At 40.6% G+C, this 109,162-nt stretch carries 108 protein-coding genes, 2 tRNA genes and 1 riboswitch; of the genes, 87 read left to right on the plus strand and 23 right to left on the minus strand.

Annotated features, from left to right (window positions below):
* Positions 1-22 precede the first annotated feature (22 nt).
* Entirely contained in the window at positions 23-325 is a 303-nt protein-coding gene (locus HMPREF2571_RS02645) for a hypothetical protein (RefSeq protein WP_070847137.1), read from the minus strand.
* Entirely contained in the window at positions 322-741 is a 420-nt protein-coding gene (locus HMPREF2571_RS02650; protein WP_070847139.1) for an HIT family protein, read from the minus strand. The genes HMPREF2571_RS02645 and HMPREF2571_RS02650 overlap by 4 nt, the downstream gene beginning before the upstream one ends.
* Before the next feature lie 64 nt (positions 742-805).
* Between HMPREF2571_RS02650 and HMPREF2571_RS02655 the strand changes: the two genes are divergently transcribed.
* The 5 genes from HMPREF2571_RS02655 (at position 806) to HMPREF2571_RS02675 (ending at position 4,216) form a co-directional block, all read left to right on the plus strand.
* Positions 806-1,537 (plus strand): ABC transporter ATP-binding protein, encoded by a 732-nt coding sequence (locus HMPREF2571_RS02655; protein ID WP_070847141.1) that lies wholly within the window; start codon positions 806-808, stop codon positions 1,535-1,537.
* Positions 1,537-2,571 (plus strand): ABC transporter permease, encoded by a 1,035-nt coding sequence (locus tag HMPREF2571_RS02660; protein WP_371106571.1) that lies wholly within the window; start codon positions 1,537-1,539, stop codon positions 2,569-2,571. Before HMPREF2571_RS02655 ends, HMPREF2571_RS02660 begins: the two co-directional genes overlap by 1 nt.
* A gap of 57 nt (positions 2,572-2,628) precedes the next feature.
* A complete protein-coding gene (ccrZ, locus tag HMPREF2571_RS02665) occupies positions 2,629-3,420 on the plus strand; it encodes a cell cycle regulator CcrZ (RefSeq protein WP_002884270.1) in 792 nt (263 codons plus the stop codon).
* 9 nt (positions 3,421-3,429) lie between these two features.
* A complete protein-coding gene (gene trmB / locus HMPREF2571_RS02670) occupies positions 3,430-4,071 on the plus strand; it encodes a tRNA (guanosine(46)-N7)-methyltransferase TrmB (protein ID WP_003096317.1) in 642 nt (213 codons plus the stop codon).
* 58 nt (positions 4,072-4,129) lie between these two features.
* Positions 4,130-4,216 (plus strand) — tRNA-Ser (locus HMPREF2571_RS02675).
* A gap of 71 nt (positions 4,217-4,287) precedes the next feature.
* Here HMPREF2571_RS02675 and HMPREF2571_RS02680 read toward each other — a convergent pair.
* A complete protein-coding gene (locus HMPREF2571_RS02680; protein WP_049528392.1) occupies positions 4,288-5,469 on the minus strand; it encodes an aminoacetone oxidase in 1,182 nt (393 codons plus the stop codon).
* Between the two features lie 112 nt (positions 5,470-5,581).
* On the opposite strand from HMPREF2571_RS02680, the gene ilvD reads away from it, so the two are divergent.
* A complete protein-coding gene (gene ilvD, locus HMPREF2571_RS02685) occupies positions 5,582-7,300 on the plus strand; it encodes a dihydroxy-acid dehydratase (protein WP_014632703.1) in 1,719 nt (572 codons plus the stop codon).
* 157 nt (positions 7,301-7,457) lie between these two features.
* Here ilvD and HMPREF2571_RS02690 read toward each other — a convergent pair whose 3' ends face one another.
* Together HMPREF2571_RS02690 and HMPREF2571_RS10650 are read right to left on the minus strand one after the other, a co-directional pair.
* A complete protein-coding gene (locus HMPREF2571_RS02690; protein ID WP_013991066.1) occupies positions 7,458-7,817 on the minus strand; it encodes a metal-sulfur cluster assembly factor in 360 nt (119 codons plus the stop codon).
* Between the two features lie 146 nt (positions 7,818-7,963).
* Entirely contained in the window at positions 7,964-8,131 is a 168-nt protein-coding gene (locus tag HMPREF2571_RS10650) for a hypothetical protein (RefSeq protein WP_153300619.1), read from the minus strand.
* 202 nt (positions 8,132-8,333) lie between these two features.
* On the opposite strand from HMPREF2571_RS10650, the gene HMPREF2571_RS02700 reads away from it, so the two are divergent.
* The 3 genes from HMPREF2571_RS02700 to HMPREF2571_RS02710 all read left to right on the plus strand — a co-directional run bounded on the left by HMPREF2571_RS02700 (position 8,334) and on the right by HMPREF2571_RS02710 (position 10,403).
* On the plus strand, positions 8,334-8,870 hold the full coding sequence (locus HMPREF2571_RS02700; protein ID WP_002884601.1) for a DUF536 domain-containing protein: 537 nt from the start codon (positions 8,334-8,336) through the stop codon (positions 8,868-8,870).
* A gap of 48 nt (positions 8,871-8,918) precedes the next feature.
* Complete coding sequence (locus HMPREF2571_RS02705) at positions 8,919-9,509, plus strand: 3'-5' exonuclease (RefSeq protein ID WP_070847145.1); 591 nt, start codon at positions 8,919-8,921, stop codon at positions 9,507-9,509.
* A 165-nt stretch (positions 9,510-9,674) separates the two neighbouring features.
* The gene (locus tag HMPREF2571_RS02710; RefSeq protein WP_045001502.1) at positions 9,675-10,403 is read left to right on the plus strand and encodes a MerR family transcriptional regulator; all 729 of its coding nucleotides are present in this window, start codon (positions 9,675-9,677) and stop codon (positions 10,401-10,403) included.
* A gap of 50 nt (positions 10,404-10,453) precedes the next feature.
* Here HMPREF2571_RS02710 and HMPREF2571_RS02715 read toward each other — a convergent pair whose 3' ends face one another.
* Both HMPREF2571_RS02715 and HMPREF2571_RS02720 read right to left on the minus strand, forming a co-directional pair.
* Positions 10,454-13,096 carry an FtsX-like permease family protein gene (locus tag HMPREF2571_RS02715; RefSeq protein WP_070847147.1) on the minus strand — a complete coding sequence of 881 codons (2,643 nt, stop codon included), beginning with the start codon at positions 13,094-13,096 and terminating at the stop codon, positions 10,454-10,456.
* 14 nt (positions 13,097-13,110) lie between these two features.
* Positions 13,111-13,812 (minus strand): ABC transporter ATP-binding protein, encoded by a 702-nt coding sequence (locus tag HMPREF2571_RS02720; RefSeq protein WP_045001504.1) that lies wholly within the window; start codon positions 13,810-13,812, stop codon positions 13,111-13,113.
* A gap of 1,090 nt (positions 13,813-14,902) precedes the next feature.
* On the opposite strand from HMPREF2571_RS02720, the gene HMPREF2571_RS02725 reads away from it, so the two are divergent.
* Complete coding sequence (locus HMPREF2571_RS02725) at positions 14,903-15,520, plus strand: hypothetical protein (RefSeq protein ID WP_045769077.1); 618 nt, start codon at positions 14,903-14,905, stop codon at positions 15,518-15,520.
* 110 nt (positions 15,521-15,630) lie between these two features.
* Here HMPREF2571_RS02725 and HMPREF2571_RS02730 read toward each other — a convergent pair whose 3' ends face one another.
* Complete coding sequence (locus HMPREF2571_RS02730; RefSeq protein WP_002884818.1) at positions 15,631-15,930, minus strand: YbaB/EbfC family nucleoid-associated protein; 300 nt, start codon at positions 15,928-15,930, stop codon at positions 15,631-15,633.
* A 302-nt stretch (positions 15,931-16,232) separates the two neighbouring features.
* Here HMPREF2571_RS02730 and HMPREF2571_RS02735 point away from each other — a divergent pair, with 302 nt between their 5' ends.
* The 23 genes from HMPREF2571_RS02735 to HMPREF2571_RS02845 all read left to right on the plus strand — a co-directional run bounded on the left by HMPREF2571_RS02735 (position 16,233) and on the right by HMPREF2571_RS02845 (position 39,936).
* Complete coding sequence (locus HMPREF2571_RS02735) at positions 16,233-16,742, plus strand: hypothetical protein (protein WP_070847181.1); 510 nt, start codon at positions 16,233-16,235, stop codon at positions 16,740-16,742.
* A 163-nt stretch (positions 16,743-16,905) separates the two neighbouring features.
* Positions 16,906-19,254, plus strand: a complete 2,349-nt coding sequence (locus HMPREF2571_RS02740; RefSeq protein WP_070847150.1) for a cation-translocating P-type ATPase — start codon at positions 16,906-16,908, stop codon at positions 19,252-19,254.
* A 93-nt stretch (positions 19,255-19,347) separates the two neighbouring features.
* Positions 19,348-19,698, plus strand: coding sequence for a PBECR3 domain-containing polyvalent protein (locus HMPREF2571_RS02745; protein ID WP_014634923.1), 351 nt, complete (start codon positions 19,348-19,350; stop codon positions 19,696-19,698).
* 317 nt (positions 19,699-20,015) lie between these two features.
* Positions 20,016-20,312: a lactococcin 972 family bacteriocin gene (locus tag HMPREF2571_RS02750; RefSeq protein ID WP_004183233.1), complete on the plus strand. Its 297-nt coding sequence runs from the start codon at positions 20,016-20,018 to the stop codon at positions 20,310-20,312.
* 129 nt (positions 20,313-20,441) lie between these two features.
* Positions 20,442-22,466, plus strand: a complete 2,025-nt coding sequence (locus HMPREF2571_RS02755; protein WP_070847152.1) for a DUF1430 domain-containing protein — start codon at positions 20,442-20,444, stop codon at positions 22,464-22,466.
* 1 nt (position 22,467) lies between these two features.
* Positions 22,468-23,130 carry an ABC transporter ATP-binding protein gene (locus tag HMPREF2571_RS02760; protein ID WP_004183229.1) on the plus strand — a complete coding sequence of 221 codons (663 nt, stop codon included), beginning with the start codon at positions 22,468-22,470 and terminating at the stop codon, positions 23,128-23,130.
* Between the two features lie 494 nt (positions 23,131-23,624).
* The gene (locus HMPREF2571_RS02765; RefSeq protein WP_004183228.1) at positions 23,625-23,903 is read left to right on the plus strand and encodes a chorismate mutase; all 279 of its coding nucleotides are present in this window, start codon (positions 23,625-23,627) and stop codon (positions 23,901-23,903) included.
* Positions 23,904-23,982: 79 nt separating this feature from the next.
* On the plus strand, positions 23,983-25,338 hold the full coding sequence (gene trpE, locus HMPREF2571_RS02770; RefSeq protein ID WP_002884468.1) for an anthranilate synthase component I: 1,356 nt from the start codon (positions 23,983-23,985) through the stop codon (positions 25,336-25,338).
* Entirely contained in the window at positions 25,335-25,901 is a 567-nt protein-coding gene (locus HMPREF2571_RS02775) for an aminodeoxychorismate/anthranilate synthase component II (protein ID WP_070847154.1), read from the plus strand. The genes trpE and HMPREF2571_RS02775 overlap by 4 nt, the downstream gene beginning before the upstream one ends.
* Before the next feature lie 89 nt (positions 25,902-25,990).
* Positions 25,991-26,995 (plus strand): anthranilate phosphoribosyltransferase, encoded by a 1,005-nt coding sequence (trpD, locus tag HMPREF2571_RS02780; RefSeq protein WP_070847156.1) that lies wholly within the window; start codon positions 25,991-25,993, stop codon positions 26,993-26,995.
* Positions 26,992-27,759, plus strand: coding sequence for an indole-3-glycerol phosphate synthase TrpC (gene trpC, locus HMPREF2571_RS02785; RefSeq protein WP_070847158.1), 768 nt, complete (start codon positions 26,992-26,994; stop codon positions 27,757-27,759). The genes trpD and trpC overlap by 4 nt, the downstream gene beginning before the upstream one ends.
* Positions 27,746-28,327, plus strand: a complete 582-nt coding sequence (locus HMPREF2571_RS02790; RefSeq protein WP_045001515.1) for a phosphoribosylanthranilate isomerase — start codon at positions 27,746-27,748, stop codon at positions 28,325-28,327. Before trpC ends, HMPREF2571_RS02790 begins: the two co-directional genes overlap by 14 nt.
* Positions 28,324-29,538 (plus strand): tryptophan synthase subunit beta, encoded by a 1,215-nt coding sequence (gene trpB, locus HMPREF2571_RS02795; RefSeq protein WP_004183219.1) that lies wholly within the window; start codon positions 28,324-28,326, stop codon positions 29,536-29,538. The genes HMPREF2571_RS02790 and trpB overlap by 4 nt, the downstream gene beginning before the upstream one ends.
* A gap of 3 nt (positions 29,539-29,541) precedes the next feature.
* Positions 29,542-30,324, plus strand: coding sequence for a tryptophan synthase subunit alpha (gene trpA / locus HMPREF2571_RS02800; protein WP_004183217.1), 783 nt, complete (start codon positions 29,542-29,544; stop codon positions 30,322-30,324).
* A 774-nt stretch (positions 30,325-31,098) separates the two neighbouring features.
* Positions 31,099-32,229 (plus strand): MFS transporter, encoded by a 1,131-nt coding sequence (locus HMPREF2571_RS02805; RefSeq protein ID WP_224119006.1) that lies wholly within the window; start codon positions 31,099-31,101, stop codon positions 32,227-32,229.
* A gap of 167 nt (positions 32,230-32,396) precedes the next feature.
* A complete protein-coding gene (locus HMPREF2571_RS02810; RefSeq protein WP_004183215.1) occupies positions 32,397-32,828 on the plus strand; it encodes a CopY/TcrY family copper transport repressor in 432 nt (143 codons plus the stop codon).
* 3 nt (positions 32,829-32,831) lie between these two features.
* Entirely contained in the window at positions 32,832-35,060 is a 2,229-nt protein-coding gene (locus HMPREF2571_RS02815; RefSeq protein WP_004183214.1) for a heavy metal translocating P-type ATPase, read from the plus strand.
* 75 nt (positions 35,061-35,135) lie between these two features.
* Positions 35,136-35,339: a copper chaperone CopZ gene (copZ, locus tag HMPREF2571_RS02820; RefSeq protein WP_004183213.1), complete on the plus strand. Its 204-nt coding sequence runs from the start codon at positions 35,136-35,138 to the stop codon at positions 35,337-35,339.
* A 138-nt stretch (positions 35,340-35,477) separates the two neighbouring features.
* Positions 35,478-36,524 carry a D-alanine--D-alanine ligase gene (locus HMPREF2571_RS02825; RefSeq protein ID WP_004183211.1) on the plus strand — a complete coding sequence of 349 codons (1,047 nt, stop codon included), beginning with the start codon at positions 35,478-35,480 and terminating at the stop codon, positions 36,522-36,524.
* A 437-nt stretch (positions 36,525-36,961) separates the two neighbouring features.
* Complete coding sequence (locus HMPREF2571_RS02830; protein WP_070847160.1) at positions 36,962-37,642, plus strand: amino acid ABC transporter permease; 681 nt, start codon at positions 36,962-36,964, stop codon at positions 37,640-37,642.
* Positions 37,602-38,279 carry an amino acid ABC transporter permease gene (locus HMPREF2571_RS02835; RefSeq protein ID WP_002891585.1) on the plus strand — a complete coding sequence of 226 codons (678 nt, stop codon included), beginning with the start codon at positions 37,602-37,604 and terminating at the stop codon, positions 38,277-38,279. The genes HMPREF2571_RS02830 and HMPREF2571_RS02835 overlap by 41 nt, the downstream gene beginning before the upstream one ends.
* Before the next feature lies 1 nt (position 38,280).
* Positions 38,281-39,039 carry an amino acid ABC transporter ATP-binding protein gene (locus HMPREF2571_RS02840; protein ID WP_014632733.1) on the plus strand — a complete coding sequence of 253 codons (759 nt, stop codon included), beginning with the start codon at positions 38,281-38,283 and terminating at the stop codon, positions 39,037-39,039.
* A gap of 42 nt (positions 39,040-39,081) precedes the next feature.
* Positions 39,082-39,936, plus strand: a complete 855-nt coding sequence (locus tag HMPREF2571_RS02845; protein ID WP_070579596.1) for a cysteine ABC transporter substrate-binding protein — start codon at positions 39,082-39,084, stop codon at positions 39,934-39,936.
* A 100-nt stretch (positions 39,937-40,036) separates the two neighbouring features.
* On the opposite strand, the gene HMPREF2571_RS02850 is transcribed toward HMPREF2571_RS02845, so the two are convergent.
* Genes HMPREF2571_RS02850 through HMPREF2571_RS02860 form a run of 3 tightly spaced genes read right to left on the minus strand, consistent with a single transcriptional unit; the run spans position 40,037 to position 42,099 of the window.
* The gene (locus tag HMPREF2571_RS02850; RefSeq protein WP_070847162.1) at positions 40,037-40,738 is read right to left on the minus strand and encodes a hypothetical protein; all 702 of its coding nucleotides are present in this window, start codon (positions 40,736-40,738) and stop codon (positions 40,037-40,039) included.
* Positions 40,707-41,435, minus strand: coding sequence for a hypothetical protein (locus tag HMPREF2571_RS02855; RefSeq protein ID WP_070847164.1), 729 nt, complete (start codon positions 41,433-41,435; stop codon positions 40,707-40,709). The genes HMPREF2571_RS02850 and HMPREF2571_RS02855 overlap by 32 nt, the downstream gene beginning before the upstream one ends.
* Positions 41,404-42,099 (minus strand): hypothetical protein, encoded by a 696-nt coding sequence (locus tag HMPREF2571_RS02860; protein WP_083320420.1) that lies wholly within the window; start codon positions 42,097-42,099, stop codon positions 41,404-41,406. Before HMPREF2571_RS02860 ends, HMPREF2571_RS02855 begins: the two co-directional genes overlap by 32 nt.
* Before the next feature lie 142 nt (positions 42,100-42,241).
* Here HMPREF2571_RS02860 and murF point away from each other — a divergent pair, with 142 nt between their 5' ends.
* Positions 42,242-43,615: a UDP-N-acetylmuramoyl-tripeptide--D-alanyl-D-alanine ligase gene (gene murF / locus HMPREF2571_RS02865; protein WP_070847167.1), complete on the plus strand. Its 1,374-nt coding sequence runs from the start codon at positions 42,242-42,244 to the stop codon at positions 43,613-43,615.
* An 89-nt stretch (positions 43,616-43,704) separates the two neighbouring features.
* A complete protein-coding gene (locus tag HMPREF2571_RS02870; protein WP_070847169.1) occupies positions 43,705-44,370 on the plus strand; it encodes a YwaF family protein in 666 nt (221 codons plus the stop codon).
* Between the two features lie 62 nt (positions 44,371-44,432).
* Here HMPREF2571_RS02870 and HMPREF2571_RS02875 read toward each other — a convergent pair whose 3' ends face one another.
* Entirely contained in the window at positions 44,433-45,431 is a 999-nt protein-coding gene (locus tag HMPREF2571_RS02875; protein ID WP_070847172.1) for a hypothetical protein, read from the minus strand.
* Positions 45,432-45,749: 318 nt separating this feature from the next.
* On the opposite strand from HMPREF2571_RS02875, the gene HMPREF2571_RS02880 reads away from it, so the two are divergent.
* Positions 45,750-47,294, plus strand: a complete 1,545-nt coding sequence (locus HMPREF2571_RS02880) for a peptide chain release factor 3 (RefSeq protein ID WP_002884210.1) — start codon at positions 45,750-45,752, stop codon at positions 47,292-47,294.
* Positions 47,295-47,788: 494 nt separating this feature from the next.
* Here HMPREF2571_RS02880 and thiT read toward each other — a convergent pair whose 3' ends face one another.
* Positions 47,789-48,364, minus strand: coding sequence for an energy-coupled thiamine transporter ThiT (gene thiT / locus HMPREF2571_RS02885; RefSeq protein ID WP_049545591.1), 576 nt, complete (start codon positions 48,362-48,364; stop codon positions 47,789-47,791).
* A gap of 80 nt (positions 48,365-48,444) precedes the next feature.
* Positions 48,445-48,565: riboswitch (TPP riboswitch) on the minus strand.
* A gap of 107 nt (positions 48,566-48,672) precedes the next feature.
* On the opposite strand from thiT, the gene HMPREF2571_RS02890 reads away from it, so the two are divergent.
* From HMPREF2571_RS02890 to HMPREF2571_RS02900, 3 genes are all read left to right on the plus strand, one after another.
* Entirely contained in the window at positions 48,673-49,053 is a 381-nt protein-coding gene (locus HMPREF2571_RS02890; RefSeq protein ID WP_021152428.1) for a PH domain-containing protein, read from the plus strand.
* Between the two features lie 12 nt (positions 49,054-49,065).
* Positions 49,066-49,971 carry a magnesium transporter CorA family protein gene (locus tag HMPREF2571_RS02895; RefSeq protein ID WP_070847175.1) on the plus strand — a complete coding sequence of 302 codons (906 nt, stop codon included), beginning with the start codon at positions 49,066-49,068 and terminating at the stop codon, positions 49,969-49,971.
* A gap of 194 nt (positions 49,972-50,165) precedes the next feature.
* The gene (locus tag HMPREF2571_RS02900; RefSeq protein ID WP_049545589.1) at positions 50,166-51,752 is read left to right on the plus strand and encodes a degradosome RNA helicase CshA; all 1,587 of its coding nucleotides are present in this window, start codon (positions 50,166-50,168) and stop codon (positions 51,750-51,752) included.
* A gap of 206 nt (positions 51,753-51,958) precedes the next feature.
* On the opposite strand, the gene HMPREF2571_RS02905 is transcribed toward HMPREF2571_RS02900, so the two are convergent.
* From HMPREF2571_RS02905 to HMPREF2571_RS02915, 3 genes are read right to left on the minus strand one after another with little or no spacing between them, the layout of a single operon-like run.
* The gene (locus tag HMPREF2571_RS02905) at positions 51,959-52,228 is read right to left on the minus strand and encodes a GIY-YIG nuclease family protein (protein WP_008535312.1); all 270 of its coding nucleotides are present in this window, start codon (positions 52,226-52,228) and stop codon (positions 51,959-51,961) included.
* A gap of 3 nt (positions 52,229-52,231) precedes the next feature.
* Positions 52,232-52,996 carry a tRNA1(Val) (adenine(37)-N6)-methyltransferase gene (locus HMPREF2571_RS02910; RefSeq protein WP_049545588.1) on the minus strand — a complete coding sequence of 255 codons (765 nt, stop codon included), beginning with the start codon at positions 52,994-52,996 and terminating at the stop codon, positions 52,232-52,234.
* Between the two features lie 49 nt (positions 52,997-53,045).
* The gene (locus HMPREF2571_RS02915) at positions 53,046-53,981 is read right to left on the minus strand and encodes a polysaccharide deacetylase family protein (RefSeq protein WP_049545587.1); all 936 of its coding nucleotides are present in this window, start codon (positions 53,979-53,981) and stop codon (positions 53,046-53,048) included.
* Between the two features lie 129 nt (positions 53,982-54,110).
* Between HMPREF2571_RS02915 and HMPREF2571_RS02920 the strand changes: the two genes are divergently transcribed.
* From HMPREF2571_RS02920 to HMPREF2571_RS02980, 13 genes are all read left to right on the plus strand, one after another.
* Complete coding sequence (locus HMPREF2571_RS02920; protein ID WP_002948862.1) at positions 54,111-54,866, plus strand: lysophospholipid acyltransferase family protein; 756 nt, start codon at positions 54,111-54,113, stop codon at positions 54,864-54,866.
* A gap of 107 nt (positions 54,867-54,973) precedes the next feature.
* Positions 54,974-55,669: a helix-hairpin-helix domain-containing protein gene (locus HMPREF2571_RS02925; RefSeq protein WP_070847177.1), complete on the plus strand. Its 696-nt coding sequence runs from the start codon at positions 54,974-54,976 to the stop codon at positions 55,667-55,669.
* Positions 55,659-57,899 (plus strand): DNA internalization-related competence protein ComEC/Rec2, encoded by a 2,241-nt coding sequence (locus tag HMPREF2571_RS02930; protein WP_070847179.1) that lies wholly within the window; start codon positions 55,659-55,661, stop codon positions 57,897-57,899. The genes HMPREF2571_RS02925 and HMPREF2571_RS02930 overlap by 11 nt, the downstream gene beginning before the upstream one ends.
* Positions 57,900-57,984: 85 nt before the next feature.
* Complete coding sequence (locus tag HMPREF2571_RS02935; RefSeq protein WP_013991032.1) at positions 57,985-59,247, plus strand: UDP-N-acetylglucosamine 1-carboxyvinyltransferase; 1,263 nt, start codon at positions 57,985-57,987, stop codon at positions 59,245-59,247.
* Between the two features lie 65 nt (positions 59,248-59,312).
* Positions 59,313-59,858 (plus strand): GNAT family N-acetyltransferase, encoded by a 546-nt coding sequence (locus HMPREF2571_RS02940; RefSeq protein ID WP_013991031.1) that lies wholly within the window; start codon positions 59,313-59,315, stop codon positions 59,856-59,858.
* Positions 59,851-61,131, plus strand: coding sequence for a CBS-HotDog domain-containing transcription factor SpxR (gene spxR / locus HMPREF2571_RS02945; RefSeq protein WP_002884454.1), 1,281 nt, complete (start codon positions 59,851-59,853; stop codon positions 61,129-61,131). Before HMPREF2571_RS02940 ends, spxR begins: the two co-directional genes overlap by 8 nt.
* Before the next feature lie 40 nt (positions 61,132-61,171).
* The gene (locus tag HMPREF2571_RS02950; protein WP_004183173.1) at positions 61,172-62,032 is read left to right on the plus strand and encodes a methionyl aminopeptidase; all 861 of its coding nucleotides are present in this window, start codon (positions 61,172-61,174) and stop codon (positions 62,030-62,032) included.
* 1 nt (position 62,033) lies between these two features.
* Entirely contained in the window at positions 62,034-62,993 is a 960-nt protein-coding gene (locus HMPREF2571_RS02955; RefSeq protein WP_013991030.1) for a YihY/virulence factor BrkB family protein, read from the plus strand.
* Positions 62,994-63,083: 90 nt separating this feature from the next.
* A complete protein-coding gene (locus HMPREF2571_RS02960) occupies positions 63,084-63,593 on the plus strand; it encodes a QueT transporter family protein (RefSeq protein WP_002891556.1) in 510 nt (169 codons plus the stop codon).
* 50 nt (positions 63,594-63,643) lie between these two features.
* A complete protein-coding gene (ligA, locus tag HMPREF2571_RS02965) occupies positions 63,644-65,602 on the plus strand; it encodes an NAD-dependent DNA ligase LigA (RefSeq protein WP_041817265.1) in 1,959 nt (652 codons plus the stop codon).
* 9 nt (positions 65,603-65,611) lie between these two features.
* Positions 65,612-66,625 (plus strand): diacylglycerol kinase, encoded by a 1,014-nt coding sequence (locus HMPREF2571_RS02970; RefSeq protein ID WP_013991028.1) that lies wholly within the window; start codon positions 65,612-65,614, stop codon positions 66,623-66,625.
* A gap of 467 nt (positions 66,626-67,092) precedes the next feature.
* A complete protein-coding gene (locus HMPREF2571_RS02975) occupies positions 67,093-68,082 on the plus strand; it encodes a helix-turn-helix transcriptional regulator (protein WP_013991027.1) in 990 nt (329 codons plus the stop codon).
* Between the two features lie 105 nt (positions 68,083-68,187).
* Entirely contained in the window at positions 68,188-69,816 is a 1,629-nt protein-coding gene (locus tag HMPREF2571_RS02980; protein WP_013991026.1) for a membrane protein, read from the plus strand.
* A gap of 37 nt (positions 69,817-69,853) precedes the next feature.
* Here the strand turns inward: HMPREF2571_RS02980 and HMPREF2571_RS02985 are convergent, their stop codons facing one another.
* Both HMPREF2571_RS02985 and HMPREF2571_RS02990 read right to left on the minus strand, forming a co-directional pair.
* Positions 69,854-70,333 carry a QueT transporter family protein gene (locus tag HMPREF2571_RS02985; RefSeq protein ID WP_013991025.1) on the minus strand — a complete coding sequence of 160 codons (480 nt, stop codon included), beginning with the start codon at positions 70,331-70,333 and terminating at the stop codon, positions 69,854-69,856.
* 72 nt (positions 70,334-70,405) lie between these two features.
* Complete coding sequence (locus HMPREF2571_RS02990; protein ID WP_013991024.1) at positions 70,406-71,233, minus strand: exodeoxyribonuclease III; 828 nt, start codon at positions 71,231-71,233, stop codon at positions 70,406-70,408.
* A gap of 127 nt (positions 71,234-71,360) precedes the next feature.
* Here HMPREF2571_RS02990 and HMPREF2571_RS02995 point away from each other — a divergent pair, with 127 nt between their 5' ends.
* The 3 genes from HMPREF2571_RS02995 to HMPREF2571_RS03005 all read left to right on the plus strand — a co-directional run bounded on the left by HMPREF2571_RS02995 (position 71,361) and on the right by HMPREF2571_RS03005 (position 73,678).
* Complete coding sequence (locus HMPREF2571_RS02995; RefSeq protein WP_013991023.1) at positions 71,361-71,693, plus strand: hypothetical protein; 333 nt, start codon at positions 71,361-71,363, stop codon at positions 71,691-71,693.
* Positions 71,694-71,780: 87 nt separating this feature from the next.
* Complete coding sequence (locus HMPREF2571_RS03000) at positions 71,781-72,830, plus strand: LLM class flavin-dependent oxidoreductase (protein ID WP_013991022.1); 1,050 nt, start codon at positions 71,781-71,783, stop codon at positions 72,828-72,830.
* Positions 72,831-72,925: 95 nt separating this feature from the next.
* A complete protein-coding gene (locus HMPREF2571_RS03005; protein ID WP_013991021.1) occupies positions 72,926-73,678 on the plus strand; it encodes a DUF4767 domain-containing protein in 753 nt (250 codons plus the stop codon).
* Between the two features lie 82 nt (positions 73,679-73,760).
* Here HMPREF2571_RS03005 and tehB read toward each other — a convergent pair whose 3' ends face one another.
* The gene (tehB, locus tag HMPREF2571_RS03010; protein WP_013991020.1) at positions 73,761-74,639 is read right to left on the minus strand and encodes an SAM-dependent methyltransferase TehB; all 879 of its coding nucleotides are present in this window, start codon (positions 74,637-74,639) and stop codon (positions 73,761-73,763) included.
* A gap of 776 nt (positions 74,640-75,415) precedes the next feature.
* Complete coding sequence (locus HMPREF2571_RS03015; RefSeq protein WP_013991019.1) at positions 75,416-76,687, minus strand: matrixin family metalloprotease; 1,272 nt, start codon at positions 76,685-76,687, stop codon at positions 75,416-75,418.
* Positions 76,688-76,900: 213 nt separating this feature from the next.
* On the opposite strand from HMPREF2571_RS03015, the gene HMPREF2571_RS03020 reads away from it, so the two are divergent.
* The 9 genes from HMPREF2571_RS03020 (at position 76,901) to folP (ending at position 86,165) form a co-directional block, all read left to right on the plus strand.
* Positions 76,901-77,638 carry a LytR/AlgR family response regulator transcription factor gene (locus HMPREF2571_RS03020; protein ID WP_013991018.1) on the plus strand — a complete coding sequence of 246 codons (738 nt, stop codon included), beginning with the start codon at positions 76,901-76,903 and terminating at the stop codon, positions 77,636-77,638.
* Between the two features lie 309 nt (positions 77,639-77,947).
* A complete protein-coding gene (locus HMPREF2571_RS03025) occupies positions 77,948-79,126 on the plus strand; it encodes a sensor histidine kinase (RefSeq protein ID WP_004183121.1) in 1,179 nt (392 codons plus the stop codon).
* A gap of 111 nt (positions 79,127-79,237) precedes the next feature.
* Positions 79,238-80,617 (plus strand): hypothetical protein, encoded by a 1,380-nt coding sequence (locus tag HMPREF2571_RS03030; RefSeq protein ID WP_013991016.1) that lies wholly within the window; start codon positions 79,238-79,240, stop codon positions 80,615-80,617.
* Positions 80,618-80,779: 162 nt separating this feature from the next.
* Positions 80,780-81,052 (plus strand): 30S ribosomal protein S16, encoded by a 273-nt coding sequence (rpsP, locus tag HMPREF2571_RS03035; RefSeq protein WP_002884675.1) that lies wholly within the window; start codon positions 80,780-80,782, stop codon positions 81,050-81,052.
* A gap of 11 nt (positions 81,053-81,063) precedes the next feature.
* A complete protein-coding gene (locus tag HMPREF2571_RS03040; RefSeq protein WP_002884680.1) occupies positions 81,064-81,312 on the plus strand; it encodes a KH domain-containing protein in 249 nt (82 codons plus the stop codon).
* A 161-nt stretch (positions 81,313-81,473) separates the two neighbouring features.
* Positions 81,474-82,757, plus strand: coding sequence for a bifunctional folylpolyglutamate synthase/dihydrofolate synthase (locus tag HMPREF2571_RS03045; protein ID WP_013991015.1), 1,284 nt, complete (start codon positions 81,474-81,476; stop codon positions 82,755-82,757).
* Between the two features lie 45 nt (positions 82,758-82,802).
* Positions 82,803-84,647, plus strand: a complete 1,845-nt coding sequence (locus HMPREF2571_RS03050; protein WP_004183113.1) for an APC family permease — start codon at positions 82,803-82,805, stop codon at positions 84,645-84,647.
* A gap of 145 nt (positions 84,648-84,792) precedes the next feature.
* Positions 84,793-85,356, plus strand: coding sequence for a GTP cyclohydrolase I FolE (gene folE, locus HMPREF2571_RS03055; protein ID WP_002884345.1), 564 nt, complete (start codon positions 84,793-84,795; stop codon positions 85,354-85,356).
* Positions 85,357-85,364: 8 nt separating this feature from the next.
* On the plus strand, positions 85,365-86,165 hold the full coding sequence (gene folP / locus HMPREF2571_RS03060; RefSeq protein ID WP_014632753.1) for a dihydropteroate synthase: 801 nt from the start codon (positions 85,365-85,367) through the stop codon (positions 86,163-86,165).
* A 31-nt stretch (positions 86,166-86,196) separates the two neighbouring features.
* On the opposite strand, the gene HMPREF2571_RS03065 is transcribed toward folP, so the two are convergent.
* Complete coding sequence (locus tag HMPREF2571_RS03065) at positions 86,197-87,648, minus strand: alpha-amylase (protein ID WP_045001529.1); 1,452 nt, start codon at positions 87,646-87,648, stop codon at positions 86,197-86,199.
* 220 nt (positions 87,649-87,868) lie between these two features.
* On the opposite strand from HMPREF2571_RS03065, the gene folB reads away from it, so the two are divergent.
* The 8 genes from folB to HMPREF2571_RS03105 all read left to right on the plus strand — a co-directional run bounded on the left by folB (position 87,869) and on the right by HMPREF2571_RS03105 (position 94,829).
* On the plus strand, positions 87,869-88,228 hold the full coding sequence (folB, locus tag HMPREF2571_RS03070; RefSeq protein ID WP_004183107.1) for a dihydroneopterin aldolase: 360 nt from the start codon (positions 87,869-87,871) through the stop codon (positions 88,226-88,228).
* Positions 88,225-88,716 carry a 2-amino-4-hydroxy-6-hydroxymethyldihydropteridine diphosphokinase gene (gene folK / locus HMPREF2571_RS03075; RefSeq protein WP_004183105.1) on the plus strand — a complete coding sequence of 164 codons (492 nt, stop codon included), beginning with the start codon at positions 88,225-88,227 and terminating at the stop codon, positions 88,714-88,716. The genes folB and folK overlap by 4 nt, the downstream gene beginning before the upstream one ends.
* Before the next feature lie 189 nt (positions 88,717-88,905).
* Positions 88,906-89,808, plus strand: a complete 903-nt coding sequence (gene murB, locus HMPREF2571_RS03080; protein ID WP_004183103.1) for a UDP-N-acetylmuramate dehydrogenase — start codon at positions 88,906-88,908, stop codon at positions 89,806-89,808.
* 46 nt (positions 89,809-89,854) lie between these two features.
* Entirely contained in the window at positions 89,855-91,009 is a 1,155-nt protein-coding gene (locus HMPREF2571_RS03085; protein ID WP_002884517.1) for an ABC transporter ATP-binding protein, read from the plus strand.
* The gene (locus HMPREF2571_RS03090; RefSeq protein WP_002884253.1) at positions 90,993-91,787 is read left to right on the plus strand and encodes an ABC transporter permease; all 795 of its coding nucleotides are present in this window, start codon (positions 90,993-90,995) and stop codon (positions 91,785-91,787) included. The genes HMPREF2571_RS03085 and HMPREF2571_RS03090 overlap by 17 nt, the downstream gene beginning before the upstream one ends.
* Complete coding sequence (locus HMPREF2571_RS03095) at positions 91,784-92,560, plus strand: ABC transporter permease (protein WP_002884421.1); 777 nt, start codon at positions 91,784-91,786, stop codon at positions 92,558-92,560. The genes HMPREF2571_RS03090 and HMPREF2571_RS03095 overlap by 4 nt, the downstream gene beginning before the upstream one ends.
* A complete protein-coding gene (locus HMPREF2571_RS03100; protein ID WP_002884479.1) occupies positions 92,553-93,620 on the plus strand; it encodes an ABC transporter substrate-binding protein in 1,068 nt (355 codons plus the stop codon). Before HMPREF2571_RS03095 ends, HMPREF2571_RS03100 begins: the two co-directional genes overlap by 8 nt.
* Before the next feature lie 309 nt (positions 93,621-93,929).
* Positions 93,930-94,829, plus strand: coding sequence for an SPFH domain-containing protein (locus HMPREF2571_RS03105; protein WP_004183097.1), 900 nt, complete (start codon positions 93,930-93,932; stop codon positions 94,827-94,829).
* A gap of 43 nt (positions 94,830-94,872) precedes the next feature.
* On the opposite strand, the gene HMPREF2571_RS03110 is transcribed toward HMPREF2571_RS03105, so the two are convergent.
* Positions 94,873-95,268, minus strand: coding sequence for a lactoylglutathione lyase (locus HMPREF2571_RS03110; protein WP_004183092.1), 396 nt, complete (start codon positions 95,266-95,268; stop codon positions 94,873-94,875).
* Positions 95,269-95,383: 115 nt separating this feature from the next.
* Between HMPREF2571_RS03110 and HMPREF2571_RS03115 the strand changes: the two genes are divergently transcribed.
* From HMPREF2571_RS03115 to HMPREF2571_RS03145, 7 genes are all read left to right on the plus strand, one after another.
* Positions 95,384-96,277: an ROK family protein gene (locus HMPREF2571_RS03115; RefSeq protein ID WP_004183090.1), complete on the plus strand. Its 894-nt coding sequence runs from the start codon at positions 95,384-95,386 to the stop codon at positions 96,275-96,277.
* Positions 96,278-96,431: 154 nt separating this feature from the next.
* Positions 96,432-97,526 (plus strand): 3-phosphoserine/phosphohydroxythreonine transaminase, encoded by a 1,095-nt coding sequence (gene serC / locus HMPREF2571_RS03120; protein ID WP_004183088.1) that lies wholly within the window; start codon positions 96,432-96,434, stop codon positions 97,524-97,526.
* 12 nt (positions 97,527-97,538) lie between these two features.
* Complete coding sequence (locus tag HMPREF2571_RS03125; RefSeq protein WP_002884484.1) at positions 97,539-98,096, plus strand: GNAT family N-acetyltransferase; 558 nt, start codon at positions 97,539-97,541, stop codon at positions 98,094-98,096.
* 18 nt (positions 98,097-98,114) lie between these two features.
* Positions 98,115-99,293 (plus strand): 3-phosphoglycerate dehydrogenase family protein, encoded by a 1,179-nt coding sequence (locus tag HMPREF2571_RS03130; protein ID WP_004183085.1) that lies wholly within the window; start codon positions 98,115-98,117, stop codon positions 99,291-99,293.
* A gap of 55 nt (positions 99,294-99,348) precedes the next feature.
* The gene (locus HMPREF2571_RS03135) at positions 99,349-99,843 is read left to right on the plus strand and encodes a methylated-DNA--[protein]-cysteine S-methyltransferase (RefSeq protein ID WP_013991010.1); all 495 of its coding nucleotides are present in this window, start codon (positions 99,349-99,351) and stop codon (positions 99,841-99,843) included.
* 34 nt (positions 99,844-99,877) lie between these two features.
* Positions 99,878-100,231: an arsenate reductase family protein gene (locus HMPREF2571_RS03140; RefSeq protein WP_004183081.1), complete on the plus strand. Its 354-nt coding sequence runs from the start codon at positions 99,878-99,880 to the stop codon at positions 100,229-100,231.
* A gap of 57 nt (positions 100,232-100,288) precedes the next feature.
* Positions 100,289-100,359 (plus strand) — tRNA-Thr (locus tag HMPREF2571_RS03145).
* A gap of 383 nt (positions 100,360-100,742) precedes the next feature.
* Here the strand turns inward: HMPREF2571_RS03145 and HMPREF2571_RS03150 are convergent.
* A complete protein-coding gene (locus HMPREF2571_RS03150; protein ID WP_013991009.1) occupies positions 100,743-101,918 on the minus strand; it encodes a peptidoglycan bridge formation glycyltransferase FemA/FemB family protein in 1,176 nt (391 codons plus the stop codon).
* 861 nt (positions 101,919-102,779) lie between these two features.
* Between HMPREF2571_RS03150 and HMPREF2571_RS03155 the strand changes: the two genes are divergently transcribed.
* The 8 genes from HMPREF2571_RS03155 (at position 102,780) to HMPREF2571_RS03190 (ending at position 109,102) form a co-directional block, all read left to right on the plus strand.
* Positions 102,780-102,977: a F0F1 ATP synthase subunit C gene (locus HMPREF2571_RS03155; RefSeq protein WP_004183077.1), complete on the plus strand. Its 198-nt coding sequence runs from the start codon at positions 102,780-102,782 to the stop codon at positions 102,975-102,977.
* A 33-nt stretch (positions 102,978-103,010) separates the two neighbouring features.
* Positions 103,011-103,718 (plus strand): F0F1 ATP synthase subunit A, encoded by a 708-nt coding sequence (gene atpB, locus HMPREF2571_RS03160; protein WP_004183075.1) that lies wholly within the window; start codon positions 103,011-103,013, stop codon positions 103,716-103,718.
* Between the two features lie 20 nt (positions 103,719-103,738).
* Positions 103,739-104,236, plus strand: a complete 498-nt coding sequence (atpF, locus tag HMPREF2571_RS03165) for a F0F1 ATP synthase subunit B (protein WP_002886161.1) — start codon at positions 103,739-103,741, stop codon at positions 104,234-104,236.
* Complete coding sequence (locus HMPREF2571_RS03170) at positions 104,236-104,772, plus strand: F0F1 ATP synthase subunit delta (RefSeq protein ID WP_002885901.1); 537 nt, start codon at positions 104,236-104,238, stop codon at positions 104,770-104,772. The genes atpF and HMPREF2571_RS03170 overlap by 1 nt, the downstream gene beginning before the upstream one ends.
* Before the next feature lie 15 nt (positions 104,773-104,787).
* Positions 104,788-106,293 carry a F0F1 ATP synthase subunit alpha gene (atpA, locus tag HMPREF2571_RS03175; protein ID WP_004183073.1) on the plus strand — a complete coding sequence of 502 codons (1,506 nt, stop codon included), beginning with the start codon at positions 104,788-104,790 and terminating at the stop codon, positions 106,291-106,293.
* Between the two features lie 18 nt (positions 106,294-106,311).
* Positions 106,312-107,190 carry a F0F1 ATP synthase subunit gamma gene (locus HMPREF2571_RS03180; protein ID WP_002886026.1) on the plus strand — a complete coding sequence of 293 codons (879 nt, stop codon included), beginning with the start codon at positions 106,312-106,314 and terminating at the stop codon, positions 107,188-107,190.
* Between the two features lie 76 nt (positions 107,191-107,266).
* Positions 107,267-108,673 (plus strand): F0F1 ATP synthase subunit beta, encoded by a 1,407-nt coding sequence (gene atpD, locus HMPREF2571_RS03185; protein WP_002885994.1) that lies wholly within the window; start codon positions 107,267-107,269, stop codon positions 108,671-108,673.
* A gap of 12 nt (positions 108,674-108,685) precedes the next feature.
* Positions 108,686-109,102: a F0F1 ATP synthase subunit epsilon gene (locus HMPREF2571_RS03190; RefSeq protein ID WP_002890211.1), complete on the plus strand. Its 417-nt coding sequence runs from the start codon at positions 108,686-108,688 to the stop codon at positions 109,100-109,102.
* Positions 109,103-109,162: the final 60 nt, after the last annotated feature.

Genomic DNA, 109,162 nt, shown 5'->3' on the forward strand with positions numbered 1-109,162 from the left:
AAACCACCCGTTAGACGGGTGGTTATGATTCTTTATCCTCACCCTGATATTTTTTCAAGCGTTCTTGGATGATGTTGAGTCGGGGTTCGAGGTCTTTTTTGAAGACGCGTGTTTTATAGTTGAGGTCTTGTTTGATGTCAGCGAGAACAAGGTTTTGTTCCTTGATGATGTCAAGGTTGCGTTTGATATTGTCCAGATCGTGAGAGATATTTTCTCGTGATTGGTTGAGGTCTAGGATTTCCTCTTTGATGCCTTCACGTCGTTTATAGGCGTAGTAGGCACCGTAGGCAAGAGTTCCAAGAGCTAGAAAGCGTCCGATTTTCATTCTGTTACCTCTTTAGCGATGATGTCAGCAAGGTCGGCCAGGGCAGCGAAGTCTGGTTCGTGTTCGTCAAATCCCATGTGGATACCATCGTCTGCACCGTAACGAGGAACGAGATGAATATGAGCGTGGAAGACGGTTTGTCCAGCAACTTCTTCGTTGTTATTAAGGATATTCATGCCGATAGCTTTTGTTGCTTTTTGCACGGCACGAGCAATTTTTGGAACACGGCTAAAGACAGTCTCAGCAGTCTCAGCAGACATTTCTAAGATGTTACGAACGTGCTCTTTAGGAATAACCAAGGTATGTCCTTTTGTAGCTTGTGAAATATCGAGGAAGGCTAGAACCTTGTCGTCCTCGTAGACTTTTGATGAAGGGATTTCTCCAGATATAATTTTACAGAAAATACAATTATCCATAATAACGACCTTTCCATGAGTTTTTGTTATAATAGATTATATCATACCAAAGAGAGAAAAGATAATGCTTAAATTAGAAAAGGTGACGGGTGGTTACGCTAATATTCCCGTCCTAAAAGATGTGACTTTTGAGGTGGCTGATGGTGAATTGGTTGGTCTCATTGGTCTTAATGGTGCTGGGAAATCAACAACAATTAACGAGATTATTGGTCTCTTAACACCTTATGGGGGACAGATTGCCATTGATGGGTTAACTATTCAACAAGATCCAGCTAGCTATCGTCAGAAGATTGGCTATATTCCTGAAACGCCAAGTCTCTATGAAGAGTTGACGCTTCGTGAACATTTGGAAACGGTGTTGATGGCCTATGGTCTTGATGTGACTGAGGGGATGGCACGTGCGGACAAGTACCTCAAACTCTTTCGCTTAGATGAAAAGTTAGATTGGTTCCCGACTCAGTTTTCAAAGGGAATGAAGCAGAAGGTCATGATTATCTGTGCCTTTATTGTTAACCCCAGTCTTTTCATTGTTGATGAACCCTTCTTGGGTTTGGATCCCTTGGCAATCTCCGACCTAATTGAGCTTTTAGCTGAGGAAAAAGCTAAGGGCAAGGCGATTCTCATGTCTACCCACGTTTTGGATTCAGCTGAGAAGATGTGTGATAGCTTTGTGATTTTGCACCATGGACAGGTCTTAGCACAGGGGACTCTCGAGGAGCTCCGTCAGACTTTTGGCGACGATAGTGCTAGTCTTAACGATATCTACATGCAGTTAACTAAGGGAGAATTGTCATGATAGCTAAGCTATTTAAGGAGCGTAGCAAGCGATTCAATGCCCGCTGTGCTAAGTATAGTCGCTACGTGTTTAATGATCATTTTATCTTGGTTCTTCTCTTTTTGTTGGGTTTTGTCTTGGTCCAGTATAGCCAGTTGCTGAAGCATTTTCCAAAAAATCCGTGGGCAATCATTCTTGGCTTGCTTGTGCTTTGTCTGTTATTACCTTTCTGGGGGAATATTGCGACTTATCTAGAACCTGCGGACAAGCACTACCTTTTGGTTAAGGAAGAAGAGGTGCTAGACCATGTTAAGAAGGCAACAGGGCGTGCTTTTAGATTTTGGGTAATAGTACAAACCCTGATTTTTATTTTAGTTATTCCTCTCTTTTTAGCCTTGGGACTTCCAGTTTGGGGAGTTATCCTTGTAGCTGTGGCTATGGCCATTCTTAAGTATTTTATTTTCCAGAAAAAGGCTCAACCTTTTTATAAGCAGTCTGGCCTGAATTGGACTGAGGCTATTGCAGGAGAAAATAAGCGTCAACAATCGATTCTGAAGTTCTTTTCACTCTTTACCAATGTTAAAGGGATTACGTCGAGTGTTAAACGCCGTGCTTATTTGGATGCTATTCTCAAACGTACAAAGAAAGACAAGGAACATACCTGGTACAATCTTTACCTAAGGGCCTTCTTGCGTTCTGGAGATTACTTTGCCCTTAGCCTACGCCTGTTTGCCCTAACGCTTCTAGTTATCTTTTTGGTTCCTGAAAAATGGCTGGCTATGGTGCTTGTGGTTGTTTTTGACTACCTCTTGCTCTTCCAGCTCACGGCACTTAAATCGCACTTTGCTTATCAGAGAATGGCTAACCTTATGCCAGTTGGAAAAGACATGCAGGTGAGCAATCTTAAGCGCTTGATTACCCAGATTGTACTTGGGATGACTCTGGTACAGGCTGTTTGTCTCTTCGACCTTAAATTTAGCCTGATTTTGGTTGGAATGATGCTAGTTTTGAGCCTTGTTTACCTACCAGCTAAGCTTAAGAAGATGATTGACTAACACCTATTAAATAAGTTAAAATAGAAACAAATGACTAAAGAAAAAGGAGATGCCTAGGTGACATCAACAGATAAAGATTTGAGCCTGACTCCTCTCAAAGGAAATAGTGGTAAGGCCTATATGGGAACTTACCCAAACGGAGATCGCGTCTTTGTGAAGATGAATACAACACCAATCTTGGCAGCTCTTGCCAAGGAACAGATTGCGCCCCAGCTCTTGTGGGCTAAGCGTCTGGGAAATGGTGACATGATGAGTGCACAGGAGTGGCTTGATGGTCGTATTTTGACCAAACATGACATGAACAGTAAACAGATTATCCAAATTCTTGGTAATTTGCACCGCTCTAAACACTTGGTTAATCAACTCTTGCAGTTGGATTATCATATTGAAAATCCTTTCGATCTTCTACACGAGTGGGAGGAAAATGCCGCTTACCAATTGCGTGAGAATGGCTTCCTTCAAGATGTTGTTAGAGATTTGAAACGTCATCTTCCAGAGTTTCGTGCGGAAATTGCAACAATTGTTCACGGAGATGCTCGTCATAGTAACTTTGTCATCACAACCTCAGGATTGATTTATTTGGTTGATTGGGATTCTGTACGTCTAACAGATCGTATGTATGATGTGGCGCAGATCCTCAGCCATTACATTCCATTGGCACATTGGCCCCAGTGGTTGTCATACTATGGCTATAAGAACAATGACCTTGTGATGGACAAGATTTACTGGTATGGGCAATTTTCATACTTGACACAGATTTCAAAATTCTTTGATAGTCGTGATATGGAACATGCCAACCGAGAAATTTATGAACTTCGTAAATTCAGAGAGACCTTGCACAGATATTAGAAAGTAGACATGCGAGTTAGAAAACGTAAAGGTGCAGAGGAACACCTAGCTAACCATCCTCAGTACGTTATCCTTGAGCCGGAGGCTGCTAAAGGTAAGTGGCATGAGCTTTTTGGTAATGACAATCCTATCCATATCGAGGTAGGATCTGGTAAAGGGGCCTTCATTACTGGTATGGCCCAACAAAACCCTGACATCAACTACATTGGTATTGATATTCAGCTGTCTGTATTGAGCTATGCCTTGGATAAGGTTTTGGCTTCGGGTGCTGAAAATGTCAAACTCTTGCGCGTGGATGGTTCAGCCTTGACCAATTATTTTGAAGATGGCGAAGTGGATATGATGTATCTGAATTTCTCAGATCCATGGCCTAAGAGTCGCCACGAGAAACGTCGTTTGACATACAAGACTTTCCTAGATACTTATAAGCAAATTTTGCCTGAAAATGGAGAGATTCACTTTAAGACAGACAATCGTGGACTTTTTGAATACAGTTTGGCGAGCTTTTCACAATATGGAATGGTTCTCAACAAAGTTTGGTTGGACCTTCATGCCAGTGATTATGAAGGCAACGTCATGACTGAATATGAGCGTAAGTTTTCGGAAAAAGGTCAGGTCATCTACCGAGTAGAGGCTCAGTTTAAAGATTAACTCTTGAAAACTTGATTAAAAATAACGATTAGTCTATTAATGGCTAATCGTTTGTTGTGGAGAGGTCGCATAGAGGCCGAGTGCGCACGCTTGGAAAGCGTGTAGTCCTTAACGGGGCTCGGGGGTTCGAATCCCCTCCTCTCCTTTGAGTAATAGACAAAAGGTCCCTTCTGTCATAGAAGGGACCTTTTTGTTGTCGTTAATTGAAAAATCTTCCTAGTCCCAAGGGCTCTGTATACCTGCTACCCAACCAGTACAGAGGGCGCTAGTGATATTAAAACCGCCGGTATGGGCATTGATGTCAAGGACCTCTCCTGCAAAGTGTAGGTGAGGGACTTTTTTACTTTCTAGGGTCTTGGGATTAATTTCCTTAAGGTCAACGCCACCTTTAGTCACAAAGGATTTGGCAAGTGACATTTTACCTGTGATTGGAATTTCCATGTCCTTAAGCTGACTGATAATATTTTCCAAGTCTTTGGGGTGCAGTTGTTTAACCTTGCTATCAGCCTTATCTTCTGCTAGGAATTCAGCAACACGCTCAGGCACAAGCGCTTTGAGGGTGTTTTTGACAGATTTCTCACGGTTTTCTTCAAAGTAAGTCTTGAGATTTTCTTGGCTTTGGTTGGGAAGAAAGTCCAGATGAGCGATCTCACCACCCTTAACAAAGCTAGAAAGACGTAGGGCGGCTGGTCCAGATAGGCCAAAATGGGTGAAGAGAAGGTCGTGAGTAATCTTGTGTTTGCCATAGGACAGAGTGACATCGTCAAGAGAAATTCCCTGCAAAGCCTTGTGGGGAAAGTCGGTTAGGAGTGGACTTTCCGCAGCTTCAAGATCAGTGACATGGAGTTTAAAATGGCGGGCAATATCATGTCCAAAACCAGTTGAACCAGTCGATGGGTAAGATTTTCCTCCAGTTGTGACGATGAGCTTATCACTGGTAAAAGTCTGGTCTGAAGACTTAACTTGGAATTGCTCATCAACCTTTTTGACAGAGACAACTTCTGTATTGGTAAGGATACTAGCACCCAGTTCCTGAATTTTATTTTCTAGAGCTTGGATGATGGTCCGTGATTTATCTGTCTTAGGGAAGACACGTCCGTGATCCTCAACCTTGAGTTTGACACCATTGTCCTCGAAAAAAGCAATGATATCGTGGTTATCAAATTGTGAAAAGACGCTATAGAGGAAACGTCCATTACCAGGAATGCCTGCTAGAAGATCGTCTAAAGTCCCGTTGTTAGTAACATTACAACGTCCACCGCCAGTACCAGCCAGCTTCTTTCCGAGACGTTTGTTTTTTTCAATTAGGAGGGTTTGTTGGCCATAGAAGGCTGAGGCGATGGTCGCCATCATGCCAGCAGGTCCCCCACCAATAACGATAGTATCAAAATGTTTCATGCCTTTATTTTAGCATAATTTAAAAAGGGAGAATAGTTGGTAAATGGTCAGTTTTTTTAGACAATTTATGTTAGAATAGGAGTAGAAGTCTAAATTAGAATAGTTATTAACTATGGAGGAAAATATCGTGTCTGAAAATAACATGAAACACCGTTCATCTGTCTACGATAGCATGGTTAAATCGCCTAACCGTGCCATGCTTCGTGCGACTGGGATGACGGATGATAGTTTTGAAAAGCCTATTGTTGGGGTTATCTCAACTTGGGCTGAGAACACACCATGTAATATCCACTTGCACGGTTTTGGTCAAATTGCCAAAGAAGGTGTTAAAGACGCGGGTGCTTGGCCAGTTCAATTTGGTACGATTACCGTTGCTGATGGTATTGCCATGGGGACACCAGGGATGCGTTTCTCATTGACATCTCGTGATATCATTGCTGACTCAATCGAAGCAGCTATGGGTGGTCACAACGTCGATGCCTTTGTGGCTATCGGTGGATGTGATAAGAACATGCCTGGTTCTATGATTGCCATTGCTAACATGGATATTCCAGCGATTTTTGCCTATGGTGGTACCATTGCACCAGGTAATCTTAACGGTAAGGATATCGACTTGGTTTCTGTTTTCGAAGGTATCGGTAAATGGAACCACGGTGATATGACCGCTGAAGAGGTTAAAGAGCTTGAATGTAATGCCTGCCCTGGCCCTGGTGGTTGTGGTGGTATGTATACTGCCAACACAATGGCGACAGCAATCGAAGTAATGGGGATGAGTCTTCCAGGATCATCATCTCACCCTGCAGAATCAGCTGAGAAGAAAGCAGATATCGAAGAAGCAGGTCGTGCGGTTGTTAAGATGCTTGAACTAGGTCTTAAACCATCAGATATCTTGACACGTGAAGCCTTTGAAGATGCCATCACCGTCACAATGGCACTTGGTGGTTCAACCAATGCGACACTTCACTTGCTCGCTATTGCTCACGCCGCTAATGTTGATTTGACACTTGAAGATTTCAACGATTTCCAAGAGCGTGTGCCTCACTTGGCTGACTTGAAACCATCAGGTCAATATGTCTTCCAAGACCTTTACAATGTCGGTGGTGTGCCAGCCGTTATGAAATACCTTCTTAAGAATGGTTTCCTTCACGGTGATCGTATCACATGTACTGGTAAGACTGTTGCAGAAAACTTGGAGGCCTTCGATGATTTGACACCAGGTCAAAAAGTCATCATGCCACTTGAAAATCCTAAACGTGCTGATGGTCCATTGATTATCTTGAAAGGTAACTTGGCTCCAGAAGGTGCGGTTGCCAAAGTATCAGGGGTTAAAGTTCGTAACATTACTGGTCCTGCTAAAGTATTTGACTCAGAAGAAGATGCCATCGAAGCCGTTCTTTCTGATGAAATCGTTGATGGCGACGTAGTTGTTGTACGTTTTGTAGGTCCTAAGGGTGGTCCTGGTATGCCAGAAATGTTGTCATTGTCATCAATGATCGTTGGTAAAGGTCAAGGGGACAAGGTTGCCCTCTTGACAGATGGACGTTTCTCAGGTGGTACTTACGGACTCGTTGTTGGTCACATTGCTCCTGAAGCTCAGGTTGGTGGACCTATTGCCTACCTCCGTACAGGTGATATGGTTACAGTTGACCAAGATACTAAAGAAATTACTATGCACGTTTCAGACGAAGAGTTGGCGAAACGTAAAGCTGAAACTGAGTTGCCACCACTTTATAGCCGTGGTGTCCTCGGTAAGTATGCTCACATCGTTTCATCAGCATCTCGTGGTGCCGTTACCGACTTCTGGAACATGGATAAATCAGGTAAAGCCTAATTACATGATATAAAATAAAATCACACCGGACATTTGTTCGATGTGATTTTTTGGTGTTAAATCCTGAGACAGTTGATGGCAGCATCATGAAAAAGTGATCGTCTATCTGCTGTTAGCCTCAAAAAAACCGGTTGGAAATGTCCAATCGGTTTTCCTTTTATTTTCCGCCTCGAGGTGAGATACCAAGAGCAATACGTCCATAACGACTGATACGTGTCATCTTCCAGACAGGTGAATAAGTGGTTTCTACCTTGACAGAGTTAATGCCGTCGATGGCTTTTAGCTTTTCAGCGATTTCATAAGGCATTGTCTCTTCACAGCCACAACCAGTATCAGTAAAGGTCATAAGGAAGTAGCAGTGGCCATTTTCATCGACGGTGATTTCATAAATCAAACCAAGGTTGTAAATATCTAGCTCAATTTCAGGGTCGAATACAGTGGTCATTTGTTCAACGATTGGCTCTAAGAAGGGCTGGGCCAAATCATTGACCTTAATATCATCACGGAAGTTTTTCATAGGACTCATTCTTTCTATTTTGCTTTTGCTTATTATGGCATAATTTAGGGCTTTTTTCAATCTCGGATGGCAATATGAGGCTTTAGTGAGCGAGTGGATTGACAATAAAAAAACTCCAACAGTCAAACCGTTGAAGATAATGTGATTTATGCTTCAATATCAAGTAGTTTTGCAACCAAGGTTGCTCGAATGCCACCCATAATTGGAGCAAGAATGAAAATCCCAAACCTTGTGGAATTGTTCTCACCATTCCTAGATACAACAGATCTGATACCGACCAAACCCAATTTGGAAGTACCGATTGTTTTAGTCAAAGACTTTCCTTCTATATACATTTATACCCACACATAGTTTACCAAAAGCTTAGCTTCCTATCAAGTAAATTGTTTGAAGAGTGAAAGGAAAAAGGGACTTAAAAAGAGCCCTTCAGATATCCAGAATAACTAGTCAAATTGACAGAAAGGAGTGATTGTGATATTCTCATAGTGAGACATTTCAAGAGAAAATGAGGCTATTATGAGTATTGAAAAGACAGTCAGCGAGATTGCTGAAATCCTTGGCGTTAGTCGTCAAGCAGTCAATAATCGTGTCAAACAACTTCCAGAAGAAGATTTAGAAAAAAACGCTAAAGGGGTTACTGTCGTTAAACGCAGTGGCTTGATTAAGTTGGAGGAAATCTACAAGAAAACCATCTTTGACGATGAGCCAATCGATGAAGAAACAAAGCAACGTGAGTTGTTAGAGATTCTTGTAGACGAGAAAAACTCTGAGATTGCCCGTCTTTATGCTCAGTTGAAGGCTAAGGATGAGCAGTTGTCTAACATGGATGATCAATTGCGTGTCAAAGACGTTCAAATCGCTGAAAAGGACAAGCAAATTGATCAACAGCAACAATTGACTTTGACTGCTATGAAAGACAAGGAAGAGCTTAAACTGGAACTCGATGAGGCTAAGGTTGAGGTTGACGAAGCCAAGGCCCAAGTGGAAGAAATCCAGACCAAACAAGAAGAAGCTTCTAAAAAAGGTTTCTTTGGACGTCTATTTGGAAAATAAAAAAGAAGCTGGGACTCAGTCTCAGCTTTAACTATTATAGGAGATAAAATGGAAAATTTAGAAACTTATATTGCCTTTGATTTGGAGTTCAACACAGTGGATGGGGTTAGCCATATTATCCAAGTATCGGCCGTTAAGATGGACCAGCACAAGGAAGTGGGCCAGTTTGATTCTTTCGTCTATTCGGATGTTCCTTTGCAGTCCTTTATCAATGGTTTGACGGGAATTACAGCGGACAAGATTGCCAAGGCACCAATGCTAGAGTCCGTTCTGACGGACTTTAAATCATTTGTTGGTGACACTCCACTTATCGGCTACAATGCCCTTAAGTCAGACTTGCCTATTTTGTCGGAAAATGGTTTGGACTTGGAAGAGCAATATGCTTTAGATGTTTTTGATGAGGCTTTTGACCGTCGTGCTTCGGATTTAAATGGTATTGTCAACCTCAAGCTAACCAGTGTGGCGGATTTCTTTGGAATTAAGGGACATGGTCATAACAGTTTGGAGGATGCTCGGATGACTGCTCAGATTTACGAGAAGTTTCTCGAATTAGATGAGAATGCCAAGCTTCTGGAGCAACAGGAAGAAGTCAGTAACAATCCTTTTGCGGCTTTAGGTTTGGGCGGCCTTTTCGACTAAAGCTTTACAAGAGTTGTAAAGAGTGATAGCCAACTTTTTCTGTAAGAAAAGAAAATCCTCTAGGGTTAGGGCTTGCATATTACCTTGCGTTATAAGGTAGAATCTAGGTATCAAAGGTGGTGAAAGACCTCCTTTGATAGAAAATCTTAAAAGGAGGTGACTGAGATGTCGCAGTTTTCAACAGGAGAGTTGGCTAAAGCAGCAGAAGTGTCTGTTAGGACTGTCCAGTACTATGATCAACGAGGGATCTTGACGCCATCTGAAGTCACAGAGGGTGGTCGGAGAATCTATCACGAATCAGACTTGGAACGCCTACAAGTCATTTGTTTCTTAAGAGATTTGGATTTCTCAATTAATCAAATCAAGAAACTCTTGCAAGAGGAGAATAGGGAACAGGTTTTAGAGCTTTTATTGACAGACCAAATTGAAAGCTTGGAAAAGTCTTCAGAGGAAATAGAGGTCAAACTAAAACGTGCCCGTCACTTGCAAAAAGCAACTGCTAAACGACATCAACTTTCGCTGGAAGATTTGTCAGACATTTCACGTCTTATGGAAAATCAAAAATCATGGCGTCATTTGCAGTTGAGAATGTATGGGAGTGTCATTCTAACCTCCCTTCTTTATCTGATGGGCCTACTGGTTGTCATTTATTATTTTAAGGATCCCAGAGGTTTGTTTGTTGTCTGTCCGACATTTTTAATAGCCATAAATCTATTGGTATATCATTATAGAAAGCAGGTTGAATACCTCTGTCCTAATTGTCATAGGATCTTTGATCCAAGTTTTAAAGAATTTGCCATTGCTGGACATACACCAAGGACTCGTAAGCTGACTTGTCCTCATTGTCATGTGAAAACCTACTGTCTGGAGTTGGCTAAGACTAAAACAAAATAGGTTATCGAACATAAAAAACGCTTGAGAATTACTTCTCAGGCGTTTTTAGCTTATTCAACTGAGCTTAGGGCTTCAAGCATATTAAGGTTGGCAAGACGTTTGTTGACGACGAAGCCAAGGATAATAAGGATTATGCCGATAAGGACAGCTGGTAAAAGGTAGGTAGCCAATCCGAGAGATGGATCAAACATGATACGATCTGGAGGAATGATGCTTACCATATAATGGTGAAGTGCCTGTCCAAGACCGAACCCTACGAAGATACCGATGATTGAAAGGTAAATGGTTTCACGATAGATGTAGAGGGATACTTCGTTATTGTAGAAACCAAGAACCTTAACGGTTGAAAGCTCGTGGATACGTTCTGAAACGTTGATGTTAGTGAGGTTATGGAGAACAACCACAGCAAGGAGAATGGAAACCGTAATCAAGATACCAATAACCTGTGTCAATGAATTGACCATAGTGCTAATCTGCAGTTTAAGGTTGTTGTTTTGAACAACACCGTAAACATTAGGTAAGTTGATGAATTTGGCTGCCATATTTTCAACATTTTGCTTAGTTGGTTCAGCGAGAGTAACAAGGTTGGCATTATTCACTGAAGGTGTTCCAAAAGCTTTTTGGTAGTAGCTAGCATTCATAAAGAGGAAATGCCCCATGTACATTTCAGTGATACCAGCTATCTTAATCTTGACAGATTCATCCTGACTGTTTTGCACAGTAATGGTATCTCCAACCTTTAGGTTTAGGAGTTTTGCCATTTTTTCAGAGATAATAGCTCCGTCATTAGATAGCTTGAGAGTCTTATTACGGTCTCGGTCATGCAAGCTAACGTAACTATCAACGAGTTTATCGTCACGGTCGTTAAAGACAAGGGTTGAGATTTCTTGGGTGTCCTTGTTGCTACCGGCAATTTTTTGCAAGGTTTCAAAATGGACATTCAAGTATTCTTTAACGTCCTTGCTATCGAGGAGTTTAGTGAGTTCCTCATCCAAAGCACTTGACGTATTTGGTTGCTTGGCAACAATCATATCATAGTGAATGATGTCTTCAAACTGTTGCTGGTTAAGGTTAGATACAGAAGATCGAATGCCTAAACCTGCGAAGAGCAGTGCGATAGAACCAGCGACACCAAAGAGTGTCATAAACATCCGTTGCTTATAGCGGAAAATATTACGCATGGTAACTTTTTCCGTAAAGCTGAGACGTTTCCAAAGAGGTGTGATGCGCTCTAGGACAATCTTAGCTCCTGCACGAGGTGGTTTTGGAAGGAGGAGTTGGGAAGGTTTTTCCCAGAGCTCTTTCTTGGCAACCGCAAAGGCAGGTAGCACAGCAGATAAGAGACCTAAAAGGAAGGCCACAAGAGTAAGTCCTAGGTAGAAGTGCAATTCGAAAGCGGGAAGTTTCAAATCGCTCTTATAAGTGTTGTGGATTAGAATCGGAAGTAGTGTATGACCGGTAATAACACCTGCAGTTGTACCAGTAATACTCGTTATCAAACCATAAATGACGAATTTATGGATAATTCGCGAATTACTGTAGCCTAGGGCGTTGAAGATACCAGCCTTACCACGTTCCTCTTCAACAAAGCGTCCCATGGTTACAAAGGTAACCAAAGCTGCCATAAAGTAGAGAGCGACAGGGAAGATGTTACTCACATCGTGAATGATGTTAATATTACTTTCATAAGCAACATATCCCTCAGAACCCGGAATCTCTCGACGAGAGTAGAATTGATAGCTAGGCGCTGGTAAATTATCAACCATTGCTTGACTTTCTTCGAGTTCTTTTTGCTTGGCTTCAATCTTGGTAGTAGCTTCTTTGACGCTAGCGGCTTCGGCAGGGTTGCTTGTAGCCATTTGCTGGGTCTGTGCGAGTGCTGTTTCAAGTTCTTGTTTAGCTTGAGTAATTTGAGCTTGAGACTGTGACTTGATTTCAGCGAGGCGTTTCTCAGGTTCGTCTTTAAAGAGTTCCTTGAGTTCAGTCTTTCGTTCAGAAATCTTATTTGCGTATTCCTCACTAAAAGGACTAACATTTTCTAAATCCTTGTAGCGGATGCGGGCAATCATGTAATCATTAGAGGTGAAGTCCGTCTCTGGAACAATGGCATAGCCATCCAGTTTCCCCGTACCAGCACTGGCATTACCAAGGCGGTTCCTAGAGAGAAGTTCAGAGGAATTAACAAAACCAGTAATGGTATATGTTTGTTCCTTTAATTGTTTTTGCCCTGAGCTATCTACTGGCTCAGAAAAGTTAATCTTATCTCCGACGCTATATTCTTCTTTATAAGTTGAGGAAAGAGCAATTTCCCCGTCCTTAGTAGGAAGTTTCCCCTCAATAAGGTCGTAAGTAGAGATTTTCTTAGGTTTAGAGAAAATACGAAATGCCGTATTCGTCCCCTTGATGACAGCATCTTTGAAATAACCATACTCGATATCTACATTCTTCTTTTTAATCGTATTGAGAAGGTCCTGATCGGTTTGGTTGATACTGTAAGTACTGATTAAGGTCAAGTCAGCTGTTTGATGCGTCTTGAAGAAGTGTTCCCCAGTTTTTTTCATATTAGGAGAAGTTACTTTAAGACCAATCAAGGCAAAGGATCCCAGTGCCATAAGCAAGGCAATAGAGAGCATACGCCCTTTAGAAGCTACAAAGGTTCGCCAAACATCTTTCCAATAAGTTGTTTTTTTCATGACGGTGCTCCTTTCTAGTATTCCAAGTCCTCGATTTTTTGTGGATTAGGATTAAGTTCCACACTCTTAATCTTGGCATCGTGCATTCGAATGACACGATCGGCGATTGGAGCTAGAGAAGCATTATGGGTCACGATAATAACAGTTGTTTCCTGTTTGCGAGCCATTTCTTGAAGGAGGGTCAGGATTTGTTTCCCTGTTTGATAATCCAGAGCCCCCGTTGGTTCATCACAAAGAAGGATCTTTGGATTTTTGGCAACGGCGCGTGCAATGGCAACACGCTGTTGCTCCCCACCAGATAGTTGTGATGGGAAGTTGTCTAAGCGGTCTCCCAAACCGACTTCGACGAGTGTTTGAGTAGCATCTTTAGCGTTTGGAACGATTTCGGATGCTAGTTCGACGTTTTCCCTGGCCGTAAGGTTTGAAACTAAGTTGTAAAATTGGAACACAAAGCCAACGTCCTCACGACGATAGGTTGTCAGTTCTTTAGCTGTGTATTCAGAGATATCCTTACCATCAATAATGACGCGGCCTTCGTCATTGGTGTCCATACCACCCAAGATGTTAAGAACGGTTGATTTCCCGGCACCAGAGGCACCGAGAATAACGACAAGCTCCCCTTTTTCAATATCAAAGCTTACGTCGTTGTTTGCGATAATTTCCAGATCACCGGTTTTATAGCGTTTATAGCTATGCTTCATTTGAATATAAGCCATGAATTTCCCTTTCATACGAAAATAATGATGCTGATAATTACCTATCTTTCCGTACTCTATTGTAACGGATTTTCCTTGGAATATCTAGGTTTTGAAGCAAAAAAAGGTTCAAAAGACGATAAGATTTTCTTACATGTGACAGAAATTTGAGTGAAGCGTTTACACATGAGAAAAACCTATTCTAGATGAGCTTTGAGTGAGGTGAAAATTTGGTGGAATAGTTATAAAGTTAGGTTATTTTTAGTCTTTTACTGAGTGGATTTCCCATTTTTCCAAATTTCCATCATTGTCGGAGACTTTAGGTCGGTAAATGTTTCACCATAGGGGTGTCAGAGGGAATCTACTTTTGCGTCAGAGTTGATGATGGATAAAGAGTTTTTTCATAGTTTCGAGCATGGATATATCCAGAATACCGCCATTTTTTTGCATTTGGAAGATACATTTTCTATATGGGTTAATTTATTCATGGGGAAATAGCGGCCTTTTCGTAATCATTTTTTGTGTGTTAGTTATTTTTAAAGAAGTTGTAAATACTTTAAAATTAGATATCTAAATGAGAGGTGCGCATTTTTAGAATGAGTTGTTTATTGGGATGCGTTTTATAAATACTTTTGTTGTAGCTTTCTTTGGTCTAATTGAGGGGTTTTAGTTTCTAATAGTATTTTAGGATGTTGAAAACTCCACTTCCTGAATCAAGAATTCTTTTTATAGTTGCATTTAAAGTGTTTGGACAGAATTTTGCTATCCGATAAATTTTTGGAGGAGGTAAGTCAGCAAAAGTGGTTTCTGAAGAATCTGTCTAAAAAACAAGTATTATTTCCCTAAGTACCATTTAAAGAAATTACCATTTGCATAGCGTAAAAAAGCTAATCAGATAATAGATTGTCATCAATTTTAAGACATGAAGTTGTCATTTATTTAAAATGCTTAAAAATTAAAGAAATGCTTGAAATCAAGGTTTTTGCATGCTAAGATTGTTATCTGGGTGAAGGGTTGGTCAAACAGCTCAACCAACCTTTTACCACCTACAGCAGCAAATTGGACTCGTTGTTAGCCAGTTAGAGCTAACCAAACAAATAGTGAGGGATTTATGATTAAAAACAAAGATAATGGTTTTATCGGCAAAGCAGTAATCAGCTTGATTGCTACTTTGGGGACTCTAGCTCTATTCATGGGTACCAGTGGAGCTTCAGCTGATGTCAAAGAAGCTCCAAAACTTGATTTAGATGCTAATCAAACTAAAGTTCAAACCGTTAGTGATGAGGAATTGAAGACCCATGATGGACAAGCTCAAGAGACGAAGAAGCAAGAAACACCTGGACAAAAACAGCCAGAAACTGAAGGAACTAAAGTTTCAGATGAGGAAACTCCTGACTACATCGTTATCACTGAAGTAGTGGACTCATCGGAGCATAAGCAGGACGCTAATCAAGTGGTTGATGGTGTCGCTCAAACGCTTAACCCAGACTTGTTGAATGAGATTTTAGCTCAAACTAGCGAAGTTGGAGAATACCAGATTTATGTCAAGAATGCTGATGAGCTATTAATTTCAGGACCGGTACCTATCCAAACAGCGAATGAAGATGTGAATTACCCTAATTTAGAAAGTTCATTAAATTCAGCGAGCATCTACTTAGGTCAAAAGAATCGCTATAAATTGGCCAACGAAGAAGACGCACAGTCAGGTCTTGCTTTGGTTGAAGAATAAAATTTTTATATGACTATCTTAAAAAGACTTGGATTTCTTGTTCAAGTCTTTTGTATGTTATGACTGAATTGTTAATAGAAAAAAGGAACTGCGAGATTCCTTTTCATTTTTTAGAATGGCAATTTACCGGCAAAGGCACCCATTGATTTTTTAGTCGCTTCGTCAATTTGTCCAAGAGCATCGTTAAGTGCTTGAACAGTCATATCTTGAAGTGTTTCCACATCATCAGGATCCACGACAGCATCAGCAAAAGTGATGTTGACCACTTTTTTGTCACCAGTCAATTCAGCAACAACCAAGTCTTGTGCTGATTTTCCAGTGAAGGTTGTAGCAGCCAACTCAGCTTGGCTTTTTTCCATTTGTTTCTGAAGCTTTTGAGCTTGCTTCATCATGTTCTGCATGTTCATCATAATAGTTTCTAGATTCCTTTCATATCAAGGGGTTAGCCCTTGTTTGTTAAAATTTACTGCCCACTTCTACCCAGAAATAAGTAGTATAAAAATCTTAACTATTATACCATGTTTAGCTTGATTGACAAAGTGGGGAGGAGTATTGAAGAAATTTGTAAAGACTTGATTTTTTCTTATTCATAATAAATGTTAGAGTAATTACAAATCATTAAATTGTAAGACCTATGATAAATACGGTACAATGGTTTATTGTTAATCCAGTCAAAATTCGATTGGAGATAAAAAGGAAAGAGAAGATGACAATGCAAAAAAGCAATATTTTAGGGATTTTTGTAGGACTATTTATGGGGCTGGTTACAGTCTTAGGAATGAGCCTATTTACTTTTATTAATATAAAATTTAACTCTGTTTATTATGCTCAACATATTCCTCATAAGGAGGGGACAGAGCCGGACATCATTATGCTGATGGAGAATAATGACTGGATTTATACACCGGAAATAGATGGTATTAGCTATGATGATGATGGGTCGTACGCTATAACGAGAGAAAAAGGAACGAAAACGTCCATATTAGATTTTTCAGGTGATACTCTCTATTTTTTCTCGGGCTCAGGTGAAAGTTATCTTTTTAATCGAAATTTTTCTATCCAGCATGCTTTTGACAAACATTATCACACTATTAAATATAAGCAACGTACAATTCAAAAAGAAATTAGAGAGACCGTTCAACCAGTGATTGATGAGCAACCAAAACCATTAATTAATCTTCAGTGGCTGTTTAATTTAATTTACCAAAGTAGGTTTAACTAGAGAAAAGGATAGCATAGAAGTGTTTTGTAGGGACTCCTGCCTTTGCTATTTGAAAGTAGTTTAGGTTGAGTGAAATAGTCGGGAGAGCGGTTCGATATAATAGGTCTATTTCCTGGCTATCCATGACGGCTAACCTTTGAAAACACCTCATTTTTATGCTACTATGAAAGTTATGAAAAAACAGTTACAAGGCTTGACGCAGGTGGAGGTCAAGCGGCGGATAGATGCCGGTAAAACAAATCATTTTAAAGCAAAAACTGGCTCCAGCAACTGGGAGATTTTTAGGCGTAATGTCTTTAACTCCTTTAATATGCTCAATTTTGCTATTTTTGTGGCCTTGATTGCTGTTCAGGCTTGGTCGAATCTCTTTTTCTTCGGAATCATTGTGCTTAATGCCTTTACGGGGATGATGACAGAGTTGCGTGCCCGTCGCATGATTGATAAGCTCAATCTCATGAATAAGGATCAGATCCGTGTGGTGCGTGATGGTGAGGTGACTTCTATTGATCCTCAGGATATTGTCCTGGATGATATCATGCTCTTGTCTGCGGGTGAACAGGTGCCTAGTGATGCCGTGGTTGTTGATGGGATGGCTGAGCTCAACGAGGCTATGCTGACGGGTGAGAGTGACCTTATTCTCAAGAAGGATGGGAGGGAGTTGCTCTCAGGTTCTTACCTTGTGAGTGGCCAGGTTTATGCTAAGGTTATTAACGTAGCCGAGGACAATTATGCCAATAAGCTCATGCTAGAGGCCAAGACGCATAAGCCAATCGTGTCACGTATCCTCTATAACATGGACAAGATTGCCAAGTTTACGGGCAAGATTGTGATACCATTTGGGCTCGCTCTCTTTTTTGAGGCTTACTTGATTAAACAACTCTCTCTTCAAGAATCGGTAGTTACCAGTTCGACAGCCCTTTTGGGAATGTTGCCTAAGGGGATTGCCCTTTTGACAATTACCTCTCTTTTGACAGCCGTTATTAAGCTTGGAATGAAGCATATCCTGGTACAGGAGATGTACTCTGTCGAAACCTTGGCGCGTGTCGATGTGCTTTGTTTAGATAAGACAGGGACAATTACGCAAGGAAAGATGACCGTTAAGGGTCTGAAACTACTGTCAGAGCGTTTCACTAAAGAGGAGTTGGAGCGCTTGCTTGCGGCTTATATGCAACATAGCAAGGATAACAATGCAACGGCTCAGGCGATTCGCAATGCCTATGAAGGTCTGGAGCATCACTATCAGGTAGGGGATGTTATTCCATTTTCAAGTGATCGTAAATGGGGTGCTATGAGCATTGATGGAATCGGAACACTCTTTTTGGGAGCACCTGAGATGCTTCTTAAGGAAAACCCAAAAGCAGTCGATCAGGCGCAGGCTCGTGGTTCTCGTGTTTTGATTTTGGCATGGAGTCAGTCAGCAGTTGATACAGAGACTATGAGTTTGCCGAATGACGTTGAAGGCTTGACCTTGCTTGAAATTGCCGATCCTATTCGTGAGGATGCTGCAGAAACTTTGGAATACCTACGTTCAGAAGATGTGACGCTTAAGATTATTTCTGGTGACAATCCTGTGACGGTTTCTCATATTGCCCACCAGGCTGGTTTTGCGGATTATCAAAGCTATATTGACTGTTCTAAGGTCAGTGATGAGGAGTTGGAGGCTTTGGCTGAAGATACGGCAATCTTTGGCCGTGTATCTCCACATCAGAAGAAGTTGTTAATCCAAACACTTAATGCCAATGGGCATACCACAGCTATGACTGGTGATGGTGTCAACGATATCTTGGCACTACGTGAAGCGGACTGTTCGATTGTTATGGCTGAAGGGGATCCCGCTACACGTCAGATTGCCAACTTGGTGCTTATGGATTCGGAGTTTAAGGATATTCCTGAAATTCTATTTGAGGGACGTCGTGTGGTTAATAATATTGCCCACATTGCACCTATTTTCCTCATCAAAACGGTCTATTCCTTCCTTTTGGGACTTATCTGTATTGCCAGTATTGTTTTTGGAAAGGCAGAGTACCTCTTGGTCTTCCCATTCATTCAGGTTCAGATGACTTTGGCGGGGCAATTTATCGAGGGTCTTCCACCATTTATTTTGACCTTCGAACGTAATATAAGACCTGTTGAGAAACATTTCCTCAGACGTTCGCTCCAGTTGTCTATTCCTAATGCCTTGATGCTGGTTGTCAGTGTTCTTATTTTCCATCTATCTCAGGTATACCTTGGTATGAGCAATACGGACATGCTGACGCTGTCTTACTATATGATGGGATCAACGGGTGTCCTTGCCGTTATTCGTGCTTGTATCCCGTTGAATAAGGGGCGTGTGGCCTTGATTATTTACTCAGTCTTTGGTTTCTTAATCAGCTCTTACTATCTTCGAGATGTGATTGAAATTTCGACACTTAATAGCTACACCTTACCAATCTATCTGGTAGCAATGGCTATCTGTACACCGCTTTTCTTTTGGATTAGCTACAAACAAGGTGCTTTCCAAAAAACATAAGTCAAAACTCGAGCTTGGTAACAGGCTTGAGTTTTTTGATACCTCAACAGTAGGAACGGTCTTGATGTGTATGAGGTATGGTACAATAGAGGCATGAAAACAGTAGGGCACTTGACGCCAAAAGTCATTAAAGCTTTTGATTTGGACTACAAGCCTGGTGAAGAAATCACGCTGTCTGCACAACGTAAGAAGCATATGGAAAAACATCGCCAGGAATTCAGTGATTTTGATGCCACCTATGAGCGTATTCCAGAGATTATTGCTCATCCGGACTATATCGGTCGCCATCCTAATGGTCAGTCCTTGGAATACATCAAACGTATTGATGGTAATGTTCTGGTAGCGGTCAGATTATGTGATAAACTTAATGTCCGTACCATGTTTGTGATTAAAGATTCTAAGCTGAAAAATTATCTAAATGCTGGTAGAGCTAAGAAAATGTGATATAATATAGATAAGAAAAAACAACGAGGGCGGAAGAGGCAGCCGCCGCACCTTCGGGTCTGAAAGAGATGCAGGACTGTCACCCTGCCGTTGTTTATCAAACCGAGAAGTCCCTTTGGGGGCTTTTTTGTATAGTAAAGATATTATTTCTTACAAAAATACAAAAAGTGTATTGACAAAAACAAAAAACTGTATATAATGACATTAAAAGTAAGCGCTTACTTAATGTAACAGTTGACTTCTGAAGGTTTAGAAATGTTATGCATAGTTTATGTCATTTTATTTCCTTCATCGCAATTACTTTAAGGAGAATACTTATGAGAAAAAATATGAAATCGTTAATGGTTTTGGCTCTTGCTGTGACTTCTTTTGGGACTTTGTCTGGAGTTGCTGCAGCTACGCAGTATCCAGGTGGTGGTGTTTGGACTTACGGGGCTTCTAACGGTGGTGCTTTTTCGAATTACTATCATGGTTCGAAATATCATAGTTCAACTGTAGTTAGTCGTTGGACCTCTAAATCTAGTAAGGCCTATGCTTATGCCGGTCAGACTTCGTATGCTTTTATTAAAACGTCTTTTGGCGAGCAGGCTGCCTTTTACTATAACTATAATTAATTAAGTAACGGTGACTAGGTTGAATGTAATATGTCAACCTAGTTTTTGTTTCCTTGTAATGGTTCCATTTTCGACCGTAAACTTTATTTCAATACAAAGATATATAATTGTTCCGTTTAGGAGGTTTGTATGAAACGTGTTTTTATATTCATCTCGACTATCCTGTTTTCTTGCTACTTAGTCACAATGATTGTTCAACAAAATCAGCAAATATCTTTTTCGAGTTATAATGCTGTAGATGTGACTGGTCAGGCTTTGACTGATCATAAGGTATCTAATCGTAAGGAAGTAACAGATGCTTTAACTAATTTAGCTAATGAGCATAATAGCTTAATTGCTAGACGGATTGTTCAACCAAATGAAAAGGGTGAAATAGATTTTCGTTATCAGTTTTACGGACACGTTTCTCCACCTTCTAATTTAAAAAGGGCTTCTCAGGAGAGTGCTGAAGGCAGTGATATAGTTAGTAACTATCTAATTGTCTCAGGTGATTTAAAGGGAGCAGAACTTATCTCGACATTCAGTCAGCTTGGCTATAATGCGGTTGATTTTTCTTCTTATTCAATACTGTCTTTACTTTTAACAATATTATTGAATGAAGTTTCACTTATTAGTTTCGCATTATTTCTGTTGACCTTTGCTTCACTAGTGTTGATTTACCGAATAAAGGATTTAAGGGATGCGGGAATCAAGCTTGTTTCGGGGCAAAGTATGATGAAAGTAATGTTATCATCATTTATCGTTGATGCTAGGCAGTTATTGATTGCATATTGTTTATCTATTCTTATTGGGGGAGTAGGTTTGTGGCATTTTCGGATTTTGCAATCTTTACCTATATTACTTTATTTTACAGGAGTAACTTTATATTTTTTTGCGCTATGTTTTATTTCTCTTGGGTTAAGTTTAATATATCTACTAGGGTTAAAAGCAACTTCTTTAGTTGAAGTTATGAGAGGGCGCCTCCCCTTAAGAAGACTTCTAGGAGTGATGTTCTTAGGACAATTTGTTGCAATTGTAGTTGTTGGTATTACTGTAGGTACGTTGTTGAATAGTTATCAAGATTTTGTGCAATTAAATAGTGCTAAAGAAGAGTGGTCTATAAATAGAAATTACTACCAGCTATCTTATAGTTATAGCTCTGCCTTTACACAAGGTAAGGAAGAAAAGCAGAATAAGTCTTGGTATGACTTCGCAAATCGTACTCTAAAGGATGATAAAGGGATATTTGTAAAAACAAATTTACGTCAGTTCTTAGTATCAAATATAGCTAATGGGGTTAAAATAACAGACTATGTGCCTAATGGGAATACCATTTATGTTTCACCTAATTACTTGGAAAAGCAAAATGTTGGTGTCTCCGATGAATTTTTAGCACAAATGAAAAAACTTAAGCGTGGCGAATTTGGATTAATAATTCCAGAGAAGTTGAAGAGTAGTAGGAAAGAGTTAGAGAGTATATATTCAGAATATATGTCAGGTTTCTCAAGTCGTAGTCTAAATCCTCATAGTCATCACTTATTTAAGGTATCAGTCTCTACCGAATTCGTAAAAAATAAGAAAAAGCGTTTTTTGTACAATACAGATAGTGACATACCTATGCAATTCCTTAATGATCCTATTATTGTTGTGACTACCCCTGAAGCAATGGGAGATACACCAAGTAGTCAGTTATTTTGGGGAACAGAAGTAGGTTCGGGACTACACATGACGGGCTATAAGGATAGCATTGATTTACTTAAACAAGGTGGTGTTTATCAGTGGGTTTCTTATTTGACTAATAATCGTAATAGCTACTATAAGATTCTTTCAGAGAGTCGTAGTCGCCTTGCTTTTCTATTAATTGGTGTTTTATTAGGTTTATTGACTTCTATACTTTTATTTGACAGTATGAACCTTCTTTACTTTGAGCAATTTAGAAAAGAAATCTTTATCAAGCGATTATCTGGTATGAGGTTTGAAGAAGTGCATTTTAACTATCTTTTTTCACAAATCTGTGTTTTAGGTGTTGCACTTGTGTTTTTGATTTTCTTGACTCATCATTTGATTATGAGTTTACTTATAGTTTCCTTGTTTATTATCAACATGTTTACCATTTTATACAAACAGACGCTTACTGAGAGTAGAACTTCAGTCAGTGTTTTGAAAGGAAAGTAATATGATTGCAATTAAGAAACTAAGCAAATATTTTGGTAAGCGAGTTATTTTTGATGATTTAAATTTATCTTTTGATAAAGGAAAGATATATGCGCTTATCGGAGAAAGTGGCTCTGGGAAAACAACTCTTTTAAATATTCTGGCAAAACTAGAGACTTATGATAGTGGTTCTGTCACTTATGATGGTACAGACTTGAAAGAGATTAAATCTCAAGTCTATTATCGTGATTATTTGGGTTATTTGTTCCAAAACTTTGGGCTTATTGAAAATGATAGTATAAGTTACAACCTGGATTTGGGGTTGGTAGGAAAGAAACTCAGAAAGAATGATATTCAAGAATGCAAAGAAAAAGTGATGAAAGATGTTCATCTGGAACATCTAAATCTTAATCAAAAAATATACGAATTATCTGGCGGAGAAGCACAGCGTGTTGCTCTGGCTAAACTTTTTTTGAAAAATCCTCCTATCATACTAGCTGATGAGCCAACAGCTTCTTTGGATCCTGATAATGCTCAAGAAATTATGGACTTAATTCGATCACTAAAAAATCCAAATCGTATCATTATTATTGCTACCCATAATCCAGGTATTTGGGAACAAGCAGATCAAGTAATTCGATTAAATAAGATTCGATATAACAACTCTAACGACGATATTAGTTAGTTTTAATATCACTTTTGTTTAAGAACCTAGTTAGGTATTTTGACTTATTCTCATAAGATATCCTGAGGAGATGCAAATACCATATAATGTAAGAATAAGGTCAGTTGGGTCGTTGGAATTGTCAAAATTAACAGAAAATTCTTGACATCCCTCTAAAAAGGAGTACAATAGTTAGTAAATCAGAAAGTAACTGGTCTTAGATTTTCAGGGAGCCTGCGGTGATTGTGAGTAGGTAATCGAGATGAGCGAACATTGGGCTGATTGGATGATAATGAGAAGGTAATACATATTCTTCTCGGTTGGCACCCCTTACCGTGCAACTCCTTGTTAGAGGAGATAGAGATGATGGTCGTTTTTTTGGAGACCATTAACTGAGGTGGTACCGTGTTAAACTAGATTTAATGCCCTCACAGAGTTTTTCTCTGTGAGGTTTTTTGTTTACTTTTATCTTTAAAGAAGTGTTATTTCATTATTCAATGAAAGGTTGGGTATTTATGGATGCATTAAGCGATATTCGAATTGATATTGATAATATTGATAGACAGTTGCTTCGGCTACTGGCCCAACGTCAAATACTTGTGGAAAAGGCAGGACGGCTTAAGCCCAAGGGAGACAAGGTTGCTGTCCAGGCTAGTGATCGTGTTGCTCAAGTGATAGCAAACCGTCGTAAGGAGGCACTAGAGCTTGGCTTATCGCCAGATGTGGCTGAAAGTGTTTGGAGAAGCATGATTAAAGCATTTATTGCTTTGGAAGAGAAAGTGAACAAAGAATAATATGGTGCCAATACATCCTATAAAAGGAGCCTTGCATCAGTCTTATTACTCTCGATAAACCAGTTTGAAAGGAAATATTATGAGAAAAATTTTACCAGCCGATACCTTAACACCAATCTTGGCTTATATGCGTGTTCAAGGGGAACACAAGGTTATCCTTGAATCTATTCCTCGTGAGAAGGAAAATGCACGTTTTTCTATTGTTGCCTACAATCCGGTCTTTGAAGTAACCTTCAAGGATGGTGTTCTTTATGAAAATGGTAAGGCGATTGATCAAGATCCTTTCGAATACTTGGACCAAGTAACAGTCAAGGGCATCAAGTCTGACCTACCTTTCGCAGGTGGTGCTATCGGGTTTGCAGGCTATGACATGATTGGTCTCTATGAAAATATTGGTGAGATTCCTGAAGACACGATTGGGACACCTGATATGCATTTCTTCATTTATGAGTCTTATTTGATTTTTGACCATAAGAAGGAAAAGGTCTATGTGGTTGAGGACAATATCTACTCTGGTCGTGACAACGATGCGGTGCGTCAAGCTCTTGGTCAGGTGGTAACCAATCTCCAGACTCAGGCACCAAACGAGTTTACACCTCAGGCCTTGCAAGCCTTGCAATTTTCAAATCATATTGAAAAAGAAGTCTTCATGGATATGGTGGCTAAGGCCAAGAAACTCATTCGTGAGGGAGACATGTTCCAATGTGTGCTTAGTCAACGCTTTTCAGCGGACTTTGAGGGAGATCCTTTGGATTACTACCGTAACTTGCGTGTGACCAACCCATCAAACTATCTTTATTTCTACGATTTTGGAGATTATCAGGTGATTGGTGCTAGTCCAGAGAGTTTGGTTTCAGTGAAAAATGGAGAGGTGGTAACCAATCCGATTGCTGGAACTCGTCCTCGTGGTACCAATGAAGCTGAGGATGCTGCTTTGGCGGATGAACTCTCACATGATGTCAAAGAAACTGCGGAACACCGTATGTTGGTTGACTTGGGACGTAATGATATTGGTAAGATTGCTAAAAATGGTACGGTCAAGGTGACCAAGTATATGGAGGTTGAGTATTTCCGCTATGTGATGCACCTTACCAGTGTGGTTAAGGGGCAACTCTTGCCGGAATTGACAGCACTTGATGCGCTTAAATCAACCCTACCAGCTGGAACCGTATCAGGAGCACCTAAGATTCGTGCCATGCGCCGTATCTATGAGCTTGAGCAGGAAAAACGTGGTATTTATGCGGGAGCTATTGGTTATCTGTCTGCGACAGGAGATATGGACTTTGCCATTGCCATCCGTACCATGATTCTCAAAAATCAAAAAGCCTATGTTCAAGCAGGTGCAGGTGTTGTTTACGATAGTGTTCCTGAAAATGAATTTTACGAAACGATTAACAAGGCGAAAGCTATGACAAGAATAGGAGATGCCCAATGATTTTATTAGTTGATAACTATGACTCTTTTACCTATAATTTGGCACAATACCTAGGGACATTTACAGAGGTAAAGGTCTTGCGTAACGATGACGAGACCCTCTATGAAGAGGCGGAAAAAGCTGACGGGCTAGTTTTTTCACCAGGTCCAGGTTGGCCAGCTGATGCGGGTAAAATGGAAGCCTTGATTAAGGATTTCGCTGGTAAAAAACCGATGATGGGAATTTGCTTGGGGCATCAGGCTATTGCGGAAACTTTTGGTGGTAAACTTGGCTTGGCTAAAAATGTCATGCATGGAAAACAAAGTAACATCACTTTTGAAACGCCATCGCCTATTTTCAAGGATATCGACAATGATGTCCCAATCATGCGTTACCATTCCATCGTTGTTGACCAAATGCCAGAGGACTTTGATGTGACAGCTATCACAACTGATGATCAAGAAATCATGGCCATTCAACATAAGGAGCTACCTATTTACGGTTTGCAATATCACCCAGAAAGTATCGGAAGTCCAGATGGGCTTAAGATGGTTGAAAATTTCGTAAAAATTGTTGCAGGCTAGTTGGACAGTTTTTGGACTAGATTTGTCTACGCTCAAAACCTCTCGCGTGCATCAGAAAATATTGAACAGTTTTTAAAAGGAAAACAGATATGAAAGAAATATTCCTACAAATCTCAAACCGTCAAGACTTGTCTCAAGACCAAGTCCAAGCAGTCTTTGACCGCATTCTCAAAAATGAAGTCTCAGAAAGCCAAATCGCTGCCTTCCTTATGGGGCTTAAGACTAAGGGAGAAACAGCAGATGAAATCACAGGTATCGTGCGTGCCCTCAAATCACATGCGACTGTCTTGCCTGAGACTTTCACAGATGCTATGTGTAACTGTGGAACTGGTGGGGACCAGTCTTATAGCTTCAACATTTCGACTACTGTTTGCTTTGTCCTAGCAGCAGGCGGTATTCGTATGGCCAAGGCTGGTAACCGTTCGATTTCCTCTAAATCTGGTTCGGCTGACGTCCTTGAAGCCCTTGGAATCAACGTTGCGGCATCACCAGAAACCCTATCTAAAGCACTTGACAAGGTTGGTTTGGCCTTTATCTTTGCTCAAACCATGCATCCAGCTATGCGTTTTATCGGTCCAGCTCGCCAAGCTCTTGGGATTCCAACGATTATGAACTTGGTTGGGCCACTGGCTAATCCGCTTGACCTTGAGACACAACTCATGGGGCTCTATCGTGTGGAATTACAAGAAATTGTTGCTAATGCTATTCAACAGTTGGGACGTAAACGTGCGGTTATTATCACAGGTCCTGACAATATGGACGAAGCTGCCCTCTATGGCACTAACACCTACACCCTTTTGGAAGATGGTCACATCAGCCAGCACACTTTCACTTATGAAGATTTGGGTATGGAAAAGGTTGAGTTGTCTGACATCACAGGTGGTGATGCCAAGGAAAACGCAGAGATTCTCCTTAGTGTCTTGAAAAATGAAGCTAGTCCTTATCTTGAAACAACAGTGCTTAATGCAGGTCTCGGCTTCTTTGCCAATGGTAAGGTTGAGACTATTAAGGAAGGTGTTGAGCTTGCTCGTCAATTGATTGCGGACGGCTCAGCCCTAGAGAAACTTCGCCAACTCCAAGAGGTACAAGTATGAGTAAAGCCTTTCTCCCAACAATCTTAGAACAAAAAGAAAAAGAAGTAGCCCAGTTGGTCATGGAAGACTTGCAGCCCTTGCGTCATACCTATCGTCTTTATGATTTTCTCAAGTCAAATCAAAACAAGCTGCAAATTATTTCTGAAGTGAAAAAAGCTAGTCCAAGTATGGGTGATATTAACCTAGATGTGGATATTGTGGCTCAGGCCAAGACCTATGAGGAAAATGGAGCAGCCATGATTTCTGTTTTGACGGATGAGGTTTTCTTCAAGGGTGATATTTCCTATTTGAAAGAAATTTCGTCACAGGTGGCTATTCCAACCTTGGCTAAGGACTTTATTATTGATGAGAAACAGATTGTGCGTAGTCGTAATGCGGGTGCGACAGTCATTCTCTTGATTGTAGCGGCCTTGCCAGAAGCTCGTCTCAAGGAGCTCTATGATTTTGCGACAAGCCTTGGCTTGGAAGTCTTGGTTGAAACGCATAATCTGCCAGAATTGGAAGTGGCTCATCGTATTGGTGCTGAGATTATCGGCGTTAACAACCGTAATTTGGTCACTTTTGAGACAGATATTAACACCAGTCTTGAGTTATCAACGCATTTCAAGGACAAACCTGTTTATATTTCTGAGTCGGCTATTTTTACAGGTCAGGATGCTGCCTTAGTTGCCCCATATTTTAATGGAATTCTGGTAGGAACTGCCCTTATGACGGCTGACAATGTGGCTGAAAAGGTCAAGGAGTTGCAAATTGACAAAGGTTAAAATTTGTGGACTATCGACACCAGAAGCGGTGGCAACTGCAGTTGAAGCAGGTGCTGACTACATTGGCTTTGTGTTCGCCAAGAGTAAGCGCCAAGTGAGTCTTGAGCAAGCTCACCAGCTGGCTAAAGGGGTGACAGCCCAAACAAAAGTCGTCGGTGTCTTTGTTTCACCAAGTCTTGAGGAACTGGAAGAAGCGATTGGTCAGGTTCCTTTAGATATCGTTCAGATTCATGGAAGTTTTGATGAAGTTCTGATTCCAAAGATTTCAGTACCAGTTATTCGAGCTATTCAGATTTCAGATAGCGATTCTCAAGTCAAGAGCCAGGCGGATTATCTTCTCTTTGATGCTCCCATTGCTGGTAGTGGTCAGACCTTTGACTGGCAACTCTTGGCTGATAAGCAGATTGAGCAGGATTATTTCATCGCTGGTGGCTTAACTGTGGACAATGTGGCAGAGGTCAAGGAGATTTTCCACCCCTATGCCTTAGATGTGTCCTCAGGTGTCGAGACAGATGGTTCCAAAGATTTAGACAAGATTAAAGCATTTATAGAAAGAGTGAAAGCATGACATATCAACAACCTGATGCAAAAGGATTTTACGGAAAATTCGGTGGTCAGTTCGTTCCAGAAACGCTGATGACAGCTGTTATTGAATTGGACAAGGCCTATCGTGAAGCCAAGGAGGATCCAAGTTTCCAAGCGGAATTGGATGATCTCCTCAAAAACTATGTGGGCCGTGAGACGCCACTTTACCACGCCAAACGTTTGACTGATCATATCGGTGGAGCGCAAATTTATCTTAAACGTGAGGACCTTAACCACACAGGTGCCCACAAGATTAACAATGCCCTTGGTCAAGTCTTGCTTGCCAAACGTATGGGCAAGAAGAAAATCATCGCCGAAACGGGTGCAGGTCAACACGGTGTTGCAACAGCGACAGCCGCAGCCCTTTTCGACATGGATTGTACGATCTATATGGGTGAGGAAGATGTTAAACGTCAGGCGCTTAACGTTTTCCGTATGGAGTTGCTTGGTGCCAAGGTATTTAGCGTAACAGATGGTTCGCGCGTGCTTAAGGACGCTGTAAATGCTGCCCTTCGTGCTTGGGTTGCAGGTATCGAGGATACGCACTATATCATGGGATCTGCCCTTGGTCCTGCACCGTTCCCAGAAATTGTTCGTGACTTCCAATCTGTCATCGGTCGTGAAGCCAAACGCCAATATGCAGAGATTTCTGGTGGTAAATTGCCTGATGCTGTAATGGCTTGTATCGGTGGTGGTTCAAATGCTATCGGTATGTTCTACCCATTTGTTAATGATAAATCAGTAGCCATGTATGGTGCTGAGGCTTCTGGTTTGGGGCTTGATACTGAAAAACATGCCGCAACCTTTGCCAAAGGCCGTCCAGGTATCCTTCACGGAGCGCTTATGGATGTCCTCCAAGATGCTCATGGTCAAATCATGGAAGCCTTCTCTATCTCAGCTGGTCTGGACTACCCAGGGGTTGGTCCTGAGCACTGTTATTTCAACGAAATTGGCCGTGCGACTTACGACTCTATCACAGACGAAGAAGCTCTTGAAGGCTTCAAACTTCTGTCACGTTTGGAAGGTATTATCCCAGCTCTTGAGTCTAGCCATGCCATTGCACTTGCGCAAAAAGTGGCAGCTAAGATGTCGCCAGACCAAAGCCTCATCGTCTGCCTCTCAGGTCGTGGGGACAAGGACGTTATGCAGGTTAAAGAACGTTTCGAAGCTGAAGCTGAAGCAGAAGGGAAATAAACCATGACAAAAACACTAACAAAACACCTACAAGCTATCAAAGACAGTAAACGCGGTATTTTCGTACCTTATATCATGGCTGGTGACCACGCTAAAGGTCTAGACGGACTCTTTGAGACTATCGCTCTCTTGGAAAATAGTGGTGTCTCAGCTATTGAGGTGGGTATTCCATGGTCAGACCCTGTGGCCGATGGTCCTGTTATTGAACTAGCAGGACAACGTAGTTTGGCTAAAGATGTGACTTTGACAGCTATTATCAAGAAGCTTCAAGAACAAAAAACACAGGTACCTTTGGTTATCATGACCTACATCAACCCAGTTTATCAATATGGTATTGAAGCCTTTGTTAAGGACCTGGCAGATACATCTGTCAAGGGGCTCATTATTCCTGATTTGCCAGACGAACATGCTGACTTTATTACCCCTTATTTGAAAGACAGTGATATTGCTCTCGTGCCTTTAGTAAGCTTGACTACAGGTATTGACCGTCAGAAACAGTTGATTGATGGTGCAGAAGGCTTTATCTACGCCGTTGCCATTAATGGCGTTACTGGTAAGACTGGTAATTACCGTGATGACCTTGATAAACACTTGGCTAACTTGACTGCTCATGCTGACATTCCAGTTCTCACAGGTTTCGGTGTATCAACAGAGGAAGACATCAAACGCTTTAATGCTGTGTCAGACGGTGTTATCGTGGGATCAAAAATTGTCCGTGACCTCCACGACGGTAAGGAAAAAGAAGTCGCTGAATTTGTTACATTCGGTTCACATTTTGAAAAATAGTAGATGATACTCTCCAGAAATGGGGAGTATTTTTTCCTCAAAATCATTCTTTGGGGACGATTTGATTTTCTTAGTTATCAAGCTTATAATATGGGTGGATTGTAGCGAATTAAATGTATCTCTTGTTTTTATTTTCGTCTTACTTATAGAAAGAAGGTAGACAAATGAAAGTATCATTGAGGGTAATACTAGGGGGCTGTTTCTTAATAGGAGCCTTACTCTTTTTCTGTCGGGGAGAGAATCACTATGCACTGATTTTCCTTTTAGTTGGTGCCTTGTATCTCTACAAGGGCTTGAGCTGAGGGTTAAATCTCGTAATCAGCTTTCGTATATCTTGTATCAAATGAATAAGGTTTTTTAGTGACATAGATGTCACTATTTTTTTCTTTTCGAAAACTATAGAATGATTTTATAGCTTATTTAGAGTTAAAAAAAAGGAAGAAAAGGCATCTTTGAACATGATTTATCATATCTTGTCATTCTTTGTATCACACAAGAAAGCTCTGGCAATACTCTTTATGATAATTTGCTTGGCTATTATTTACCCTAACATGTTTACATTTTTGTATGGTGAAGGTAGGGATTTTGGACGTAGCCTTGTTAACTCAATTTTATCTTAGTAAAGTGTGACACCTCTTAGGAGGTGCTTTTTTAATGCGTTGAACTATTGAAGGCTAGTATGCTCAGTGTTACAATAAGGACAATGAAAAAGAAAAGGTTTAGAAATCATTAATGTTTACCAACAATTCCAGAATTATTTTCCTTAATAGGTTTTTGTCGCTGATTATCGAGTACGGTTATGCGATAGCACTGAGCATTATCTTCTCTAAAATCTCGGTGGACTATGTCTTAGGGCTATGGATTGCCAAATTCTTAGGAGGGATTCTTGCCAATGTGGGACATCAATTTGTAGGAAAAATCGCAAATAAAAAATATGTTTTGATTGGTATTGAATTGCTTAAGGCAGTCTGTCTGGCTTTGATCTATCTTGCCATGGGCAGTGTTTTTGTATTTGCTTTGGTGGTTCTGACTGAAGTGTTGACAACCTACTTTAACAGTTTGTTGTCCTCAGCGGTGCCTGTGCTTGTTAAAAAAGTCAACTTACAAAAATTTAACAGTACCTATACCATGATTGGGTCAGCTTCCTATTTCTTAGCACCTATGATAGTTGGTCTCTGGGGTAGCCTTGATTTAGGAAGCTTATTTTTGGTCTACAGTGTGCTAACGCTACTAGCAACCCTCTTATTGTTTAAACTGGGACCGATTATTTTTGACCGTGAGAATGAATCAGAAGAGGAGGTTTCTTCCAGTCAAGGTAGTCCTATTTTTGGAAGGCAGAGTATCGTCCTTAAGATGGTTATGATGACTATACTCTTACAGTCAGTGGGTGTCTTATATGATGCATATGAGGTTATCTTCCTGACCAAAGATGTCGGTATTTCTAGTCAGGCCTATTCTTTCTCTCTGTCCTTCTTAGCCATTGTCTTTCTAGCAACGAGTTCAATTCTATCTTTCAAAAGTCTCACTAAATACTCCCCTATGACCGTTTACTTGTTAGGCTCTCTTGTCTATTTGGGTTACGTTGTCGTCTTTCCATTCGTACCTAACCTACCGACTGTTTTGCTTAGCTATATCTTTTTAGCAGTTGGCCAAACGATATCTGGAATCTCGCAAAATGTTTACCTACAAGAGAAGTTGAATCCCCTACAGCTCAACAATCTTTATTTGAAAATTGAAGTCTTGAATCAGGTTTTGACAGGGATTGTTGTATTTGTCAGTGGTATGCTTATCAAGAGAGGTCTGCAGGTCACTACGATTTATTTGGGATACAGTCTTCCAGTCATTATACTCGTCTTGGGAATAATGCTTATGACTAAACTGTATCAGAAAAATCTAAAGTCATAATTTTTTGCCTAAGATAATGAAAGCGTTCCAAGGTCCTTGAAGTGGTCTTGGAAATTTTTTAAAAAATAAATCTACAAATGTAAACAAAACCCTTGACACGTTTTCACGATAGCGTTAAAATAAATCTACAAACGTAAACAAATAACAACATTCAGAAAGGAGCTATCATGCTGACAATTTCATCTGCGGAATGGGAAGTCATGCGAGTGCTCTGGGCTAAGGGGCAAGCGACTTCTTCAGAGATTATAGCGATTCTAGCTAAGAAGCTAGACTGGTCGGCTTCGACAGTTAAGACCTTGCTTGGGCGTTTGGCGGACAAGGGTTACCTAACTAGTCAGCGTCAAGGACGAGGGTTTATCTATCAAGCCAGCTTGGGTGAGGATGAAGCGAATTTTCAAGCTTTAGAGGCAGTTTTTGACAAGATTTGTTTGACCAAACACAGCGACTTGTTGGGTCAACTCATCGAGAAGACGCCGATGACACAAGCTGATGTGGACAAGTTACAGGCCTTGCTTTTAGCAAAAGAACCTGTGGATCAGGTGGTTTGTGACTGTGTGCCTGGCCAATGTGCTTGTGGGCATCATATGGAGGTGATATAGGAAATGGCAAAAGAAACCTTTGTGGTTAATGGGATGACCTGTGCATCCTGTGTAGCCAACGTTGAAAATGCTGTTAATAAGTTGGATGGTGTGGACAAGGCTGTGGTTAACCTAACCACCGAAAAAATGTCTGTAGATTATGCTGGGGATAAGGTTAGTCCAGAAACTATTGAAAAGGCTGTAGCTGACGCTGGTTATGCGGCTGAAGTCTACAACCCAGATACAGCTAAAAGTCAGGAAGAACGTGAAGAAGACAAGATTCACAAGGTGCGTGAGCGCCTCATTTGGTCATCGGTCTTCACCATTCCTCTCTTTTATCTAGCTATGGGGCCAATGGTCGGTCTACCTGTGCCAAACTTCTTGTCTCCTCATCATGCAGCTTTGACTTATGCCTTGGTGTTGCTAGTTTTGACAGTGCCCGTCATGTGGTTAGGCCGTTCTTTCTATAGTAATGGTTTTCGTACCTTGGCCAAGGGTCATCCTAACATGGATGCCTTGGTAGCCTTGGCAACGTCGGCAGCCTTTCTTTATAGTCTCTATGGTACTTACCACATTTCATTGGGGCATGCCCATCACGCCCACCAACTTTATTTTGAGTCAGTGGCTGTTATCTTGACCCTGATTACTCTAGGGAAGTACTTTGAAACCCTCTCTAAGGGTCGAACTTCAGAAGCTATTAAGAAACTTATGCACTTGTCAGCCAAGGAAGCAACTGTCCTTCGTGATGGTAAGGAAGTCAAGCTTCCTGTGGATAAGGTTGTTCTTGGTGACCATATTGTGGTCAAACCTGGGGAAAAGATAGCCGTGGATGGTCGAGTGATTTCTGGTAGCTCTGCTATTGATGAGAGTATGCTTACAGGTGAGTCACTCCCTATTGAAAAATCAGCTGGTAAACCAGTTTTTGCAGGTTCTATTAATGGTCAGGGTAGCTTGATTTATGAAGCTGAAAAGATTGGTAAGGACACCTTGCTTTCCCAAATCATCAAATTGGTTGAGGATGCCCAACAAACCAAGGCACCGATTGCTAAGATTGCCGATCAGGTGTCAGCGGTCTTTGTTCCCGTTGTCATGGCTATCGCCCTTGTTTCAGGTCTCTTCTGGTACTTTATCATGGGACAAACCTTTACCTTCGCTATGACTGTAGCAGTCAGCGTCTTGGTTATTGCTTGTCCATGTGCATTGGGACTTGCGACACCGACAGCCATCATGGTTGGTACAGGGCTTGGTGCCGAGCATGGTATTCTCTATAAGCGTGGAGATGTGCTCGAGTTAGCTCACAAGGCTGATGTTCTCGTTTTTGACAAGACAGGAACCATTACTCAGGGTAAACCTCAGCTCGCTTCTAGCTATACTTATGACAATAGCGGAGCAGCCTTGCAACTTTTGGCATCCTTGGAAGCCAAGTCCGAACACCCTTTGGGTCAAGCCATCCTTGTGGCAGCAGAAAATGCTAACTTGGACTTGTTAGAGATGGACAATTTCTCAAGTTTGACTGGACGAGGACTAACTGCAAGCTATGCAGGCAAAACTTATCTAGCTGGGAATCAAACTCTTATGGCTGAGGAAAAAGTCGACTTGACTTCAGCACAAGCTGATTTCCAAAGCTTGACAGCGGATGGTCAGACACCTATTTTCTTGGCTGAAGATGGTAAGTTAATCGGACTCTTTGGTGTAGCTGATCAGGTTAAAGCAGATAGCGCCGATATGGTGGCCGCTCTTCATCAAATGAGCAAAGAAGTCATCATGTTGACTGGTGATAATGACCAAACAGCTCAAGCCATCGCTCAAAAGGTTGGTATCAAGCGTGTTATCAGTCAAGTGCTTCCGCAAGAGAAATCTAGGGTGATTAGCGACCTTCAAGCAGAAGGAAAATCAGTCATCATGGTTGGTGATGGTATCAATGATGCCCCAGCCCTTGCGACTGCAGATATCGGTATTGCCATGGGTTCTGGGACAGATATTGCCATGGAAAGTGCCGATATGGTCCTTATGAAACCCAACCTCATGGATGTCGTTAAGGCCTTGAAAATTAGTCAGGCGACAATCACAACGATTAAAGAGAACCTCTTCTGGGCCTTTATCTACAATATCCTGTCTATCCCAGTGGCCATGGGTGTCCTCCACCTCTTTGGTGGCCCGCTTCTTGACCCAATGATAGCAGGACTGGCTATGAGCTTTAGCTCTGTCTCAGTCGTCCTCAATGCTCTGCGTCTCAAACGTCGCAAAGTCTAAGTGTCGATTGCTTATGCCCTCTATCAATTAAGACGTGTATCAAAAAAACAATTTAAAGAAAAGGAAGAAAGAAAAATGACAAAAACATATAACATTACAGGAATGAAATGCCAAGGTTGTGTCAACACCGTTACCGAAAAACTCTCTGCTGTTAAAGGCGTTGAGAATGTTAAAGTTGACCTCGAAAACAAACAAGTCACTATTGAAGGGAAACCATGGAAGTGGTCTCTCAAACGTGCCCTCAAAGGTACTAAGTTCGAACTTGGTGATGAAATTTAAGACAGGAATGAAACAGCTCTTAGGCTGTTTTTCTCTACCCATAATCTTTTTGAAAATCCCTTCCTTTTGTGATATGATTAAGGTAATTATGTTCTCAAAATTGAGACTAGAAAATCAAGAAAAGAAAACGGTATACCTATGTCTAAACAAACTCTTATCCTTCTCTACGGTGGACGTTCAGCAGAACGTGAAGTGTCTGTGCTCTCAGCTGAGAGTGTTATGCGTGCGGTGGATTACAGCGCATTTGAGGTTAAAACCTACTTTATCACTCAGTCTGGTGATTTTATCAAAACACAAGAATTTACAGAAACACCAGGTGATGACGAGAAGCTTATGACTAATGACACAGTTGTGGCTAGTCAGGCTATCAAACCAAGCGATATTTATGAAGAAGGCGCTGTAGTATTCCCGGTTCTTCATGGTCCAATGGGTGAGGATGGTTCTATCCAAGGTTTCCTCGAAACCCTCAAATTGCCATATGTGGGTACTAATGTTCTTTCTTCAAGTGTGGCTATGGACAAGATTATGACCAAACACATTCTTGAAGTTGCTGGTGTACCTCAGGTTGCCTACACAGTCTTCATCGAGGGTGAAGATTTGGAAGCAGCAGTAGCAGAGACGCTTGAAAAATTGACCTTCCCAGTGTTTGTCAAACCTGCTAACATGGGGTCATCTGTTGGGATTTCTAAAGCTGAAAATGAATCAGAGCTTCGTGCAGCGATTGATCTGGCTCTCAAATATGATAGCCGTATCTTAATCGAGCAAGGTGTGGTTGCCCGTGAAATCGAAGTTGGTATCCTTGGTAATACAAATATCAAAACGACAGATCCAGGTGAAGTAGTCAAAGACGTGGCTTTCTATGATTACCAAGCCAAGTACATTGACAATAAAATCACCATGGACATCCCAGCTCACGTGCCTGCAGAAGTCATGACGCAAATGCGTGCCTATGCGGCCAAGGCCTTCCGTGCCCTTGGTGGTTGCGGTCTTGCTCGCTGTGATTTCTTCCTGACAGAGGATGGAGCCATCTACCTTAACGAGCTTAACACTATGCCAGGTTTCACCCAATGGTCAATGTATCCACTTCTTTGGGAAAATATGGGACTTTCTTACTCAGACCTTATCAAGGAATTGGTAGCCTTGGGACAAGAAATGTTCGACAAACGTGAAAGCCATTTGATTTAAGAAATAGTATCTAAAACACAGACATCTTAGTCTCGGAGAAATCTCTGAGACTGAGGTGTTTTTTTCTTTACAGAAATCCAGATTTTATTTATATCTTTTCTTTATCACCTCGATAAAAAATACATATTATCCAAATAATCTAACAGGTGGTAGAATAAATCTAACGTTTCAAATGAAATAAAGCAATTCGTTCGTGTTTGATGAAGATTTGCGTACCGCAATGATTATCAGGGGCGAGTGAAGGTCAAAGGGCTAGAAGTAGATGGCAGTGAATGCTCACGGAATTTTACACGCCCTTTGTATCTTATGGAATTGAACACAGGCTAAATTCCTAGAGCAAAAGATAAACTTCCTAGTGTGCCAGCACACGTCGTCAGTTTCCTATTTGCCTTACGGAATTTTCTACGCCCTTTGTATCTTAAATGAGGAGGTAAGTTTTGGACTGGTCCATTGTTCAACAGTATTTGCCCTTTTATCAGAAGGCATTCTTTTTAACCTTACATATTGCCGTTCTGGGGATTCTTGGTTCCTTCCTTTTGGGCTTGGTGGTGAGTGTTATTCGTCATTATCGAGTACCGATTTTGAGTCAGCTTTCGACGGCTTATATTGAGTTATCTCGTAATACGCCGCTCTTGATTCAGCTTTTCTTTCTCTACTTTGGCTTGCCTCGTATAGGTTTGGTTCTATCGTCAGAGGCTTGTGCTGTGGTAGGTTTGATTTTCTTGGGTGGTTCCTATATGGCGGAGTCCTTCCGAAGTGGCATAGAGGCTGTTAGTCAGACCCAGCATGAAGTGGGGTTGTCTATTGGTTTGACGCCATTCCAAGTCTTTCGCTATGTGGTCCTTCCTCAGGCAGTGGCTGTGGCGCTTCCGTCATTTAGTGCTAACGTCATCTTCCTTATCAAGGAAACGTCAGTATTCTCAGCGGTAGCCTTGGCGGATTTGATGTATGTGGCCAAGGATTTGATTGGTCTTTACTACGAAACCGATGTAGCTCTAGGTATGTTGGTGGTGGCTTATCTCTTGATGTTGCTGCCGATTTCTCTAGTCTTTAGTTGGATTGAAAGGAGGTTACGCTATGCAGGATTCGGGCTTTCAGGTTCTTCTTCAGGGGAATAATTTCCTACGTATCTTACAAGGTTTAGGCGTAACTATTGGAATTTCCATCGTCTCAGTTCTTCTGTCCCTTTTACTAGGAACCCTTTTTGGAATTGTCATGACTTCGAAGTCTAAGATTGTTCGTTTTTTGTCACGTATTTATCTGGAATTTATTCGTATCATGCCCCAGTTGGTCTTGCTATTTATTGTTTATTTTGGTCTTGCTAGGAACTTTAACATCAACATCTCAGGCGAGCTATCGGCTATTATCGTCTTTACCCTTTGGGGAACGGCTGAGATGGGTGATTTGGTGCGTGGATCAATCACGTCACTACCTAGACACCAGTTTGAGAGCGGAAGGGCCCTTGGTCTAACCAATGGTCAACTCTATACCTATGTGATTATTCCACAGGTCTTGCGTCGCTTGTTGCCTCAGGCTATTAACCTGGTGACACGGATGATTAAAACGACGTCCTTGGTGGTTTTGATTGGGGTGGTTGAGGTGACCAAGGTTGGTCAGCAGATTATCGACAGTAACCGCCTGACTATTCCAACAGCTTCTTTTTGGATTTATGGCACGATTTTGATTCTTTATTTTGCCATTTGTTATCCAGTATCTAAGCTGTCTACTTATCTTGAAAATCGTTGGAGGAACTAAGATGACAGAAAGCATTTTACAAATCAAGGATTTGAGAAAGTCCTTTGGGGACAATGAGATTCTCAAAGGCATCTCCTTGGATGTTAAACAAGGTGAAGTCGTTGTTATCCTGGGTTCCTCAGGTTGTGGGAAATCGACCTTGCTACGTTGCATCAATGGCTTGGAGACCATTCAAGGAGGCGATATTCTCCTGGATGGCAAGTCTATCACTGGCAGTAAGAAGGATTTCCACCTGATTCGTCAGAAAATCGGAATGGTCTTTCAAAGTTATGACCTCTTTCCACACTTGGATATCCTACAAAATCTGATCTTGGGTCCAGTCAAAGCTCAAGGACGTAACAAGGAAGAAGTCATTGCGGAGGCTGAGAAACTTTTGGATCGTGTGGGACTTCTGGACAAGAAGCATAGCTTCGCACGACAACTGTCAGGTGGTCAAAAGCAGCGTGTGGCCATTGTCCGCTCCCTGCTCATGCATCCTGAAGTTATCCTCTTTGACGAGGTGACGGCGTCGCTTGACCCTGAGATGGTTCGTGAGGTTCTGGAATTGATTAACGACCTCGCTCAAGAAGGGCGTACCATGTTGATTGTCACCCATGAGCTTCAGTTTGCGCGTGCCATCGCTGACCGTATTATCTTTATGGATAAGGGAGTCATCGCTGAGGAAGGTACTGCTGAAGAATTCTTCAATCATCCAAAGACACAGCGAGCTCAAGAGTTCCTCAATGTCTTTGATTTCAGTCAGTTTGGTGCCTATTTGTAACCCATTGTTTTTAGTAAAAATATAATATTTTAGGAGATATTTATGAAATTAACAAAGAAAATTTTTGCCCTATTAGCCCTCGTCTTTGCCTTGGTAGCAGTGACTGCTTGCTCAAGTAACAGTAGCTCTGGTAAATCAACAGCTAAAGCACGTACCATTGAAGAAATTAAGAAGAGTGGTGAACTCCGTATCGCCGTCTTTGCGGATAAGAAACCTTTCGGTTATGTAGATAACAAGGGTGCTTACCAAGGTTACGATATTGAACTTGGGAACCGTTTGGCAAAAGACTTGGGTGTTAAACCTAAATACGTCTCAGTAGATGCGGCCAACCGTGCAGAATTCTTGATTTCAAACAAGGTAGATATTACCCTTGCTAACTTTACAGTAACTGATGAACGTAAGAAACAAGTGGACTTCGCCCTTCCTTACATGAAAGTCTCAATCGGTGTGGTGTCACCTAAAGACAAGGTCATTAAGGACGTTAAAGAACTTGAAGGTAAGACTTTGATTGTTACTAAGGGAACAACTGCTGAAACTTACTTTGAAAAGAACTACCCAAATATCAAATTGCAAAAGTATGACCAATATAGCGATGCTTACCAAGCCCTCCTTGATGGTCGTGGCGATGCCTTCTCAACTGATAATACAGAAGTTCTTGCTTGGGCTCTAGAAAATAAAGGTTACGAAGTTGGAATCACATCACTTGGTGACCCAGATACCATTGCCCCAGCCGTTCAAAAAGGTAACAAAGAACTCCTTGACTTTATCAATAAAGACATTAAGAAACTTGGTGAAGAGAATTTCTTCCACAAAGATTATGAAAAAACACTTCACCCAACTTACGGTGATGCAGCTAAAGCTGATGACCTCGTGGTTGAAGGTGGCGAAGTGAAATAAGACTAGTTCTTCTTTAAGGAGCAAGTCTAGCTTAATAAGAATAAAACAAACCACCCCGTGGCTATCTAGCTCAGCTAGAAGCAGGGGTGGTTTGTTTGTTTTAGGCTGATTTTTTTCTTACCTTTTTGTTTTTTATGTTTCTCCACCCAATGACAATAATTGGCAAGAAAGCAGCTCCCACGATTCCCCAAGAAAGAAAAGCGTCAATATAATCAAAAAAAGTTTTGCGTTCACCATAGACCGAGGTAGAGCCATCTTTCCAAGTAATGGTTTTGTCCCTATCATCAATCCTTTTGTAGGACTCCCCATTATAAGTCAAATAATGATCCTTCCGTACATACATATTCAAATAGTTAGAGCCGTTCTTTGTGGGAAGGTCTGAGAACAGACTTTCCTTGGCGTAAACTTCAATGTAGATGGTTCCATCTTTAAGACCTTTAATTTTCTGAGTTCGAGCATTTTTGATAAGGAGCTTTCCATCTTGTACAATCTCCCAATCGTACTTACGACTTCTTCCTCCTTCGTTATAGGAAATAGCAAGCTTGTGGTTTTCAGACTGCCATAGCCCGTAGATACTATTTTCACTGATACCATCATAAAAGAATCTAATATAGATGTTGACTATAGGTACCATGATTAGAAAACAAATACTCAAAATCTTGACTAAACGGTCTTTGAATTTACCCCAACGTGCTCGCCATCCAGTTTTGTACTTTTGTGTTCTTCGATATTCATTTTGTGAATGGTCACTTATATTAATTTTCTGTCGGTCAGCGTATTTTCTCTTTAGTAGATGCCTCATTTAGCCTATTTTTCCTTTTTAGATTTCTTTTTATTCTCCAATCGACAAAAATGACATACAAAATCATAGAACCAATAATTCCAAATACGATATAAGGTTTCAGACGATCAAACAAGGTTATTCGTTGACCATAGGGGCTGGTAGAACCATCCTTCCAGGTAATGCTTTTGTCCTCATCATCCATTCGTTTGTAGGATTCGCCATCATAGGTCAAGTAATTGTCTTTACGGACATACATATTTAAATAGTTGTAGCCGTTCTTTGTGGGAAGGTCTGAAAACAGACTTTCCTTGGCATAAACTTCAATGTAGAGGGTCCCATCCTCTAAGCGTTTAATATCATCAACGCGTTCATTTTTAATGAGGACTTTTCCATCTTGAACAATATCCCAATCACGCTTACTTCCCTTTGAACCATCTTCATATGATATGGCAAGCTGATGATTTTCAGATTGCCACAGACCGTAGATACCATCTTTAGAAACCCCATCGTCAAAGAAAATCATATAGACGATGAAAATCGGTATCATGAGTAGGAAACATATCCCAACAATGTTGGCTAAACGGTCTGTAAATTTATCCCAGCGTGCTCGCCATCCCGTTTTACGTTTTTGTTCTTTTCGATATGCTTTTTGTGACTGATACTTTCGATTGAGTTTCTTTCGGTCAGCGTATTTTTTGTTTGTTTGGTGTCTCATTGAGTTTTTCTCTCCTCTTTTGCCGAGCCTCTAAAATAACAAGGAAGAAGCCCAGTCCCAGAATTCCACGATAGATAGTTTGAACAATTGTAGATAGGTTGGTTTTCCGTTCACCATAAGGGCTGGTAGAACCATCTTTCCAAGTAATAGTCTTGTTTCCAGAATTGATACGCTTGTAGGACTCGCCATCATAAGTTAGGAGATTCCCTTTTCGTACATACATTTCCAAGTAATTGTAACCGCCTTTTTGAGGAAGTTTTGAGAGGATATTATCTGGAGCATAGACCTCAATATGGAGTGTTTCGTCATTCATTTTTTTGATAGTACGAGTATCTGCAACATTGATTATCGTTTTGGCATCCTGGACGACTTGCCAATTCGTATCACCATGTCTTCGGATGTGTTCATAAGAAATGGCTAGCGTGTGGTTTTCGGATTGCCAAAGTCCGTAGATATTGCTTTCATTGACCGTATAGTGCTTGTAATAATAAAAACCACCATACAGCAGTGCAAGCAGCACTAAGATAATCAATTCAGCTGTTGGCTCTAGTGGGATTATCTTTCTCCAATCAAAGCGCCATCCTTTAGGTTCCTCAATACTTTGGCAGTCGCTATTTATATTTTCCTCTCCTTTAGAGAGAGTGATTAATTTTTTCTTTGTCATGCCCAATCCTTTCATCAACCATTGTAACAAATTCATCTCCCAAGCAAAAGCTAGCCTGATTTGTGATATAATTGGGAGTGATTGCGGGCAAGAAAATCTTATTTCTTGCCAGACTTGTAAAAATAAAACAGAGGATTTTAAGATGAAACTGACACTCCATGAAATTGCCAAGGTTGTTGGCGCTAAAAATGATGTCACAGCCTATGAAGATGTTGCCATTAACCAAATTGAGTTTGATAGCCGCAAGATTACAGCGGGCGACCTCTTTTTGCCGCTCAAAGGTGCGCGTGATGGACATGATTTTATCCAAACAGCCTTTGACAATGGTGCTCTAGCGACATTCACAGAAAAAGAATTATCGGCTGATCAAGCTCATATCCTAGTTGATGATGCTCTTGAAGCCTTCCAAAAACTGGCTGCCTACTATCTTGAAAAGACTGGTGTTGACGTTATTGCGGTGACTGGTTCTAACGGTAAGACAACGACCAAGGACATGATTCATGATATCTTGGCCACAACCTATCGTACTTACAAGACCCAAGGTAATTACAACAATGAGATTGGTCTTCCTTATACTGCCCTACACATGCCTGACGATACGGAGAAAATCGTCCTTGAGATGGGGCAAGACCACATGGGAGACATTCACCTCTTGTCAACCTTGGCGAAGCCAAAAACAGCTGTTGTTACCTTAATCGGAGAGGCTCATTTGGAATTCTTTGGTAGCCGTGACAAGATTGCTCAAGGTAAAATGCAAATGCAAGACGGTATGCCTGATGGTAGCCTCTTGCTTGTACCTAGTGATCCTATCGTCGATCCATTCTTGCCAAGCAATCTTGACGTGGTACGCTTTGGGGATGGTGCGGAGCTTACGGTCTCTGAGTTGACAGAGTTCAAAGACCACCTCACCTTCTCAACAAACTTCCTAGACGGACAAGTTACCTTGCCAGTCACTGGAAAATACAATGCCACAAATGCCATGGTTGCTGCCTATGTTGCAAAACATTTGGGTGTAACTGAGGAAAATATCCTCTCAGCTCTTGCTAACTTGCAGCTTACAAAGAACCGTACTGAATGGAAAAAAGCAGCTAACGGTGCCGATATCCTTTCAGATGTCTACAATGCCAATCCAACAGCCATGAAGCTCATTTTGGAGACCTTCTCAGCCATTCCTAAGAATGAAGAAGGAAAGAAAATCGCTGTCTTAGCTGATATGAAAGAACTCGGTGAACAGTCCGTGCAACTTCACACACAGATGATACTAAGTCTGACACCAGATGCTATTGATACGGTGATTTTCTACGGTGAAGACATTGCAGAATTGTCACAACTTGCTAGCCAAATGTTCCCTCTTGGTCATGTCTATTATTTCAAGAAAACAGCTGACGAAGACCAATTTGATGCTATGGTTAAGCAAATCAAAGAAAGCCTAGGCGAGCACGATCAAATCTTGCTCAAGGGCTCTAACTCTATGAACCTAGCCAAGGTCGTGGAAGAACTCCAAGCCAAGGATTAAGTTCTCTAACCTGCTCTCTAAAGCAGGTTTTTGCTTTACCCTGAAATTTGATATAATAGCAGGCATAGTAATTTCAGCAGGAGAAGAGAATGAAGGATTTTTTGACAACCACCCAAACTCATCCACCCCAGATACCTTTACCCTATTATTTGCTTATGCTTTTGGCGATGGTACTTCTGAGTTACTTGAGTTGGCGTTGGTATAAGAATAAGATATGGCGTTGGACCTTTCTCACTATCCAAGCCATTCAACTCTTTGCCCTTTATACCTGGTACCTCTGGCAGGGCTTTCCACTTTACATTAGTCTGCCCCTTTACCATTGCCGCATGGCCATGTTTGCTGTTCTCCTCCTGAAAAATAGTAGAATAAAGAGCTATTTCGCTATTATGGGAGTCATCGGGACCTACTGTGCATTGATTTATCCAGTATTTGATCCCTATGAGTTTCCACATATTACAGGCTTTTCTTTCCTAATTGGCCACTATGCCCTACTGGTCAATAGCCTCAATGTCATTTTTAATAGTTATAAAACTCATCCCATCAGCAAGCGGCTGATTGTGGTAGCTACCTTATTACTAAATCTAGCTTTGGTAATAGTTAATCAGACCATCGGTGGAAACTATGGCATGCTTAAACACACACCATTTATTATGGGAACTCCCTTATTTGTCAAATACCTTGCTGTTTCAGGAGCTCTGATTATTCTCATGATAATCCTGAAAAAAGGTCTGGAGCATTTTGAAGACAAATATTAAATAAATGAAGAAACACGCTATCCGAAAGTTGATAGCGTGCTTTTATCTTTTCTAAACCAGACTCAGTTGTTTTTCTTTAGTTTATAAATATCATTTTTCTGGTAGTAGGTGATATCAGTATTTTTAAGCAGTTTTTGATATTTTGGATTATTTAAATCTTTAAGAGTAAAAATTTTGTCTTTCTTTAGATTATTCTTCTCTGAGATGAATTTAGCGCCATGAGATGACATTCTATATAGTTCAACCCCTTTATCATATTTGTCTTCTGGATCGATAGGGTCTTTTGCAGATAAATTGATATCATAGGTTGCTTCGTATTTACCATTGATAAGTACTTTAACTTCAAAACGGTTAGACGAATCTGGAGATTCAAAATAGTATTTATTTTGATAAACGTCAGTAAATTTAATGCTCTCAACATTTTCATAGTTTTCTATAATATCAAGGGCAATCACCTGTTCAACATGTTTGGCGTGTTCTAAAATCTGCTCGTTCCAGTAAATGTGTTTAAAGCCGTCTCTGTTGATAGAGACCTTACGACCGTATACAGTTGGGTTATGTCGATAGCCATAAATAGTCAATGTTGGAAGAACGAGCAGGATTGCCATCGTGCTGTGTAGTATAATTTTGTTTATTTTGATTTTCTTGTTCAGATTAAGACATGACCAAATCCACATAACCCAAAATGGTGGGATGATTAGAGATAGGTAGTAATAGTAATCGTCTAAGGCAAACATAAAACCAAAGAGGTAGACTGCTAGAATTGGAGATAACAATAAGCAAAATATTTCAAGTGCAATCCAAACCGCTTTATGTCCTTTGCCTTTTGAAAAACTTTTACATAAGGCAAAAATATTTAATGTGTAAATAATACTTGGGATCAGAAAAAGGGATAAGGGAAATAAGCAACTGATGATTATAGCTATAATAGCAGTACCTATCCGAATCTGATGTTTTTTCATCCCAAGTGAAGGAAAAACAAGTGAAGGTAAAATCAGAAAGTAGGCATTAAAAATCATTCCCACAAGGGTTACAAAAACAAGTACTCCAACAAATTCCATAACAATCTCCCAATCATTTTATTTGTTTTATTCTAACACAAAACGCTTTCAGAATTGCTTTCACACTGTAATTTGGATATAATAAAAGTGCTGTGCCTGCGAGAATTATCGCAAGCCTTGACAACAAATGTAGCTTTCAAAAGACAGAAATTTTCTGAAAGAAGAGCTACAACGATCTTGCTTTTCGTTCTGGTAAAAACCCTATTGCTATTGGTAGCTCTGGGACATGAGATTTTTGAGATTTACAAAGAAGCTGCTGACATCCATACCACTAAGGAAAAGTAACAAAAAGATAATTTTTAAAGAAGAAAGAAAACTATGAGCATTCAAGACGAAATCAAAAAACGCCGTACTTTTGCCATCATCTCTCACCCCGATGCTGGTAAAACAACAATCACTGAACAATTGCTTTACTTTGGGGGTGAAATCCGTGAAGCTGGTACCGTAAAAGGTAAGAAAACCGGAAATTTTGCCAAATCAGACTGGATGGATATTGAGAAACAACGTGGTATCTCAGTAACCTCATCTGTGATGCAGTTTGACTATGCCGGCAAACGTGTCAATATCCTTGATACCCCAGGGCATGAGGACTTCTCAGAAGATACTTACCGTACCCTTATGGCGGTTGATGCTGCCGTCATGGTCGTTGACTCAGCCAAAGGTATCGAGGCCCAAACCAAAAAACTTTTCGAAGTTGTCAAACACCGTGGTATTCCTGTCTTCACCTTCATGAACAAATTGGACCGTGATGGACGTGAGCCACTTGACCTCTTGGAAGAGTTGGAAGAAGTGCTTGGTATTGCCAGCTACCCAATGAACTGGCCTATCGGTATGGGTAAAGCCTTCGAAGGACTTTATGACCTCTATAACGAACGCTTGGAGCTCTATAAAGGTGACGAGCGCTTTGCCAAGATTGAAGATGGTGATACTCTTTTTGCCAACAACCCATTCTATGAGCAAGCTAAAGAAGATATTGAACTCTTGACAGAAGCGGGTAATGAATTCTCTGAGGAAGCTATTTTAGCTGGTGAATTGACACCGGTCTTCTTCGGTTCTGCCCTTACTAACTTTGGGGTTCAAACCTTCCTTGATACCTTCCTCAAATTTGCGCCAGAACCACATGGCCACAAGACAGTTGATGGCGACGAGATTGATCCTCTTAACAAGGATTTCTCTGGTTTTGTTTTCAAAATCCAAGCCAACATGGACCCACGTCACCGTGACCGTATTGCCTTTGTTCGTATCGTGTCTGGTGAATTCGAGCGTGGTATGAGTGTTAACCTAACCCGTACAGGTAAGGGAGCGAAGCTCTCTAACGTTACTCAGTTTATGGCCGAGTCTCGTGAAAATGTTGAAAATGCCGTGGCAGGAGACATTATCGGGGTTTACGATACAGGAACTTATCAGGTTGGTGATACCCTTACTGTAGGTAAAAACAAATTTGAATTTGAGCCACTACCAACCTTTACGCCAGAGTTGTTCATGAAAGTTTCTGCTAAAAACGTTATGAAACAGAAGTCCTTCCACAAAGGAATTGAACAATTGGTGCAAGAAGGAGCCATCCAGCTTTACACCAACTACCAAACAGGTGAATACATGCTTGGTGCCGTTGGTCAACTTCAGTTTGAAGTTTTCAAACACCGTATGGAAAATGAATACAATGCTGAAGTCGTTATGACACCAATGGGTAAAAAGACTGTGCGTTGGATCCAACCTGAGGACCTTGATGAACGCATGTCATCAAGTCGAAACATCTTGGCCAAAGACCGCTTTGACCAACCAGTCTTCCTCTTTGAAAATGACTTTGCCCTTCGTTGGTTTGCGGATAAATATCCAGATGTAACATTGGAAGAGAAGATGTAATGTACTAAGATTGCTTGGCTGTCTCATAGCCTAAGCAATCTACGCCACGTCCTGTGGGACCGTGGCTAAGTCCCTTACTAACTCGAAAACGGAAAATTATCGTTTCCGTTTTCTCATGTCGTAATACTATGTATAGTTTAAGTAAATCGTTCATCTTTTGCCGCTAGCCCCTATCTTGTGGCTAGCTAACCGTCTCACTAACTACGTCAGCCGAATAATATCGATTCGTCTGACTTCGTGTCGTAATATCTTAATGATGTTATTTATGAAGTGTTCTATGGGACCGTGACTAAGTCCCTTACTAATTCGAAAACGGGAAAATAACGTTTCCGTTTTCTCATGTCGTAATACTATGTATAGTTTATGTAAATCGTTCATCTTTTGACGCTAGCCCCTATCTTGTGGCTAGCTAGCCGTCTGACTTCGTGTCGTAATATGTTATGAAAACAAGAAAAACCATAGGACTTCCAATTAAGACTGTCCTATGGTTTCTTTTATTTTTCTGTATTGAGTAATCTGCCTAGGAATCGTTGCAGGGCGAAGAAAACAATAAGGCTGGCCAATGTTTCTCCTAGGAAAGATGAGCTATTGACAATGAGTGAATAGAGATAAGGGCTTTGTCCTTTAGGGGCATAGCTTCCCCAAAAGATGACACCGGCTATAAAGTGAATGAGGTAACGAGCAAAGCTACCAAGCAGAATCCCCCAAGTGATATACATCAGAGACTTAACTTTATGGCCTTGTTTAATGGCTTTATCAAGGGCTGGTTTGACCACACCACTGATACCAATCAGACTAAAGGCGACAAAGTACTCCAGAAAACCTTGTGTCAAGGTCAGCCAACCACCGGCTGCTTGTCCTGTGACTACTTGGAGAAGCCCCCAGATAAGACCGCCCATAGCACCAGCTTTTAAGCCCCAGCGAAAACTGAGGAGAAAGATGGGCACCATCTTAAAGGAAAGGGAAATCCAAGGGCCTAGTGACATGGGCTGAGTAACTAGGTCCAGGATATAAGCAATGGTTGCAAAGAGTGCAACCTCAATCATTGGTCGAATACTTGTTTTCGACATAAAAAAACCTCCTATACCAATCGTCTTGATTGGCTATTTTTGCCACATCAAAACGTTGTCATAGAAGTTCTTCTATTTCAATCTATTTTGAGACACATCCCTACGCAGGTCCTAACCTGATCAGGTGGTAAGAGTTTAGGCAAGTCTTGAAGAAAAAATTCAAGCTAGCCATTCTCAGCAATTGCTCCTCTTGTGACTCCTTAATTGTACTACTAGAAACCCATTTCTGCAAGTGTCTGAAATCCTAAAATTGTGGTATAGTTAAAGCAAGGATTATCTTTAAAATACAATAAAAAGGAGAAATAACTATGGGACTTTTTTCAGGACTGCTTGGCAATGCGTCTAAGAAAGATAATGATAAGGTTGAGCGTCAATTGGAGGGTATCTTAATTCCAGGTGAACAAGTGGAGTTAGCCTATGTCCTTGTTCGTGACCTGATTGTCTTTACAGAGAAACGCTTGATTTTAGTCGATAAACAAGGTGTTACAGGGAAGAAGACTTCTTACAAGTCTATCCCTTATCACTCAATCTCTCGTTTCACTGTAGAGAGCTCGGGCCACTTTGACCTAGATGCTGAACTTAAGATTTGGATTTCATCAGCACTGGAGCCTGCAGAGGTCCTTCAATTTAAGAGTGATAATAATGTATTTGAAATCCAACAAGCTTTGGCAGCAGCAGTGCTTGAGTAATGAGGAAGAAAAATGTTTATTGAAAAAGAACTGGGTTATAAGCGTCACTGGATTAATATTGACTCAGATATTATTTCTGAGCAATCCTATCTTTATACCAAGTATGATATTGATCAGGAAACCATAGAGTATGCCTTGGATAAAAATGAACGAGCCCACATGGATTACAACCGTGAGACTGGGACAATCACCTTTATCTATAATGTTCTGGCGCTTGAAAAGGACAAGGAACACTATGAAACCATTCCTCTGACCTTTATTGTTCAAGATACACGTTTGGTGACCATTAGTAACGAGGATAACGCTTATGTGATAAGCAAGATGCAAGATTATGTGGATAACCATGAGGATTTGTCTATCTACAAATTGCTCTTTGCAGGACTTGAGATGATTTCAAATGCCTACTATCCCGTCATTGAACGTTTGGATCAGCAAAAGGATGAGGTTAGTCGACGCCTAAGACAGACAACGACAAGTAAGAATCTTTACGACCTTTCAGATTTGGAAACAGGCATGGTCTATTTGGTGGCTGCAGCCACACAAAACCGTCTTCTATTGGAACACATCAAGGGGCACGCCATTTATCGTCGTCTCAATGAGGTCGAAAAAGAACAGTTTGATGATGCCATGATTGAAGCTAGACAGTTAGTAGCCATGACGGACCTCATTTCTAAGGTCTTACAGCAATTATCAGGTTCTTATAACAATATCCTAAACAACAACCTGAACAACAACTTGAGCAATCTGACCATTATTGAGGTACTCTTGGGAGTGCTTGCCGTTATTACCGGTTTCTTTGGGATGAATGTTCCTCTACCGTTTATGACTGTCAGTCTAGCCTGGATTTTCATCATTATCGGTAGTGTGATTCTTTGTTTGGTCTTGGCCCGCTACCTGCGTTGGTTGGTCCATAAATAATAATTAGTGAGTGAAACCGTCTTCTCAAATTGAAGGCGGTTTTAAAACGTTATTTTCTGTCTTTTTATTTCTAAATATGATAGACTAGATGAGTTGTTAAAATAAACGACTATTAAATACAGGTAGTTAAACTACTACACAACCAAGTCTCATAAGGTGGCTTCGCACCGCCTTCAAATAGAAAGAAGAATACTTTGAAATTTACAGATTTAAACCTATCAGAAGACATCCAATCAGCTGTTGTAGCTGCCGGTTTTGAAAAGCCATCACCTATCCAAGAGTTGACGATTCCACTGGCTCTTGAAGGTAAGGATGTTATCGGTCAGGCCCAAACTGGTACTGGTAAAACAGCTGCCTTTGGTTTGCCTACCCTAGATAAAATTCGTACAGAAGAAAATACAATCCAAGCCCTTGTGATTGCCCCAACACGTGAGTTGGCAGTGCAATCTCAAGAAGAGCTTTTCCGTTTTGGCCGTGATAAGGGCGTTAAGGTTCGCTCAGTCTACGGTGGCTCTAGTATTGAGAAACAAATTAAGGCCCTCCGTTCAGGTGCCCACATTGTTGTAGGGACACCAGGTCGTCTCCTTGACCTTATCAAACGTAAGGCTCTGAAACTCAATAATATCGAGACTTTAATTTTGGATGAAGCTGATGAAATGCTTAACATGGGCTTCCTTGAAGATATTGAAGCTATCATTAGCCGAGTACCAGAAGAACGTCAAACCCTTCTTTTCTCAGCAACTATGCCTGATGCCATCAAACGTATTGGTGTGCAGTTCATGAAAGATCCTGAGCATGTGAAAATCAAGGCTAAAGAATTAACAAATGTTAACGTTGACCAATACTTTATCCGAGTGAAGGAACAAGAGAAGTTTGATACCATGACCCGCCTTATGGACGTTGACCAACCAGAATTGTCAATTGTCTTTGGACGTACCAAACGTCGTGTGGATGAGTTGACACGTGGTTTGAAACTTCGTGGTTTCCGTGCAGAAGGTATCCACGGTGACCTTGACCAAAATAAGCGTCTTCGTGTTATCCGTGACTTCAAGAACGACCAAATCGATATTTTGGTTGCGACAGACGTTGCAGCGCGTGGTCTTGACATTTCAGGTGTCACTCACGTCTACAACTACGATATTCCACAAGATCCAGAAAGCTACGTTCACCGTATTGGACGTACAGGACGTGCAGGCCAATCAGGTCAATCTATTACTTTCGTAGCACCAAATGAAATGGGTTACTTGGGAATTATCGAAAACTTGACTAAGAAACGCATGAAAGGTCTTAAGCCACCAACAGCTCAAGAAGCCTTCCAAGCTAAGAAGAAAGTTGCCCTTAAGAAAATCGAACGTGACTTTGCGGATGAAGCTATCCGTTCTAACTTTGACAAGTTCAAAGGTGATGCGGTTAAATTGGCTCAAGAATTCACTCCTGAAGAATTGGCACTTTACATCTTGAGCTTGACCGTTCAAGACCCAGAGACAATGCCAGAAGTGGAAATTGCTCGTGAAAAACCATTGCCATTCAAACCATCAGGTGGTGGCTTTGGTGGTAAAGGCGGCAAAGGTGGCCGTAGCAACCGTGGTCGCGATAACAACCGTCGTGGTGGATACCGTGGCGACCGTAACCGCGATGACCGAGACGGTGGCCGTCGTGACTTCAAACGCAAGTCTAAGAAGAATAGCCGTGACTTCGAAAACCATGGCAACAAACGCCCACACCGTACCTCAAGCGAGAAGAAAAACGGCTTTGTTATCCGTAACAAGGGTGATAAATAAACAATGAAAACGCTCTATGAAAATAGAGCGTTTTTTTATATACCTATTTTTTGAGACTTCCCTTAGGTGAGTGCGGACGTCAGCGAACTTTTTCAAAGTTCCTAATTATAGTATTTTTTTATGAAAGCGCAAACATTTTAAGTGTAAAATAGTTATTATTAGAAAGTAGAAGTAGTAGTCTCAAGTAAATTCAAAAAAACACACGGTTATTTTTCCGTGTGTTCTTTGATATAGGCTAGTTTTTTCTCTCGGCTTTTTTTCTTAAAGAGTGCTTCGGCGCTCATGGCTTCAGGCTTGCTAGCGAAGGCTTCTGAGTAGAGGAGTTTAACTGGTAGGCGAGCTCTGGTATACTTAGCGCCCTTGCCTGAGTTATGGGTTTTGAGGCGGCGTTCGACATCTGTGGTGTAGCCTGTATAGAGGGTGCCATCAGCACACTCAACCACATACATGTAGGCCTTGCTATCCTTTTCTGTCATCGTTTAGGACTCACCCTCAGTCTTTTTTCCAAAGTAAATCTCATAAATTTCGTCAGTATAATCGCCATTTTCCTTATGCACAAAGAGTGGTGGAAGGATTTTCAAGCCATCTGTCGAGCCGTCTTTAATGGCTTCAATCAGGAGCATATTTGCCTCACGTCCCATCTTAGGATAGATAAACTGGATGCGTTTAGGTGCTAGATTATACTGGCGCATGGTGTCGATGATATCCAAAAAACGATCTGGGCGATGTACCATGGCAATGCGTCCATTGGATTTGAGGGCATGACGAGCGACCTGGCAAATTTCCTCTAGATTGGTTGTGATTTCGTGACGGGCCAAGAGGTAGTGCTCGGACAGATTCTTCTTGGACGTTTCTGTCGCCTTAAAGTAGGGTGGGTTACAGAGAATAAGGTCCACCTGAGATCGTGGAGCATGGTCAAGCAAATTTTTCAGGTCGTCATTAACAACGGTCACCTGGTCCTCTAGTTGGTTAAGAGTGACGGAACGTTTAGCCATGTCAGCCAAGCGTTCTTGTAGCTCAACCAAGGTAATTGGTGCTTCAGTTCGTGTACTAGCAAAGAGGCCAACGGCACCATTTCCCGAACAGAGGTCGACGATTAACCCCTTCTTTGGAATTTTTGGGAATCGCGAGAGGAGGACACTGTCGATAGAATAGCTGAAGACCTCCTTATTTTGAATGATTTTTACATCTGTGGAGAAGAGTTGGTCAATGCGTTCTCCATCTTTTAAAATTGGGTTTGTCATAGCTTTTATTGTAACAAAAAACAGCTCCCAAAGGAACTGTTGTGAGTGATTACTCTAGGACACCAAAGGTGTAACCTTGATCTTTGAAGTATTCGATAATTTGTGGAAGGGTCTGAACTGTGAGCTCCTTACCAGCAGTGTCGTGCATAAGCACAACCTTAACATGACTCTCAGGGAAATATTTTTGTGAACCATCCAAGTAGGCCATCATGGTTTCAGATGTCGTTGGGCGAACAGAGGCTGGTTCTGCATCACCACAAAGCATGTTCCAGTCAATCCACTGGACACCTTCCTTGGCGAGAGCTTGGTCAGTACTTTCTAAACCTTGCCATGACATATGACCACCAGGATAACGGAAGATTCTTGTCTTGAAGTCTTTACCTAGGATGGCTTGGAAATTAGCCATGGTTTGGTTAACCTCAGAAACAATCTGACTTTGATTAGGAACACGTCCTGGATAAAGGAGATTAAAGTTATGGCTGAGGCTATGGTTGGCAATCGCATGTCCTTCTGTAATTTGGCGTTTGAGGATGTCCGCATTTTCTTGTGTAATGGTGTAACCAATGTGGAAGAATGTGGCGTGAACACCGTATTCTTTCAAAATACTCATGACTTGTGGGGTCAGTGTTGGATCAATCCCATCGTCAAATGTTAAAAAGACTACCTTGTCGTCGATATCCTGAGACTGGCCTCGAATAGTGTTATTCACAGCAGTAACATCGTAAGCATAGTCAGAAGCTGCAATGCTGTGGTTACTACCTTTCTTGAGTTGTGTTTCATCATCTTCTTTAGCTTTTTCTGAAGATGAGCTTGTGCTATTAGCGACTTGTTCAGTCTTTTCAGCCTTGGCTACTTGTTCAGATTTCGTGTTATGGCGTTGGAATAGGACAAAGCCTAGGATAGCCAGAACAGCCAAGTTTGCAATAATAAGGCAAAGATTAAGTGCCTTTCGATTTTTCCCTATAATCTCAATACTTTTTTTCATAGTTACATTATAGCTCAAACTATTAGAAAGTGCCACACCATTTTCAATAGTTTACATAGAAATTCGATGAAAAAAGCGCTCCTTTTTTTGGTATAATAGTAAAAAACTTGTAGAAAAAGAGGTAAAAACGTGTTTTACGCTTATTTACGTGGGCTTGTTGTCTTCCTTCTATGGATTATCAATGGGAATGCCCATTACCACAATCGCGATAAATTATTGAACAAGGACGAAAACTATATCTTGGTTGCTCCGCACCGAACTTGGTGGGACCCTGTTTATATGGCTTTTTCAGCTCGTCCTAAGCAGTTTATTTTCATGGCTAAGAAAGAACTCTTCAAGAGTCGTATCTTTGGTTGGTGGATCCGTATGTGCGGAGCCTTCCCAATTGACCGTGAAAATCCTGGTCAAGAAGCTATCAAGTACCCTGTTAACATGCTTAAGAAGAGTAACCGTAGTTTGATTATGTTCCCAAGTGGTAGCCGCCATTCATCTGATGTTAAGGGTGGGGTTGCAGTTATCGCTAAGATGGCTAAGGTTAAAATTATGCCGGTTGTCTATCAAGGACCTCGTGAACTCAAGGGGCTCTTGACAGGTGAACGTGTGGATATGAACTATGGTAATCCCATTGATATTTCAGATTTGAAGCGTTTGAATGACGAAAATATCCAAGAGGTTGCTCGTCGTATCCAGTCTGAATTTGATCGCCTTGATGAGGAAGCTTTGAGCTATCAAACAGGCAAGAAACCCAATCCTTTGACTTATATTTACCGAGTACCCCTCGGTATTGTGGCTATCATTGCGGTACTTTTGACCATGGCTTTCTCATATGTAGCTAGCTTTGTTTGGAATCCTGAAAAACACCGTGCCAAAGAAACTCAGAAATAAGCTAAAAACTCTATCAGACATAGATCTGATGGAGTTTTTTACTTTTTGATGTATTTTTAAAATTTTTTACGAATAAGAAAGAAAATATATCAATTAAGGAGAATAGCGTGAAGGAAAAGATTCTAGCCTATATCAAAGATAATCGTCTGTTTGTGAGTGTCATCGCTGTACTAATGGTGATTTTTTGCTTCTTTCTATGGATGACTTGTGGTGCCGGCAACAGCATGGAGGCGGAGACGTCTTATACAGATGTGACAACATTGTCAACCTCCTCATCCAAAGAAGGGTCAAAATCACTTACTGAAGTGTCTTCTCAGTCAAAGACTGAAGAAAGTGAAAAGGATAAGTCAAAAGTAACAGTGGATGTTAAAGGAGCCGTAGTCAAGCCAGGGGTTTATACGCTAAAAGCGGGCACTAGAGTGACTGACGCCATCAAAGCCGCTGGGGGAATGACCGAGGATGCGGATGCTAAGAGTGTTAATTTAGCCGCAAGCTTGTCAGATGAAGAGGTTATCTATGTGGCAACTAAGGATGAAAACCTTTCTGTCCTTGGTCAATCAGGAACTAGTCAGGTGTCTGACAAAGGAGGGCAAACTAATGCTAAGGATGGGAAAATTAACTTAAATACAGCGACTGCAGAGGAATTGCAAACCATTTCTGGAATTGGAGCTAAGCGAGCAGAGGATATCATCGCCTATCGCGAAAGTCATGGTGGCTTTCAGTCCGTAGATGACCTGAAAAATGTTTCAGGAATTGGTGATAAAACGTTAGATAAAATCAGAGAGTCCATCTATGTGGCTTAAAAAAGCGCCAATCAGTCTTTTTTCCTTGTCTCTTTTAATAGCTGCCCTTTATTTTACGATTTTTGTTACTAATGTTTATGCTATTGGGACTTTTGTCTTTCTGATGGTCTGTTTTTTGAAGCATCATTGGAAGAATAAGACAGCCCTAAAGTTGGTGGGACTTGTAGGTAGTTTCTTTTTGGTCTACTTTTTATTCTTGCATCATAGAGCTAGCATACAAGATAAACAAGCCCCTGTTGAAATCAATCAGGTGACTCTGGTTGCTGATACGCTATCGGTTAATGGTGAGCAATTATCCGCTATCGGTAAGGCCAAGGGACAAACCTATCAGGTCTTTTACCGACTCAAATCTGAGAAGGAGCAGCATTTTTTCAAGACTACTAGTCAAACGCTAGTATTAAAAGGGAAAATTACGTTAACCCAAGCAACTGGTCAACGTAATTTTCAAGGGTTTAATTATCAGTCTTATCTAGCCAGTCAAGGTATTTATCTAATCGCTCAGATTGAGCGCTTGGACCAAGTAGTACCTCAAAAATCTCTATCTCCCCTAGCTTTTTTCCATCAACTGAGGAGGAGGGCTTTGGTTCATATCCAGACGCACTTTCCTAGTCCTATGAGACACTATATGACAGGCCTACTCTTTGGGTATTTGGATAAGGAGTTCGATGAGCAGAGTCAGCTTTACACAAGCCTAGGTATTATTCATCTATTCGCACTTTCGGGGATGCAAGTGGGCTTTTTTCTGGGATGGTTTCGCTATGGACTCCTACGCTTGGGCCTTCCTAAAGATTATCTATTTATTATCTTGCTACCTTTTTCCTTATGCTATGGCTTAATGACAGGTTGGACAGCTTCAGTCCTACGTTCCCTGATTCAAAGTTTGTTGGCGGAGTTTGGTATTAAAAAACTGGATAATATGGGAATAACCTTACTTCTATTGTTTCTCTTTTTACCTCATTTTCTTTTAACAGTGGGAGGTGTTTTAAGTTGTTCCTATGCTTTTTTGTTGTGTTTGTTTGATTTTGAGGAGATGTCATCTCTTAAAAAGTCAATCTGTATGAGCTTGGTATTGAGTCTTGGGATTTTGCCTTTTCTAACTTACTATTATGGGACCTTTCAACCGGTGAGTTTAATTCTGACGGCGATATTTTCCATAGTCTTTGATAACTTTCTCTTGCCTGTCTTGACGGTCTTCTTTGCCCTTTCAGGACTGGTAATCTTTTCTCAAATCAACCCACTTTTTGAATGGATGGAGACCTTTTTGACTTGGATACAATCTTGGATAGGCCAGCCATTAATTTTAGGGAAACCTAGTTTGTTACAGTTTAGCTTGATGATAGCTGTATTGGTTATGCTCTTTGATTTTTGGAAAAAGCCTCAGTTTAGGATTTGCCTTTTGATGATTTTTGGTCTTTTGATGGTCTGGGTCAAACATCCTTTAACCAATGAGGTGACTATGGTTGACGTTGGTCAGGGAGATAGTATTTTTCTGAGGAGTATGAAAGGCGATACCATCCTAATTGATGTGGGTGGCAAGGTGACTTTCGGTTCAAAGGAAAAATGGCAGGAGGGGAGCCAGACGAGCAATGCAGAGAAAACCTTGATTCCCTATCTACAGGCTAGAGGAGTGTCTCAAATTGATCACCTGGTCCTGACGCATACGGACACAGACCATATTGGTGATTTGGAAGAAGTGGCCAAGAGGTTTAAGATTAAGGAAATCTGTGTCAGTCAGGGGGCTTTGACTAAACCTAGTTTTGTTAAAAGACTTCGGACCTTAAAACGACCAGTTCACACTCTAAAGGCTGGCGACAAATTACCCATGATGGGAAGTAAGCTACAGGTTCTTTATCCCAATAAAATTGGTGATGGTGGTAACAACGATTCGATAGTTCTTTACGGAAAACTATTAGGAAGCAGTTTTTTGTTTACTGGTGATTTGGAAAAAGAAGGAGAGGAGGAGCTGATGGCCAGCTATCCAACTTTAAGGGCAAGCGTCCTCAAAGCTGGACACCACGGTTCAAAAGGCTCATCGTCTGAAGCTTTTTTGGATCAGTTGCACCCCTCCCTTGCACTTGTTTCAGCTGGTGAGAACAATCGTTATAAACATCCAAATGATGAAACATTAGAACGTTTTAAGCAACGTCACATTAAGGTTTTACGAACAGATAAAGACGGAGCCATACGTTTTAAGGGTTGGTTTAAATGGTCAAGTGAAACTGTCCGATAATTGTTAGAGTTCTTAATTTGTCATGCACCTCAATCTATGGTAGAATGTAAAGGCTAATATTCCAGTATAAGAAAGATTGAACAGTATGCGTAAAATTATCATCAATGGTGGTAAGAAACTTCAGGGAGAAGTTACAGTATCAGGGGCTAAAAATTCAGTTGTTGCATTGATTCCAGCTATTATTTTATCTGATGGAGTGGTTACTCTTGACGGGGTACCAGCAATCAGCGACGTCGATAACCTCATTGAAATTATAGAGGTAATGGGTGGTTCTGTTAAGCGTGATGGCGAAACACTTGAAATTGATCCACGAGGCGTTAAGGATATGCCAATGCCATTTGGTAAGATTAACAGCCTTCGTGCTTCTTACTATTTCTACGGTAGCTTGCTTGGACGTTACGGACAGGCAACAGTAGGTTTGCCAGGTGGCTGTGATTTGGGACCACGTCCTATTGACCTTCACCTTAAGGCGTTTGAAGCGATGGGTGCTAGCATTTCCTATGAAGCGGAGTCTATGCGTATTGCGACTGATGCTGGTCAATGCATTAAGGGTGCTCATATTTACATGGATACGGTCAGTGTTGGAGCGACTATCAATACCATGTTGGCAGCAGCTAAGGCTGAGGGTCGTACGGTTATTGAAAATGCGGCGCGTGAACCTGAGATTATTGATGTAGCAACTCTTCTTAACAATATGGGCGCACGTGTACGTGGCGCTGGTACAGAGGTTATCACGATTGACGGTGTAGAGAGCTTACATGGCACTCGTCACCAAGTTATTCCAGACCGTATTGAAGCGGGTTCTTACATTGCTATGGCCGCGGCTATCGGTAAGGGAGTTAAGGTTAAAAATGTTCTTTATGAACACCTTGAAAGTTTTATTGCTAAACTTGAAGCAATGGGTGTTCGTATGACAGTTGAAGAAGATGCCATCTTTGTGGAAGAGCAAGGTGATCTAAAACCTGTTGACATTAAGACGTCGCCTTATCCAGGTTTTGCAACAGATTTACAACAACCGATGACACCGTTGTTATTGAAAGCAAGTGGTCGAGGAAAAATCATAGATACAATTTATGAAAAACGTGTGAACCACGTTCCTGAATTGGCTCGTATGGGAGCTGATATTCAAGTACTCGGTGGACAGATTGTTTATAACGGTCCAACGCAACTCTCAGGTGTACCAGTAAAAGCTAGTGATTTACGTGCGGGTGCGGCGCTTGTTACGGCAGGTCTTATGGCAGAAGGTCAAACTGAAATTACCAATATTGAGTTTATCCTTCGCGGGTATTCAAATATCATTGAGAAACTTTCTGACCTTGGTGCAGATATTCGTTTGATTGAAGATTAAGTCTAAGGTTCAACCCCTAGTGGTTGAGCCTTTTTCCATTTCTAAAACTGTGTTATAATACTATCATGGATATTTGGACTAGTCTGGGTGCTTTTGCCTTTTTTGAGTCGGAGCGCCTTTCTTTTAGACCACTCATCTTTTTGGATCGTTTTGATTTACACGAAATTGTATCAAATCCTCAGAATCTACAATTTTTCTTTCCTGCCACTCAAACACAGCATGAAACGGATTGCCTTTTGGTCCATTATTTCATGAAGGAGCCTCTAGGTGTATGGGCCATTGTAGATAAAGAGTTAGATAAGATGATTGGCGTCGTTCGTTTTGAGAAGATTGATGTCCAGAAACGGACTGCAGAGCTTGGCTATTTTCTGAATGCCTCTTACTGGGGTAGAGGTCTAATGACTGAGGCGGTTACCTGTCTGTCAGATTTGGCTTTGACAGCTATGGGAATGGATCGTATTATCCTTATTGCACATTTGGAAAATAAGGCATCGATTCGTGTAGCGGAAAAATCTGGCTTTAAACTTGTGTCTCGCTTTAAGGGAGCAGACCGATACACTCGTACCATGCGTGATTATCTCCGCTTTGAGAAGGAGGAGAACTGTGAGTAAACATCAAGAAATTCTAGATTATCTTGAGGCCTTGCCTATCGGTAAGCGTGTTAGTGTGCGTAGTATTTCGAATCACTTACAGGTTTCTGATGGAACTGCCTATCGAGCAATTAAAGAAGCTGAAAATCGAGGGTTGGTTGAGACACGTCCTCGGAGTGGGACGGTTCGAATTGAAAAGAAAGTCCAAGTTCGCCTTGACAGGCTGACCTTTGCGGAGATTGCAGAGATTACAGAGTCTGAGGTTATCTCTGGTCATGAAGGTCTGGAACGTGTCTTCAGTAAGTTCTATATTGGAGCCATGACTATTGAGAATATCACCCGTTATCTAACCAAGGGAGACCTTCTTATTGTTGGGGACCGTGAGGATATTCAATTGCTTGCCCTGGAACACAATAATGCTATTCTAGTGACGGGGGGCTTTCAGGTTTCCGATAGGGTAAAAGAGCTTTCTCGTTTGAAGCAATTTCCGGTCATGGTAACAACATACGATACTTTTACCGTGGCAACTATGATTAACCAGGCGCTTTCGAATGTCCGCATCAAAACAGACATCAAGACTGTAGCTCAAGTCTATACCAGACGAGAAGACTACAACTACATGACTCCAGAAATGACGGTCAGGGATTTTCAGAATTTGGTTAAACGGACCAACTTGGTACGTTTTCCAATCTTATCTGAGTCTGAAAAAGTGATTGGGATTGTGACCATGCGGGATGTGTCTAATCAGCAACCGACGACCATGCTTAAGGCAATCATGACCAAGCCGACGGTGACACGACTTGAGACTAGTCTGGCAACTGTTGCCCAAAAGATGATTTTTGAAGACTTTGATATCATTCCTGTTGTGGACGAAGAAAAACACTATCTAGGTGTCATAACCCGTCGTCAGGTTTTGGAAGAACTTCAGGACAATAATCGTGGCAACTTGCATACCTTTAGCGATCAAATGATAGCTAACCTAAACCAGGACAAGCATGCTTTCAGCTTTGAGGTAGAGCCCACTATGATTGACAATTCTGGGAACCTCACTCAGGGTGTTCTTGCAGAGATGGTTAAAGAGGTTGTCTATCGTATCATGGAAAAGCAGGAGCAAAATGGTCTTGTGATTGAAGAGATGATGTTTTACTTTCTTCAGGCGGCTCAGATTGATGACAAGGTGACGATTACACCAAGTATTATCGCTGAGACCAGACGTAGAGCTCATCTGGACCTTATGGTTACACACGGAAATCATACCGTCTGCAAATCAGTCGTTGTGGTTAAGAAAACTTAGTAACTAAAAAAATAAAGATATAAAGAAAACGGAGAAAACAATGATTACATTAAAATCAGCACGTGAAATTGAAGCAATGGATAGGGCAGGGGATTTTCTTGCTAGTATTCACATTGGTCTACGTGATCTCTTGAAACCAGGCGTAGACATGTGGGAAGTAGAAGAGTATGTGCGTCGTCGTTGTAAAGAAGAAAATGTTCTTCCCCTTCAGATTGGTGTTGAGGGAAGTATTATGGATTACCCTTATGCGACATGCTGTGGCCTTAATGACGAAGTGGCACATGCCTTTCCACGTCACTATATTTTGAAAGACGGTGACCTCTTGAAAGTTGATATGGTCTTGTCAGAACCTATTGATAAGTCTGTTCTCGATGTGTCAAAATTGGATTTTGATAATGTTGCTCAGGTTAAAAAATACACGGAATCATATTCTGGCGGTTTGGCTGACTCATGTTGGGCTTATGCGATTGGAACGCCATCTGACGAAGTTAAAAAACTTATGGAAGTAACACGTGAGGCTATGTATCTTGGTATTGAACAAGCGGTAGTCGGTAACCGTATCGGTGATATCGGTGCAGCTATCCAAGAATACGCTGAAAGTCGTGGTTACGGTGTTGTTCGTGATTTGGTTGGACACGGAGTTGGGCCAACAATGCACGAAGAGCCAATGGTGCCAAACTATGGGGTAGCTGGACGAGGTCTCCGTCTCAAAGAAGGAATGGTTTTGACTATCGAGCCAATGATTAACACTGGTACTTGGGAAATTGATACTGACCTTGAAACGGGTTGGGCTCACAAAACTCTTGACGGTGGACTTTCATGTCAATATGAGCACCAATTTGTTATTACTAAGGATGGTCCAGTAATTTTGACTTCTCAAGGCGAAGAAAGAACTTACTAATATGAAACGACAAGGCTTAATGGCCCGTCTCCTGGATAAACTCCAGTGGCGCCCTTTGCAGGTTTATCTTAGGCATTATCGTAGTGCAGAGATAGACATTTCGACTATCGCAGTGGCTTACTATCTCATTTTGACGGTTTTTCCGCTCATAGTCATTGCGGCCAATGTCTTTCCCTATCTGAATATTGATACGACAGATCTCTTGAAGTTTATGAATGAGCACCTTCCTAAGCAGTTTTATGCACCTGCAGCCAACGTTGTTCAGGATATCTTCTCGACACCTTCTGGACAGTTGCTAGGAGTTGCCTCTTTGACGGGATTCTGGACTATGATTAAGTCCTTGTCTTCACTTCAAAAGGCGATTAACAAGGTATATGGTGCTTCAGAACACCGTGATGTCTTTATTAGTCACATTATCGGTGGTTTCATGAGTCTGGTAATCTTATTCCTGCTCACCTTTGCACTAATGCTGTCTACGATTATTCAGTCGGTCCTTCGAGTTATCAATCAGACCTATCCTATTGGTTCCAAGATGACTCAGCTTATTTTAAATAGTATCCAACCTCTAAGTATTGCAGTTGTCTTCCTGGGAATGATGGTGCTTTATTTCGTGCTTCCAAATGTGAAGATTCGAAAAATACGCTATGTTATGCCAGGGACTATCTTTACGACTTTAGTGATTGGCTATTTAAGTAACTTGTTTGGAACCTATGTGATTCGTACCTTGAGTCGATTGGTTGACATCAAGTTATTTGGATCCATTATGATTTTCGTCTTCATGCTTTGGTTCATCTTTTTGGCCAGGATTTTGATTTTGGGTGCCGTCTTTAATGCGACCTATCAAGAGCTTAGACAAGGTGAACTAAAAAGTAGAAGAGGAGATGTGATTACTATTATTCAGAGTTTTTCTGGAGATGGTAGTGACAGCAAAAAACACAAAAAACATGAGGATGATTCCTAGATGATAAAAAGAGCTTGGTGAGATCCAGGCTCTTTTGACGGGATTATTGATTTTTCGTAGCTAATAAAAAACATTGATTATGGAGGAAAAATGAAAAAACAAACTGTTCGTGATTTAACACATATTGCTATTGTGGCGGCCCTTTATGTGGTCTTGACTGTCGTGCCACCTTTTAACTTAATTTCCTATGGTCCCTACCAGTTCCGAATTGCAGAAATGTTCAATCTTTTAGGATTTTATAATCGCAAGTATATCATTGCCGTTACTTTGGGCTGTGTGATTGCTAATTTCTTTAGCTTTAACATGATTGACGTGGTTGTTGGAAGCCTATCAACATTGGTCTTTGTCGGTTCAGGTGTTTATTTCTTTGATCGTTTTAAAAACCAAGACATTTTGGGTGGCCTTTTTGACAAGGCTCATGTTTTCTTTGCCTTTTACTTCTCATTCTTCATGGTGACGATTGCGGCTGAGTTGACCCTAGTTACTCAAGCACCATTTTGGGCAACTTGGTTCACGGTTGCTATGGGAGAATTGGCTTCACTCTTGGTTGGTGCAATTCTTATAAAGAAATTGGCTAAAGTCATTGATTTTGTTTCCTAAATTAACGTCTGTAAAGGCGTTTTTTTCTGCTTTTATGTTAAAATGTTCCTATGGAAAAACGAATGAAAGAGCTGGTTGCTAAACTTAACCAGTATGCAAAAGAGTATTATACGGAAGATAATCCATCGGTGTCAGACGCCGACTATGATAAGCTCTATCGAGAGCTAGTAGCTTTGGAAGCCGAGCACCCTGAATATGTTCAAGCAGATAGTCCTACGCATCGTGTGGGAGGTCTGGTTCTTGATGGTTTTGAAAAATATCAACATGAGTATCCGCTTTATAGTTTGCAGGATGCTTTTTCACGAGAAGAACTGGATGCCTTTGATCAGAGAGTGAAGGCCGAATTTCCTAATGCTGATTATATGGCTGAACTCAAAATTGATGGTCTCTCTATCTCGCTGACCTATGTGGATGGTGTTCTTCAGGTAGGTGCGACACGTGGTGATGGTTCTATCGGTGAAAATATCACTGAAAATGTCAAGCGTATCTCAGATATTCCTCTCAAGTTGGACCAACCGCTTAATATTACCGTTCGTGGGGAGTGTTACCTGCCACGGGCTGAGTTTGAACGCATCAACATCCAGCGTCAGGAGAATGGTGAAGCCGAATTTGCCAATCCACGTAATGCAGCAGCCGGAACCCTTCGTCAGTTGGATACCAAGGTGGTTGCAGAGCGTCGTTTGGCGACTTTCCTTTATCAGGAAGCGAGTCCAACGGAGCGTCTCACACAAAATGATGTCTTGAATGAAGTGGCAGAACTAGGTTTCTCTGTTAATCCACGACGTATTGTCACATCATCGATGGATGAAATTTGGGACTTTATTCAAGCTGTCGGTCAGGATCGTGATGACTTGGCTTACGATATTGATGGCGTTGTTATCAAGGTCAATAGTTTAGCCATGCAAGAAGAGCTAGGTTTTACAGTTAAGGCACCACGTTGGGCCATTGCCTATAAATTCCCTGCTGAGGAAAAGGAAGCAGAGCTTCTCTCAGTGGACTGGCAGGTAGGTCGTACGGGTGTAGTAACACCGACTGCTAATTTGACTCCGGTGCAATTAGCGGGGACAACGGTAAGTCGAGCCACCCTTCATAATGTGGATTATATTGCTGAAAAAGACATTCGTATCGGTGATACCGTTATTGTCTACAAAGCTGGTGATATTATCCCTGCAGTACTTCGTGTAGTGGAAAGTAAGCGTACAACGCAAGAACCAATGGAAGTACCGACGCAATGTCCATCTTGTGGTAGTGGCCTCTTACATTTTGAAGATGAAGTTGCCCTACGTTGTATTAATCCTTCTTGTCCTGCTCAGATTAAGGAAGGCCTCATCCATTTTGCCTCTCGTGATGCCATGAACATCGCAGGTATGGGACCTTCAGTGGTTGAAAAGCTTTTTAAAGCTGAATTGGTTAAAGATGTGGCTGATATCTATGGTTTGAACAGTCAAGATTTCCTCCAATTGGAAGGTTTCAAGGAAAAGTCTGCTGAAAAACTTTATGCAGCCATTCAAGCCTCAAAAGAAAATTCTGCAGAGAAATTGCTCTATGGCTTGGGCATTCGTCATGTCGGTGCCAAAGTTAGTAAGCAGTTGCTAGAAGCTTTTGGCAGTATAAAAGAGTTAGCAAGTGCAGATGTCGAGGCAATTGCTGCTGTAGATGGTTTAGGAGGGGTTATCGCCAAATCCATCCAGCGCTATTTTGCCAAGGAAGAAGCTCAAGTTCTTATGAAAGAACTGGAGACTTATGGAGTTAATTTGTCCTACCTTGGGCAAAAGGTAGCAGATGATGCCATCCTATCTGGTAAGACAGTTGTTTTGACAGGAAAATTGGAGCATCTTAAACGTAGTGAAGCAAAGGCAAAATTAGAAGCTCTGGGTGCTAAGGTGACAGGTTCTGTCTCTAAGAAAACAGATTTAGTAGTTGCTGGTAGTGATGCCGGAAGTAAGTTGGAAAAAGCACAAAGCCTAGGAATTGACGTAAAAGATGAGGCTTGGTTGCTGGATTTATAGGAGTTCAATATGAAACAAAAACGTGCCCGCTTAATTTATAATCCAACATCTGGACAAGAAATTATGAAAAAAAATGTTGCCGAGGTCTTGGATATTCTGGAAGGTGCTGGCTTTGAAGCGTCAGCCTTTCAAACAACACCAGATGAGAACTCAGCAAAAAATGAGGCCACTCGTGCAGCCAAAGCAGGCTTTGACTTAGTTATTGCTGCAGGTGGCGATGGAACAATCAATGAGGTTGTTTCTGGGATTGCCCCACTCAAAAAGCGCCCACAAATGGCGGTTATTCCAACGGGGACAACAAATGACTTTGCACGCGCTTTAAAGATTCCAAGAGGGAATCCTGTAGAAGCAGCCAAGGTTATTGCTAAAAATCAAACCCTTCAAATGGATATTGGTCGTGCCTATGATGACAAATACTTCATCAATATTGCGGCTGCGGGTTCCTTTACGGAACTAACTTATAGTGTGCCTAGCCGCTTAAAGACAGTGCTTGGTTATTTGGCTTACCTTGTTAAGGGGGCAGAGTTGCTGCCACAAGTTAAGAAGGTTCCTGTCCGCATTACGCATGATGAGGGTGTCTTTGAAGGTGGTCTTTCCATGATTTTTGTTGCCTTGACCAATTCAGTTGGTGGCTTTGAAACGATTGCCCCAGATGCTAAACTGGATGATGGTAAATTTACACTAATCATGGTTAAGACAGCCAACCTCTTTGAATTGGTAGACCTTATTCGTCAGGTTCTCCAAGGTGGTAAACACATCTACGATAAGAGAATTTCCTATATCAAAACGAGCTCGCTGTATATTGAGCCTCTAAGTGATGATCGTATGATGATTAACCTCGATGGCGAATACGGTGGTGATGCACCTATCCAGCTTCAAAACCTTAAAAATCACATTGAATTCTATGCAAATATTGATGAGATTTCTGATGATGCCATCACTCTTCCAGATACAGATGAATTAGCTCTTGAAGCCATCGCACAAAAATTCAGTACAGAAGCTGAAAAAATTGAGAATGACTAATGTTAAACCATTAAGCAACCTAAGACAGGTTGCTTTTTAAGTATTTCTGTAGAAAATGACGCTTTCATTTGTTACAATAGAAAAAACTGGGAAATTGTTATATAGAATATTTAGAGGAGTAGATGTTTAATAAAGAAAGTGAACGTTATTTAAGTGATGATCATCGAAAGAATGGTGATTAGGCTTTCGAGTCGGCTTTTAGTAATCAAGGGCCAGAGTTTGAATCTGCTTTTCAGGAGGAAAAAGCTGAAAAGCGACATTTCTTTTTGACCCTTGTTTTGCCATTGATACTCTTAAGTGTGAGCTGGATGTCGGTCTTCTTTTGAGTATAACGAAAAGAAAAAGGACTATTATTTGAGCTATAATTCTGTGGATCGTGGCCACTGGTGATGACTATCTATGATAATTAATAACTAGACAGCAATTTTTTAGTAATAAGAGGTTTGATTATAAAGGGGGATTTTATAATGACAGCATCAAAAACCAAACGTCTCTTGTACTTTATGTCCGAATTGGAAAAGGGAAATGACATTTCAAAAACGGACTACCTAGCTCGCTTTGGTATCAGTGAGCGTACGCTTAAAGAGGATGTGAGTGAGCTCAAGGAGAATTTGACTGAACTCCGTCCAAATATGAAGGTTAAGTATTCCAGAAAAAACGGTTCCTACCATGCACAGTATGAACAGGGCTATGGTAACCTTAAATACAATCAGGCAGTTATCCTATCTAAGATTCTTTTAGAGAGTCGTGCCCTTCGAAAGGATGAAGTAGCAGAGATAATCAACATCTTTGTTGAGAGGGCTGTAGACGACAAGGAGCGCAGACGTATCAAGCGATTGACTGAGCTAGAATTAGATAGTTATCAAGAGCTTAAGATTTATCAGGAACAAGATAAGTCACTCTTACCGGCTATTTCAGCCATTTTCGATGCCATTGTGGACCAACGTCCATTGTCTTTTAGTTACCGTAAGCCAGGAGAAAAAGTGGAGGAATATAAGGTTTTTCCAATTTCAGTCATTTTTGACAACCACTATTTCTACTGTATTTCTTACAAACTGGATGACAACCTTACTTGTGATTATCAGTCCTCTGAAATCCGTTATTTCCGTGTGGATCGTTTCCAGACCATTCATAAATCTGAAAATGATTTGGCTTTCACGCTCAGTCCAGAACAAAAAAACCGTCTTATTACAGATGAGCAGGTACGTTATCAGGCTTTCTCAATGCTTTCTGGTAACGAGTGGGCTCGAATTACCTTTGAGTATAAAGGACTTTACCGTGATGTCTTGGAATCCGATATTCCAAAACTTAAATTACTTGAGGAAAGCACTAGTGATGGTGTTGATCAGGTCTGTTATGAGATTGAAACTTTTAGTTTATTAGGTTTTCAAAAGTATATTCAACGCTTTGATGGGGATTTTGTGTTCCTCAAGATTGAAGCAATAGATAACAAATGAAAAGGTATTCGGTTATCCGAAGGCCTTTTTAAATCTGACAAAAATAGTACGACTGTGTTAAAATAGGAGTACGGAAACGTTATCATTTCCATAAGGAGGGAAAATATGAAAGAAAAGAAAAAAGAAATGCAAAAACAAGTCTTAACTCTTTTAGGAATCTTGATTTTTGCCTTTGTCAATGTGTTTATCTTTGATAATAAGATGGGCGCTGGTTTTTCTGCCTTCTCAACTATCACCCTGATGAGTATTGGACTCTTGTCTAAGCGCACCAGTCTGCGAGTTTTGGCTATTATTTCCTATCTCATCAATGTGGTAGCAGCCGTTTTTGGTTTCAACTACGTTGGTTTTCTAACGGCAGTTCAAGCCATTGAACTTATCTTCGTTATCTGGTATCTTTACCCACGTGACACGTTTTTGAGACGAGATACAACTGATAAATACACTTACCGCTATCGTTGGATTCATTTGCTCCTGACGGTTTTGATCTCAATTGGGGGTTATATCGTTTTTGCAGTTGTTTCTAGTATTTGGAATGGTTCCTTCCTAGAATACGGTGGGAACACAGCTCTTATCTTTGCCATGCAATATTTACTCTTTTTGAGTATCACCAAGTCAAGGCAAGATGAACCGACCAAGGTTGCCCATTTGTTCCAAAAGGAACGCCGTACTAAGGAAATGAAAGCGGCAATAGAGGCCGAACGCCAAGCCAAAGAAAGAGCACTTGCACAGGCCTTCGAGGTACCTTTAAAGGCACCTAGTCAAACGGCTGCAAAATTTGGTAACAACATGATTAAATTTGCATCTGTCTGGCTTTTAGTAATGGATATGTCCATCTTGGCATATTTCTTCCGTCCAAATGATGTTGGCTTCGGGTTTGGTGCCTTCTTTGTACTCTTGACCATTGTCTTGTCCTTGATTTTCAAATCTGAGGAAGACAAGGAGGATGTTTTCTCTATCATCTATCACAAGGTCCGTCCTATTCAACCTATTTTCTTCATTTTACTTTTGATTGCCCATGCACATAAGTTCAGCTACGGTGCTGCTTACGCTCTCTTGTTCTCAGCTGCTTATTTCTTCTGGGCTATCAATAAGATTAATATGAAGACCCTCTTGACCTTTACAGTCATCATTTATTTCTTCCCAGTCTTTGGTTATCTCTCTAACCCATACCGTCTGGGTGCTGAAAATCTTAAGATGGTAGGTGAACTGGTGACAGATCGTGAGAAGTCTAATACCTTCTATCTCGGTCACTATTGGTCACTTCTAGGTCTACAGAGTGATGGTGAATATGAAGGAGTCCCTACTTCTTGGCAGGCTGCTAAGTTCGCTGATATTCAGACATTCTCTGATGATAGTGACATTACTTCAGGCGTCTTCCAAGTGAATAGTCACAATGATTATGATTATGATTTGCATTTAACAAATAACAAGGGCACCATTGAAGTCACAACTGGCTCTGGAAAAGATAAGAAAGAATACCAGTTCACAGACTTTGCCAGAACCTATTATCGATATGAAAAATTGAAAAAAACGGATAACCAAAAGCGTTATAAAGATTTTTACAAGGTAGGTACTGTTTCGACTGAATTGGGAACTTATAATCTTTACCTCGAAATGAATCAAGATTGGGTTGATGAGTATCAAAAAGATCCTACTAATGTTGACTACCGTTTGCTTATCTCTGGTGACAAATTGACACCAAAAGAAGCTTACGAAAAAGCTTTTGATTACTAAAAAATATCTCTGCACATTGCAGAGATATTTTTGTTTGTCAGTCTTTATATCCTCGTTTAGCCAACTCTCGTACAAGGACAGCTCCCAAGATTGAAGGAACTAATTGTCCCAGGAGGAGATTAATAACGAGAGCAAAATAAGGAAGTTTGAGCAAGGCACTAAGCCAGATTGGTACCACTAAAGCAGGAACGAGTAGGATTGGAAGGATGATGAACCAGCTAGATAACTTGGCTTTACGGATGAGGTAGATGCTACCAGTTGTTAAAAAGCTAGCACAGAAACCACCAACCACGTCAATCAATCCCAAACCTCCAAAAGAGTTTGCGATGGCATTAGCCAGACTAATTGGGAATACCAAAAACGGGAAGATGTAGGTTAATCCATATAAAGCGGTAGCCAGACGCATTTGAACCGCACCAAATGAAATGGCTTGAGAGACAAAGAGGATAGCGATGTAAAGAGCCATCATAATAGCTGACAGAACGAGCTTTTGAGTGGTATTAAGTTTGGTTTTCATAATTTCTCCTTAATTGGGCATAGTAAAAGAGTAGCAGGTCTACTCTTTTTGTGATTTAGGTCTAGAGTTATTTTATAAATCAATCTCTAAGACAATAGGTGTGTGGTCTTGGCGATCACCAGAGTCAATCATGTCTGATTTTGTGACCTTATCGGCAATACGATTTGAAGTCAACCAGTAGTCAATCCTCCAGCCTGTATTGTTGATTTTAGATGTTTTACTACGTTGGGCCCACCAAGTATAGGCTCCTGTAATGTCGCCATTGAGGTGACGGTAGGTATCTGTGAAACCTTTGGCAAGGAGGTTAGTGAAACCAGCACGTTCTTCATCAGTAAATCCTGGTGAACGACGATTACTTGAAGGATTAGCCAAGTCGATTTCCTTGTGGGCAACATTGTAGTCACCAGTCGCAAGAACTGGTTTCTGAGCGTCCAATTCAGCTAGGTAATCCGCATATTTTTCGTCCCAGATTTGACGTTCAAGCAGACGTTTGAGGCCATCACCAGCGTTTGGTGTGTAGACCTGTGTCACAAAGAAATTGTCAAATTCGAGAGTGATGATACGCCCTTCACAGTCCATGGTTGAAGGTGCTCCGATTTCAGGATATGTGATGATTGGTGTCAATTCTTTTTTATACAAGAACATGGTTCCAGCGTAACCTTTACGGGCAGGTTCCACAGATGAACGCCAGGTATTGTCATAGTCAGGGAAGTAGTCTTCTAAGATTTGCAAATGTTTTTTAGTCGGACCTTTAGCAGATAGTTTTGTCTCTTGAATTGCAATGATATCTGCATTTTCAGCGACCAAGGTATGGATAACTGCGCGTGATAGTTGAGCGCGAGCAGAGTCACTAGTAAGAGCGGCATTTAGGGAATCAATATTCCAAGAAATTAATTTCATGTGTACAGTTTCCTTCTTTGAATTGTTCCTATCTATTGTAGCAGAAAATAAGATGTCAGGCGAGTTATGGGATTGATAAGAGAAGCTAGGAGGAGTATACTAATCTTAGATTGAGAGGTACATATTAATGAAAAAGCAATCATACATTTATTACATGTTTTGGGTTCTCTTGTTGATACAAATCATTCTTACAATCATGATTTGGTGGTCACAGGGAATTATTCTTCCACTTGTCATTTTTCCAGGGATGAGTGTCTTCTTTTTATTTTACTTAAGGTATCTCTTAGGCTACAACCTTAAGCAATCTCCCTCAGAACCCTTATTTGTCCTCCGTAGGTATGGCGTTGGAACTAGTTTAAATCCCAAAAATCCCCTAGGCTATAAGATTAGTCTCCTAGTGGTCATGGGTGCTTTAGTTCTCCTTTTCTGCCTAACCCTATTAGCCTTTCTTGGAAAATAGAGTCTTAGGCTTTTTTATTGGTAATTATTACTAATTAGAGATAATGTTATTCTAATAAAAAATAAAGAATTACTGGAGGAAAGATTTATGACGATTGAACTTGGCATTTCAACTTTTGGAGAAACAACCCTCCTAGAATCGACTGGAAAAGCTATCTCTCATGACCAACGTATTCGAGACCTCGTTGAAGAAATTGAATTGGCGGATCAAGTTGGACTAGACATTTATGCGATTGGAGAGCATCACCGTGAAGATTTTGCAGTGTCGGCACCGGAAATTGTTCTTGCAGCAGGTGCTGTGAATACCAAGAAGATTCGTTTATCTAGTGCAGTAACCATTTTGTCATCTATTGACCCAGTTCGTGTCTATCAGCAGTATGCAACCATTGATGCTCTGTCAAATGGTCGTGCAGAAATCATGGCGGGTAGAGGCTCTTTTGTTGAGAGTTTCCCACTTTTTGGCTATGATCTTTCAGACTATGATGAACTTTTCAATGAAAAACTAGACATGCTTCTGGAAGTGAAAAAGCAAACGAATTTAACTTGGCAAGGTAAGCATACTCAATCTGTTGACAATCGTCCTGTGTATCCGCGAGCAGTCCAAGAAGATTTTCCGGTATGGGTAGCGACAGGTGGTCACATTGAGTCGACCATTCAAATTGCAGAAAAAGGTCTGCCAATTGCCTATGCTACAATTGGAGGAAATCCAAAGGCCTTTGCAAAATTAGTTGAGGTTTATAAGGAAATCGGTGCTCGAAATGGTTATTCGGATGAACAACTTAAGGTGGCTGCCCATTCTTGGGGTTGGATTGAAGAAAATAATTTCCAAGCGATAGAGAATTATTTTTATCCAACAAAACAAACAGTGGATAACATTGCTAAGGATCGCCCACACTGGTCTGAAATGACTAAAGAGCAGTACTATGCTAGTGTTGGACCAAACGGAGCCATGTTCGTTGGGGACCCTGCTCACGTTGCCCAAAAAATCATTCGTATTATTGAGGATTTACAGCTAGATCGCTTCATGCTTCATCTCCCAATTGGTTCTATGCCACATGAAGATGTTCTAAAGGCTATTAAACTTTATGGTGAAGAAGTGGCGCCGATTGTTCGTCGTTATTTTGAAAATAAAGGATAATAGGTTGAAGGTAAAACTCAAGTTCTCTCTACTATTGTCATCATCACTGTTCTATGATAGGATGGAAGATAATTGATAAAGAGAAGAGGAAAATTATGCGAAAGCTGTCAGAAGCAGAATGGATAAGTCGTTTTGAGCAAGTTCAGGGGCGTAAACCGAAACCTGATGAACTACAATTAGCTTATCAGTCTGGCCTTATTGGAATCTCGAAAAATTATAACTATATCTATATTCTTCTGGGGGCTCTAGTAGCGATCGTCGTTGGCATTGGCTTGACTCTAGTCTCTAGTTCAATGAAGAACGTCAAACAGACCAAGTCATCTGCCACAGTGGCTAGCTCGATATTTTCATCGACAGAGAAGGCTAGTGCCACATCAAGTACTTCATTGGCCGGAAATACGAAGACAAGTGAATCTAGCAGTGCAAGTATTGACACACCTGATGCTAACCATGCCAAGGAAGCCTATACTGAAAATCCACGTTGGACCAATGACAAAGCTAGTCGACTTGCTAGTTTGATGGTTTCTTGGGGCAATCAGATGAATCAGCCTGGATACAAAGAAATTACCAATGAAGCCTCTTCCTTGCCTATCCGTTGGATGTCAGACCATAACCAGACTGTGGATGCTACTTATGCTGCAAATGGTAATAGCAGTTCTGAGTATACCATTGTTTCGGTTTACGAGAGATGGGAAAATGTATCTGTTCACCGTTATTTCTTCACCATTAAAAAAGATGGGACTCCCTTTGTGCTTTATTCACCAACTACCAATGGTGGTGTCTATTATGTCAAAGAAACAGAAAATGCAGACCTTAAATCAGGATATGCAGATATTGTAAACAATTAAAAACTAGGAATCCGACTGGGTTCCTAGTTTTTACTTTGAAGACAAGTCAAGCTGTGCTCAGCTCGTCTGCAGTCATTCGCTCTTATTTAACCTTCTTAGCTAACATGGTTGCAAATTGAAGAGCTATGGGATTGCCATATTCATCCAAACGGTGAAGGTGACCAAGATTTTCATTATACTTGACTAACTCCCAGTCACTATAATAATTTTTCAACTCACCCTCTTCAAACGTAAATGGGAAAGGCATGGTACAAGGGTGTTTCTCGGTATCCATGGCACAAACAATCAGATTGTAACCACCTACGACAGTACGCTCTTGCATATTCTTGATAATAGCCGGAATTTGATCCGGATCAAGGAACATAAAGACTACTGTTGAGAGGATGAAATCAAAGGTCTCAGACTCAGGAAGGGCAGCAACATTGATATCGTAGTAGCCAGCTCTAACATTGTAATTTTCCTCATCTGCAATCATTTGGATGCGTTGTGTAGCTTCGTTATTAACATCAACGGCTGTAACATCATGCCCAAGAGATGCCAAATAAAGAGCGTTACGGCCATGACCACAGCCTAGGTCAAGGGTGCGACCAGGTTTGATATGGCCAGATTGGACAGCTTCAAGAACCTCGGAGTGGGCCCTAGTGTCATACTTTTTAGCCATGTAGTCCTCAGGCTTACAGTAAAAAGAAAGATAGCATTCCAAATCATCTGAAGCAGCAGCGATGCGATGCCAAGCTTGTGGTTCAACAAAAGGAATCTCTGTCTCGGGGGTAAAGAGGTGCTCGGCAGTAACCTCTCCCTGTTCGTCTAATTCGTAGAAGTGAAGAGATCCCGATAGAATGGTCAATTTAGCCCAAGTTCCCACCTTAGTATTGTGTTTTTGCGTCACCATTTCCGGAAGTGTTGTAGCTGTCCAGTTTGGTAAACGTTTGTAGCAAAGAAGTTGCTGATCTATAGTCATTTTATGAGTTCCTTTCAAACGGTATGGCTCTATTATAGCAAAAGTATGGAAAAAGAAAAAAAGCCTAGCCGGGTGAGCTAGACGCTTTTCTTGTGAGAGATCTGATAATCTAGGAATGGGAAAAGTGTTTGGGGAAGATAGTTATAAATGTTAAGAAGGGTTCCTAGACTATTTAGAAAATGTTTATGAGAATAATAAATTTTAAATGACAAAACGCTTATCTACAGCTCATTATATCTCTCTTTACATTATCTATTGTACCAAAAAAAACCAGAGAAAACTTACATATATCAAAAATATGTAAGAAACAATCATGAACAGTCATTTTCTGGTCTTGAATGGTAATTTTGTGAGAATTATTTTGAACGATTACTAATCTAGTGAGCTAATACCAACGACTATGTGCTTTAATAGACTAAAAAACGCCTAGCTGCTGTTGCTAGACGTTCTTTATTAGGAGAGATCTGGAAATCTAGGAATGGGGGAAAAGTGTTTGGGGAAGATAGGTATAAATGTTAAGAAGGGTTCCTAGACTATGTTATTCTGTTTATGAGAATAATGAGCAAAAACTAACAAAGTTGAGTTCTATAACTCATCCGGTCTCTCTTTACATTTTCTATTTTACCAAAAAAAACGAAGAAAATCTTACGTATTTTTAAAATATGTAAGAAATAATCATGAACAGTCATTTTCTAGTCTTGAATGGTCAACTCACCTGTATAAAAAAAGCAGAACCTGATAGGTCTGCTTATGAATTGTAGTAATAGTGTAAGAACTTAGACAATCTTGCTATAGAGTTTCTTAACATTGTTAATATCAACAGGTTGGATACTTGTCTTACCACCTTTAGGTTCCATTACAGAGGCAACGGCACTGTTGTGCTCAAGTCCAATTGAGTGTCCTAATTCGTGTTGCGCAGTGTTAAGGAGTTTTCCACCATTCTTTTGATAATAATTGTTTTGAACATGGAAGGTATTCAAGTAAACAGTAGCATTACTATATTGCTTTGTTGGGAGGTAGTAAGTAGAGTAGGTAACCCCAAGAGGAGCTGCTACATTACCTTCATAACGTTCATCAGCAATGATGTTAGCTTTTTGTTTATCGTTAGTGAGCAAGAAATTAAAGGCACCAGTGTTATTCCAAGAAGTGATAGCTTGTTTGTAGGCGTTCACGATTTCAGGATTCTTAGCATTGATGAAGACTGTTGCTTCCTTACTTGACCAGTGAGGAGTGTCGTAATTCTCTTTTACCAGTTCGTTATTCTTTTGCCATACTTGAGCAACTCGGTCCACTGGTTTAGCAGGTTGGATAGGAGTGGCTTTAGGAGCTGTAGGTTTAGTGACAGTCGTTGTTGGTTTCTTAGGCTGAGTTGTAGGTGTTTTAGGTTTGTTAGCGACTGTGGCCACTTTTTTAGGTTGACTAACAGCAGGAGTTGATTGTTTAGGTTTCGGTGTAGCTGTTGTCGTTGGTTTTGTAGAAGGTGTTAATGGTTTTGGAATATAAGTAGATAGAATCTTATGAACGTTACCATTATTAATTTCTGTTGACACCCATGTAGCACCATCATTTGACCAGGTTTGTGCTTGAGCAACAGTTTCGGTCTTTGGTTCAGCTTGATTTTCTACAGCCTTCTGATTGCTATCTGTATTTGTCGGAATTCTAGTCTCATAGGTTTTGCTGCCAGTCTGGCTGTCGACAGTACTATTAGCTGTTTGACTATCTTGTTTCAATTCCTCAAAAGTCGTAGTATTTGCGGGAGTTTGTTCATAGTCATTTTCATGTGTATGAAGACCATCCACAGAGGTATGTGACACAGTAGTCACAGTAGTAGGTGTTTCACTAGATACACCTGTTTGAGCGATGATATTTGTATTTGTAGCTGTTTCAAGTTCGGAAAATGTCAGAGCCTGATTAGGATCTGAAACATAGGTTTGATCCGCAGAGGCATGCTGAGGACTTCCCACAAGAAAAGCACTAATGATACCGACAGTTGCAAGGGTCAAGATGGTCTTTGTCTTAGTCCCTTGTGTTTTAAATGAACGTAACATAACTTTCTCCTTTTTAATATCAAACAAAAACAGTTCTCATGATAACACCTAAAAATGAAGATGAAATGACAAGGAGATAACAATTGTTTTATAAATGAAATGTGGTGAGTTAAAAAGATTTTATGCTGTAAAAAAAGGAATATTATCCGATTAATTATGATAAAATGTTAGGTAGGTATATTAAAGTATATTAGAAAGAAAGAGGGAAATAAGATGCTTTCTATTATCGTCCTTGAAGATGATGCCTTGCAGCGTCATCGTGTTAGTCGTTTATTGGACGAAGCAGTTGAGGAGTCGAAGGCCGTTGTTGATGGGATTACCTTTTATGAGCAGGGTCAGGAATTGTTAGATACTGACAGGGACTCAGGTAAATCCATGGTTTATCTTTTGGATATTGACCTCAAGAATCAGACCAAGCAGGGACTAGATATTGGCTTGGAGATTCGAAAAGAAGATTTAAAGGCACAAATTGCTTTTGTAACGGCCTATTCCGAATTTATGCCTTTGACCTTTCGTTATAAGATTCAAGCCCTTGATTTTGTAGATAAATCCATGGACGATGTGGATCTTAAGAGAGCCCTAGTAGAACTATTAGATTTTGCTCAGTCACAGGTTGAACAAGAAACTAAGGCTCAGAGCCTAACTGTCAAAACAGATAAAAATGATGTCAATCTTCCTTATGAAGATATTTTATATATTGAGACAGCTCCGGTACCCCATAAGTTGATTGCCCACACCAAGTTAAACTTGGTAGAATTCTATGGAAAGATTGCAGAAGTAGCAAAGTTGGATGACATTTTCTTCCAAACGCATCGCTCCTTTGTTGTCAATATTAGCAATGTCGCCAGCGTTGATCGTACAGCTAATATGGTATTTTTTGAGGGTGATGAGTCTTGTCTGCTCTCGCGCACACGTAAAAAGGAATTTTTGGAACGGTTGAAAAACCGTTAAAGTTTTAGCTCTCCTTTTTTCTTTAATTGTTATTGAAATTTTTCTGAAATTAGGGATAACTATTCAACTTTATCTCATTTATTATCAGGAATTATGATAGAATAGCAGTATGACCTTTTGTTGTTTATTTAGAATCTTTAGAAGGAAGTTGCTAACCATTAAATGATACTCAATTTACAAATTGCATTAGAGTTTCTTTTGCATTTCATCGTTATACAGTGGATTTACGAAAAGACTAGCCTGGTTAGGATACCACGTATGATTCTTCCTATTGCGTTCCTAGTTGAATGTATAGGGGGAATACTGGGGATGTCATATAATGTCGGTTTGTCCTTTATGACACCTTTCTACCTTCTTTTCTATGCTTATTTCTATGGCAAGGAAAGAACCACCAATATGTTGGCATTTTATGCCTTCTATCCTCTTGTTCTTTATCTTTTGATTTTTAATGGTTATGCCTACTTTTTGATGCCGGGATTTGGTATCACATCGGATTTTCTTAACAAAAGTTATCTTTATTTTATTTTCTTTGACCTTTTAATTATTCCAACATTTGTTGCTCTTTCCAAACTTCTTAATATTGATTTTAAATATTTGAGGGTCTTGGAACGAGATCGCAAATTTGGTCGGATTATGTTCTTCACTAACTTTGTTTTGATTAGTTATGTGATTCTGAACTATTCCGTAGTTGTGGCTTCGCGTTTCTTTGATTTGTACTATGCTGGCCATATTATAACCTTGATTGGATATATTGCGATTCTTTATGCTGTTTACAGTGTCAATAGATATGCAGATGAGTACTTTGAAAATGAGCGAAAAAAAGAAAATCGTCGTCACTTGGATGACCTAGAGAAGTATTCTGAGCAGGTTGAAAGCCTTTACGAAACGTTACGCAGTTTCCGTCACGACTATACTAATGTCATGATTTCGCTTAATGAAGCCATTCAGATGAAAGACATTGACCAGATTAAGATGATTTATGACAGTGTCCTTAAAGATTCTGCATCAGATCTGAATCAGCAAAAGTTTGATTTAGCAAAACTAACACGAGTGACCAACATGCCACTCAAGAGTCTTCTATCATCTAAATTGGCTGAAGCTTTTGATAAGGGAATTCAATGTCATGTTGAGGTTGAAGAAGGTGTTTTCTTCACAGAAGTGCGTGCTCTAGACTTGATTACAATCATATCCATTCTTTGTGACAATGCTATTGAAGCTACTGTATTGGCAGATAAACCAAAATTATCTATTGCTATCTTTAAGATGGGAAATCAATCAGTTATTGTTGTTGAAAATTCAACTAAGGAAGCTTATATTGATGTAACTCCTTTGAAACAAAGAGGATTTTCAACAAAAGGAACAGGTCGAGGGTTGGGCTTGGCAAATATCGAAGAGATTCTCTTTAGATACGATAATGTCACGCTTGAAACGGAATCAGCACAACACCGTTTTGTCCAATTATTGTCTATTACACCAAAAGAAGATTAATGGGGATTTAATAAGAATTTTTAGAATTCTTGTTAATCCCTATTTTTATGTTAAAAAGTATGGTAAAATAGGGAAGTTAATCATGTGTTTTTTAATTCAGGGGGATTTATTATGTTGAAAGACGAATGGTTAGAGTACTTTGAGGCTGTGAATGGCCGAAAACCAAGACCAATCGACTTTAAAGAAGCCTTGGAACGAGGAGAGTTTGTTCTCTCTGAAGGTGCAGAGGCTAACCAAGTAGCTGATCAAGGAGAAACATCAGCTGACCAACAGTTTGAAGAAGAAACCGCAACTGCCAGAGCGCTAGCCCAGTCTCAGAAAGAGCGTGACAACGCGCAAGAGGCCATGGCAAATGCGGCCCAAGAAAAGAGAAAGGCCCTATCTCAAGAGACTGTTGGTCAAGTAAGAACCATTCAGTCGGGCCGTCAGGCTGAGGATATTCAAAAAGAAGAGGAACAACGCAAACGCGTCGCAGAGGCTAAGGAGCGTTTGGCAAGTTATGCGCCAACCCGTCCAGATGTAGGAAATCATTCTGTTAATACCTCGAGTGAGCCTAATCAATCTATTCCAGTTTTCAGTAACCAAGCACAGCATCTTGGATTGTCTGAGGATTTGACAAAACTTGATTATAAGGAAGAAAAAGCAGCTAAGAAGATTGCTCGTCAAGCTGCTCGTGATAAGAAAAAGGCTGAAAAATTAGCTGCTAAAGCTAAATCTAAGGAAGAACAGACAGTTGCCAAACTAGAAAAGAGATTGGAAAGTCAGGTTCGTCTTCTAGAAACGATTCAAAACGCTAATCAAAAATCGCAAAAGGCCAAAAATTGGGGTAAAGGAACCTTGATTTCTAGTCTTGTTGCTGTTGTTTTGATGTTGCTTGTCGGTGGTGTCTATGGTTTTTGGCGTAATGCTTCGGGGAACATTGAGGGGACTTGGGAATTAAAATCGTCTAAGGTCTTGGACGAAAATTCTGGAAAGTTAACCAATGCTCTGAAAGAACATGAAGATAAAGATGAAATTTACGTCTCTTTCCTTAAAGTTGATCAGTCTAATAATTTACAAACACATTCTTACTTTTATAAAAAAGGTGAGGAGGATCAGCCTACTTTTACAGCTTCAGATTATTTGAAGGAATATCAAGTTGTTGATCAGTGGAATAAATCAATCACCTATACTAAAGAAGTTTCAGAATTTAAGCGTGAGTTAACTAAAGTTGTCTCGCAACTTTATCCAAATGCAGATAAGAATCTAGTAGATTACTATATTTCGGATAACGTAGATAACTACCGACTCTACCGTAAAGGGAAACGCACCAAGTCCTATACTGTAAATAAAGATACCTTGGTTGTTTCCACCTACAACGAGGATGGCAAGTTGACCAGTCGTGATACTTACGAGAAAGTGTCGAAGGTAGCGGCTAAGGGTTTAGAAGCTGAATATGCTGAAGCAAAGGTAGCTTATGAAAAAAATCATAAGACTACGACTAAGAAATAGTCGAAAAGGAAGTTAGAGTTTGACTCTAACTTTTTTTGTAGAAATTTTAAGTCTGTCAAGTTTTTTTCTTGACACATAAAAATGATATGGTATACTAGTTAAGGTCGAGGGGCGATAAGTGCCCCCACCATAATAAAAAACTAAAGAAAAGAGATATTAAAAATGGCAGTAAAAATCCGTTTGACTCGTATGGGTTCTAAGAAAAAACCTTTCTACCGTATTAACGTTGCAGATTCACGTGCTCCACGTGATGGACGTTTCATCGAAACAGTTGGTACTTACAACCCACTCGTTGAAGAAAACCAAGTAACACTTAAAGAAGAACGTGTTCTTGAGTGGTTGTCTAAAGGTGCACAACCTTCAGATACAGTTCGTAACATCCTTTCAAAAGAAGGCGTTATGAAGAAATTCCACGAATCAAAATTCTCAAAATAATTTTTTAGCCTATGGATACCATTGAAAATCTTATTATCGCTATCGTTAAACCTTTAATTGCTTCACCAGATCAGTTGACCATCAAAATTATTGACGGTCCTGAGTTTTTGGAGTACCATCTTGATCTTGCCCCAGCCGATATTGGGCGTGTTATCGGGAAAAAAGGACGTACTATTACGGCGATAAGAGCGATTGTCTATTCGGTACCTACTCAAGGTAAAAAAGTTCGTCTGGTTATTGACGAAAAAGAGAAAGCTTAAGAGGTGACCCTAGGGTTGCCTTTTTTGCATATTTTGGTTATACCTAGAAGTCTTTGGTATAATAAGAGCGTCAAAGCATTAAGCTCAAGGAAAAACTAGAAATCTAGTTTAGAGGTCAGCTTGATGACTAAGTTGAAGCAATAGCCTAAAAAGGAGTAATTATGACTTATCAGGAAGCGTTGGATTGGATTCATGGACAATTAAAATTTGGCATCAAGCCTGGCTTGGAGCGTATGGCTTGGATGCTTAAAGAGTTGGGAAATCCACAAGATAATCTCAAGGCTGTGCATATCGTGGGAACAAACGGCAAAGGGTCTACAGTCAATGCCCTACAAACCATTTTTACCCAGGCGGGTTATGAGGTTGGAACCTTTACCTCACCCTATATTATTGACTTCAAGGAACGAATCTCTCTTAATGGTCAGATGATTTCAGAAGAGGACTTACTTGACCTGGTTAATCGTGTGAAGCCTGTGGTTGAACGTTTACCAAAAGAGACAGAGCATGAAAATGCGACAGAGTTTGAAATTATCACAGTCTTGATGTTCCTCTATTTTGGTCAGATCCATCCTGTGGATATCGCATTCATTGAAGCGGGAATGGGTGGTCTTCATGATTCGACTAATCTCTTTAAGCCCTTGGCAGTCCTATGTCCTTCGATTGGTTTAGACCATCAGGCTATTTTGGGAAATACCCATGCTGAAATTGCAGCAGAAAAAGCCGGTGTTTTGAAGAATGGGGCTCCCTTTATTTATGCGACTGACCGTCCTGATGTTCGAGATGTTTTCGAGAAGAAGGCGCGTGAAGAAGGGTCTAAGACCTATGAGCTGGGAAGAGATTTCACAGCTGAAGGGTCAAGCCACTCCTTTGATTTTACCTATGGAGAGCAAAGGTTAGATAATATAGCCTTGGCTATGGCCGGTCAACACCAAGTAGCAAATGCTAGCTTGGCTATCATGGCTTCTTTATTGCTTCAAAAAGATTATCCTAAAGTAACGCCTGAACTCATAAAGGATGCCCTGGCTCATGCCCATTGGCGAGGTCGAACAGAATTTTTAAGACCTAATCTCATGATTGATGGTGCTCATAATAATGAGAGTGTTAAAGTTTTGATTGACTTGTTGCAATCAGAATATGCAGATAAGGAGATTGAACTTCTCTTTGCAGCGATTGACACCAAGCCTATTGACGGCATGCTTGCCCAACTAAAATCGGTTGGTGACTTGACTGTAACGAGTTTTGACTATCCAAACAGTGTTAAATTAGATCAATACCCAGAGGCTTATAAGCAGGTACCAGACTTCAAAACATGGATTAAAGAACATGTGACGACTGACCATAAGAAACTTTATGTGATTACGGGATCTCTATACTTCATTTCTCAGGTCAGAAAATGGATTTTAGAGCAGTCAAGTGATGTTCAAGACTTGAAAGATAACATTTAGTGGCGTATAATAGCCCTCGTATGTTTTAAAAGTAAGGAGATGACAATGTTTCAACGTCTGAAAAACATTTTAATCGGTGAACCTTTAACTCATGATGATAGTGGTGATGAACACTTATTGTCCAAGATTCAGGCCTTGGCCATGTTGTCGAGTGATGCACTTTCATCTATCGCCTATGGTCCAGAGCAGGTCGTCTTGGTTCTGACAGCTGTATCTAGTGCGGCTATTTGGTGGTCAATCCCTATTGGACTTTTGGTTCTCGTCCTTTTGGCCAGTCTTACCATTTCTTATAGACAGGTTATCAAAGCCTATCCTCAAGGTGGTGGCGCCTATATGGTAACGACGGAAAATCTGTCTCCTAAGTTTGGCTTGATAGCTGGTGGTAGTCTTTTGGTCGATTACATGTTGACGGTTGCTGTTTCAGTGGCCTCAGGTGCAGATGCCATTACTTCAGCCCTTCCCTTCCTGCATCCTTTCAATCTTGAAATATCAATGATTTTGGTGCTTGTTTTGATGGTTATGAACCTTAGGGGAATGCGTGAATCGGCAAAATCTTTGATGATACCCGTTTATCTCTTCATTGTTTCGACGCTATTCTTGTTGGGATTTGGTTTCTTTCAAATTTTAACGGGTCATATGCCATACGCAGCCACAGCACATTTAGGACAACCAATTACAGGTGTGTCATTGATTCTTATTTTAAGGGCCTTTACTTCAGGTTCTGCCTCATTGACAGGGGTAGAAGCTATCTCTAATGCGGTGCCTTTCTTTAAGAAACCTAAGGCCAAAAATGCAGCTTCAACCCTCTTTATCATGTCTAGCATTTTGGGGGCTATGTTTGCGGGAATTACCTTCCTCAACTGGTGGACAGGTATTACACCTCATGCAGGAGTAACCATCTTGTCACAAATGGCTAGAGAAATTCTCGGTCAGTCATGGATTGGTAGTATTCTATTTTACGTTTTCCAATTCTCTACTGCCATGATTCTTGCAGTAGCGGCTAACACAGGTTTTTCAGCCTTTCCGATGTTGTCCTTTAATATGGCGAAAAATAAATACATGCCTCACATGTACCTTGAAAAAGGGGCACGTATGGGATACTCTAATGGGATCTTGACACTTGCAATCGGTGCCATTACCCTTTTGTTTATTTTCCGAGGAAATACGGAACGTTTGATTCCGCTTTATACCATCGGTGTATTTATTCCATTTGCTCTTTCTCAAACGGGGATGGTTATCCATTGGATTCGTGAATATGGTAAGGGATTCTGGAAACACTCTTTAGCTAATATCTTGGGCGCCCTCATTTGTTATGCTATTGTTCTCATTCTCTTCCTTTTCCGTTTAGGAGATATCTGGCCATTCTTCCCAATTATTGCAATCTTGATGTGGATGTTCCTTAAGATTAAAAAACACTATAATGGTGTTGCTCAACAGTTGCGTATTGATGGAGCGGTAGAAGAACACCATTATCAAGGAAATATTGTTCTTATCCTCGTTGGGAATGTTACCAAGGCTAATATCGGAGCTATTTCCTATGCACGTTCTATTGGTGACAAGGTTATCGCCATGCATGTATCTACTAAGGATACTGAGAACAAGGACAAGGAAACTGAACAAGAGTTTAAAAAATATTTCCCTGAAATTGAGATGGTTCATATCCAATCACCGTACAGCTCAATCACTCAGTCAACCATTCAGTATGTGGACGAGGTCGCCACTCAAGCTGAGAAGGATAATGCGACTCTGACAGTCATGATTCCTCAGTTTGTACCTAAAAAATCATGGCAAACCATGCTTCACAACCAAATGAGTTTACGATTGAAATATTATCTCAAATGGCGTGAGAATATTGTGGTTTCATCCTATTCTTACCACTTGAAAGACTAAAAAATATAAGCGAAGATAACCTCTATATGAAAGGTGGTCTTCGCTTTTTTTGAGAATTAGGTAGCTAGGAAATCTTATTTTTTGCAAGAAAAATCCAGCAAAATAAGGTATAATAGATAGTATTATAACGTTGCAAGAGGAAATTATGGCAAATCAAGAAAAAGTAGAACAAGCAGTCTATCAACTATTGGAAGCTCTAGGTGAAAATCCTGAGCGTGAGGGACTTTTGGACACACCAAAACGTGTGGCTAAGATGTATGCTGAAATGTTTTCAGGTCTAAATGAAGACCCTAAGGATCAATTTACAGCTGTCTTTTCAGAAGTCCATGACGAAGTTGTCCTTGTCAAGGATATTCCTTTTTACTCTATGTGTGAGCACCATTTGGTTCCATTTTATGGTAAGGCCCACGTGGCTTATTTGCCAAGTGGAGACAAGGTGACAGGACTTTCCAAATTAGCGCGTGCGGTTGAAGTAGCTGCTCGTCGTCCGCAGTTGCAAGAACGTCTTACAGATCAAGTTGCTACAGCACTTGAAGAAGCTCTGAATCCTCGAGGAGTTTTTGTCATGGTTGAAGCAGAGCACATGTGCATGACCATGCGAGGCATTAAGAAACCAGGAAGTAAGACAATCACAACTGTCGCTAAGGGCCTTTATAAAGAAGACCGTGAAGAACGCAAGGAAATTCTTTCATTGATGCGTGATTTTTAGGAGTTAAGATGTTTATTGGCAAACATGAGATTGCAGGTAAGGCCTGTATTATGGGAATCTTGAATGTCACCCCTGATTCTTTCTCAGATGGTGGCGATTTTGACACTGTAGAAGATGCTTTGGCTCAGGTTGAGCGTATGATTGCCCAAGGGGCTGCCATTATCGATGTAGGTGGCGAATCTACAAGACCAGGAGCAGAATTTGTAACTGAGGAAGAAGAGATTGCTCGTATCGTGCCAGTTATTCAGGCTATCAAGGCAAAATATGATGTGCTCATCAGTATTGATACCTATAAGACAGCCACTGCCAGAGCTGCTCTTGAAGCAGGTGCAGATATTCTAAATGATGTCTGGGCTGGACTCTATGATGGTCAGATGCTAGCTTTAGCAGCTGAAAAGAATGTGCCGATTATTCTCATGCATAATCAAAAAGAAGAAGTATACAATGATGTCACAGAAGATGTCTGTACATTCCTCAGTCAACGTGCTCAGGCCGCCTTGGAAGCAGGTGTGGTCAAGGACAATATCTGGATTGATCCAGGCTTTGGCTTTGCGAAAAATGTCCAACACAATATTGACCTGCTAAAAGGTTTGGACAAGGTCGTTGCCCTAGGCTATCCTGTTCTTTTTGGGATTTCTCGTAAGCGTGTTGTGGACTACCTACTAGGTGGAAATACCCAAGCTAAGGACCGCGATCAGGGAACGGCTGCTCTATCTGGCTATGCTGTTAGCAAGGGTTGTCAGATTGTCCGTGTACATAATGTTGACGCCAATCGTGATATTGTTAAGACCATTTCAGGAATTCTATGATACTAAAAAAAGCTCAATTGAGCTTTTTTTCTTAGTCTTGAATTGTCCAAACGCTGACAGATTTTTCAGAAACTGGGAAGTCTCCCCATCCGTCTTCGTCAATGGTTACAGTATCAGAGCAGTTTCCAAGAATGTCATAGAAGGTTTGTCCAGCCCAATCACTACCAATTTCCATAGACTTGCTGTTAGCAGCATCATTAGAGATTGTTACAGCTAATGGAGCGCCATCTTCGTTGCCAGAGCGTGTCCATCCAATACAGTTTGGATCATCAAAGTAGTCTGTTTGCTCTCCGTAAGCTAGGTCTTTACGAGCGTAGAGCAAGGTATCTAGGGTTTCTTGGAAATTTTCTTGAGCAAATTCACCTTCGATTCCATAGTAGTCACCATAAAATAGGCAAGGAAGACCGTCTTCACGGAGAAGGATGAGAGCATAAGCAGCTGGTTTAAACCATTCTTCAACAGTAGATTCTAGAGCTTGTCCGCGTTGAGTGTCGTGGTTGTCTACGAAGGTTACAGCATGTTCAGGATGATTTTTGACCAAGGAATGATCGAAAATTGTCGTCAAATCATAATCGGCACCATCTAAGCTAGCCTTGTGTAGATTGTTGTGGAGGGGAACATCGACGAGGTCAAAACGTTTTTCAATCTTTTCAAGATAGATATTATTTTCCTCTTCGTTACCATTCCAAAATTCACCAAAGACATAGAAATCCTGACCTTGTTTTTCTTTGACATCACGAATAAAGTTACGCATGAAGAATGAATCAATGTGCTTGACTGCATCCATGCGGAATCCTTGAACGCCTGTTGTTTCAACGAACCAATCTGCCCATTCGTAAATGTTTTCAATAACTTCAGGGTGTTTATAGTCTAGGTTAGCATACATAAGGTAGTCAAAGTTACCATTCTCATTGTCAACCAAGTCGTTGTCTGCCCAACCTTTGTTGTCACCTTGGATAAGATAGATGCCACTTTTATTACGTTTGGCATCGAAGTCAGTTCCGTTAAAGTGGTACCAGTGCCATTCAAAATCGTTGTAGGCTTTATTACGTCCGTCAAAGGTGAAGTGTGTCCAACCTTCGATTTCAAATGGTTCGCTGATTTCTTGGGTACGGTCCTCTGGGTCAACTTCGACCACTTCGAAGGTCTCGAGTTTATCGGCTGCTGCCTTGTGGTTAAGCACAACGTCGGCCATAGGTACAATACCAACTTCTTTGAGTTGGTTGATAGCATTGAGATACTCTTCTTTGAGGCCGTATTTGGTGCGGACTGTTCCTTTTTGGTCGAATTCTCCAAGGTCAAAGAGGTCATAGACTCCGTAACCAACATCATCTTTGTTGGTGGCCTTAAAAGCAGGTGGCATCCAAACGTGGCTGATGCCCAGGTCTGCTAAATGTTGGGCATCATCAGCCAAATTGTTCCAGTGTTGACCGTCACTTGGAAGATACCATTCAAAGTATTGCATTGCGGTTTGATTTGTCATAGTTTTTTCCTTAATTAGTTGAGATAGTCTTGCTTGTAATCAGGAATCTTTTTAACTCCTGTGCCTATATTTTACCAAATCAGAAGAATTATGCAACCGATTGCATACGCGTAAACACAATAACTTCAGATCTGTCTAAAATATCATACTAATTAGAGACCAACTTTTCAACTGTTTTGTGCTAGAATAAAGAGGAGTCTAGTCGTGTGAAGGAGAAACTATGGATAAAATTATTTTAAATGGTTGCCGTTTTTATGGCTATCACGGGGCTTTTGCTGAGGAACAGACCCTGGGACAAATTTTTGTGGTAGATTTGGAATTGGCTGTTGATCTAACCAAGGCCTCACAGAGTGACAATCTAGATGATACGGTTCACTATGGATTGGTTTTTGAAGCTGTGCAAAAACAAGTGGAAGATAAAAAGTACATTTTGATTGAGCGTTTAGCTGGTGCAATTTGCGAGGATCTATTTGCACAGTTTCCACCAATTCAATCTATTAAAGTTCGAATTACCAAGGAAAATCCCCCAATTAATGGGCATTATAAGAGTGTTGGTATCGAATTGGAGCGTAGCCGATGACAAGAGTTTATTTGAGTTTGGGATCTAATATGGGAGACCGTCAGGGCTATCTTCAAAAAGCTGTGAAGGCCTTGAATGACCTACCTGAGACGGAGGTTAAAGCGGTATCCTCTTATTATGAAACGGCTGCTTGGGGACTGACAAATCAGGCTGATTTTTTGAATCTTGCCTTGGCTTTAGAGACGAAGTTGCCAGCAGAGACCTTACTAAGGTCATGTCAGCAAATTGAAAAAGATCTTGATCGCGTTCGTCATGAGCATTGGGGGCCTCGGACGGTAGATATAGATATTCTTCTATATGGGCAGGAAATATGGGAGACTGAGCACCTTAAAGTGCCCCACCCTTATATGAGCCAGAGAGCTTTTGTTTTGGTGCCCTTAGTAGAAATAGCAGATGATTTGGTTGACCCTAAAACTGGGCAAGCCTACAAAAATTATTTGAGTCACTTAAACACTAGTGATGTCCGTAAATTGGAGCTTATGGACTAGCTTTGCGTGAAATTCCTTGTCGTCAAGATGGGGAATTTTTGCTATAATTAAACTTGGCTTTTTGCTGTATTTTTCTTCTAATTTTTAGGGAAAAATACTAACTCATTTTTAGGTAGTGATAGTAACATGGGGGAGTCTATCACGATACCTACAAAGAAATCAATGTATAGAAAAAGTATGGAAAATAACATGTTAGATGAACTTAAAGAAGATTTAGTGGGGATTGATATTCGTTTCGACGAACCCTTAAAACGTTATACATATACCAAGGTTGGTGGTCCAGCAGATTATTTGGCCTTTCCACGTAACCGCTATGAACTCTCTCGTATTGTCAAATTTGCTAATAAGCATGACATTCCTTGGATGGTGCTTGGTAATGCCAGTAATTTGATTGTCCGTGACGGTGGTATCAGAGGTTTTGTGATTATGTTTGACAGGCTCAATGGTATCGCAGTTAATGGTTATCAAATTGAAGCTGAAGCGGGAGCTAACTTGATTGCGACAACCAAGGTGGCTCGTTTCCAAAGTTTGACCGGTTTTGAATTTGCTGCGGGGATTCCAGGTAGTATTGGTGGTGCTGTCTTTATGAATGCTGGTGCCTATGGTGGCGAGATTGCCCATGTCTTGGTTTCTGCTCAGGTTCTTACAAAAGACGGTGATATTCGTACGATTGACGCAAGAGATATGCGTTTTGGTTATCGTCGTTCAGTGCTCCAAGAAACAGGTGAAGTGGTTATCTCAGCTAAATTTAACCTCAAACCAGGAGATTACGAGCAAATCAAGAATGAGATGAATCGTCTTAATCATTTGCGAGAGCTTAAACAACCTCTTGAATACCCTTCATGTGGTTCGGTCTTTAAACGCCCACCAGGTCATTTTGCAGGTCAGCTTATTGTGGAAGCTAATCTCAAGGGACATCGTATCGGTGGTGTTGAGGTGTCAACTAAGCATGCTGGATTCATGGTCAATGTTGATCACGGAACAGCTAAAGACTATGAAGACCTTATTGCAGATGTCATCGCTAAGGTTAAGGAAAATTCAGGTGTAACACTTGAGCCTGAAGTACGTATCATTGGCGACAAATTAAACTAATAAAACCCTATCCCTATATTTGCTATCCATGGAGGATTTATGACAATTGACTAATCCGATTATTGCCTTTCGAAACGTCTCAAAAGTGTTTGAAGATAGTGGCACACAAGTTTTAAAAGACATCAACTTTGAACTAGAAGAAGGTAAGTTCTATACCCTACTCGGGGCTTCTGGTTCTGGTAAATCAACGATTTTGAACATCATTGCAGGTCTCTTAGATGCGACCAGTGGTGACGTCCTTTTGGATGGAAAGCGTATCAATGATATTCCTATTAATAAAAGGGATGTCCACACCGTTTTTCAATCTTACGCCCTCTTTCCACATATGAATGTCTTTGACAATGTGGCTTTTGCCCTTAAATTGAAAAAGGTGCCAAAAAAGGAAATCGAAGAGCGTGTAGAAGAAGCCTTAAAGATGGTTCAACTAAATGGTTATCAAAAGCGCTCAATTCAAAAATTATCAGGTGGTCAACGTCAACGTGTGGCCATTGCCCGTGCGATTATTAACCAACCACGTGTGGTCCTTTTGGATGAGCCCTTGTCAGCACTGGATTTGAAACTACGTACTGAAATGCAATACGAGTTGCGCGAATTACAGCAACGTCTAGGGATTACCTTTGTCTTTGTTACCCACGACCAAGAAGAAGCCTTGGCCATGTCGGATTGGATTTTTGTTATGAACGATGGTGAAATTGTTCAATCAGGAACTCCGGTTGATATCTATGACGAACCTATCAATCACTTCGTTGCAACCTTTATTGGAGAATCTAACATCCTGCCAGGCGTTATGATTGAGGACTATTTGGTTGAGTTCAATGGGAAACGTTTTGAATCTGTTGATGGAGGAATGCGTCCTAACGAACCTGTCGAAGTGGTTATTCGTCCTGAAGATTTACAGATTACACTTCCTGAGGAAGGTAAACTGCAAGTTCGTGTGGAAACTCAGCTCTTCCGTGGGGTCCACTATGAAATCATTGCCTATGACAATCTTGGCAATGAATGGATGATTCACTCAACCCGTAAGGCGATTGAGGGTGAGATTATCGGTCTTGATTTTACGCCTGAGGATATTCATATCATGCGTCTTAATGAGACAGAAGAAGAATTTGATGCACGTATTGAAGAATATGTGGAAGTGGAAGAGCATGAAGATGGCTTGATTAATGCCATTGAGGAGGAGCGCTATGAAGAAAACAGCTAGCCTCTTCTCGGTACCTTACCTGCTTTGGCTCCTACTCTTCGTGGTTGCTCCAGTGCTCATGCTACTCTATCAGTCTTTCTTTGATATCAGTGGCAACTTTACATTGGATAATTATGGCACCTTCTTTTCCAGTTGGACTTACTTAAGGATGAGTTTTAACTCGGTTCTTTATGCAGCCATCATTACTCTAGTAACCCTCCTCATTTCTTATCCGACGGCATATCTCTTAACCAGATTGAAGCATAAACAACTTTGGTTGATGTTGGTCATTTTGCCAACCTGGGTCAATCTCCTTCTGAAAGCCTATGCTTTTATGGGGATTTTTGGCCAACAAGGTGGTATCAATGCCTTTCTTGGTTTCTTTGGGATTGCACCCATGCAAATACTCTTTACGGACTTCTCCTTTATTTTCGTGGCTAGCTACATTGAAATTCCCTTCATGATTTTACCGATTTTCAATGCACTGGATGATTTGGATGAAAATATTGTGAATGCAAGTAAAGATTTGGGAGCCAATGATTGGCAGACCTTTACCAAGGTTATTTTTCCCTTATCGCTTAATGGGGTACGCTCTGGTGTCCAGTCGGTCTTCATTCCTAGTCTCAGCCTCTTTATGCTGACACGCTTGATTGGTGGTAACCGAGTTATCACCCTAGGGACAGCTATCGAACAGCACTTCCTCACGACACAAAACTGGGGAATGGGGGCAACCATTGGTGTTGTTCTTATTGTTGCTATGATTGCGACAATGTGGTTAACAAAGGAGAGACGTCAATGAAAAAATTTGCAAATCTCTATTTAGCTCTTGTCTTTGTTATCCTTTACCTGCCAATCTTTTATTTAATCGCCTATTCTTTCAATAGTGGTGGCGATATGAATAGTTTCACAGGTTTTACTCTGGATAACTACCAGAGCATGTTTTCAGATAGCCGTCTTATGTTAATTCTGGCTCAAACCTTCTTTTTAGCTTTCCTTAGCGCTCTTCTGGCAACGATTATTGGTACCTTTGGGTCTATCTTTATCTATGAGAGTAAACAGAAGCAACAGACTGGGATTTTATCCCTAAATAACGTGCTCATGGTTGCACCGGACGTCATGATTGGTGCTAGTTTCTTGATTCTCTTCACCTTGATTGGTTTCCAACTAGGCTTTGTTTCTGTCTTATTGAGTCACATTGCCTTTTCAATCCCAATCGTGGTTCTCATGGTGTTGCCACGTCTCAAGGAAATGAATCGAGATATGGTGAATGCCGCTTATGACCTAGGTGCAACTCAATGGCAGATGTTACGTGAGGTTATGTTGCCATACTTGACACCTGGTATTATTGCTGGTTATTTCATGGCCTTTACCTATTCGTTGGATGACTTTGCAGTAACCTTCTTTGTAACGGGGAATGGTTTTTCAACACTTGCTGTGGAAATTTACTCACGTGCACGTAAGGGGATTTCTCTGGAAATCAATGCCTTGTCAACCGTTGTTTTCCTATTCTCTATTCTTTTAGTGATAGGTTATTATGCGATTACCAAGGAGAAGGAGGAGCAGGATGCGTAGACTCTATCAATTTCTGGCAGGTATCTTAGCCATTATCTTCTTCCTTTGGGGCATCTCTGCCTACATGCAGAGTCGTACTGGAAATGTGTCAGACAAATTAGTTATCTATAACTGGGGTGATTATATTGACCCAGACCTTCTGACCAAGTTTACAAAAGAAACGGGCATCAAGGTCCAGTACGAAACCTTTGATTCCAATGAAGCCATGTATACCAAGATTAAGCAGGGCGGAACAACCTACGATATCGCTGTGCCGTCAGACTATACCATTGATAAAATGGTTAAGGAAGACCTTTTGGTGAAGTTGGATAAATCTAAAATCAAAGGTTTTGACCAGATTGGTTCAAGCTTTAAAGGGCTTAGTTTTGACCCTCACAATGACTATTCCATCCCTTATTTCTGGGGAACTGTCGGTATTGTTTATAATACAAAATTGGTGAAAAAAGCACCACAGCACTGGGATGATCTTTGGTCACCAGATTACAAAAACCAGATTATGCTAGTTGATGGTGCGCGTGAAGTCCTTGGTTTCTCACTCAATAGCCTGGGATATAGCTTGAATACGAAGAACATGACTGAATTACGTTTGGCTGAAACTAAACTTAATAGTCTAACACCAAATATCAAGGCTATTGTTGGTGATGAGATGAAGGGCTACATGGTTCAAGGTGACGCAGCTATCGGAGTGACTTTCTCAGGGGAAGCTAGTGAGATGCTTGATAAAAATGAGGACCTACGTTATGTTGTCCCATCTGAAGGCTCAAACCTTTGGTTTGATAATCTGGTGATTCCTAAGACTGTAAAGCATGAAAAAGAGGCTTATGCCTTTATCAACTTCATGCTTAAACCGGAAAATGCAGCGCAAAATGCTGAATATATCGGTTATGCCACACCTAACCAAGCAGCTAAAGCCTTGCTTCCAAAGAGTATCACCGATGATAAAGCCTTTTATCCCTCAGAATCAACCATTAAAAACCTTGAAGTTTATAACAACTTAGGACAAAAATGGCTCGGAATCTATAACGATATTTACCTTCAAGTTAAGATGTATCGTAAATAAGTCATTTGAGATTTGAGTTTTAGATGCCATCTAGAATGATTCTTCAAACGATTTTATTTTCGAAAATACTAAGAGGCTGAAACGCAATCGTTTCAGCCTTTTTCTTATTTCGAAAAGTCTCGCCTGTTGCGTACAACTCTCTCGATTAGCAGGAATTTTCAAGTTTTCAGGAGTGCTGACACATCAGTGATAAAGAAAGTGTCTCTTTTACACTATTTCGAACGAGCCATGCTATTTTTCTTGAAAAATTGTATTACTGTGCTATAATAAAACAAAGAAATTTTTAATGTTTATTTTGGAGGACTTAACATGCAAGCAGCACTTCTCTTTTTACTGTTTTCCTTCCTGATTATTTTGGGAATTCTCATCAGTATGCTTTACGTTGTACGTCAACAGTCAGTGGCTATCGTTGAACGTTTTGGACGTTATCAAAAAATTGCAACGAGTGGGATTCATATGCGTTTACCATTTGGTATCGATAAAATTGCCGCTCGTATTCAACTACGTTTGCTTCAAAGTGAGATTGTGGTTGAGACTAAGACAAAGGACAATGTTTTTGTCATGATGAATGTGGCCACTCAATATCGTGTTAATGAGCAAAATGTTACAGATGCATACTATAAACTCATGCGTCCAGAGGCTCAAATTAAATCATACATTGAGGATGCTCTCCGTTCATCAGTTCCTAAATTGACACTTGATGAGCTCTTTGAGAAGAAAGATGAAATTGCCCTTGAGGTTCAACACCAAGTGGCTGAAGAAATGACAACTTATGGTTATATCATTGTTAAGACTTTGATTACCAAAGTTGAACCAGATGCTGAAGTTAAACAGTCTATGAATGAAATCAATGCTGCCCAACGTAAGCGTGTAGCAGCTCAAGAATTGGCAGAAGCTGATAAGATTAAGATTGTCACAGCAGCTGAAGCCGAAGCTGAAAAAGATCGCCTTCACGGGGTTGGTATTGCCCAACAACGTAAGGCTATCGTTGATGGATTGGCTGAATCAATCGCAGAACTTAAAGAGGCCAATGTGGGTATGTCTGAAGAGCAGATTATGTCTATTCTCTTGACTAACCAATACTTAGATACGCTTAATACTTTTGCGGCTAAAGGCAATCAAACCTTATTCCTACCAAATAATCCAAACGGTGTGGATGATATTCGTACCCAAATTTTGTCAGCCTTAAAGACAGATAATAAAAATTAAGCACAAAAGGAAGCCAGATCTATACGATCTGACTTTTTTTGATTTATTTTTCTAGGAATTGCGTCAAACGAATAACTTCAATCTTATAGCCATCTGGATCAGTGATAAAGTAGTACATTTTTGGTTTACCAGGAAGACCTGAGAGGTCTGTGACAGTATAGCCAGCCTCTTTGTGAGCTTGGTGTGTAGCTTCTAGGTCATCAACACCAATGGCGATATGACCATATCCATCCCCGAGATCATAAGCTTCATGGTCGTAGTTGTAGGTTAATTCCAACTCGTAATCAGGATCATCTTCGAGTTGCAAGTAGACAAGGGTGAATTTATATTCTGGAAAATCATTGCGACGAGCTTCTTTGAAACCAAGAGCTTCTTTATAAAATTTAAGTGAGGCTTCTAGGTCCTTGACACGGACACAAGTGTGTAGAAATTTAGTCATGTGAGATACTCCTTTTATCTAATTCTGTAAGTTTATGATAGCATTTTGGAACCGTTTTTTCTAGTTTTAGCTCTTTTGTGTTATAATGACGAAAAACAATTTGTGGAGGATGCTTATGACGATTTTAGCGATTGATTTTGGGGGAACACAGGTGAAGTCAGCACTTGTTTCAGAGCAGTTTGCCATTGAAAAGAGTCTGCCGACGCAGTCATCCCCACAAACCTTGGAACAAGCTATTGACGTGATTGATCAGATAGTTACTTCAGTTGAAGTAGACTTATCAGGTTTAGCAATTAGTGTTCCAGGGACAGTTGATACTGAGGAAGGTGTCATTTATCATGGTGGCTTATTGAGGTTCTTTCACGGCTTTCGTATTAAAGAGGTCCTCGAAGCCAAGTACCATCTACCTGTAATGGCCCTTAATGATGGTAAAGCAGCAGCCTTGGCAGAGCTAGCCACAGGTCATTTGCAAGGAGTGACCAATGGTGCAGCCCTTGTTTTGGGTTCAGGTCTAGGTGGTGGATTCATTATTAATGGTAAACTTTTTCAAGGAAGCCACTTTCAAGCGGGTGAGTTGACCTTTCTGTTACCAGTTCAAATGGAAAAAGTTGATCCTTCATTGATGCGAGGCATGACTTTGTCGGCTGTCGGTTTAATTACCAAGGTAAATGAAGTGCTAGGTAACTCAGATTTAAAGGATGGTTTAGCCGCATTTAAGGACATAAATGCAGGAGATGAGACAGTCTATTCGCTTTTTGAAAGCTATTGCCGTAACCTAGCCATTACCATTTTGAATCTTCAAACCATCTTTGATATGGAAACCTTTGTTATTGGAGGTGGCATTTCAGCCCAGCCGATTCTTATCAAGGAGGTCAACCGCCAGTTTGATAAGGTTCACCATGAGATTGACTTTATCGGTAAAATTATTAAACGTCCCGAGATTGTTGCTTGTCATCATCATAATGGAGCTAATCTAATTGGGTCAGCCTATTTTCTTAAGCAAAAATAAACGGATACTAAAATCAATTACTGATAAGAATATACATAAAATACCTAACTTTTTCGAGGCGAGCGGTTAATCCCGTTCGTTTTTTACTGTTAACACTTTACAATATTCAGAAAATTCGCTATAATAGGACTATTAAAATTTTGGAGGTGTCTTTATGACAATTTATAATTTCTCAGCAGGACCTGCTACATTACCAAAACCAGTGCTTGAAAAAGCCCAAGCTGAATTGCTTAACTATCAAGATTCCGGTATGTCCGTGCTAGAAATGTCCCACCGTTCTCCAGAATTTGACAAAATCGTTAAAGATGCGGAAGCGACACTTCGTGAGCTTATGGCCATTCCTGATAACTATAAGGTTATTTTCTTGCAAGGTGGCGCTTCAACACAATTTACAATGGTCCCACTTAACCTCGCTCAAGGTAAGAAAGCTTACTACCTTGTAGGTGGTTCATGGGGTAAAAAAGCTTACACAGAAGCTGTTAAACTTTCAAAAACTATTCCGTTTGAACCAATTCTTTTGGCTTCTTCAGAAGAAACTGTTTACGATCATATCCCAAGTTTTGACCCAGCAACAATTGATCCAGAAGCTGCTTATGTTCACTTGACAACGAACAATACCATTGAAGGAACATCTATCTACGATTTGCCTGATACTAATGGTGTGCCAATTGTAGCTGATATGTCTTCAAATATTTTGGCTGCTCGTTACAATGTTGAGGACTTTGCCCTTATCTATGCTGGTGCTCAGAAAAATATTGGACCTGCTGGGGTGACAGTGGTTATCGTTCGTGAAGACTTCCTTAACGACCAACCACAATTGTCTGCCATGTTGGATTACCGTATTCAAGCTGAAGCAGGATCACTTTACAATACACCACCATGTTTCAACATCTATATTTCAAAACTCGTCTTTGACTGGGTTAAAAATGAAATTGGTGGCGTGGACAAGATGGCTGAAATTCAATGTGAGAAATCAGGACTTCTCTACGATTACATTGAGTCATCTGATTTCTACACAAATCCTGTCAAAGATGCCAAGGATCGTTCTGTCTGCAATATCCCATTTGTAACACCAAGTAAAGAGTTGGATGCTAAATTTGTAGCAGAAGCAGATGCTCTTGGTTTCAAGAATATCAAAGGACACCGTTCAGTAGGTGGTATGCGTGCTAGTGTTTATAATGCATTCCCACGTCAGGGTGTACTTGACTTGATTGACTTTATGAAGAAATTTGAAGCCGAAAATAAATAATTAGGTAAAGAGATGGAAATTAGACAAGCCTTCCCAAATGAAATTGGGGCTATCATGACTGTGATTGAGAGTGCTAGAACTGCTTTAGCAGAAGCAGGGAGTACCCAATGGCAAGGAGCTGATGGTTACCCTACTGAAGAAACTATCTTTGACGATGTCCTTAATGGGCAGGCCTATGTAGGAATTGTTGATGGTCAAATCGTTTCTTATGCTGCGGTGATTGTTGATGGAGACCCTGCTTACGACAAAATCTATGACGGGGACTGGAAACATCACAATAAGCGCTACATTACTTTTCATAGAATCGCCGTTTTAAGTGAATTTACGGGTCAGGGCATTGCTCAAACCTTCATTCAAGGTCTTATTGAGGGAACTGATGCTCATGATTTTCGTTGCGATACGCATGAAAAGAATACTGTCATGCAGCATATTTTGGAGAAACTTGGCTATGTCTATTGTGGCAAGGTTCCTATTGATGGTGAACGTCTTGCTTATCAGAAAATCAAAACTAAGCGAGAGAAAGCCTTTTATCAAGAACTTGATGAAGCAGCTCACCACGGGATACATTGATTTAAGAGGAATAAAATTATGGTATTTAGTGTAAAAACGTATAACAATATTAACCAGATTGGTTTGAAAGAACTTGGAAATCATTTCCAAATTGATGGTGATTTAGCGGAAAATCCGGATGCCTATATCATTCGTAGTCAAAATCTCCATGACACTGTTTTTCCTGACAACTTGAAAGCTATTGCGCGTGCTGGTGCAGGTACTAACAATATCCCAGTTGACGAAGCAACTGAAAAAGGGATTGTTGTCTTCAATACTCCGGGTGCCAATGCTAACGCTGTTAAGGAAGCTGTTTTGGCCTCTATCTTACTCTCAGCACGTGACTATATTGCGGCCAATGCTTGGGTTAACACACTTAGTGGTGATGATGTTCCTAAACAAATTGAAGCAGGTAAGAAACAGTTTGCAGGTAGCGAGATTACTGGTAAGACATTGGGTGTTATCGGGCTCGGTGCCATTGGTGCACGTATTGCCAATGATGCTTACCGTTTGGGAATGAAGGTCTATGGTTACGACCCATATGTTTCTATTGAAGCTGCCTGGAATATTTCTCACCATGTAAGACGTGTTTCTGATCTTAAAGAGATTTTTGAAAACTGTGATTATATCACTGTTCACGTTCCATTGACACCAGATACACAGGGAACTTTCAATGCGGATGCCTTTAACCTTATGCAAAAAGGGACAACTATCATTAACTTTGCCCGTGCAGAGTTGGTAGATAATGATGCCCTCTTTGATGCTTTGGAAACAGGTGTGGTTAAACGCTATATCACCGACTTTGGTACAGAAGATCTCCTTAACAAACCTAATGTGACTGTCTTCCCACACGTTGGTGGATCAACAGGTGAAGCAGAACTTAACTGTGCGATTATGGCAGGTCAAACCATCCGTCGTTTCATGGAAACAGGTGAAATTGTTAACTCTGTTAACTTCCCACGTGTGCAACAGGCCTTGAGTGCCCCATACCGCATCACCTTGATTAATAAAAACGTGCCTAATATTGTGGCTCGTATCTCTACTGCGGTTTCTGATTTTAATATCAATATCGATAATATCATCAACCGTTCTAAGGGCGACTATGCCTATACACTTCTTGACCTTGATGAAACAGACAAATCTAAGATTGATGAATTGGTTGCCAAGTTTGAAGCTAGTGACAATATCGTTCGTGTGCGTTTGATTAAAGGTAAATAATAAGAGTTAATTGACAGGAACAAGAGATTCCTGTCTTTTTTGTTATAATAAAGACATGCTTTATCGTCAGTATTATTTATCTCCTATTGGACGCTTGTGCTTGGTGGCAAGTGACCAAGCGCTTTATGGTGTTTGGTTGGAGGGGCAAAAACATTTTCAGTCAGGAATCAGGGAAGAGGAGCTAGTAGACACCTCAAATCCTATCTTGAAAATGACCAAGAATTGGTTAGAGGCTTATTTTAAAGGTGATCATCCAAGTCCAGATACCCTCCCTCTAGCTGATAGAGGGACAACCTTTCAGCTAAAGGTTTGGTCAGCTTTACGGGACATTCCTGTGGGGGAGAGCAGAACTTATAGTCAGATTGGTAAAGTGATTTTATGTCAATCGGCGCAGGCCGTAGGAACTGCTGTTGGTAAGAATCCTTGGTTGATTCTGGTCCCTTGCCATCGGGTTCTTCCTAGTAGTGGTCATATAGGAAAATATGCTGCAGGAGAAGACGCCAAGCGTTTCTTACTTCATTTAGAAGGCATTAGGTTTGACAATCCTTAGATAGATATCTTATGCTAGAAAAAAGGAGAAAATTATGTACATTTTTTATGAATATCCCAAATGTAGCACTTGTCGTAAGGCAAAGGCAGAACTCGATCAATTAGGTTTAGATGTTGAATCTATTAATATTAAGGAAAATCCACCTTCGGCTCAATTTTTAAAAGAGCTTTTGGAAGGGTCAGATTTAGAACTTAAGAAATTCTTTAATACGAGTGGTCAATCCTACCGCTCTCTAGGTCTAAAGGATAAGTTGCCAACCCTATCCCTTGATGAAGCTGTTGAACTTTTGGCTTCAGATGGTATGTTGATTAAACGTCCTATCTTGATTAAAGATGGTAAGGTTTTACAGGTTGGTTACCGTACGCCTTACCAAGACTTAAATTTATAAAAAATAAGCAAAAAATCTTGCCACAGTAAATAGAAGTATGGTAAGATTAAAACAGTTGCCGCTATAGTTAAATGGTATAATAGAGCAATGGTAATGCTCCGTTCCGAGTTCAATTCTCGGTGGTGGCATCTGTGATAGCGTCCAGCCTTAGGGTTGGATTTTTTTTATGTGAGTTTAAGCTTGTCTCGCTTCGAAGGTATGAGACAAATAAATCACCTATTATGCGAGAGTGTATTGAAAGCTTTACTGATAATACTAAGTACTGCGAATTCTTCTTTGAGAGTTTGTGACGAGTCAAGTGCACTAAGATTTGAAGAAAATGCTTGGGCACTGGCCGGTATTTGGTTTTTTAGCGTTTAAGCAAATTAACTGTTAGACGGGTGATTATGACTATTGAGAATAGTCTCACGTCGATTCTAATACAACAAAAAGTCATCATATGATGACTTTTTGTTGTATTAGAATTTTGTGTTTATTTTCAAGGAGAGAATAGCAAACAGTATTCTTTAAACTAAGAACGTTTAAGAAGCTTTTTAAGTCCTTGGATAAGTTTGTATTTTAAAGGTTGTGGGTAATAACGGAAGGTTCCCATCTTACGAACAATATAACCGTTAAAGTTTTGTTTAAATCGTAGAACTCCATCAGAGCCGTCAAACACGCCTGTAATTCCAAGGAAATTATAACTCATAATATTTCTCTTCAAAGTGCATTTCATGGCATGATACTGAATTAAGAAAGCAGCAGAGAATTTTTGAAATTCTGTATAGGAACCTCCAAATAGATAGGTGGCCTGATCTTGTGTATATAGTATTAAAGCACAAGCAAGAAGTATCTTCTCTGTATTAATTTTTTGTTTGAGCTCTGAAATGATCTGTTTTTGTTTATTCAATTTTTGAGCTTGTTGCTCATACTGTTTGCTCTTAGGGTTCAGTGAGGTAAGTTTACTATTTATGTGATCTAAGCTTTTTTCAAAATCTAACTCTGCTACCAAGAAATCAGCGTTATCACCAAATGCATCATATAGATCTGTATAATAATCTAAACTTTTATCTTCAAACCCTTGCCTTTTTCCGGTTTCTTCTATAATCTTTTTGAATTCTGTGATTTCGCCTTTATTTATTTTGCGAACAATAACATTATAGTCGAGAGCAGTTTTGATGTTTCTGACGCTATTTTTGTTAAATGATTTTAATAAGGATGTTTCATCAAAGCCCTCAAGATTTTTCAAATAATGCCAGGTTGGTTCCCCTTCAGGATAGCCTATCTGTAAACCATCAAATTTGTAGCCAAGATCTGTTAGTGTAGAAATTAATTCTGTTTTCTCAGGTTCAGTAGGCTTTCCATCAATTTCAAATGTCTGATAAGTGTCGTCTGGCTTTACAACCAGTTCTAGAGCTCCCTGTTTCTTAGCAAAAAGTTGTAATTCATGATAAAAACTCTTTAAGTCGGATTCATCTGTATACGATGGACCACTATTAATTTCTATTCTGACTCCTCCAGTCAAATGCTTCATGAAAGCAATAGCAGCAACAGTAATTTCATTATTACTTTTCCAACCTAAAAACTTAGTCTCGAATCCTCTTTTTCTTAGGAGATTAGACATTGATACTGTTTGCATGAACGAATGTTCTTTACATTTTTCTATGAAAGATGTAAACTCTTCCTCTTTCAAAATTGTAAAACTCATTTTATTTCCTTTCGATTACAAGTAAATAGTTATATAAGATATTATAACAAAAATAAGTTCAGATGCTTCAAACTATCTATATTTCAAATTGACTATAATCACAGAATGATAAAGTCTAGGAATCTCACATTATATAAATCTAGGTACAGTGAGCTTCCAGATTCTATCGTTGACAACGAAAGGAAGATAGCAGAAGCTTTTTGAACAACAGAAGTTGTTAAATCTGACGAGTTACCGTTTTATACACGTCATTTTATGAAAAATACAAAGTCTCCAAGGGTTGGTATTGTTGTTCCTAGGCTATAAAAAATCAAGGCTGGGTAAGTCGTCTAACATCTGATAATATTAGTGTTTATTTTATTCAAGGAAAGAAGCAACATCAATGGTGATTATTGATAAGTTAATCATTTGATATAGATCGATACCAATATTAAAAAGTGTCGGAGTAGTGTCTCCTACGTTTGGAGTTAGCAGGACTTTTAAAAGAAATAATGGAGCAATTTGAAAAAAATAATCAGCTTTCCTTCAGCTTTCTTTAAGCAACCCAAGCTATACTATAATCATCCTAATAAGTATTGCTGAACATGGTTCGGTAGAACTCACACCTCTGACGCTGAGTCAGACAGTGAAACTTTCTTTTTTTCATAAATTTCCCAAACAAGTCTAACCTGCCATAGTTAGGCTTGTTTTTTTTGGAATTAGCAGATCAGCCTGTTCATTAAAAGTAAACGCTTACGCAAAAATAGTGAAAACGTTAGGCAAAGTCAGTGAAAACGTCTAAAAAACCGTCAATTCGTTGACTTTCGTGGAAAATAGGACTAAAATAACAGGGTAAAAAAAAATTAAAAGGAGAATTCTACTATGAATTTAACTATCTTAGGCCTCGGTTTGGCCGTTATGGGTGTATCTATTGGTGAGGGTATCCTCGTTGCCAATGTCGCTAAAGCTGCAGCTCGCCAACCTGAGATGTTTAGCAAACTTCAAACATTGATGTTTACTGGTGTTGCCTTTATCGAAGGTACCTTCTTCGTATTGTTTGCCCTTAGCTACATTGTCTAATAGACAAATAAAAAGATGAAGGAGGGATGAGCAGTGGAAACTACAAGTAATCCAACCGTCTCATTATTTGGGATTGATTTTGACTTGACTGTCCTTGCCATGTCTCTCTTGACAGTAATTATCGTTTTTGGAGTGGTTTTCTGGTCAAGTCGTAAGATGACCATTAAACCAAAGGGAAAACAAAATGTGCTTGAGTTCATCTATGAGTTTGTGAACAGTACCATTTCTCAAAATCTTGGGAAATTCACGAAGAATTATAGTTTGCTCTTGTTTGTAATTTTCACCTTTGTTTTTACAGCGAACAACTTAGGTTTGCTTGTATCTGTAAAAAGTGAGCATTACAATTTTTGGACTTCTCCAACATCGAACTTCGGTGTTACTATCACTCTTTCTTTGATTATTACCCTCATTAGTCATATTGAGGGGATCCGTAAAAAAGGGTTTAAAGGCTATCTAAAAGGCTACCTTTCACCATACCCAGCTATGCTCCCAATGAACATTTTGGAACAATTAACCAACCTTGCTTCATTGGCCTTGCGTTTGTTTGGTAACATTTATTCTGGTGAGGTACTTACTGGCTTGATTCTTAAATTGGTGACATGGTCTGTCTTTGCAGCACCTGTATCCTTTGCTTTGAACCTTGTCTGGGTTGCCTTTTCAGCCTTTATCGGCTTCATCCAAGCCTATGTCTTTATTATCTTAAGTTCAAACTATATTGGTGATAAAGTCAACGAAGAATAATTAAGAAAGGGAGAAATGAAATGTCATTACTGATTAATAGTACGACACTTGGTAATATCATTATCACACTCGGCTCAGTTTTTCTCTTGTATTACCTCATCCGTAAATTCGCATGGGATCAAATTACAGGAATCTTTGCTGCTCGTGAAAAGAAAATTGCCACAGATATTGATAGTGCTGAAAATGCTCGTCAAGAAGCAGAAAGCTTGGCACAAAAACGTCAAGATGAGTTAGCAGGTGCTCGCACTGAAGCGGCTCAAATTATTGATGGGGCCAAGGAAACTGGTAAAACTCAAGAATCAAAAATCATTGCAGAAGCACATGATGAAGCTAAACGCTTGAAAGAAAAAGCAAATCAAGACATCGCCCAAAGCCGTGTGGAAGCACTTGCTGGAGTTAAAGGTGAAGTTGCAGACTTGACTGTCCTCTTGGCGGAAAAAGTTATGAAACAAAACCTTGATGCTAAAGCGCAATCTGACTTGATTGATAGCTATCTTGATCAATTAGGAGATGCTTAATGGATAAGAAAACACAAGCTCTTGTTGAGCAGTATGCCAGAAGCCTGGTAGAAGTCGCTTTTGAACAAGACGCCGTGTCAACAATCCAAGAAGAAGTAAGGCAAATCCTAACAGTTTTTGCTGAAACAAATCTAAAAACCTTCTTGTCGCAGGAAAATGTGACAAGTGAAGCTAAAAAAGAAAGTTTGAGCTTGTTTCAAGAGTCTTGTTCAGTGTATATGAACAATTTTCTTGAGGTAATCTTACTCAATGACCGTGCCAACATTCTCTATGATGTGTTGAAATTGGTCCTTGAGCTCTTTGATCAAGAAGACAATACTTACGATGTTACAGTGACATCAGCAAGTCCCTTGTCTGAAGAACAAAAAGCTCGACTTTTGGCGATTGTTTCACAAAAATTTGAGATTAAGACACGTCGTTTAGTAGAAAAAATTGATGAGGACCTCATCGGAGGATTCGTCATCAAAGCAAAAAATAAGGTTGTTGACACGTCAATTCGCAGTCAATTGCAAACCTTTAAAACGAATTTGAAATAGAAAGTGGTGTGACTTTTGGCAATTAACGCACAAGAAATTAGCGCTTTAATTAAAAAGCAAATTGAAAACTTCCAGCCAAACTTTGACGTCACTGAAACTGGTGTCGTTACCTATATCGGTGACGGTATCGCACGTGCTCGTGGTCTTGATAATGCTATGAGTGGTGAGTTGCTCGAATTTGAAAATGGTGCCTATGGTATGGCCCAAAACCTTGAAACTAATGATGTCGGTATCATTATCTTGGGGGATTTCGTAGCAATTCGTGAAGGCGATATTGTTAAACGTACTGGAAAAATTATGGAAGTTCCAGTTGGTGAAGCCCTTATTGGTCGTGTAGTAAACCCACTTGGGCAACCAGTTGATGGTCTTGGTGACATCGAAACAACAGGTTTCCGTCCAGTTGAAACACCTGCTCCAGGTGTTATGCAACGTAAATCAGTTTCTGAGCCATTGCAAACTGGTCTTAAGGCCATTGATGCCTTGGTTCCAATCGGACGTGGTCAACGTGAATTGGTTATCGGAGACCGCCAAACTGGTAAAACTTCAGTAGCCATTGATGCGATCTTGAACCAAAAAGGTCAAGATATGATCTGTATCTATGTGGCTATTGGTCAAAAAGAATCAACAGTTCGTACACAAGTAGAAACTCTCCGTAAACACGGTGCTCTTGATTACACAATCGTTGTGACTGCCTCTGCATCACAACCATCACCATTGCTTTACATTGCACCTTATGCTGGTGTTGCAATGGCTGAAGAGTTCATGTATAACGGAAAACACGTTTTGATTGTTTATGATGATTTGTCTAAACAAGCCGTGGCCTACCGTGAACTTTCATTGCTTCTCCGTCGTCCACCAGGTCGTGAAGCCTACCCAGGGGATGTCTTCTATCTCCACTCACGTCTTTTGGAACGTTCAGCTAAAGTTTCAGATGATCTTGGTGGTGGTTCAATTACTGCCTTGCCAATCATTCAAACGCAAGCCGGAGATATCTCAGCATATATCGCAACAAACGTTATCTCAATCACAGATGGACAAATCTTCTTGCAAGAAAACTTGTTTAACTCAGGTATTCGTCCAGCCATTGATGCGGGTTCTTCCGTATCACGTGTAGGTGGATCAGCGCAAATTAAAGCGATGAAGAAGGTTGCTGGTACACTTCGTCTTGACTTGGCTTCATATCGTGAACTTGAAGCCTTTACGCAATTTGGTTCAGATTTGGATGCTGCGACTCAAGCGAAATTGAACCGTGGTCGTCGTACAATCGAAGTTTTGAAACAACCGCTTCATAAACCACTTCCAGTTGAGAAACAAGTTGTTATCCTTTACGCTTTGACACATGGTTTCTTGGATAGTGTTCCGGTTGATCAAATCTTGGATTTTGAAGATGCACTCTATGACTACTTTGATAGTCACCATGAGGATATCTTTGAAACTATTCGTACAACTAAGGATCTTCCTGAGGAATCTGTACTTAATGAAGCTATCCAAGCTTTCAAAGATCAGTCAGAATATAAATAGAAATAGGGAGGACAGCATATGGCAGGCTCTCTAAGAGAAATCCAAGCAAAAATTGCTTCAACAAAGAAAACGAGTCAAATTACAGGAGCCATGCAAATGGTTTCTGCCTCAAAATTGACACGTTCTGAGCAAGCTGCTAAAGATTTCCAAATCTATGCCTCAAAAATTAGACAGATCACAACAGATCTTCTACATTCAGAATTGATTAATGGTTCGTCAAATCCAATGTTGGATGCACGCCCAGTCCGTAAGACAGGTTACATTGTCATTACTTCAGATAAGGGACTTGTTGGAGGTTATAACTCAACAATTCTTAAAGCTGTGTTGGATATGATTAAACGTGACCATGATTCTGAAGATGAATATGCTATTATTTCTATTGGTGGAACAGGTTCAGATTTCTTCAAGGCTCGTAACATGAATGTTGCTTTTGAACTTCGTGGCCTTGAAGATCAACCTAGTTTTGAACAAGTCGGAAAAATCATTTCTAAAGCAGTAGGAATGTATCAAAATGAACTTTTTGATGAACTCTATGTGTGCTACAACCACCATGTTAATAGTTTGTCTAGCGAAGTTCGTGTGGAACAAATGCTTCCTATCGCTGATTTGGATCCCAATGAATCAGAAGGTCATGTGTTGACCAAGTTTGAATTGGAACCAGATCGTGACACTATTTTGGATCAACTCTTACCACAATATGCGGAGAGTCTTATCTACGGTGCTATCGTAGATGCCAAAACAGCTGAGCACGCAGCTGGTATGACTGCAATGCAGACAGCCACTGATAATGCTAAGAATGTGATTAACGATTTGACAATCCAATATAACCGTGCGCGTCAAGCTGCCATCACTCAGGAAATTACTGAAATTGTTGGTGGTGCAAGTGCACTTGAATAGCTAGAGATTTGTCTTAATTAGACACACATGAAAAAAGGATGATTGTCATCCAGAAAACTATCATAAGGAGAAAACAATGAGCTCAGGCAAAATTGCTCAGGTTGTTGGTCCTGTTGTAGACGTAGCGTTTGCAGCTGGTGATAAACTTCCTGAGATTAACAATGCATTGGTCGTTTATACTGATGAACAAAAGTCTAAACGTATCGTGCTCGAAGTAGCTCTTGAACTTGGAGAAGGTGTGGTTCGTACCATTGCCATGGAATCTACTGATGGATTGACTCGTGGACTAGAAGTTCTGGACACTGGACGTCCAATCAGCGTTCCTGTTGGTAAAGATACCCTTGGACGTGTCTTTAACGTTCTTGGTGATACCATTGACTTGGAAGCACCTTTTGCAGACGATGCAGAGCGTGAACCAATTCACAAAAAAGCACCAACTTTCGATGAATTGTCAACATCTACTGAAATCCTTGAAACAGGGATTAAAGTTATCGACTTGCTTGCCCCTTACCTTAAAGGTGGTAAAGTCGGACTCTTTGGTGGTGCCGGTGTTGGTAAAACCGTTCTTATTCAAGAGTTGATTCACAACATTGCCCAAGAGCACGGTGGTATTTCCGTGTTTACAGGTGTTGGTGAACGTACACGTGAAGGTAATGACCTTTACTGGGAAATGAAAGAATCTGGCGTTATTGAGAAAACAGCCATGGTCTTCGGTCAAATGAATGAACCACCTGGAGCACGTATGCGTGTTGCCCTTACTGGTTTGACAATTGCGGAATACTTCCGTGATGTCGAAGGTCAAGACGTGCTTCTCTTCATCGATAACATCTTCCGTTTCACTCAAGCAGGTTCTGAGGTTTCTGCCCTTCTTGGTCGTATGCCATCAGCCGTTGGTTACCAACCTACACTTGCTACTGAAATGGGTCAATTGCAAGAACGTATCACATCAACTAAAAAAGGTTCTGTTACATCAATCCAAGCCATCTACGTTCCAGCCGATGACTATACTGACCCAGCGCCAGCTACAGCATTTGCTCACTTGGATTCAACAACCAACCTTGAACGTAAGTTGACACAAATGGGTATTTACCCAGCCGTTGACCCATTGGCATCAAGCTCACGTGCCCTTTCACCTGAAATTGTTGGTGAAGAACACTATGCTGTTGCGACTGAAGTTCAACGTGTGCTTCAACGTTACCGTGAATTGCAAGATATTATCGCTATCCTTGGTATGGATGAATTGTCAGACGAAGAAAAAACATTGGTTGGACGTGCTCGTCGTATCCAATTCTTCTTGTCACAAAACTTCAACGTTGCTGAACAGTTTACAGGTCAACCAGGTTCTTATGTTCCAGTTGCTGAAACTGTTCGTAGCTTTAAAGAAATCCTTGAAGGTAAATATGACAATCTTCCAGAAGATGCCTTCCGTAGCGTAGGTCCAATTGAGGATGTAGTAGCTAAAGCTAAAGCTATGGGCTACTAGTGAGGTGAATATATGGCACAAATGACCGTACAAGTGGTAACTCCGGATGGTCTTAAATATGACCACCATGCCAGCTTTATCCACGCGGTTACTAAAGATGGTCAAATTGGTATCTTGCCAGGCCATATTAACTTGATTGCGCCACTTGAAGTGGATGAACTCAAGGTTCGTCGTGTGGATGACGAGAGTCACGTCGATTGGATTGCCGTAAATGGTGGTATCATCGAAGTTAAAGATGATTTTATTACTATCGTTGCCGATTCAGCAGAACGTGAACGCGACATTGACGTTTCTCGTGCCGAACGTGCCAAGCAACGTGCCGAACGTGACTTGGAAGAAGCAACTAAATCTGACCGTATTGATGAAGTTCAACGTGCTCAGGTTGCTCTCCGTCGAGCACTTAATCGTATCAGTGTCGGTACAAAATAAGATAAACAAAAAGCGAGACTTAGGTCTTGTTTTTTGGGCTCTTTGTCAACTGTAGTGGGT

This window comes from Streptococcus sp. HMSC068F04 (assembly GCF_001837455.1).
Classification (GTDB): domain Bacteria; phylum Bacillota; class Bacilli; order Lactobacillales; family Streptococcaceae; genus Streptococcus; species Streptococcus salivarius_D.

Bases quoted from the DNA above. Each gene is read 5' to 3' on its own strand.
- HMPREF2571_RS02645 (WP_070847137.1), bottom strand. From the start codon at position 325: ATGAAAATCGGACGCTTTCTAGCTCTTGGAACTCTTGCCTACGGTGCC.
- HMPREF2571_RS02650 (WP_070847139.1), bottom strand. From the start codon at position 741: ATGGATAATTGTATTTTCTGTAAAATTATATCTGGAGAAATCCCTTCA.
- HMPREF2571_RS02655 (WP_070847141.1), top strand. From the start codon at position 806: ATGCTTAAATTAGAAAAGGTGACGGGTGGTTACGCTAATATTCCCGTC.
- trmB (WP_003096317.1), top strand. From the start codon at position 3,430: ATGCGAGTTAGAAAACGTAAAGGTGCAGAGGAACACCTAGCTAACCAT.
- HMPREF2571_RS02680 (WP_049528392.1), bottom strand. From the start codon at position 5,469: ATGAAACATTTTGATACTATCGTTATTGGTGGGGGACCTGCTGGCATG.
- ilvD (WP_014632703.1), top strand. From the start codon at position 5,582: ATGGAGGAAAATATCGTGTCTGAAAATAACATGAAACACCGTTCATCT.
- HMPREF2571_RS02690 (WP_013991066.1), bottom strand. From the start codon at position 7,817: ATGAAAAACTTCCGTGATGATATTAAGGTCAATGATTTGGCCCAGCCC.
- HMPREF2571_RS02700 (WP_002884601.1), top strand. From the start codon at position 8,334: ATGAGTATTGAAAAGACAGTCAGCGAGATTGCTGAAATCCTTGGCGTT.
- HMPREF2571_RS02705 (WP_070847145.1), top strand. From the start codon at position 8,919: ATGGAAAATTTAGAAACTTATATTGCCTTTGATTTGGAGTTCAACACA.
- HMPREF2571_RS02710 (WP_045001502.1), top strand. From the start codon at position 9,675: ATGTCGCAGTTTTCAACAGGAGAGTTGGCTAAAGCAGCAGAAGTGTCT.
- HMPREF2571_RS02715 (WP_070847147.1), bottom strand. From the start codon at position 13,096: ATGAAAAAAACAACTTATTGGAAAGATGTTTGGCGAACCTTTGTAGCT.
- HMPREF2571_RS02720 (WP_045001504.1), bottom strand. From the start codon at position 13,812: ATGGCTTATATTCAAATGAAGCATAGCTATAAACGCTATAAAACCGGT.
- HMPREF2571_RS02725 (WP_045769077.1), top strand. From the start codon at position 14,903: ATGATTAAAAACAAAGATAATGGTTTTATCGGCAAAGCAGTAATCAGC.
- HMPREF2571_RS02730 (WP_002884818.1), bottom strand. From the start codon at position 15,930: ATGATGAACATGCAGAACATGATGAAGCAAGCTCAAAAGCTTCAGAAA.
- HMPREF2571_RS02735 (WP_070847181.1), top strand. From the start codon at position 16,233: ATGCAAAAAAGCAATATTTTAGGGATTTTTGTAGGACTATTTATGGGG.
- HMPREF2571_RS02740 (WP_070847150.1), top strand. From the start codon at position 16,906: ATGAAAGTTATGAAAAAACAGTTACAAGGCTTGACGCAGGTGGAGGTC.
- HMPREF2571_RS02745 (WP_014634923.1), top strand. From the start codon at position 19,348: ATGAAAACAGTAGGGCACTTGACGCCAAAAGTCATTAAAGCTTTTGAT.
- HMPREF2571_RS02750 (WP_004183233.1), top strand. From the start codon at position 20,016: ATGAGAAAAAATATGAAATCGTTAATGGTTTTGGCTCTTGCTGTGACT.
- HMPREF2571_RS02755 (WP_070847152.1), top strand. From the start codon at position 20,442: ATGAAACGTGTTTTTATATTCATCTCGACTATCCTGTTTTCTTGCTAC.
- HMPREF2571_RS02760 (WP_004183229.1), top strand. From the start codon at position 22,468: ATGATTGCAATTAAGAAACTAAGCAAATATTTTGGTAAGCGAGTTATT.
- HMPREF2571_RS02765 (WP_004183228.1), top strand. From the start codon at position 23,625: ATGGATGCATTAAGCGATATTCGAATTGATATTGATAATATTGATAGA.
- trpE (WP_002884468.1), top strand. From the start codon at position 23,983: ATGAGAAAAATTTTACCAGCCGATACCTTAACACCAATCTTGGCTTAT.
- HMPREF2571_RS02775 (WP_070847154.1), top strand. From the start codon at position 25,335: ATGATTTTATTAGTTGATAACTATGACTCTTTTACCTATAATTTGGCA.
- trpD (WP_070847156.1), top strand. From the start codon at position 25,991: ATGAAAGAAATATTCCTACAAATCTCAAACCGTCAAGACTTGTCTCAA.
- trpC (WP_070847158.1), top strand. From the start codon at position 26,992: ATGAGTAAAGCCTTTCTCCCAACAATCTTAGAACAAAAAGAAAAAGAA.
- trpB (WP_004183219.1), top strand. From the start codon at position 28,324: ATGACATATCAACAACCTGATGCAAAAGGATTTTACGGAAAATTCGGT.
- trpA (WP_004183217.1), top strand. From the start codon at position 29,542: ATGACAAAAACACTAACAAAACACCTACAAGCTATCAAAGACAGTAAA.
- HMPREF2571_RS02810 (WP_004183215.1), top strand. From the start codon at position 32,397: ATGCTGACAATTTCATCTGCGGAATGGGAAGTCATGCGAGTGCTCTGG.
- HMPREF2571_RS02815 (WP_004183214.1), top strand. From the start codon at position 32,832: ATGGCAAAAGAAACCTTTGTGGTTAATGGGATGACCTGTGCATCCTGT.
- copZ (WP_004183213.1), top strand. From the start codon at position 35,136: ATGACAAAAACATATAACATTACAGGAATGAAATGCCAAGGTTGTGTC.
- HMPREF2571_RS02825 (WP_004183211.1), top strand. From the start codon at position 35,478: ATGTCTAAACAAACTCTTATCCTTCTCTACGGTGGACGTTCAGCAGAA.
- HMPREF2571_RS02835 (WP_002891585.1), top strand. From the start codon at position 37,602: ATGCAGGATTCGGGCTTTCAGGTTCTTCTTCAGGGGAATAATTTCCTA.
- HMPREF2571_RS02840 (WP_014632733.1), top strand. From the start codon at position 38,281: ATGACAGAAAGCATTTTACAAATCAAGGATTTGAGAAAGTCCTTTGGG.
- HMPREF2571_RS02845 (WP_070579596.1), top strand. From the start codon at position 39,082: ATGAAATTAACAAAGAAAATTTTTGCCCTATTAGCCCTCGTCTTTGCC.
- HMPREF2571_RS02850 (WP_070847162.1), bottom strand. From the start codon at position 40,738: ATGAGGCATCTACTAAAGAGAAAATACGCTGACCGACAGAAAATTAAT.
- HMPREF2571_RS02855 (WP_070847164.1), bottom strand. From the start codon at position 41,435: ATGAGACACCAAACAAACAAAAAATACGCTGACCGAAAGAAACTCAAT.
- HMPREF2571_RS02860 (WP_083320420.1), bottom strand. From the start codon at position 42,099: ATGACAAAGAAAAAATTAATCACTCTCTCTAAAGGAGAGGAAAATATA.
- murF (WP_070847167.1), top strand. From the start codon at position 42,242: ATGAAACTGACACTCCATGAAATTGCCAAGGTTGTTGGCGCTAAAAAT.
- HMPREF2571_RS02870 (WP_070847169.1), top strand. From the start codon at position 43,705: ATGAAGGATTTTTTGACAACCACCCAAACTCATCCACCCCAGATACCT.
- HMPREF2571_RS02875 (WP_070847172.1), bottom strand. From the start codon at position 45,431: ATGGAATTTGTTGGAGTACTTGTTTTTGTAACCCTTGTGGGAATGATT.
- HMPREF2571_RS02880 (WP_002884210.1), top strand. From the start codon at position 45,750: ATGAGCATTCAAGACGAAATCAAAAAACGCCGTACTTTTGCCATCATC.
- thiT (WP_049545591.1), bottom strand. From the start codon at position 48,364: ATGTCGAAAACAAGTATTCGACCAATGATTGAGGTTGCACTCTTTGCA.
- HMPREF2571_RS02890 (WP_021152428.1), top strand. From the start codon at position 48,673: ATGGGACTTTTTTCAGGACTGCTTGGCAATGCGTCTAAGAAAGATAAT.
- HMPREF2571_RS02895 (WP_070847175.1), top strand. From the start codon at position 49,066: ATGTTTATTGAAAAAGAACTGGGTTATAAGCGTCACTGGATTAATATT.
- HMPREF2571_RS02905 (WP_008535312.1), bottom strand. From the start codon at position 52,228: ATGACAGAAAAGGATAGCAAGGCCTACATGTATGTGGTTGAGTGTGCT.
- HMPREF2571_RS02910 (WP_049545588.1), bottom strand. From the start codon at position 52,996: ATGACAAACCCAATTTTAAAAGATGGAGAACGCATTGACCAACTCTTC.
- HMPREF2571_RS02915 (WP_049545587.1), bottom strand. From the start codon at position 53,981: ATGAAAAAAAGTATTGAGATTATAGGGAAAAATCGAAAGGCACTTAAT.
- HMPREF2571_RS02930 (WP_070847179.1), top strand. From the start codon at position 55,659: ATGTGGCTTAAAAAAGCGCCAATCAGTCTTTTTTCCTTGTCTCTTTTA.
- HMPREF2571_RS02935 (WP_013991032.1), top strand. From the start codon at position 57,985: ATGCGTAAAATTATCATCAATGGTGGTAAGAAACTTCAGGGAGAAGTT.
- HMPREF2571_RS02940 (WP_013991031.1), top strand. From the start codon at position 59,313: ATGGATATTTGGACTAGTCTGGGTGCTTTTGCCTTTTTTGAGTCGGAG.
- HMPREF2571_RS02950 (WP_004183173.1), top strand. From the start codon at position 61,172: ATGATTACATTAAAATCAGCACGTGAAATTGAAGCAATGGATAGGGCA.
- HMPREF2571_RS02955 (WP_013991030.1), top strand. From the start codon at position 62,034: ATGAAACGACAAGGCTTAATGGCCCGTCTCCTGGATAAACTCCAGTGG.
- HMPREF2571_RS02960 (WP_002891556.1), top strand. From the start codon at position 63,084: ATGAAAAAACAAACTGTTCGTGATTTAACACATATTGCTATTGTGGCG.
- ligA (WP_041817265.1), top strand. From the start codon at position 63,644: ATGGAAAAACGAATGAAAGAGCTGGTTGCTAAACTTAACCAGTATGCA.
- HMPREF2571_RS02970 (WP_013991028.1), top strand. From the start codon at position 65,612: ATGAAACAAAAACGTGCCCGCTTAATTTATAATCCAACATCTGGACAA.
- HMPREF2571_RS02975 (WP_013991027.1), top strand. From the start codon at position 67,093: ATGACAGCATCAAAAACCAAACGTCTCTTGTACTTTATGTCCGAATTG.
- HMPREF2571_RS02980 (WP_013991026.1), top strand. From the start codon at position 68,188: ATGAAAGAAAAGAAAAAAGAAATGCAAAAACAAGTCTTAACTCTTTTA.
- HMPREF2571_RS02985 (WP_013991025.1), bottom strand. From the start codon at position 70,333: ATGAAAACCAAACTTAATACCACTCAAAAGCTCGTTCTGTCAGCTATT.
- HMPREF2571_RS02990 (WP_013991024.1), bottom strand. From the start codon at position 71,233: ATGAAATTAATTTCTTGGAATATTGATTCCCTAAATGCCGCTCTTACT.
- HMPREF2571_RS02995 (WP_013991023.1), top strand. From the start codon at position 71,361: ATGAAAAAGCAATCATACATTTATTACATGTTTTGGGTTCTCTTGTTG.
- HMPREF2571_RS03000 (WP_013991022.1), top strand. From the start codon at position 71,781: ATGACGATTGAACTTGGCATTTCAACTTTTGGAGAAACAACCCTCCTA.
- HMPREF2571_RS03005 (WP_013991021.1), top strand. From the start codon at position 72,926: ATGCGAAAGCTGTCAGAAGCAGAATGGATAAGTCGTTTTGAGCAAGTT.
- tehB (WP_013991020.1), bottom strand. From the start codon at position 74,639: ATGACTATAGATCAGCAACTTCTTTGCTACAAACGTTTACCAAACTGG.
- HMPREF2571_RS03015 (WP_013991019.1), bottom strand. From the start codon at position 76,687: ATGTTACGTTCATTTAAAACACAAGGGACTAAGACAAAGACCATCTTG.
- HMPREF2571_RS03020 (WP_013991018.1), top strand. From the start codon at position 76,901: ATGCTTTCTATTATCGTCCTTGAAGATGATGCCTTGCAGCGTCATCGT.
- HMPREF2571_RS03025 (WP_004183121.1), top strand. From the start codon at position 77,948: ATGTCATATAATGTCGGTTTGTCCTTTATGACACCTTTCTACCTTCTT.
- HMPREF2571_RS03030 (WP_013991016.1), top strand. From the start codon at position 79,238: ATGTTGAAAGACGAATGGTTAGAGTACTTTGAGGCTGTGAATGGCCGA.
- rpsP (WP_002884675.1), top strand. From the start codon at position 80,780: ATGGCAGTAAAAATCCGTTTGACTCGTATGGGTTCTAAGAAAAAACCT.
- HMPREF2571_RS03040 (WP_002884680.1), top strand. From the start codon at position 81,064: ATGGATACCATTGAAAATCTTATTATCGCTATCGTTAAACCTTTAATT.
- HMPREF2571_RS03045 (WP_013991015.1), top strand. From the start codon at position 81,474: ATGACTTATCAGGAAGCGTTGGATTGGATTCATGGACAATTAAAATTT.
- HMPREF2571_RS03050 (WP_004183113.1), top strand. From the start codon at position 82,803: ATGTTTCAACGTCTGAAAAACATTTTAATCGGTGAACCTTTAACTCAT.
- folE (WP_002884345.1), top strand. From the start codon at position 84,793: ATGGCAAATCAAGAAAAAGTAGAACAAGCAGTCTATCAACTATTGGAA.
- folP (WP_014632753.1), top strand. From the start codon at position 85,365: ATGTTTATTGGCAAACATGAGATTGCAGGTAAGGCCTGTATTATGGGA.
- HMPREF2571_RS03065 (WP_045001529.1), bottom strand. From the start codon at position 87,648: ATGACAAATCAAACCGCAATGCAATACTTTGAATGGTATCTTCCAAGT.
- folB (WP_004183107.1), top strand. From the start codon at position 87,869: ATGGATAAAATTATTTTAAATGGTTGCCGTTTTTATGGCTATCACGGG.
- folK (WP_004183105.1), top strand. From the start codon at position 88,225: ATGACAAGAGTTTATTTGAGTTTGGGATCTAATATGGGAGACCGTCAG.
- murB (WP_004183103.1), top strand. From the start codon at position 88,906: ATGTTAGATGAACTTAAAGAAGATTTAGTGGGGATTGATATTCGTTTC.
- HMPREF2571_RS03090 (WP_002884253.1), top strand. From the start codon at position 90,993: ATGAAGAAAACAGCTAGCCTCTTCTCGGTACCTTACCTGCTTTGGCTC.
- HMPREF2571_RS03095 (WP_002884421.1), top strand. From the start codon at position 91,784: ATGAAAAAATTTGCAAATCTCTATTTAGCTCTTGTCTTTGTTATCCTT.
- HMPREF2571_RS03100 (WP_002884479.1), top strand. From the start codon at position 92,553: ATGCGTAGACTCTATCAATTTCTGGCAGGTATCTTAGCCATTATCTTC.
- HMPREF2571_RS03105 (WP_004183097.1), top strand. From the start codon at position 93,930: ATGCAAGCAGCACTTCTCTTTTTACTGTTTTCCTTCCTGATTATTTTG.
- HMPREF2571_RS03110 (WP_004183092.1), bottom strand. From the start codon at position 95,268: ATGACTAAATTTCTACACACTTGTGTCCGTGTCAAGGACCTAGAAGCC.
- HMPREF2571_RS03115 (WP_004183090.1), top strand. From the start codon at position 95,384: ATGACGATTTTAGCGATTGATTTTGGGGGAACACAGGTGAAGTCAGCA.
- serC (WP_004183088.1), top strand. From the start codon at position 96,432: ATGACAATTTATAATTTCTCAGCAGGACCTGCTACATTACCAAAACCA.
- HMPREF2571_RS03125 (WP_002884484.1), top strand. From the start codon at position 97,539: ATGGAAATTAGACAAGCCTTCCCAAATGAAATTGGGGCTATCATGACT.
- HMPREF2571_RS03130 (WP_004183085.1), top strand. From the start codon at position 98,115: ATGGTATTTAGTGTAAAAACGTATAACAATATTAACCAGATTGGTTTG.
- HMPREF2571_RS03135 (WP_013991010.1), top strand. From the start codon at position 99,349: ATGCTTTATCGTCAGTATTATTTATCTCCTATTGGACGCTTGTGCTTG.
- HMPREF2571_RS03140 (WP_004183081.1), top strand. From the start codon at position 99,878: ATGTACATTTTTTATGAATATCCCAAATGTAGCACTTGTCGTAAGGCA.
- HMPREF2571_RS03150 (WP_013991009.1), bottom strand. From the start codon at position 101,918: ATGAGTTTTACAATTTTGAAAGAGGAAGAGTTTACATCTTTCATAGAA.
- HMPREF2571_RS03155 (WP_004183077.1), top strand. From the start codon at position 102,780: ATGAATTTAACTATCTTAGGCCTCGGTTTGGCCGTTATGGGTGTATCT.
- atpF (WP_002886161.1), top strand. From the start codon at position 103,739: ATGTCATTACTGATTAATAGTACGACACTTGGTAATATCATTATCACA.
- HMPREF2571_RS03170 (WP_002885901.1), top strand. From the start codon at position 104,236: ATGGATAAGAAAACACAAGCTCTTGTTGAGCAGTATGCCAGAAGCCTG.
- HMPREF2571_RS03180 (WP_002886026.1), top strand. From the start codon at position 106,312: ATGGCAGGCTCTCTAAGAGAAATCCAAGCAAAAATTGCTTCAACAAAG.
- atpD (WP_002885994.1), top strand. From the start codon at position 107,267: ATGAGCTCAGGCAAAATTGCTCAGGTTGTTGGTCCTGTTGTAGACGTA.
- HMPREF2571_RS03190 (WP_002890211.1), top strand. From the start codon at position 108,686: ATGGCACAAATGACCGTACAAGTGGTAACTCCGGATGGTCTTAAATAT.